The sequence below is a fragment of the Corallococcus sp. BB11-1 genome (assembly GCF_026626625.1).
Classification (GTDB): domain Bacteria; phylum Myxococcota; class Myxococcia; order Myxococcales; family Myxococcaceae; genus Corallococcus; species Corallococcus soli.
Map to the genome: position 1 here is coordinate 1 of NZ_JAPNJY010000016.1, position 114455 is coordinate 114455.

The 114455-nt window shown below is 70.5% G+C and carries 99 protein-coding genes (1 of these 99 running past the window's edge); 43 read left to right on the forward strand and 56 right to left on the reverse strand.

Features of this window, described 5'->3' with window-relative positions; all coding sequences use genetic code 11:
* Positions 1 to 367 (forward strand): DUF4328 domain-containing protein (locus OV207_RS13190; protein WP_267555496.1); only part of this gene is annotated, 367 nt, incomplete at its 5' end.
* Positions 368 to 399: 32 nt separating this feature from the next.
* Here the strand turns inward: OV207_RS13190 and OV207_RS13195 are convergent.
* The 4 genes from OV207_RS13195 to OV207_RS13210 all read right to left on the reverse strand — a co-directional run bounded on the left by OV207_RS13195 (position 400) and on the right by OV207_RS13210 (position 3883).
* On the reverse strand, positions 400 to 723 hold the full coding sequence (locus tag OV207_RS13195) for a MazG nucleotide pyrophosphohydrolase domain-containing protein (protein ID WP_267555499.1): 324 nt from the start codon (positions 721 to 723) through the stop codon (positions 400 to 402).
* Positions 724 to 859: 136 nt separating this feature from the next.
* On the reverse strand, positions 860 to 1288 hold the full coding sequence (locus tag OV207_RS13200; RefSeq protein ID WP_267555500.1) for a tellurite resistance TerB family protein: 429 nt from the start codon (positions 1286 to 1288) through the stop codon (positions 860 to 862).
* Positions 1289 to 1438: 150 nt separating this feature from the next.
* Complete coding sequence (locus OV207_RS13205) at positions 1439 to 1984, reverse strand: GFA family protein (protein ID WP_267555502.1); 546 nt, start codon at positions 1982 to 1984, stop codon at positions 1439 to 1441.
* Between the two features lie 36 nt (positions 1985 to 2020).
* A complete protein-coding gene (locus tag OV207_RS13210; protein WP_267555503.1) occupies positions 2021 to 3883 on the reverse strand; it encodes a DUF4091 domain-containing protein in 1863 nt (620 codons plus the stop codon).
* A 276-nt stretch (positions 3884 to 4159) separates the two neighbouring features.
* Between OV207_RS13210 and OV207_RS13215 the strand changes: the two genes are divergently transcribed.
* Positions 4160 to 5833, forward strand: a complete 1674-nt coding sequence (locus OV207_RS13215) for an invertase recombinase-like protein (protein ID WP_267555505.1) — start codon at positions 4160 to 4162, stop codon at positions 5831 to 5833.
* 124 nt (positions 5834 to 5957) lie between these two features.
* Here OV207_RS13215 and OV207_RS13220 read toward each other — a convergent pair whose 3' ends face one another.
* From OV207_RS13220 to OV207_RS13230, 3 genes are all read right to left on the reverse strand, one after another.
* Positions 5958 to 7349, reverse strand: coding sequence for a hypothetical protein (locus tag OV207_RS13220; protein ID WP_267555507.1), 1392 nt, complete (start codon positions 7347 to 7349; stop codon positions 5958 to 5960).
* Between the two features lie 241 nt (positions 7350 to 7590).
* Positions 7591 to 10650 carry an immunoglobulin-like domain-containing protein gene (locus OV207_RS13225; protein ID WP_267555510.1) on the reverse strand — a complete coding sequence of 1020 codons (3060 nt, stop codon included), beginning with the start codon at positions 10648 to 10650 and terminating at the stop codon, positions 7591 to 7593.
* Between the two features lie 167 nt (positions 10651 to 10817).
* Positions 10818 to 12815 (reverse strand): ELWxxDGT repeat protein, encoded by a 1998-nt coding sequence (locus OV207_RS13230; protein ID WP_267555512.1) that lies wholly within the window; start codon positions 12813 to 12815, stop codon positions 10818 to 10820.
* Between the two features lie 756 nt (positions 12816 to 13571).
* Between OV207_RS13230 and OV207_RS13235 the strand changes: the two genes are divergently transcribed.
* From OV207_RS13235 to OV207_RS13250, 4 genes are all read left to right on the forward strand, one after another.
* Entirely contained in the window at positions 13572 to 16958 is a 3387-nt protein-coding gene (locus OV207_RS13235) for a peptidoglycan-binding protein (RefSeq protein ID WP_267555514.1), read from the forward strand.
* Between the two features lie 112 nt (positions 16959 to 17070).
* The gene (locus OV207_RS13240) at positions 17071 to 17859 is read left to right on the forward strand and encodes a hypothetical protein (RefSeq protein WP_267555516.1); all 789 of its coding nucleotides are present in this window, start codon (positions 17071 to 17073) and stop codon (positions 17857 to 17859) included.
* Between the two features lie 70 nt (positions 17860 to 17929).
* Positions 17930 to 18655 (forward strand): DUF2652 domain-containing protein, encoded by a 726-nt coding sequence (locus OV207_RS13245; RefSeq protein WP_193429999.1) that lies wholly within the window; start codon positions 17930 to 17932, stop codon positions 18653 to 18655.
* Between the two features lie 124 nt (positions 18656 to 18779).
* Positions 18780 to 19295, forward strand: a complete 516-nt coding sequence (locus OV207_RS13250) for an OmpA family protein (protein ID WP_193430000.1) — start codon at positions 18780 to 18782, stop codon at positions 19293 to 19295.
* A 93-nt stretch (positions 19296 to 19388) separates the two neighbouring features.
* Here OV207_RS13250 and OV207_RS13255 read toward each other — a convergent pair whose 3' ends face one another.
* A complete protein-coding gene (locus OV207_RS13255; protein WP_267555520.1) occupies positions 19389 to 19946 on the reverse strand; it encodes a biotin transporter BioY in 558 nt (185 codons plus the stop codon).
* A gap of 214 nt (positions 19947 to 20160) precedes the next feature.
* Between OV207_RS13255 and OV207_RS13260 the strand changes: the two genes are divergently transcribed.
* Positions 20161 to 20916, forward strand: a complete 756-nt coding sequence (locus OV207_RS13260; protein WP_193430002.1) for a class I SAM-dependent methyltransferase — start codon at positions 20161 to 20163, stop codon at positions 20914 to 20916.
* Between the two features lie 78 nt (positions 20917 to 20994).
* Here OV207_RS13260 and OV207_RS13265 read toward each other — a convergent pair whose 3' ends face one another.
* The 8 genes from OV207_RS13265 to OV207_RS13300 all read right to left on the reverse strand — a co-directional run bounded on the left by OV207_RS13265 (position 20995) and on the right by OV207_RS13300 (position 28057).
* Complete coding sequence (locus OV207_RS13265) at positions 20995 to 21420, reverse strand: immunoglobulin-like domain-containing protein (protein WP_267555523.1); 426 nt, start codon at positions 21418 to 21420, stop codon at positions 20995 to 20997.
* A 173-nt stretch (positions 21421 to 21593) separates the two neighbouring features.
* On the reverse strand, positions 21594 to 23348 hold the full coding sequence (locus OV207_RS13270) for a DUF4157 domain-containing protein (protein WP_267555525.1): 1755 nt from the start codon (positions 23346 to 23348) through the stop codon (positions 21594 to 21596).
* A 57-nt stretch (positions 23349 to 23405) separates the two neighbouring features.
* Positions 23406 to 24395 carry a GNAT family N-acetyltransferase gene (locus OV207_RS13275; RefSeq protein WP_267555526.1) on the reverse strand — a complete coding sequence of 330 codons (990 nt, stop codon included), beginning with the start codon at positions 24393 to 24395 and terminating at the stop codon, positions 23406 to 23408.
* Positions 24396 to 24464: 69 nt separating this feature from the next.
* A complete protein-coding gene (locus tag OV207_RS13280; RefSeq protein ID WP_267555528.1) occupies positions 24465 to 25514 on the reverse strand; it encodes an acyltransferase family protein in 1050 nt (349 codons plus the stop codon).
* Positions 25515 to 25520: 6 nt separating this feature from the next.
* Positions 25521 to 26630, reverse strand: coding sequence for a GNAT family N-acetyltransferase (locus OV207_RS13285; RefSeq protein WP_267555530.1), 1110 nt, complete (start codon positions 26628 to 26630; stop codon positions 25521 to 25523).
* A 185-nt stretch (positions 26631 to 26815) separates the two neighbouring features.
* Entirely contained in the window at positions 26816 to 27253 is a 438-nt protein-coding gene (locus OV207_RS13290) for a hypothetical protein (RefSeq protein WP_267555532.1), read from the reverse strand.
* A gap of 155 nt (positions 27254 to 27408) precedes the next feature.
* Complete coding sequence (locus OV207_RS13295; protein ID WP_267555534.1) at positions 27409 to 27897, reverse strand: hypothetical protein; 489 nt, start codon at positions 27895 to 27897, stop codon at positions 27409 to 27411.
* A 19-nt stretch (positions 27898 to 27916) separates the two neighbouring features.
* Entirely contained in the window at positions 27917 to 28057 is a 141-nt protein-coding gene (locus OV207_RS13300; protein WP_267555536.1) for a hypothetical protein, read from the reverse strand.
* Positions 28058 to 28260: 203 nt separating this feature from the next.
* Here OV207_RS13300 and OV207_RS13305 point away from each other — a divergent pair, with 203 nt between their 5' ends.
* The 4 genes from OV207_RS13305 to OV207_RS13320 all read left to right on the forward strand — a co-directional run bounded on the left by OV207_RS13305 (position 28261) and on the right by OV207_RS13320 (position 32721).
* Positions 28261 to 28977, forward strand: a complete 717-nt coding sequence (locus OV207_RS13305) for a hypothetical protein (RefSeq protein WP_267555538.1) — start codon at positions 28261 to 28263, stop codon at positions 28975 to 28977.
* A gap of 24 nt (positions 28978 to 29001) precedes the next feature.
* Entirely contained in the window at positions 29002 to 29262 is a 261-nt protein-coding gene (locus OV207_RS13310; RefSeq protein ID WP_267555540.1) for a hypothetical protein, read from the forward strand.
* A 115-nt stretch (positions 29263 to 29377) separates the two neighbouring features.
* A complete protein-coding gene (locus OV207_RS13315; protein WP_267555542.1) occupies positions 29378 to 30826 on the forward strand; it encodes a M20 family peptidase in 1449 nt (482 codons plus the stop codon).
* Between the two features lie 218 nt (positions 30827 to 31044).
* Positions 31045 to 32721, forward strand: a complete 1677-nt coding sequence (locus OV207_RS13320; protein ID WP_267555543.1) for a S28 family serine protease — start codon at positions 31045 to 31047, stop codon at positions 32719 to 32721.
* A 36-nt stretch (positions 32722 to 32757) separates the two neighbouring features.
* Here the strand turns inward: OV207_RS13320 and OV207_RS13325 are convergent, their stop codons facing one another.
* From OV207_RS13325 to OV207_RS13340, 4 genes are all read right to left on the reverse strand, one after another.
* Positions 32758 to 33321 carry a hypothetical protein gene (locus OV207_RS13325; RefSeq protein ID WP_267555545.1) on the reverse strand — a complete coding sequence of 188 codons (564 nt, stop codon included), beginning with the start codon at positions 33319 to 33321 and terminating at the stop codon, positions 32758 to 32760.
* A 51-nt stretch (positions 33322 to 33372) separates the two neighbouring features.
* Positions 33373 to 35898, reverse strand: a complete 2526-nt coding sequence (locus OV207_RS13330) for a hypothetical protein (RefSeq protein WP_267555547.1) — start codon at positions 35896 to 35898, stop codon at positions 33373 to 33375.
* 135 nt (positions 35899 to 36033) lie between these two features.
* Complete coding sequence (locus tag OV207_RS13335) at positions 36034 to 37389, reverse strand: sigma-54-dependent transcriptional regulator (protein WP_267555550.1); 1356 nt, start codon at positions 37387 to 37389, stop codon at positions 36034 to 36036.
* On the reverse strand, positions 37386 to 38612 hold the full coding sequence (locus tag OV207_RS13340; protein WP_267555552.1) for a sensor histidine kinase: 1227 nt from the start codon (positions 38610 to 38612) through the stop codon (positions 37386 to 37388). Before OV207_RS13340 ends, OV207_RS13335 begins: the two co-directional genes overlap by 4 nt.
* 210 nt (positions 38613 to 38822) lie before the next feature.
* Between OV207_RS13340 and OV207_RS13345 the strand changes: the two genes are divergently transcribed.
* Positions 38823 to 39101, forward strand: coding sequence for a hypothetical protein (locus tag OV207_RS13345; protein WP_267555554.1), 279 nt, complete (start codon positions 38823 to 38825; stop codon positions 39099 to 39101).
* Between the two features lie 51 nt (positions 39102 to 39152).
* Here the strand turns inward: OV207_RS13345 and OV207_RS13350 are convergent, their stop codons facing one another.
* Together OV207_RS13350 and OV207_RS13355 are read right to left on the reverse strand one after the other, a co-directional pair.
* Positions 39153 to 39998 carry an OmpA family protein gene (locus OV207_RS13350; RefSeq protein ID WP_267555556.1) on the reverse strand — a complete coding sequence of 282 codons (846 nt, stop codon included), beginning with the start codon at positions 39996 to 39998 and terminating at the stop codon, positions 39153 to 39155.
* 196 nt (positions 39999 to 40194) lie between these two features.
* Positions 40195 to 40368: an MYXO-CTERM sorting domain-containing protein gene (locus OV207_RS13355; RefSeq protein WP_267555558.1), complete on the reverse strand. Its 174-nt coding sequence runs from the start codon at positions 40366 to 40368 to the stop codon at positions 40195 to 40197.
* Positions 40369 to 40465: 97 nt separating this feature from the next.
* Between OV207_RS13355 and OV207_RS13360 the strand changes: the two genes are divergently transcribed.
* The 7 genes from OV207_RS13360 (at position 40466) to OV207_RS13390 (ending at position 49230) form a co-directional block, all read left to right on the forward strand.
* Positions 40466 to 41905 carry a glycoside hydrolase family 43 protein gene (locus OV207_RS13360; RefSeq protein WP_267555560.1) on the forward strand — a complete coding sequence of 480 codons (1440 nt, stop codon included), beginning with the start codon at positions 40466 to 40468 and terminating at the stop codon, positions 41903 to 41905.
* Positions 41906 to 42072: 167 nt separating this feature from the next.
* Positions 42073 to 43377, forward strand: a complete 1305-nt coding sequence (locus tag OV207_RS13365; RefSeq protein ID WP_267555562.1) for a hypothetical protein — start codon at positions 42073 to 42075, stop codon at positions 43375 to 43377.
* Between the two features lie 119 nt (positions 43378 to 43496).
* On the forward strand, positions 43497 to 44075 hold the full coding sequence (locus OV207_RS13370) for an imm11 family protein (RefSeq protein ID WP_193430016.1): 579 nt from the start codon (positions 43497 to 43499) through the stop codon (positions 44073 to 44075).
* Entirely contained in the window at positions 44072 to 44848 is a 777-nt protein-coding gene (locus tag OV207_RS13375; protein WP_267555565.1) for an Imm49 family immunity protein, read from the forward strand. The genes OV207_RS13370 and OV207_RS13375 overlap by 4 nt, the downstream gene beginning before the upstream one ends.
* Before the next feature lie 278 nt (positions 44849 to 45126).
* Entirely contained in the window at positions 45127 to 46839 is a 1713-nt protein-coding gene (locus OV207_RS13380; protein ID WP_267555567.1) for a phosphatidylinositol-specific phospholipase C domain-containing protein, read from the forward strand.
* Between the two features lie 115 nt (positions 46840 to 46954).
* The gene (locus tag OV207_RS13385; protein ID WP_267555569.1) at positions 46955 to 48211 is read left to right on the forward strand and encodes an amidohydrolase family protein; all 1257 of its coding nucleotides are present in this window, start codon (positions 46955 to 46957) and stop codon (positions 48209 to 48211) included.
* Between the two features lie 137 nt (positions 48212 to 48348).
* Positions 48349 to 49230, forward strand: coding sequence for an NAD(P)-dependent oxidoreductase (locus OV207_RS13390; protein WP_267555571.1), 882 nt, complete (start codon positions 48349 to 48351; stop codon positions 49228 to 49230).
* Between the two features lie 57 nt (positions 49231 to 49287).
* Here OV207_RS13390 and OV207_RS13395 read toward each other — a convergent pair whose 3' ends face one another.
* Both OV207_RS13395 and OV207_RS13400 read right to left on the reverse strand, forming a co-directional pair.
* Positions 49288 to 50175 (reverse strand): alpha/beta fold hydrolase, encoded by an 888-nt coding sequence (locus OV207_RS13395; protein ID WP_267555572.1) that lies wholly within the window; start codon positions 50173 to 50175, stop codon positions 49288 to 49290.
* A 103-nt stretch (positions 50176 to 50278) separates the two neighbouring features.
* A complete protein-coding gene (locus OV207_RS13400) occupies positions 50279 to 52066 on the reverse strand; it encodes a DUF885 domain-containing protein (RefSeq protein WP_267555573.1) in 1788 nt (595 codons plus the stop codon).
* Positions 52067 to 52420: 354 nt separating this feature from the next.
* On the opposite strand from OV207_RS13400, the gene OV207_RS13405 reads away from it, so the two are divergent.
* Positions 52421 to 52759 carry a hypothetical protein gene (locus tag OV207_RS13405; RefSeq protein WP_267555575.1) on the forward strand — a complete coding sequence of 113 codons (339 nt, stop codon included), beginning with the start codon at positions 52421 to 52423 and terminating at the stop codon, positions 52757 to 52759.
* 226 nt (positions 52760 to 52985) lie between these two features.
* Complete coding sequence (locus OV207_RS13410; protein ID WP_267555577.1) at positions 52986 to 53828, forward strand: class I SAM-dependent methyltransferase; 843 nt, start codon at positions 52986 to 52988, stop codon at positions 53826 to 53828.
* A gap of 11 nt (positions 53829 to 53839) precedes the next feature.
* On the opposite strand, the gene OV207_RS13415 is transcribed toward OV207_RS13410, so the two are convergent.
* Entirely contained in the window at positions 53840 to 54592 is a 753-nt protein-coding gene (locus OV207_RS13415; RefSeq protein WP_267555579.1) for a M57 family metalloprotease, read from the reverse strand.
* Between the two features lie 331 nt (positions 54593 to 54923).
* Here OV207_RS13415 and OV207_RS13420 point away from each other — a divergent pair, with 331 nt between their 5' ends.
* Positions 54924 to 55892 carry a ferritin-like domain-containing protein gene (locus OV207_RS13420; protein ID WP_267555581.1) on the forward strand — a complete coding sequence of 323 codons (969 nt, stop codon included), beginning with the start codon at positions 54924 to 54926 and terminating at the stop codon, positions 55890 to 55892.
* A gap of 9 nt (positions 55893 to 55901) precedes the next feature.
* Here the strand turns inward: OV207_RS13420 and OV207_RS13425 are convergent, their stop codons facing one another.
* The 4 genes from OV207_RS13425 to OV207_RS13440 all read right to left on the reverse strand — a co-directional run bounded on the left by OV207_RS13425 (position 55902) and on the right by OV207_RS13440 (position 59398).
* The gene (locus OV207_RS13425; RefSeq protein ID WP_267555582.1) at positions 55902 to 56795 is read right to left on the reverse strand and encodes a hypothetical protein; all 894 of its coding nucleotides are present in this window, start codon (positions 56793 to 56795) and stop codon (positions 55902 to 55904) included.
* A gap of 113 nt (positions 56796 to 56908) precedes the next feature.
* Positions 56909 to 57481 carry a tRNA-uridine aminocarboxypropyltransferase gene (locus OV207_RS13430; protein WP_267555584.1) on the reverse strand — a complete coding sequence of 191 codons (573 nt, stop codon included), beginning with the start codon at positions 57479 to 57481 and terminating at the stop codon, positions 56909 to 56911.
* A 119-nt stretch (positions 57482 to 57600) separates the two neighbouring features.
* Entirely contained in the window at positions 57601 to 58305 is a 705-nt protein-coding gene (locus OV207_RS13435; protein WP_267555586.1) for a hypothetical protein, read from the reverse strand.
* Positions 58306 to 58339: 34 nt separating this feature from the next.
* Positions 58340 to 59398, reverse strand: coding sequence for a hypothetical protein (locus tag OV207_RS13440; RefSeq protein WP_267555588.1), 1059 nt, complete (start codon positions 59396 to 59398; stop codon positions 58340 to 58342).
* Positions 59399 to 59586: 188 nt separating this feature from the next.
* On the opposite strand from OV207_RS13440, the gene OV207_RS13445 reads away from it, so the two are divergent.
* The 5 genes from OV207_RS13445 to OV207_RS13465 all read left to right on the forward strand — a co-directional run bounded on the left by OV207_RS13445 (position 59587) and on the right by OV207_RS13465 (position 69804).
* Positions 59587 to 63003 (forward strand): AAA family ATPase, encoded by a 3417-nt coding sequence (locus OV207_RS13445; protein ID WP_267555590.1) that lies wholly within the window; start codon positions 59587 to 59589, stop codon positions 63001 to 63003.
* 4 nt (positions 63004 to 63007) lie between these two features.
* On the forward strand, positions 63008 to 66379 hold the full coding sequence (locus tag OV207_RS13450; RefSeq protein WP_267555593.1) for an AAA family ATPase: 3372 nt from the start codon (positions 63008 to 63010) through the stop codon (positions 66377 to 66379).
* Between the two features lie 3 nt (positions 66380 to 66382).
* Positions 66383 to 68677: an AAA family ATPase gene (locus tag OV207_RS13455; RefSeq protein ID WP_267555595.1), complete on the forward strand. Its 2295-nt coding sequence runs from the start codon at positions 66383 to 66385 to the stop codon at positions 68675 to 68677.
* A 319-nt stretch (positions 68678 to 68996) separates the two neighbouring features.
* Positions 68997 to 69338 carry a peptidase inhibitor family I36 protein gene (locus OV207_RS13460; RefSeq protein WP_267555597.1) on the forward strand — a complete coding sequence of 114 codons (342 nt, stop codon included), beginning with the start codon at positions 68997 to 68999 and terminating at the stop codon, positions 69336 to 69338.
* Between the two features lie 52 nt (positions 69339 to 69390).
* Entirely contained in the window at positions 69391 to 69804 is a 414-nt protein-coding gene (locus OV207_RS13465) for a peptidase inhibitor family I36 protein (RefSeq protein WP_267555599.1), read from the forward strand.
* 63 nt (positions 69805 to 69867) lie between these two features.
* Here OV207_RS13465 and OV207_RS13470 read toward each other — a convergent pair whose 3' ends face one another.
* Positions 69868 to 70869 (reverse strand): aldo/keto reductase, encoded by a 1002-nt coding sequence (locus tag OV207_RS13470; RefSeq protein WP_267555601.1) that lies wholly within the window; start codon positions 70867 to 70869, stop codon positions 69868 to 69870.
* Between the two features lie 75 nt (positions 70870 to 70944).
* Between OV207_RS13470 and OV207_RS13475 the strand changes: the two genes are divergently transcribed.
* Positions 70945 to 71865, forward strand: a complete 921-nt coding sequence (locus tag OV207_RS13475) for a LysR family transcriptional regulator (RefSeq protein ID WP_267555603.1) — start codon at positions 70945 to 70947, stop codon at positions 71863 to 71865.
* 60 nt (positions 71866 to 71925) lie between these two features.
* On the opposite strand, the gene OV207_RS13480 is transcribed toward OV207_RS13475, so the two are convergent.
* From OV207_RS13480 to OV207_RS13510, 7 genes are all read right to left on the reverse strand, one after another.
* Positions 71926 to 72297, reverse strand: coding sequence for a DUF3060 domain-containing protein (locus OV207_RS13480; RefSeq protein WP_267555605.1), 372 nt, complete (start codon positions 72295 to 72297; stop codon positions 71926 to 71928).
* 119 nt (positions 72298 to 72416) lie between these two features.
* Positions 72417 to 72875, reverse strand: coding sequence for a DoxX family protein (locus OV207_RS13485; RefSeq protein ID WP_267555607.1), 459 nt, complete (start codon positions 72873 to 72875; stop codon positions 72417 to 72419).
* A gap of 152 nt (positions 72876 to 73027) precedes the next feature.
* Positions 73028 to 74869 carry a hypothetical protein gene (locus OV207_RS13490; RefSeq protein ID WP_267555609.1) on the reverse strand — a complete coding sequence of 614 codons (1842 nt, stop codon included), beginning with the start codon at positions 74867 to 74869 and terminating at the stop codon, positions 73028 to 73030.
* An 89-nt stretch (positions 74870 to 74958) separates the two neighbouring features.
* The gene (locus OV207_RS13495) at positions 74959 to 75849 is read right to left on the reverse strand and encodes a bile acid:sodium symporter family protein (protein ID WP_267555611.1); all 891 of its coding nucleotides are present in this window, start codon (positions 75847 to 75849) and stop codon (positions 74959 to 74961) included.
* A gap of 177 nt (positions 75850 to 76026) precedes the next feature.
* The gene (locus tag OV207_RS13500) at positions 76027 to 77157 is read right to left on the reverse strand and encodes a hypothetical protein (protein ID WP_267555613.1); all 1131 of its coding nucleotides are present in this window, start codon (positions 77155 to 77157) and stop codon (positions 76027 to 76029) included.
* A 173-nt stretch (positions 77158 to 77330) separates the two neighbouring features.
* Positions 77331 to 78578, reverse strand: coding sequence for a serine hydrolase domain-containing protein (locus OV207_RS13505; RefSeq protein ID WP_267555615.1), 1248 nt, complete (start codon positions 78576 to 78578; stop codon positions 77331 to 77333).
* Positions 78579 to 78678: 100 nt separating this feature from the next.
* Positions 78679 to 79659 carry a hypothetical protein gene (locus OV207_RS13510; RefSeq protein ID WP_267555617.1) on the reverse strand — a complete coding sequence of 327 codons (981 nt, stop codon included), beginning with the start codon at positions 79657 to 79659 and terminating at the stop codon, positions 78679 to 78681.
* Positions 79660 to 79957: 298 nt separating this feature from the next.
* On the opposite strand from OV207_RS13510, the gene OV207_RS13515 reads away from it, so the two are divergent.
* Positions 79958 to 81286 carry a PQQ-dependent sugar dehydrogenase gene (locus tag OV207_RS13515; protein WP_267555619.1) on the forward strand — a complete coding sequence of 443 codons (1329 nt, stop codon included), beginning with the start codon at positions 79958 to 79960 and terminating at the stop codon, positions 81284 to 81286.
* 15 nt (positions 81287 to 81301) lie between these two features.
* Here OV207_RS13515 and OV207_RS13520 read toward each other — a convergent pair whose 3' ends face one another.
* Positions 81302 to 83443 carry a M28 family peptidase gene (locus OV207_RS13520; protein WP_267555621.1) on the reverse strand — a complete coding sequence of 714 codons (2142 nt, stop codon included), beginning with the start codon at positions 83441 to 83443 and terminating at the stop codon, positions 81302 to 81304.
* A gap of 140 nt (positions 83444 to 83583) precedes the next feature.
* Between OV207_RS13520 and OV207_RS13525 the strand changes: the two genes are divergently transcribed.
* The 3 genes from OV207_RS13525 to OV207_RS13535 all read left to right on the forward strand — a co-directional run bounded on the left by OV207_RS13525 (position 83584) and on the right by OV207_RS13535 (position 86638).
* Positions 83584 to 84129, forward strand: coding sequence for an ester cyclase (locus OV207_RS13525; RefSeq protein WP_267555622.1), 546 nt, complete (start codon positions 83584 to 83586; stop codon positions 84127 to 84129).
* A gap of 87 nt (positions 84130 to 84216) precedes the next feature.
* Positions 84217 to 84774 carry a MarR family winged helix-turn-helix transcriptional regulator gene (locus OV207_RS13530; protein WP_267555624.1) on the forward strand — a complete coding sequence of 186 codons (558 nt, stop codon included), beginning with the start codon at positions 84217 to 84219 and terminating at the stop codon, positions 84772 to 84774.
* Positions 84761 to 86638 (forward strand): chloride channel protein, encoded by a 1878-nt coding sequence (locus OV207_RS13535; RefSeq protein WP_267555626.1) that lies wholly within the window; start codon positions 84761 to 84763, stop codon positions 86636 to 86638. The genes OV207_RS13530 and OV207_RS13535 overlap by 14 nt, the downstream gene beginning before the upstream one ends.
* A gap of 48 nt (positions 86639 to 86686) precedes the next feature.
* On the opposite strand, the gene OV207_RS13540 is transcribed toward OV207_RS13535, so the two are convergent.
* Positions 86687 to 87418 (reverse strand): methyltransferase, encoded by a 732-nt coding sequence (locus tag OV207_RS13540; protein WP_267555628.1) that lies wholly within the window; start codon positions 87416 to 87418, stop codon positions 86687 to 86689.
* Positions 87419 to 87635: 217 nt separating this feature from the next.
* On the opposite strand from OV207_RS13540, the gene OV207_RS13545 reads away from it, so the two are divergent.
* Positions 87636 to 88754, forward strand: coding sequence for an esterase/lipase family protein (locus OV207_RS13545; RefSeq protein WP_193430048.1), 1119 nt, complete (start codon positions 87636 to 87638; stop codon positions 88752 to 88754).
* A gap of 40 nt (positions 88755 to 88794) precedes the next feature.
* On the opposite strand, the gene OV207_RS13550 is transcribed toward OV207_RS13545, so the two are convergent.
* Positions 88795 to 89529 (reverse strand): endonuclease/exonuclease/phosphatase family protein, encoded by a 735-nt coding sequence (locus OV207_RS13550; protein ID WP_267555631.1) that lies wholly within the window; start codon positions 89527 to 89529, stop codon positions 88795 to 88797.
* 308 nt (positions 89530 to 89837) lie between these two features.
* On the opposite strand from OV207_RS13550, the gene OV207_RS13555 reads away from it, so the two are divergent.
* The 4 genes from OV207_RS13555 (at position 89838) to OV207_RS13570 (ending at position 95220) form a co-directional block, all read left to right on the forward strand.
* Positions 89838 to 90803 carry a 3-hydroxyacyl-CoA dehydrogenase family protein gene (locus tag OV207_RS13555; RefSeq protein WP_267555633.1) on the forward strand — a complete coding sequence of 322 codons (966 nt, stop codon included), beginning with the start codon at positions 89838 to 89840 and terminating at the stop codon, positions 90801 to 90803.
* A complete protein-coding gene (locus tag OV207_RS13560) occupies positions 90800 to 91432 on the forward strand; it encodes a hypothetical protein (protein ID WP_267555635.1) in 633 nt (210 codons plus the stop codon). The genes OV207_RS13555 and OV207_RS13560 overlap by 4 nt, the downstream gene beginning before the upstream one ends.
* A gap of 86 nt (positions 91433 to 91518) precedes the next feature.
* Positions 91519 to 93474, forward strand: a complete 1956-nt coding sequence (locus OV207_RS13565) for a DNRLRE domain-containing protein (RefSeq protein WP_267555636.1) — start codon at positions 91519 to 91521, stop codon at positions 93472 to 93474.
* Between the two features lie 57 nt (positions 93475 to 93531).
* Positions 93532 to 95220 (forward strand): DUF4082 domain-containing protein, encoded by a 1689-nt coding sequence (locus tag OV207_RS13570; RefSeq protein WP_267555637.1) that lies wholly within the window; start codon positions 93532 to 93534, stop codon positions 95218 to 95220.
* A 58-nt stretch (positions 95221 to 95278) separates the two neighbouring features.
* Here OV207_RS13570 and OV207_RS13575 read toward each other — a convergent pair whose 3' ends face one another.
* Entirely contained in the window at positions 95279 to 96277 is a 999-nt protein-coding gene (locus OV207_RS13575; protein WP_267555638.1) for an SRPBCC domain-containing protein, read from the reverse strand.
* A gap of 319 nt (positions 96278 to 96596) precedes the next feature.
* On the opposite strand from OV207_RS13575, the gene OV207_RS13580 reads away from it, so the two are divergent.
* On the forward strand, positions 96597 to 97316 hold the full coding sequence (locus OV207_RS13580; protein WP_267555639.1) for an ankyrin repeat domain-containing protein: 720 nt from the start codon (positions 96597 to 96599) through the stop codon (positions 97314 to 97316).
* Positions 97317 to 97399: 83 nt separating this feature from the next.
* On the opposite strand, the gene OV207_RS13585 is transcribed toward OV207_RS13580, so the two are convergent.
* Positions 97400 to 98131: an SIR2 family NAD-dependent protein deacylase gene (locus OV207_RS13585; protein ID WP_267555640.1), complete on the reverse strand. Its 732-nt coding sequence runs from the start codon at positions 98129 to 98131 to the stop codon at positions 97400 to 97402.
* A gap of 71 nt (positions 98132 to 98202) precedes the next feature.
* Between OV207_RS13585 and OV207_RS13590 the strand changes: the two genes are divergently transcribed.
* The gene (locus OV207_RS13590) at positions 98203 to 98697 is read left to right on the forward strand and encodes a GAF domain-containing protein (RefSeq protein WP_193430057.1); all 495 of its coding nucleotides are present in this window, start codon (positions 98203 to 98205) and stop codon (positions 98695 to 98697) included.
* 18 nt (positions 98698 to 98715) lie between these two features.
* On the opposite strand, the gene OV207_RS13595 is transcribed toward OV207_RS13590, so the two are convergent.
* The gene (locus OV207_RS13595) at positions 98716 to 99633 is read right to left on the reverse strand and encodes a pseudouridine-5'-phosphate glycosidase (protein ID WP_193430058.1); all 918 of its coding nucleotides are present in this window, start codon (positions 99631 to 99633) and stop codon (positions 98716 to 98718) included.
* 123 nt (positions 99634 to 99756) lie between these two features.
* Between OV207_RS13595 and OV207_RS13600 the strand changes: the two genes are divergently transcribed.
* A complete protein-coding gene (locus OV207_RS13600) occupies positions 99757 to 100683 on the forward strand; it encodes a DMT family transporter (protein WP_267555641.1) in 927 nt (308 codons plus the stop codon).
* 12 nt (positions 100684 to 100695) lie between these two features.
* Here OV207_RS13600 and OV207_RS13605 read toward each other — a convergent pair whose 3' ends face one another.
* The 3 genes from OV207_RS13605 to OV207_RS13615 are packed head-to-tail and all read right to left on the reverse strand — an operon-like array spanning position 100696 to position 104271.
* Positions 100696 to 102432: an FHA domain-containing protein gene (locus OV207_RS13605; RefSeq protein WP_193430059.1), complete on the reverse strand. Its 1737-nt coding sequence runs from the start codon at positions 102430 to 102432 to the stop codon at positions 100696 to 100698.
* A gap of 52 nt (positions 102433 to 102484) precedes the next feature.
* A complete protein-coding gene (locus OV207_RS13610; RefSeq protein WP_267555645.1) occupies positions 102485 to 103660 on the reverse strand; it encodes a DUF2314 domain-containing protein in 1176 nt (391 codons plus the stop codon).
* A complete protein-coding gene (locus OV207_RS13615) occupies positions 103657 to 104271 on the reverse strand; it encodes a deoxynucleoside kinase (protein WP_120532348.1) in 615 nt (204 codons plus the stop codon). The genes OV207_RS13610 and OV207_RS13615 overlap by 4 nt, the downstream gene beginning before the upstream one ends.
* A 214-nt stretch (positions 104272 to 104485) precedes the next feature.
* On the opposite strand from OV207_RS13615, the gene OV207_RS13620 reads away from it, so the two are divergent.
* The 3 genes from OV207_RS13620 (at position 104486) to OV207_RS13630 (ending at position 107362) form a co-directional block, all read left to right on the forward strand.
* Positions 104486 to 105286: a lysophospholipid acyltransferase family protein gene (locus tag OV207_RS13620; RefSeq protein WP_193430091.1), complete on the forward strand. Its 801-nt coding sequence runs from the start codon at positions 104486 to 104488 to the stop codon at positions 105284 to 105286.
* Between the two features lie 11 nt (positions 105287 to 105297).
* Positions 105298 to 106680, forward strand: coding sequence for a tetratricopeptide repeat protein (locus tag OV207_RS13625; protein WP_267555649.1), 1383 nt, complete (start codon positions 105298 to 105300; stop codon positions 106678 to 106680).
* 121 nt (positions 106681 to 106801) lie between these two features.
* Positions 106802 to 107362: a hypothetical protein gene (locus tag OV207_RS13630; protein WP_267555650.1), complete on the forward strand. Its 561-nt coding sequence runs from the start codon at positions 106802 to 106804 to the stop codon at positions 107360 to 107362.
* 120 nt (positions 107363 to 107482) lie between these two features.
* On the opposite strand, the gene rplQ is transcribed toward OV207_RS13630, so the two are convergent.
* From rplQ to secY, 10 genes are all read right to left on the reverse strand, one after another.
* Complete coding sequence (gene rplQ / locus OV207_RS13635; RefSeq protein WP_120543265.1) at positions 107483 to 107899, reverse strand: 50S ribosomal protein L17; 417 nt, start codon at positions 107897 to 107899, stop codon at positions 107483 to 107485.
* A gap of 193 nt (positions 107900 to 108092) precedes the next feature.
* Positions 108093 to 109115 carry a DNA-directed RNA polymerase subunit alpha gene (locus OV207_RS13640; protein ID WP_193430063.1) on the reverse strand — a complete coding sequence of 341 codons (1023 nt, stop codon included), beginning with the start codon at positions 109113 to 109115 and terminating at the stop codon, positions 108093 to 108095.
* Between the two features lie 201 nt (positions 109116 to 109316).
* Entirely contained in the window at positions 109317 to 109943 is a 627-nt protein-coding gene (gene rpsD / locus OV207_RS13645) for a 30S ribosomal protein S4 (RefSeq protein ID WP_193430064.1), read from the reverse strand.
* Positions 109944 to 110009: 66 nt separating this feature from the next.
* A complete protein-coding gene (gene rpsK / locus OV207_RS13650; RefSeq protein ID WP_227028005.1) occupies positions 110010 to 110450 on the reverse strand; it encodes a 30S ribosomal protein S11 in 441 nt (146 codons plus the stop codon).
* A 73-nt stretch (positions 110451 to 110523) separates the two neighbouring features.
* A complete protein-coding gene (gene rpsM, locus OV207_RS13655) occupies positions 110524 to 110907 on the reverse strand; it encodes a 30S ribosomal protein S13 (protein WP_120532354.1) in 384 nt (127 codons plus the stop codon).
* A 55-nt stretch (positions 110908 to 110962) separates the two neighbouring features.
* Positions 110963 to 111079, reverse strand: coding sequence for a 50S ribosomal protein L36 (gene rpmJ, locus OV207_RS13660; RefSeq protein WP_002633586.1), 117 nt, complete (start codon positions 111077 to 111079; stop codon positions 110963 to 110965).
* A 66-nt stretch (positions 111080 to 111145) separates the two neighbouring features.
* Positions 111146 to 111364 carry a translation initiation factor IF-1 gene (gene infA, locus OV207_RS13665; RefSeq protein ID WP_002614803.1) on the reverse strand — a complete coding sequence of 73 codons (219 nt, stop codon included), beginning with the start codon at positions 111362 to 111364 and terminating at the stop codon, positions 111146 to 111148.
* A 157-nt stretch (positions 111365 to 111521) separates the two neighbouring features.
* Positions 111522 to 112265 (reverse strand): type I methionyl aminopeptidase, encoded by a 744-nt coding sequence (gene map / locus OV207_RS13670; RefSeq protein ID WP_267555663.1) that lies wholly within the window; start codon positions 112263 to 112265, stop codon positions 111522 to 111524.
* A gap of 111 nt (positions 112266 to 112376) precedes the next feature.
* Positions 112377 to 113027: an adenylate kinase gene (locus OV207_RS13675; protein WP_267555666.1), complete on the reverse strand. Its 651-nt coding sequence runs from the start codon at positions 113025 to 113027 to the stop codon at positions 112377 to 112379.
* Positions 113028 to 113117: 90 nt separating this feature from the next.
* Positions 113118 to 114455, reverse strand: partial view of a preprotein translocase subunit SecY gene (gene secY / locus OV207_RS13680; RefSeq protein ID WP_193430066.1) — the 3' portion only. The gene runs 9 nt beyond the window's last position; 1338 of the gene's 1347 nt are visible here — the last part of the coding sequence; the start codon falls outside the window, past its right edge; the stop codon is at positions 113118 to 113120.

A 114455-nucleotide genomic window follows, 5' to 3' on the forward strand; every position in this document is an offset into this window, starting at 1 on the left:
CCCCTTCGCCAACTGGGTGAAGCCCTTCCAGCTCATGAAGGACGCGGCGGAGCGGCTGGGCGGGACGCACTTCGCCGCCGCGCTGCCCATCAGCTTCTGGTGGGGTGCGAACATCCTGGCGAGGCTCCTGGACCAGGTGGGCCGGCAGGTGGCGAAGGCGGGGGCGAAGGCAGGAGCATTCGACTCGGTGGATGGGGCCTCCTCGCACCTGATTGGCATCCTCAGCTCCCTGTGCCTCGTGGCCACGGCGCTCTTCTGCGTGCAGATCATCCGGGCACTCCAGGAACGGATGGACCAGCGCCGCGAGGGCTACGAGGCCGTGGACGGAGCACCGGCGCAAGTGGAGGACGTGGCCGAGGCCGCGTAGGCCGGCGGCCCCGGACGTGCGCCAAGGCGGCTTCAGCGCCAGGTGCGCTGCTGGTTGCGCGCGTTCTTCTCCCGGAAGGCCTGCTCCAGGTCCACGCCCGCGCGGTTCGCGATGGCGAGCAGGTAGTTGAGGACGTCCACCAGCTCCTCCCCCACGTGGGCCCGCGCCTGGGCAGCCTGCGCCTCCGGGGCCGGCTTCTCGTACTGGCGCACGGCCTTGAACAGCTCGCCGACCTCCTCGCCCATCCGGAAGCAGTTGTGGACCAGGTCCTGCTGGAGCCAGCCGTGCAGCGCTTCCAGGTCGTGGATGTAGCGCTGGTACTCCGGCATCGCGGCGCGCTCGGGGAGTTCAATCATGCCCCCCGTGCTCCGTCAGTGGCGGGTGGCTGTCAACCCATCCGTGGAGGACGGAGGAGCTTGCCCTCGCGCAGGTTCCGGGCGACCTCCAGGCCCGACACCTGCCCTGCGAAGGGGCAGGCGTGGGACGAACGTCTCACATCAGCTTCGCCATGATCTCGCGCTCGCGCTGATCGAGCTTGATGGAGGCGAGCGCCCAGTCGATGAGTTCGTCCGTGACGGAGGCGTCGAGACCGAAGGCCTTGGCGGCCTCGTTCACGGACGCGCGCTCCTCGGCCGCGACCTCTCCGTCGGCGCAGGCCACCTCGACGAGCATGCGCAGCAGGGAGACGCGCAGCTCGCGAATCTCAATCTTGCTGACGATGTCGGTGAGGCGACCAGGCTTCTGGAACTCCCCCTCGATGAGCGCCGCGACCTGCTCGTCGCGGGGCGACAGGCCGATGCCCAGCACCACCTCATCGAGCTGCTGGCGCTCATCCTCAGTGACGCGGCCATCGCTCGCCGCCACGTTGGCCATGGCCTGGACGAACGCCAGCAACTGCTCCTGAGGGTACTCGCGCGTCATGACGTCTCCTGGGTGAGCGGCGCGAGTCTGGCCGGGAACTCACGGTCAGACGCGGAGCCGGGCTGTTCAGCGACACAGGATAATGGGCCCCCGAGAGGATCGAAAACGGTTTCGTCCATCCCTGCCCCACTCCGCCGCGGCCTCCCCACCTCAAGCGACGGCAGGAGCAAGGCGCTGGAGCCCCATGGCGAGCCAGGCGGCCATGAGCTTCAGGATGAACCGAGGAGGAACGGTCGGGTAGGCGGGGAGGTCTTCCGGGAGCGCTGTCCCCGGAGGCCTGGAGCGGGTGTTGATGCGCATCCGTAGAGGTGGGGGCTCGCCCTGGAGCCGCGCCCGGAGCACCGACACCCAATGCTCGCTCCCATCGAAGCGCAGGAACATGGCGGAGCCGCAGCAGGTGGCGACGACCCGGTTCGTGGGCGACGCCTCCCGGAGCTTGTAGTCCTTCAAGAGCGGGCTGCCACGGGTGCAGCGGAAGCGGTCCTTCCGGTAGAGGAGGTAGGCCGTCCCACCGTCGGCCTCCTGGGAGGGCTGGCCCCCCGGAAGGCCTTCAATCTGGCGCGATCCGGCCTGGCAGTCATCGCAATAGCAGACGGCCCCTACGATGGGAGCGCCCCGCAGTTCGAGTTCGACTCGCCCACAGGAGCACCGGGCCCAGGAGGTGTTCGTCGGCGGAGACGGTTCGTTGGCGTTCATAGGGCCACGATGCTCCTGGCTCATGACAGCCTTATGTCAGGATAGTGGGCCGGCATGGGGGGCGCGCACGACCTGGCGCCCGGGGCGGTGCGCCCGGGAATACCGGCGCCGCAGCCCCCAGGCGAGCCCCACCGTGCCGGCCAACAGCACCGCGCCCTGCGCACCACCGCCACAGCCGCAGCCCTGGGGGTTCGCCACCGGGCGCTCCGACACCACCGGCCCGGGCGGAGGCTGTCCGGGGGAGAGCTCCAGCGCTCGATGGATGAGCTTCTCCCGCGCGCGCTCGAACGCGGCAGCGTCGACTGACACCTCCAGGGGCGACGGCACGAGCTCCCGCACCACCTGGGCGGCGAATTCGGGATCCCCTCCCTCCACCACGCGCATCAGCCACTCGTAGTCCTGCACCCCCGCGCGCAACAGCTTGAGCCGGAGGCTGGGCAGCGGGACCTGCGACTGCCCTCCGATGCGCGCGGGCGTCCCCGGGTAGAAGAGCGTTCCGTCGCCGTTGCCACCGTAGAACCACTGATCCGTCCAGGCGGTGGTGATGCGCGCGGTCGTCTCGTAATAGGACTCGCCGGACGCCTGCAACGCGAACACCAGCCAGGGCATGGCCCGGTTGAGCGCGGCCGGGTGATCAATCATGTACGAGGGCAGGCGCATCGTGTCGGGCAGGTCGCCCACGCAGCCATGGCTGCCGCAGCTCTGGTACAGCCAGAGCGACGTCCCAGGCCGCGACAGGAAGGCGTCATACGCCGGGCGCTGCGGGCCCACGTCCGGCGGCTCGACTCCCGCCATGAGCTGGAGCAGGACCGAGATGCGCCCGATGAGCCCCTCCACGCCATTCGCCTGTGCCTTCGTCAGGCTCGTGGTGACCATGCGCACCAGCCCCGGGGCCGCGCGCTCCACCAGGCTCGCGCGGACCCGCAGCTCCTCGTATGAACTGAACAGGGGCGGCTCGTCGGCCGTGTAGTCGAACGCACGCGAGAGCCACCCGCGCGCGGAGAAGTGCGCCTGGAAGTCCGCGAGGGCCTGCTCCTCCGCGGGCCCCATGTACTGCGCGCTCGTCATCCGAGCGCCCTTCAGCCGCGTGGGCGCGGTACCGTCGAGCAACGGCGCGTAGGCGGCGTCGAAGGCCTCCCACCCCAGCGCGGTGGGTTGACGGACGAAGATGTCGGAGAGCGTGAAGCGGTGGTCGAGCGCCAGCCGCGCGTAGCGCCCGAGCAGCTCCACCCGCACGTCCTCCGAACCGCAATCCTCGCGGCCGGTGTGCGCCAGGCAGACCAGATCCGGCTCGAGGCAGAAGGCCGTAGGGTAGCTCGGCGTGCTGGGAAGAACGGCGTCGACGACGGTGAGGCCCACCGGGACGAGGGCGGTGAAGCCTCCCGCCGCCACCACCTCCACCCTGCCCTCGTAGCGCCCCGGCGGCGCATCCTCCGGGACCAGCACGTCCACCCAGAGCGCCCGGGACTCCCGTGGGGGAACGTCGAAGGGAAAGGCATTGCGCGGCTCGCCTGCGACCTCATCCACCTCGGGGACGAGCGCATCGGGCCAGCGGCCCGTCGTGTCCTGGCCGCTCGATGACTGCGTGATGACCTGGAAGTCTTGACGGTAGAGGGTGAGCTGGCTGCCGCCGATGCGCGCGGGTCCCGAGAGTTCCCCCAGGCGCGCGGCCACCGCTGTCGCCCCCGAGTCTCCGCCGTGGATCACGACCTGGAAGCTGACAGCCTCGTTTCGCGCGGCGAGCAGCTCCACCGGCTCGGCCCCGCGCGGAGGCGTCTCCGGGCGCACCTTCACCATGAAGCTCTCGCCGTAGACCTGGGGGGCCGCCAGCGCCGCCAGCCCCACGAGCGCCAGGATCAGCCCGAATGCCCTCGCTGTCGCCGCCAACCCCGCGCGCATGGCACGCTCCCGTCCATCCGCCGACGGGAAGATGCGCCGGGCCTCCGATGACAGCCAGCCGTCCGCGAGGGCGTGGCGCTGTCACCCACCGGAGCATCGCCTGGGGAGGCACGAGCCCGAAGACGCATGGGCCGCCCTGTCATCAACACCACCCGTCACGACGGATTCAGCCGGGCCGTGAACCCGTCACAGGGCTTGCCTTCCGCGGCTCCGACCCTGCCCCTGACTGGAAAATTGTGGTACGAGCAACCTTTTTGGAAAAACGGGAGGCTCGCTTTGACGTTGTTTCGAGTGTGTCTGGCTTCGCTGCTGGTCCTGGTGGTCGCCTGCGGTGATTCGGATCCAGAGGTAACTGCTGATGCCGGCCAGTCCCAGCCGGACGCAGGTGTCGCGACACCGGACGCGGGCAGCGGGACGGATGCGGGCTCCGAGACGCCGGACGCGGGCTCCGAGACGGACGCGGGCTCCGAGACGCCGGACGCTGGCACCGAGACGGATGCGGGCTCCGAGACGCCGGACGCGGGCTCCGAGACGGACGCTGGCACCGAGACGCCGGACGCGGGGAGCGAGACGCCGGACGCGGGCCCCGAGACGCCGGATGCAGGCGAGGTTCCCGAGGCAGGCGTCATCGACAACTGGGGCTTCGAGGAGTGGTCCGGTGCGCTTCCGGAGAAGTGGTACGGCAGCTCGTCGAATCTCCCCTCGGACTCGGTGCAGAAGGTGACGACGCGTGCCTTTGAAGGCGTGAACGCGGCCCGGCTGAGCAATCCTTCGACCGCGCACAAGCGCTTCAGCACCCTGGCGAAGTCGATGCCCGCTGGCCGCTACTCCTGCACCTACCAGGCGCGGGGCACCGGTGACGTTCGAAACGCCTTCTACTTCGACGACGACTTCTCCTCCTACTCGGCCTACACCCAGGTCGACAGCAAGGAGTGGAAGGCGCTGGCGTACGACTTCAATCTGGCCAATGACGTCTTCGACACCTTCGAGCTCATCTTCAGCGTCAAGGCGACCAGCGGCGAGCATCTGCTCATCGACGACGTGCGCTGCGTGCGGGCCGACGAGCCGTGTGATCAGGTCAGCTGCGAGGCCTGGGAGCGCTGCGTGAACGCCACCGCCACCTGCGAGCCGCTCTCCGGCCGCTGCAACGACGCCACGGACTGCAGCGAGTGGCAGACCTGCGACGCGACCCAGACGTGCGTGGTCGCGGAAGATCGCTGCACCCGTCACACGGACTGCGCGGGCACCCCGGAGACGCCGGTCTGCGAATCCGCCACGCATCGCTGCGTCGAAGGCGACCCCTGCGCGGGCGTCACCTGCAGCCACCCGGCGACGAGCTGCAACCCCACGAGCGGCGTGTGCGAGCTGGCCGAAGGCGCCTGCTTCACCACCTACGACTGCCGCGGTGAGCTGCCCGCCTGCGACGCGGCGACCCGGCGCTGCGTCTCCGCCGACCACCCCGCGAACATCATCCGCAACGGTGGCTTCGAGGACTGGAACACCTACTCCATCCCCTACCACGGGAGCCATTACATCCCTGATTACTGGTACGGCCTCGACAACGGCATCGCCGACCCGGGCACCGAGATCAAGCCCTCGCGCCTCATGCCCTACACGAACGCGGTGCACGGCGGTTCGAGGGCGCTGCAGTTCGTCGTCCCCATCCAGGTGGCCGAGCGCTTCTCGCTCCAGAAGTTCGACGTCCCGAGCGGCAACTACTCCTGTTCGTACCGGGTGCGGGGCCACGGCAGCATCCGCCACCGCATCTATTCGAGCGGTGGCTGGAGCCAGCAGACCGACTTCCTCGCCGTCGACAGCGATGAGTGGCAGCCGGTGTTCACCCGCTTCACCGGCAACGTGCGCGACTGGCGGCTGATCTTCTACCCGAGCCGCAGCGAAGCCGACCGCGACCACCTCCAGATCGACGACGTCGTCTGCACGAAGGACTAGGCGCAGGTCCAGACCGCCCCGGTGGTGCACCGGGGCGGCGCGGGCTTCGATGCCATGCGCCCCCCTGCCAAGCTCCGCAACCCGCTGCCCATGCCGCGGGAGCCCGGCCGCTCCGGCGGTCCGGTCACTCGGTGACGGTGAAGGACACGGGGATGCTCTGGGCGGTGTAGTTGTGGCCCACCAGCGTGACCGTCGCTTCGTAGGTGCCCGGGGCCACCTTGCCCTGGACGATGATGTGGAAGCGCTCGACCTTCCCCGTCTCCACCCAGATGGGGAAGGCGCGGGGGCAGGTGGAGAACAGACACCCGAGCGCCTCCCCGAGCGCGATGAACGGCGACAGGGGCGCCAGCGCGATGGCCAGGAACGGCGCGCCAATTCCAGCCTGCCCCGCCTTCGCCCAGAGCGACTCGAGGTAGCTTTCAACGGAGTCCAGCGGGACGCTGACCGCGTCCTTGCCGCTGCCCGTCACCTGCAACGCGGAGAGCACGGCGTCGCCCTTGAGGGACTTCTCCCGGAAGACCACGGGGATCAGCACGCGCTGGTCCTTCTTCACCGTGACGGGCGTCGCGTCATAGGCCAGCTCCACGTCGGCCGGCTGGAGCATCCCTCCCTGCTGCGTCACCCCCTGGGTGAGCTGGAAGGAGCCCACGCTCCGGACCTTGCCAGGGCTCAGCGTCACCTGGGCCTGCTTGCCCTTGATCATGCTGGGCGCCTGACTGGAGGCCGCCAGCTCCGGCGAGTCCAGGGCACCGGACTCCACCTCGCCGCCGAGCGCGAACGCGGGGCTGAGGACGGTGCTCGTCGCCACCTGGATGACGGACTTCGAATCCCAGTACAGCCGATCCGCGGCGCTCACGGTCACGCTGCCGGTGATGGGCGTGTTGCCCGTGGAGGTGATGAGCAGGCCGCGGGTAAAGCCCGTGAGGGTGAGGTTGCTGGCGTGGATGACGGCCGCGTCGGCGAAGAACAGGGACTTGTCCGTGCCGCCCCAGTCTTCGGGGAAGGTGGCGGTGGGGCTGGCGTCGCTGACGTTGTCCTGGGTGGTCAGCGCGACCACGGGCGTGGCGCCGCCGCTCGGGGGCTGCGTGCGCGCGGTGGCGGAGTTGACGTCGACGCTGCCCAGCGTGCCGGTGGTGAACTGGATCTGCGGCCCCTCCAGTACCAGCAGCCCCGTCTGCGAGCCGACCTGGGCGTTGGCGAAGAAGACGCTGCGCTGGTTGCTGGAGAACGCGGGCGCGGGCACCAGCACTCCAGGGGCTTCCACCTGGGCCTGTCCCTTCGTGGTCAGGACGATGGAGCTGCCGGAGAGCTCCACCGTGGAGGTGATGCCGGTGGGCTTGTCCTTGAAGGCCCGCCTCCAGCGGGACTCCACCGCGTCGAGCGACTCTCCCGGTCTCCGGCTTTCAACGTCATCCTGGTGGGGGGGACCGTCATCGGTGCCTCCTCCACAGCCCAGGGGCAGGGTCAGGAAGACCGCGGCGGACACCACGGCCATGTATGTGTTCGAGGCTCGCACGGTAGCTCCAGCGGGGTAGGTGCTGCTTGCATGCAGTGTTGTCCGCTGCCGGTCGCTTTGGATCTCACCCGGGCGAATTCCTGTGCGCGAGGGTGCGCGGCCGTGCCACCTGGAGCCTGCGGCACCGGGCCCGCTGGCATCACATGAAGAGGCCGCCCGCGAAGAATGGAGTGCCATTCTCCACGGACGGCCTTGAACAGCGATGGCTCACGGGGCCGCGACTGGCGGCCCCAGGCTCACCTCACTCGGCGACGAGCACCCGGCCAATGAACTCGCCGGTGTTGCCGGCGGCGTCCGTGGCCGTGATGATGACGTCGTTGTAGCCCGTATCCGCCACGCGCACGGAGTGGGTGACGGTGTTCGTCCCCGCTTCCACGCTGGAGCTCTCCACCCAGTTGGTGGACACCGTCGAGGGTGAGGCGTCCGTCACCTCGCTGGTGATGTCCACCCAGATGGAGGGCTGGGCCTCGTCCGGGAGGGGCGAAACGATGCGGAGGACCGGCGCGGTGCGGTCCACCGTGACGACGCGCGTGTCCGAGACCACGCCACCCTGAGCGTCGATGGCGGTGAGCACGATGGTGTACGTGCCCTCCTCCAGCGCCAGGAACTGCACCATGTGCCCGCCGGTGCCTTCCTCCTCCATCGGGATGGGCTCGCCACCGTTGATGGTGAAGTAGGCCAGGGCGATGGGCGAGCTGCTCGAGCCAGGACGGATGTAGCCGCACACCTTGACCAGGGCATCACGCGTGTAGCGGGGCATGTTGCACATGGTCAGGTCCGGCGGCGCAGCCGCGGGGTCCGTCACGAGGATGGACGTGTTGCAGCTCACCGACTGGCCACCGACGTCCGTGGCCGTGTACGTCACGGGCGTGGAGCCGGGCGCGTAGAGGCCGGCCGGCGGGCCGACCACCGACGCCAGGGCGCACACGTCGGTCGCGTTGGCCGCGGCGGGGGTCACCACCGCGCCCCCGGAGGACGGAGCCTCCACGATCATCGGGCCCGGGCAGACGATGGACGGCGCCAGGGTGTCCACCACCGTCACCTCGCGGCTGGCGGAGGCGCTGAGCCCAGCCCCATCCTGCGCGGTGTAGCCAAGGGTGTAGGAGCCCACGGCGCCGCCGTTGACCGAACCGGAGCGGGCGATGCTCGCGGTCAGGTCACCGGAGCAGATGTCCGACGCGGTGGCGCCGGGGTCCACGTACGCACCGCTGTTGCACTCGTGGTTCGAGGAGGCCGGTCCCACCAGGGCCACCGTCGGAGCCAGGGTGTCCAGCACGCTGACGGTGCGCGAGCTGCTCGCGGCGTTCCCGGAGGGATCCGTCACGCTGTAGTTCACGGTGTAGTTGCCCGGGTGCGACGTGTCGACGCCGTTGGACGTCACGACCGCGCCCGACAGGTTGCCCGCGCACGCGTCCGCGGCGGAGGCGCCCGCTTCGACGTAGGTGCTGACGTTGCACTCGAGGGCGGCGGAGGCCGGGTTCGGCGTGACGGCGGGGGCCTGGGTGTCACGGACCACCACCGCGCTGGTACAGGAAGAGGTGTTGCCGGAGCTGTCCGTCGCCGTGTGCGTCACGACGCTGGTGCCCAGCGGGTAGCGGGCCGGCGCGGGGCTGCTCACGGACGGCGTGCCGCAGTTGTCGCTGGCGCTCGCCTGGCCGGTGTTCACGTTCGCGCCACCGCCCACGCACTCCGCCTGCTGGTTCGCCGGGCAGCTGAGCGCCGGCGCGCTGGAGTCCACCACCTGGACGCTCGCGGTGCAGCTGCTGGACAGCCCCGCCTGGTCCACGCACGTCAGCGTGACGGAGGTGGTGCCCGGGCCGAAGGGGCCCGCCGGAGACTGGGTGCAGCCCACCAGGTCGCCATCCGGGTCCGAAGAGCCGTTGTTGACGGAGCCAGTGACACCGCACGAGGGGCCCGCATCCAGCGTCAGGTCGCGGCACACCGCCGTGGGAGGACGCTTCGTCTGCGTCCAGTCCTTGAGGGCGAGGTTCGACAGCGACACCCCGCCGCTCGTCTTCGTGAACGAGGCCTGGATCTGATCCCGCCCGACGCCGCCGCTGCCCACGTAGGTGAAGCTGGCGTGGCCCGCGCTGTTCGTCACGGCCTGACCCGTCTGCCCGGCGTTGGGGCCGGCATTGATGAGGAACGACACCGCCCGGTTGATCAGCGGCTGGCCCAGGTCGTTCTGCAGGTTGGCGGTGACCGTGTGGGAGAGGCCCACCTCGCTCGTCGCCAGCGGGGGCCCGAGCACGATGCCCTCACCGACGATGGCGGAGGCCGCGCGCAGCGACAGCGCCGCGAAGAAGATGTTGTCGTCGTTCGAGGCGTTGAAGGTGTTGATGACGATGCGCGTGGCGCCCTGGCTCACGAAGGGCAGCACGTTGTAGAGCTCGTCGTCGACGGAGGGGCCGGGGCCCGTGACGAAGGGCGAGGGGTTGGCGTTCGAGTCATCCAGGCCACCCACCGTCAGCAGCGCGCCATTGCTGCTGGCGCCGTCATCCTGACCGCCCGCCACGGAGCTCAGCCGCTGGCCATTGACGTCCACGGTGCTGCGCTGCGTCTCATTGGGGCTTCCGACCTGGGCACCGAACGAGATGCCCAGCGACAGGTCCAGGCCCAGGTTCGGGTCGTTCTTGTTGATGGGCTCCGAGAGGGAGATGTTGAACGTGTCCCCCGTGGTGCTCTGGGCCCCGAAGAGCAGGATGGCCGTGTTGACGGTGGTCTCGCTCGGGTTGTCGAAGATGACGGTCAGGATCTCACCGTCGACCTGCGTGGTGGCCGCCTCGGTGATGCTGAAGGACACGCGCCCGGCGGGGGCGGCGTCGAGCTTCGCCTTCACGAGGGACGTCACGTCCGCCCAGTGATTCCACGAGGCGATGCCATTCGCCAGGGAGGTGCTCCAGGACACGGGCTGGCCGTCGATGCGCACCTCCCCGTTGTTGATCCGGTAGGAGCTGAAGCCCGTGCTGGCCGCCGCCATGTAGGCGCGGCGCACGGTGGCGCCAGCCGCGGGCTTGTTCGCCTGGACAATCCCGCTCGGCCCGTTGGTGCCCACCCCGTCGATGGAGAGGGTGATGAAACCGGACTCGGTCACGTTCACCACGTTCAGCGCGGAGGCGGAGACCATCTGCTGCTGGAGCGCTCCCGACTTGAACCCCGGAGGCCTCGTGCCGGGCGGCACGTCTGCCTTGTCGAGCGGCGTCACCTCCCGCGGCGCTACCGCCCGGGGTACGTCCTGGCTCTCCTCCAGAGCAGGCGCTCCACAGGCCGACGCCCACAGGCCCAGCGCAAGCAAACCCATCCGTTGACGACGACTGCTCCCCATGGTGCTTCTCCTGGTCATCATTGAACTCCTCCTGCACTGCATGAAACGAGGGCAAGGCCGTGGCCTGCCGGGGCGACGGAATCCGCGCCCACCGGGTGAAAGGCTTCACATGCTGGGAGACGGCCGCGAAGGGAGTGGAGGGCTCAGCCCTGGCGTGCGGAGGGCGAGGCTTCACGGCGCCTGCGAAGAAGCAGGGGCGCCATGGCCAGCAGCAACCACCCGGCGGCCTCCGCCGCGCCCCCTGAGTGGCAGCCGCAGCCGGACCCGCCTTCCGACGCCTGGGGCACGACCTTCACCTGGAACGAGCAGCGCGAGCTGTTGCCCGCCACGTCGGTGGCGGTGAGTTCGACGGAAGTCTGGCCCACCGGGAACGTGCTCCCGGAGGGCGGGCTGTAGGCCAGCGCCACCGTGGAGACGGCGTCCGTCGACTGCGCGGCGGGGTACTGGACCTCCGCCCCCCTGGCGCTGGAGGCGGCGACCTCCTGCGACGGCGGACACGTCAGCTCCGGCGGCGTCGTGTCACGCACCTTCACCAGGAAGGAGCACGTCTCCGTGTTGCCAGCGGCGTCCCTGGCGGTGACGACAACGGGTGTGTCGCCCAGGGGAAAGCGTTCACCGCTGACCTGGCTGTAGCTGAGCTGGGGCGGCGCGCCGCTGTCATCGCTCCCCTGCGCGGGGGTGTAGGACACCGCGGCCCCGGTCGCGGCGGCGGCCTCCGCCGTCACGTCGCTGGAGCAGACCAGACCCGGCGGGGTGCAGTCCCCGAAGCTGGCGGTGAAGGCCGTGAAGAGCTCGTCACCCTGCCGCCCGTCGGAAGCGCGGAAGTAGACCTGGTCCCCCACCATGCCCAGCACCTGGATCTGCGAGCCCGTCGGCCCGGACACCAGGTCCACCACCAGCCGGGTGCCGGTGTCGGTACCGTCACTCTTCCAGAGCTCGACCCCGCTGGCTCCGTCGTCGGCGGAGAAGAGCAGCACCGGACCGACCGGCGTCAGGGTCGCGACCCCGGAGCCACTGGCACCGGCGCGGATGTCCTTGACGAGGGTGGTGCCGGCCACGGTGCCGTCGCTCCTCCACAGCTCGCGACCATGGGTGCCATCGTTCGCCACGAAGTAGAGCCAGGACCCCAGGGCCGTCAGCTGCGCCGGCTGCCCGTTGCCCTCGCCCGCGAGCAGATCCCGGACGAGGGTGGTCCCCTCCGAGGTGCCGTCGCTCTTCCACAGCTCCTGACCGTGAACGGGGTCGCTCATGCTGAAGAAGAGCGTGTCACCTACCGCCTTGAGCAGCTCGGGGGAGTAGTGGGGGCCAACGGCGGAAGGCACGACGCGGGTGGTGCCCGCGGCGGTGCCGTTGCTCCGCCACAGCCCCGCCCCTTGGTTTCCGTCATTCGCGACGAGGTAGAGCACCCCGCCCAGGGCGGTGAGCTCCGCCGGGGACGAGGATCCAGCGCCAGGCCGGATGTCCTTGACCAGGGTGGTGCCGCCCGCGGTGCCGTCGCTCTTCCACAGCTCCATGCCCGACGCGCCGTCATCCGCGGCGAAGTAGAGGGTGTTCCCGACGGCGGTGAGCAGCGAGGGCTGGGCGCCGATGCTTCCGGGGACGAGATCCGTGACGAGGGTGGTCCCCCCCGCGGTGCCATCACTCGTCCACAGCTCGAAGCCCGTGACGCCATCGTCCGCCACGAAGTAGAGCCTGCTGCCCAGGGCGATGAGGCTGGTGGGCAGGCTGGAGCCGCCCCCCGGGACGAGGTCCTTGACGAGGGTGGTGCCCGCCTCCGTGCCATCGCTCTTCCACAGTTCGAGCCCGTTCGCGCCGTTGTCCGCGATGAAGAAGAGGGTGTCGCCCACCGCGGTGAGCTGGGCCGGGGAAGCGCCCTCCGGGCCAGGACGGATGTCTTTGACCCGCAGGGTGCCCGCGGCGGTACCGTCCGTCTTCCAGAGTTCGGCCCCGCCAGCGCCGTCGTCGGCGGCGAAGAACAGGGCGCCGCCCACGGTCACGCCCGAGGCCGGGTCGCTGCCCTCCGCGCCCGGAGCGATGTCCTTGAGGGTCGAGACGGGACGACACTCGGGAGCGGGGATCCCTGCCATCGCAGGCGCGCCCACCGACAGCAGCCCCGACAACAACAGCAGACACCTGTTCATCAGACCCATCCCTGCCATTCTTCCCCCACGTTCATCGCAATCCTCCAAGCCCGCTCGGGACCCAAACGGTGGAGGAAAAAGGAACGGGACCTCACGGGCCTGACAAAGCAGACGGAGATCCCTTCTCTACGATCACGCATCGTTCATTCAAACCAGACTTTCCGTCAACCCCACATACCGCGCATCTGCGTTTTTCCTGTCTGGCGGTGATGGGTCTGATCACACCTGGCGCCAGGATCGCTCTCCACCCAAAAACGAGACATTCCAGAACTCATCTCAAAACCAGAATGGACTAACAACATGCGTCATCCGCGCCCGGGGGTGACGTGGGGTGGTTTCGCTCCAGCCTGGTCCTTACTGCCCCCCGGCCTGGCGCACTGTCGACCACCGCCCTGAAGGCAGGCTTGGATTCGGCTTCGCAATCACTCTCAAGTGCCGTGTCATCGCCGGCCGGGGTCGTTGGGGGCCCGATCATCCTTCGCACTGCGTCAGGTGAACCGCTCGCGGAAGGCCCGCGGGCTGCGGGCCGTCCCCTCCCCGCTCCCACACCGCGGCCCCCCATGAGGCCGCCGCCCGGTTTCTTCGCGGATGCGAAGTCGAGCGCGAGGCTCCCTGGCCGCAATCGCTTCGCTGGGGTCGCGTACCCACAGCGTCTTTCCGGGCCGGGGCCACGACGGGGTGGTGGCGCAACTTCCCGTGATGACAGCGGATAATCCGGACGGCAACATCGGATGTATCAGAGGGGGGCAGTACGTCATGCGAGTCGACGGTCCATCATCTTCAACCCAAACAATCTCTTCCGGAGACACAGGCAGGGCCCAGGCCCGCGAGGTCTCCGAGTCCAACGTCGTCCGGGAAGAGGAGGCCCCCGGCGCGCAAGGTCCTGATTCGACCTCCAGCTTCGAGGACGCGCCCGCGGCGCACCGGGAGCGACTGCTGCCCCCTCCCCCGCCTCCCCCGCCCGAGCCCCCGCCAGAGGAGGCCCGTCCCGTCCCGCAGAAGAACCTGAAGCGCGGTGACACCGGCGAAGACGTGAAGCAGCTCCAGGACTCGTTGGTGGAGCTGGGCTACCTGACGCCCGAGCAGGTCGCCACCGGGCCGGGCCTGTTCGGGCCGCAAACGGAGGCCGCGCTGGAGGGCTTCCAGCGGGACAACGGCATCACCGCCCGGGGCCACTACGAGGCCACCACCCGCGACGCGCTGTCGAAGTCCCTCGCGCGCTCCGCGCAGCCGGGCGGCAAGAAGCAGGGCCCGGCCATGTCCGCCGAGGCCGCGTTCATCACCCAGTTCACCTCCCAGTACAACCCGCACGGTCCGCGCGGCAGCACCAACTGCGGTCCCGCCAGCCTCGCCATGTCCCTGGCGTACACGGGCCACATGCCCCCGGGGCTCACGAAGGAACAGCAGGTGGACCATGCGCGCGCGCTGATGAGCCCGCGCCGCGCGTCGGAGTTCACCACCGTGACGGCGTCGGACGGCACGCGCGTGTCGCTGCTGGACCGGGACCATGAGCTCACCGGCGGCACCATGGTGTCCGACGGCATCCAGAACGCGGGCCTCACGTCACGCTACGGGCAGGGCTGGGACGCCCTGGACCAGCAGCTGGCGGCGGGCAACCCCGTCATCGCCAATGGCGCCACGAACGCGGCCTGGCGCTCGCAGTTCCCCGAGCGCATGGGCAGCGGCGACATCGGCCACCTCAACGCCATCCTCGCGAAGACGGCCGACGGGAAGTACCTCGTCGCCGACCCGCTGCACACCGGTGGCCCGGTGGCGATGACGCGCAACCAGCTCAGCGTCTTCTTCTCCCCCACCGGGGGCCAGCCGTCCTTCAATGCGCTGCACGGGGCCTCGCGAGGCGCCGGTGCCGCGAGGCCGGATGGCGCCAACGCGGGGGCCAGCGCGGGCGCCGCCGCCGCCCGGCTGCTGGAGCAGGCCGCCGCGAGCCTCCCCCCGTTCGATCCGGGCCCCTACACGCCCCCGACGGGCGTGGGGGTCGCCAACGTCGCCACGCCGGGCGCGTCCGGCGCGGACGTCGCGGCGCGGGCGACGCAGGACGCGAAGGCCCTGGCAGGCACGCTCCAGAACAGCCTGGAGCAGGGCGCCCTGCAGTTCGAGCAGCTCATCGCCAGCAACCCGGACCCCGCCTACCAGGAGGCGTTCGTCCGCGCCGCGGAGCCCTCGCTCGCGAAGATGGGCCAGCTCTTCGCCGGGGTGTCCCCGGAGACGGACCGCCAGCTCCACCCCCGCCCGCCGCTGCGCCACCCCGACCTTGCGCGGGACCGGCCGCTGCTCGACAAGCTGGCGAAGGAGGAGACCGCCATCGAGCAGAAGACGTACCTCGGCCTGGCGCGCGCCACGGAGCGGCTGAGAGAGCCGACCGCCGGGCTCGTGGGCAGGTACTTCACCCGGGACACGCCGCCGGGGTTCGCCAACCTCTCGCTGAGCCACGCCATCCGGACCGCCGTCAACTCCGGCATCGGCGCGCGGCTCGCGTTCGACATGGAGCGCGAGCTGGGCAGGAGCGCGGTCCTTCCGCCGGGTTTCAAGGGGCCCACCCGCGACATGGATGCCCAGGCCATCCACAAGACGCTGTGGAGCGCCATCGACGGGCTTCGCACCCGGTTCACGGCGGTCGCGGACAAGGCGGAGGAGCACCAGAAGCAGCTCACGGGGCTGCTCAGCGGCCCGGCCAAGGTCCTCACCCCGGAGCAGCAGCAGGCCTTCACCGCCACCTTCCTGAACGACCCCGAGCGCAAGAAGGACCTGGCGGACTTCGAGCAGCTCAGCAAGCTGCTGGCCAGCGCCGCCCCGGATGGCGCGCCGTCGGGCGCGGATGGGCCGGAGGTCGTCGCGCTGGCTCGCGAGCTGCCGCGGATGGCGGCGACGCAGTCCGGCGCCGAGTACCTCGCCTCCCAGCTCGCCGCCCAGGGCGAGAACCACCCCACGTTCCTCGACACCGTCGGCAAGCTGAAGGACCTCAAGGACTTCGACGAGAAGCTCGCCCTCGCGCTCGTGAAGAGCGCGGGCTCGGGCGCCATCCTCGCGGCGGGCCTCAAGTCGAAGGGAGGGGCGGAGGCCATCTTCAACGGGCTCGCGCGCAACGCCCACCTGTTCGGGATGGACCCGGGGGACATGCGGCAGTACGTCAAGCTGCTGCGCGGCATCGGCCCGGACTCGACGCATGCGCAGGTCCAGGGCATCACGCAGTCGCTCCGGGACCTCCTGCGCGACCAGGAGACGGGGCTGCCGGGCAACCCGGAGTCCCCCCGGAGCCAGGCGCTGCGCGGGCTGGGCGTCCTCGTCACCGCGACCGCGGCCGTGGGGGACGCCTCCGGCTGGAACCAGGCGGACTTCGCCGCGAAGATCAAGATCGTCGGCGACGGGCTCAGCGTCGGCGGGGACGGCGGGGCGCTCATCCTCGACGTGCTCGGCAAGTCCGCACCGCTCCTCTCCAAGGTGCTCGGCAAGGCGTCCGGCGCGGGCACGCTGCTGGGCGCGGTGGGTGACGGCATCCAGTCCTTCCAGGCCGTGAAGGAGGGCAAGTACTGGAAGGCCAGCGCGTCCGGCGCGCAGTCACTGGGCGCCCTCCTCATGGCGGGAGGCTCGCTGGTCCGGTGGCTTCCCGGCGCCCAGCTCATCGGCGCGGCCCTGTTCCTGGGCGGGCTCGCGGTGAAGTACCTGGACCCGGACAAGTACGCCACGCGGGGCGCCCAGGTGCGCCTGCTCACCGAGAGCGGCATGGACGGGAAGCTTGCGCAGAACCTCATCGACCTGGGCCCCGACCTCCTGGACAAGCGACTGCGGCAACAAGCGCGCATGTCGCCGGAGCAGGTGCAGCGGTTCATCACCGACCACCCGGAGCTGGCGCGAGAGCCCCTCCAGTTCGACAGCCTGAGCCAGGGCGCCAACGCGATGGGGATGAAGGGCGCGGACTACCAGGCGTTCCTGGAGCGACTGGCGAAGGCCCACGGCGTGGACGTCGGCACGCTCGCGACCGAGGTCCACTTCCGCTTCTACGGCCATCCTCCGTCGAGCGGCGCGAGCCAGGGGCAGCCGTCCCCGGACGAGGCGTTCCGCCAGTGGGTGGAGGCGCGCACGCCGGAGGTCGCGGCCTGGGCGAAGCAGCACCGGAAGCCCTGAGCCCGCCCCGCCGGGGCGACGGATGGGCGGCACCGGGGACGGGCGGGTGGATCCAGACCCGATTCCAGGCTCACTTGAGCCTGGAACGACACCTCCCGCATCATGCCACGCCATGAGCGCCGACCCCGACCCCGCCCCCGCCCAGGCCTGCTGCGCGAACCACCCGTCAGCGCCCGCCACCGGCACCTGCCAGCGCTGTGGCGCCTTCATCTGCGCGGCCGAGAACGGCCTCCTCTGTCCTGCCTGCGCCATCCTCCCCGACGCGGCCGGCCCCGAGGCCTACCGGGCGAAGCACTGGGGCCGAAGCGACGGGTGGGCCTTGGCGTTGGGCGTCGTCGGAGTCTGGTCCTGGGTCATCATCGTGCTGCAGGTGGTGGGCGGTGAGATGGACTGGACGAACACCGTCCTCAACGCCGGGATGGGCCTGGCCTGCTTCGCCTACTGGGGAGGCTGGGCTCCCATGCGGCGCGGCATCTTCGTGGTGCCCGTCTTCATCGGGGCGTCCCTCCTCGCCGCCGGGGGGCGCGGGGTGGCGCTCGCCGCCATGGTGGCGCTCGCCTTCGCCGTGCCCCTGGTGCTCGCCTGGCACAGCACGCGAAACCGGCTCTTCTTCCGCCTCGAAGTGACGCCCGCGGCCCTGGAGAAGAGCTGGCGTCGCTACATGGACCCGCGCATCGCCAACGCGGTGTTCGTGCTCGCGTGCCTCAGCGCCTGCTTCCCGCTGCTCGCGTTCGTGAGCGTACCGCTGTGGGTGAGCATGCTGCGGCGCTCGGACCCGGTGACCGGCAAACCGATCCTGCGGAGGGGCTTCGCGGTCGCGGGGCTGTTGGTTGCCCTCGTCGGACCGCTGGTGGGTTTCGTCATGATCTACGACGTCTTCTCCACGCCCCCGTCGCGCTGAGCCGACCTCGCTGGCACGGCCCACCGTGCTCCTGGCCCGCGGAGCCTCCCTTCGCTAGGCTGGCCGCGCCATGGCGATCGAGAAGGCACTGCTGCTCATCGCGGACATCGGTGGGTACACCCGTTTCATGAAACACCACCGCTTCAGCCTCGCGCATGCGCAGGACACGGTGGCGCAGCTGCTCGAGGCCGTCATCGACGCCTCCGGCCGGTTCAAGCTCGCGAAGCTGGAGGGGGACGCGGCCTTCTTCTATGCCGTGGGCAACGACGGCTCGGCCTTCGCCCAGCAGGTCTCGGACATCCGGCGCGCCTTCCTCGCCCGGCGCGAGCAGCTCATCATCGACCGGATGTGCAAGTGCGACGGGTGCATGCAGGTCAACGCCCTGACCCTCAAGTTCGTGGCCCACGACGGAGAGATTGCCTTCCAGCGGGTGAAGCACCTCACGGAGCTGGCAGGGATGGACGTCATCCTCGTGCACCGGATGCTGAAGAACGACGTCCCCGTCGCGGAGTACGTCCTGATGACAGACCCGGTGCTCGCGAGGCTGGACCCGGCGCTGCGCCAGGTCACCCGGGGGCTGGAGCACGACTTCGAGGGCATGGGCCGCACGGCGACGCACTACCTGGACCTGGGCGACGTCGCCACGGCGCTTCCCCAGGCGCTCGGCCCCAGTCTGGTTCGCAGGCTCTGGTCCAAGCTGGCGCTGGAGCTGCGCTCGCTCAAATACGTGCTGGGCTTCAAGAAGCCCTGCGAGGACTTCCGCAACGTCGAGATCATCGACGCCCAGGGCCCGTGAGCGGGCCGGCGACCGTGCCCCCCGTTCCCTGCCGTGGGCTTCTCCGTGCTGGACGCGCCGGGCCCGCGGGGGCAGCCTTGCGCGCCGTTCCACCCTTCCCTGTTCGACCTCAGGAGTCCTTCCCATGAAGCTCAAGGCATTGTGCCTCTCCATGTCGCTGCTGGTCCTCCCCGGCGTGGCCTCCGCCCAGAGCGCGCTGGACGCGCTCAAGAAGTCCGCGGGCGACGCCGGCAAGGGCGCCGTCGAGAAGCGCGTCAACACGAAGCTGATGGACGAGGGCCGCAAGAACCAGTGCAGCTTCAAGTCGGGCACCGCCGAGCTGGACGCCGGCTGCGACGCGAAGCTGAAGAAGCTGGCCGCGACCCTCATCGACGCCAAGAAGCAGCTCGATGGCGCCGGGGTGAAGAGCTACAAGTTCGAGGTCTCCGGCCACACGGACTCGTCCGGTGACGCGGCGAAGAACAAGAAGCTCAGCGAGCAGCGCGCGGAGACCCTCGTCAAGGAGCTGGTGACGCGCGGCGTGCCCCGCAACGAGATCATCGCCGTGGGCTTCGGCTCCGAGAAGCCCCTGGTGAAGCCGGACGACACCGCCGCCAAGAAGGCGAAGAACCGCCGCTACGAGCTGCGGGTCCGCCTGTAGCCGTCAGCCGCCCCGAGGCTGGCGGCGACCATGCGCGTCGCACCGGACGGACGTGCCTCTCGCCGTGTCGGAGAGGCCGTCACCGCCCTGGCTTCACGATGCCGTGGCCTTGGAAGCACGCGCCTGGACCAGCCGCCACGCGAGGGCCGTGAGCAGCCCGGCGATGGCGGCCTTGAGCACCCCTCCGGGAACGAAGGGAGCGAAGCCCTTGTGAAAGGCCGTGGCGGAGTCGAGGGAGACCGCCACCCGGAGCCAGCCCATGCCGATGCCCAGGATGACGAGCTGGCCCACGAGGAAGACGGGCACCGCCGTCCACGGCCGCCTGTCGTAGCCGTGGCGCGCCGCGAGCCCCACGAGCCAGGCCGCGGGCAGGAAGGCCACCAGGTAGCCCCCGGTCGGCCCGACGAGCTGTCCCCAGCCGCTGGCCGCCTTCGCGAAGAACGGCAGCCCCACCGCCCCCAGCAGCAGATAGACGAGCTGCGCGGCCATGCCCCGTCCAGGCCCGAGCGCGGCGGCCGTGAGGACGACCGCGAGCGTCTGGCCCGTGATGGGCACCGGCGAGCCCGGCACCGCGATGGCGACCTGCGCGAGCAACGCGGTCCAGAGCGCCGCGCCGAGCACGAGCGCCGCCTCATGCGCGCGCGTGCGCACGAAGACGTCCGCCAGGACGCGATGCGGGGGAAGACTGGCGCCCGCGCTCAACGCGGACCCGTCAGCGAGGAGTGCGAACCGGATGACGACACAAAGGGGCGTGGGGACACGGGCCGATGCTCAGCGAGGACGGGGCCTGATGCAAGGCGAAGGGCGCCTCGCCGTCAGCGCCTCCGCCTGACCGTGTAGAGTTCCCCTCTGGAGGGGACTCATCATGGGAATCACGATGTCGCAGCACGAGTACGCCACGGCATTCCGTCTGCTCGCGGCCACCGCCCGACACCCCGAGAACATCCATCGCGTCGTCGAGGATCGGCTCCTTCCCCAACTGCCGACGTCCCCCACGCTGCTGGATGTGGGCGCCGGTTCGGGCAAGGTGGCCGAAAAGCTCGCGCGGCACTTCGCCTCGCTCACCCTGCTGGAGCCCAATCCCGAGCAGATCGCCCCGTTCCAGCACGAGAAGGCGAGGATCCATCTCAAGTCCCTGGATGGCTTCCACTCGCCAGACACCTACGAGCTCGTCGTGTGCTCGCACGTGCTGTACCACGTCCCTCCTCCTGAATGGGGACGCTTCATTGACAGACTGCTCTCGTTCGTCCGCCCCGGGGGCTGCTGTCTGCTCGCGATGGCCGCCGCGCGCGGGCCGACCTACGAGTTGTGCAGCGACTTCTCCAAGACGTTGATCTTCAGCGAGCAGTTGATCGCCGAGGTCCAGCGCAAGCAATTGGCGCACGAGGTCATCCCGACGATGAGCGGGTTCGCCGCGGCCACCTTCGAGGAGATGTACACGCTCTGCCGCTTCCTCGTGCTGGAGGGCTGTTTCACGGCGGAGCAGCTCGCGGCCCTGACCGAGGACCAAGCGCGCGAACTGGATGCGCGGATCCGCGCGCACACCGAGCGCTGCCGCGGGGCCGACGGCATGTACCGCCTGGAGCAGGACGAGGATCTGGTCCTCATCTTCCGGACATGAAGTCGAAGGCCGCCAGGGCGGGCCCAGGGGACTCCCTGCGCGCGCCCTGGTGCCTCCCGCTCCCGCCTGGGCGTGCGCCTACGGCGTCCCTTCCTCACCGACGTGGAAGGAGTTGCTGATCACCGGCTCCTGGGCGGCGCGCCCCTGGGAGTCGGTTCGCAGCGTGTCCACGTCATGCACGACGCGGTACTCACCAGCCCGCAGCGTGTCGGGGAGCCGCAGCGTGCCCTGGGCCTGGGCCCTGCGCTCCAGCGTGTGAAGGATGAGCGGGCAGGCCTCGGTCTCGCCCAGGTGCGGCGTGTGGCTCCACCCGCTGTCCTCCTGGAGCTCCAGCCGGACGACGCAGAGGTTGTAGCCCACCTCGCGGAGCCCCTCGTTCTGGAGCAGGAGCTGCACGGTGTCACCGGGCTGGTACGTCGCGGCGTCCGTGGTGAGGGAGACCTCGACCTCGCCGCAGGCCACCAGGAGCAGGGTGAGGGCCATCAATGGAAGTGTGCGTCGCATCCGCGTCCTCCTGAGAATGAGTCCCGGCGCTGGTGCAGGCGCCGGGCCAGATTCATCCCCACGTTCTCCCAGAGGAGCGCGCGGGCGAGGCTCTCGGAAATCCGGAGCCGTGCCGTCTGCCGCCACGGATATCTGAGTCCCCCGGGAGGCACGGCGGGTCACCGTGACGCGAGCTATGAGTCCAAGGGCCCGAACGTCGTGTACTTGCGCACCACCCACACGTCGTTCACGAGCCGCAGCTCGACGACGCCCAGGGCGATCTGCCGCAGATATTCCGTCTGGTTGATGAAGGTCCCGTCATCGAGCTCCAGCAACCAGTCGTCGTGCAGGTGCGCCTGTCCGTCCTTGGCCGTGCTCTTCTCATAGCGAATCGAAAAAAGCTTGGACAGGTTGTTGCGGCGGCTCTGGGTACTGAAGACCGTCAGGTTTGGTGAGTCCTCGTCCCGCATCTTGACGCCGAGTTCCGCCAGCACGTCTTTGGGAAAGAGGAGCCCGTAGATGCGCGTGGCCTTGTTGTTTCCGACGGTGAGCTCGCCTCCGAAGTCAATGGCCCCCTGGAAGCCGATGGCCATGGCCTTCTCCCCCGGAGGGGCGTCGGTGACGGTGGTGACGGTGGGCAGGACGCCTTCGCTGTCCGTGAGCTGCCGGACGCGGTCGATGGGGAGGCCGCCCTGGGTGGGAAGCATGGCCAGATCCACTTCGTGGATGTGCCGCTCGCGAACCGATTCCGTATAGGCGGGGATCTTCGGGGGCGCGCCGGACTTGCGCGCCAGCACGTCGAAGCGCTCCTCAAGCGTCTTGTGGTCTTCCCCCACATGGGGCTGTTTCGGCGTGTCCTCAAGCAACAGGAGCAGGTGGTTCGACGGGACGAAGGGCATCGATCTGGCGCGGAACCCGCCGATGATCCCGTTCATCGCGTCAGGGAGACCCATCTCCAGCCGGTAGATCAACGGCAGGTGCGCCTGCGACTCGAATTGCGTGATGTACGCGCGAAGCTCGGCGAAGGCGCTCCGTGTGGCGCGGCGCTGGAGGAGCTGGAGGCGCCGATGCAGCGCGCGCAGCTTGACGTTGAGCGCGTTGTTGCCGTTCTGGAGCGTGAGGTAGAGCTGGTTGCTCAGTTGATCCACGTCCCTTTGGATGGGACCCAACTGGAGATAGCGCTGATGGAGGAGCGCCTCGCTCTTCTTCATCTCCGCGCGCAGATGCCGGGTGTCGGAGACGGTCTTGTAGGGCACCGAAGACCCTGGCTGCGGTGGCGGCACGACCGGCTCGGGCGGATACGGCGTCTTGGAGCGCTCGTAGAGGATCGTGGTCTGGGCTTCCGCGATCCTGGAATAATAGTAACCGTCAGCCTTGTAGAGACCGTTGACGGGTTGCCGCTCCTTTCTTGAGAACTCGACCTCCTGGCGGGAGCTGTCGACCTGCCGGACGACGCGGAAGCACTGGATCGCGACGGCTGGACTGCCCGTCACGGTCGTGCATCCCGGGCCTCGCGTGGCCCCCCTCCCCGCACCGCGAGCGAAGCGCCCCCCGCGCAGGAACGCCACCGCCAGGGTGGCCAGGCGGTCCGCCTCGGCCTCGAGCTTCGCGTCGTCCAGGACGCCGCCCCGCATGTCGGGAACGTCGCCCCGGCGCTGCTGAACCACATGGGCCAGCTCATGCGCGAGCAGCCACACTCCAGCCTCCGTCCCAGGTCGATACCGGCTGGGCACGAAGTGGATGTCCGTGCCGTGCGTGAAGGCCCACGCGCCAAGCGCCAGGGGTCGGGCGTCCAGATGGACACGCACGTCGGAGAAGTCCTCGGCGAAGAACGCCTCCAGGCGGCGCCGCAAGCCCAAAGGCAATGGCTTTGCAGTCCCCTGCCGCTCAAGCCGTGTCAGATCGTTGTTGGACATTCTCCGGATTATACAGGAAAACCGGATTCGCAACCGCGAGTGGAGCCCCCAGCCGCTCTGAGCCCCGCCCTCCTGGCATGTCCCGCCCGCTCAGCTCCCGGGCGCGCGGTAGGCCGGGAAGTAGTCCGTGTCGCGTCTGCTCGCGGAGAGCCGGGCGTACACGGTGGGCTCGCAGATCAGCTCGTGGGTGCAGAGCCGGGAGCTCGCGTTCGCGAAGCTGCGCTTGAACTGCTCCAGTCCGTCACCCGGGCGGACGCCGCCGCCCAGGTGGAGCGGCAACCCCAACCGCGTGCTGAGCTCCACCAGCGCCCCGAAGACGGTGTTCTTGGCCGGCGAGCGCCCCAGGTCCGCATCCGCCGTCCCGCCCAGGTAGTAGTGCATCACGCCATCGCTGGAGACGCCCACGCCCGAGGAGGCGATGTGGCCGTCCGCCGCACGGGTCGTCGCGAGCCACGCGTTGGGCGAGGAGAACAGCTGCTCGAAGTACGCGTCGGAGAAGAAGTAACGGGAGTGCGCCCCGTCGCGGACCATGGTCTGCAGGTAGACGTCCTTGAAGCCCTCCCGCTCCTCGTGCGAGGTCTCGCGCATCGCAGAGCAGGTGCTCACGAAGCCCAGCCGGGTGTTGCGCCGCATCTGCCGGCGGGCCTCCGGCTGGAACTCGATGGGCAGACGGGGATCGATGAAGAACACCTCGTTGCGCTCCGTCCCGCCCGCGAAGCAGCGGGGACCGGTGACACGGTCGCGCACGAAGAGGCTGACGAGCCCCGTGTCCGTCCAGTCCACGGCGTCCTTCGGCACCTCGCGCAGCCCGTCCATCCGCCCGCCGGGATAGCCGTACGGGGAGATGGCGTCGCGATACGGCGTCCCTTCAATGGGCCGCACGATGAGCGGCACCCGCAGCGCCCTCCCCTCGCCGTCCTCGATGGCGAGCGTATGCGTGACCCCCTCGGCCCGCAGGTGGTGCGCGGAGCGGAAGTAGTCCTCCGACAGGGCGGAGCTGCCTTCGTCAGCGACCAGGATGGCGCGACATTGATTCAGGCGCGTAGGCCTGACCCGCGAGATTTCGGACTGGTTCATCATTCGAGCGCATCCTTTCAATGAGCGGCGCGGCGCCCCACCTCCGCCTCCTGCTTCGAGCGCGCGGAGACCTCATGCAATGCGTGGAGAGACCGCCGTCCGGGCCTGTGCCTTCCGTCGCCACTGGCGGTAGCCGCGAAGCGCGGGCTGTTCAACGCGGTAGGTGATGAACGTGGCCAGCAGGAGCCCGGCGGCGAACGCGACCGCGATGGCTGTTTCGGGACGCCAACCCGCGGCCTCGAGCCGCCGGATGATGACGTAACCGATGTTCTGGTGGACCAGGTAGAACGGATAGGAGATGAACCCCAGGAAGAGCAGCGGGCGCCAGGTGAGCCAGCGCAGCGCACCCCGGGAGAGCGCGAGGCAAAGGCAGAGCACGACCCCGAACACGGGGAGGGGCGCGATGCTCCCGACGAGCACCTCGTGCGCGAAGCAGACGCCCATCAGCGCCAGCGAGGCGGGGACGGAGACCTGGCCGCGGCTCTGCTTGAAGGCCAGCACGCCCAGCGCGAAGAACTGCAGGTGCGGCCGCCCCGCGAGGCGGGCGACGAAGGGCATGCCCATCGCCTGCGCGGCCAGCTCGGCCACGGTCTGCAGCGCGACGAGCGCGATGAAGATGGGGATGACCTTGGGGAGCGCCCGCGCGAACACGAGCCCGAACATCAACAGGTAGAAGGACAGCTCGATGGTCAGCGTCCAGTACACGGTGTCCACATGCGGGACGCGCAGGAGTTCGTGAAACATGGTCAGGTTGACCAGGGCCGTCTGGAAGCCGAACTCGCGCTCCGGCAGCCCGAACAGTGACACCACCGTGAAGGTGAGCGCGACCGCCGTCCAATAGGCCGGGTAGAGCCGGGCCGCGCGTCCCATCACGAAGTCCCGGGCCCGCTCGACGCGCTCCAGCGACATCAGGATGACGAAGCCGCTGATGGCGAAGAAGAGCTGAACCCCATACTTCCCGACGTACAGCTCCCCCCAGAGGGGAGCGGTGTGTCCGTAGAGGTCGCTGTATTCGGACGTGAAGTGATACAGCGCGACCGCCAGCGCCGCGAAGCCTCGGAGTGCGTCCAGCTCCACCAGGCGCGGGTGGTTCGCCTCCGAGGCTGCGGCAGCGCTTCTCATCCGGGTTCACCCTTCCTGGACATCTCCGGCCAGTGCTCGGAACGGGTCGGAAGGTAGGTGACGGCCTCTGTCCTCACCATGACCCCTCCGGTCGAGGACATGTGTCGCGTCCTCCGCACCCGTCGGCCCTGGCGTCGGAGGCCCGTCGTGAGCCGCCTTGGCGACGGACTGCGCCACCCGCGCGGTGCATGAAGCGCCGGGCGCGCGATAGGCCGGAAAGAAGTCACTGCCGGCGCGGCCTTCCGACAGGTGGGCATACACGGCCGGCTCGCAGATGAGTTCGTGGGTGCAGAGCCGGGAGCTCGCGTTCGCGAGGCCCCGCTTGAACTGCTCCAGGCCATCACCTGGGTGGATACCCCCGCCCAGGTGGAGCGGGACCCCGAGCCGCGTGGAGAGCTCCACCAGCGTCCAGAAGACATTCTTCGCCGGCGAGCGCGCCAGGTGCACATCCGCCGTGCCCCCCAGGTAGTAGTGCAGCATGCCGTCACTGCGGACGCCCAGCGCCGCGGAGGCCACGCCCCCGTCCGGCGCCCGCGTCGTCACCAGCCACGCGCAGGGCGAAGCGAACAGCTCCTCGAAGTAGGCGTCGGAGAAGAAGTACCGGGGGCTTGCCCCCTCGCGGAGCATGGTCTGCCGGTAGATCTCCTTGAAGCCCTCCTGCTCCTCGCGCGGCGCCTCGCGGGCCTCACGCGCGGTGGTCACGAAGCCCAGCCGGAGGTTGCGCCGGATGTGTCGGGAGTGCATCTCCCGGAATTCGACCGGCAGGCGCGGGTCGATGATGAACACCTCGTTGCGCTCCGTCCCTCCCGTGAAGCAGCGGGTTCCCGCGACGCGGTCGCGCACGAAGATGCTGACGAGCTCCGTCCCCCTCCAATCCACCGCCTCCTTGGACACCTCCCCGAGCCCGTCCACCGCTCCCCCGGGGAACCCATACGGGGAGATGGCGTCGCGGTACGGCGTCCCCTCGATGGGCCGCACGATGAGCGGCATTCGCAGCGAGTTCCCCTCGCCGTCCTCGATGGCGAGCGTATGCGTTACCCGTTCGGCCCGCAGGTGGTGCGCGGAGCGGAAATAGTCCTCCGTCAGCGCCAACGTCCCTTCGTCAGGGACGAGCACGGCCCTCGTTTGCCTCATCCGCATGTTCGCGACCCCAAAGGAAGTCCCTTCCGTGACGCCTTTTCTGGGCGCAGGGAACGCACCCCGCCGTTCCCATTGCAGGGTATCCCCATGGCCCGTCCGCTGGAGCCGCCTCCCGGGACACCCCGGATGTTGGAATCCGGTCGCGGGCGCCGCGGAGGCGGCTACGGCACGGGGCTCACGTCCACGTCGACCACGCGGGGCTCCTCGGTGCTGCTCGCGCCGGTGAAGGACGGCATCGCGGCGCCCACCTGGAGCGTGAGCGTCACCTCGCCCGTGCTGAGCTGGGTGGGCACGTACTTCCAGAAGAGGCGCACCGGCCCCGCGGTCTCCCCTTCGCGCAGCAGCGCCTCGGTGGCGCGCTGTTCAATCTCCGCCGGGGTCAGCAGCGTCCGCAGCAGGTGGCCCTGGCGGGCGAGCGGGGGCCACTTGATCAACGCGCGCTGGAAGGCGCCATCCACGCCGTGGGTCACCACCGCGCGGTGGCCCTCCACGCGGATGCCGTGGAGCGCGCGCAGCACGAAGGTCTTGTGGTTGACGACTTCGGGAGCGCCGACGGCGCCGTTCTCCTCATTCCGGACCAGGCCCTGCACCTGCCGCACCGGCCCCACCTCCGCCGTGGGGATGCCCCAGGCCTGGAGGCGCGACAGGGTGCCTTGCTGAAGCAGCGAGGGCTCCTGCGGGGTGGCCGGGCCGCTTTCGGTCTTGCGCAGCGCCAGCAGGCTCCCGGAGTAGGGGTCGCGCTCCAGCTTCCAGGTCAGGGACTCATGGTCGCGGCGTGAGGCGAGTCCCCCGTCAGCCGGAAGGGCTCGCGGGTGCCCAGGAGCGCGTGATGCACGGCGGCGTCCTCGAACGCGGCGCGGGTGAGCAGCACGGAGGGCAGCCCTCCGGTGGGAGGCGCGGCGATCGCGGTGGCGTCGAAGGTGAAGCCGGTGCTGAGCGTCGTCGCGGCGAGCACCCGTTGCTGGGGGGTGTCCACGGCGGTGGGGTACAGTTCGCGGCCGTTCTCGGGGTCGCAGCCCTTCACGAAGAAGTAGCTGGAGCCGGTCTTCTCTCCGGTGGACTTGCGGTCCCTCCAGCCACCCGTCGCATCCATGGCCTTGCGGTCCGCCTGGGTCTTGCCGAAGACGATGGACACCGGGCAGTCGTCCTTGAAGACGCCCCAGTCGTAGGCCTCGTCGAGCCAGTTCTCGCCCACGCCGTCGTTCTTCGAGTTCGCCGCGTAGTCGTCCAGGTAGCGCTTCACGAAGTTGCCGCACGAGGAGTCACCGTGGAAGGCATTCCAGACGGTGAAGCCGCTGCCGTGAGACGTGGGTTTCGTTCGCCAGCGCTCCCGCCGCCGGCAGCAGCAGCGCTCCCGCCAGCGCCGCGCGCGTCCACTGCGTCGTCTGCTTCCGGAGTCTCATGGTCCTGGTCTCCCTCCACGAGGGGTGTGCATGTAGGGCCTTCAGCGGCCGGAGGATCGCGGTGTGTGTGCCGCCCTCCTTCCAGTCACGGCTCCTCAACGGAGCCCGGGGGAATTCCTCCTCACCCTGGCCGCAAGAATGGTCCGGAGCGCACGACGTGAGGGAGACTCCCCGCGAACGAAACCGCCAGACGGAGCAACGCCATGAATTGGAAGACATCCTCCGCGGTCCGGCTGCTTGCCCTCTCCCTGTTTGCCTGGGGCGCCTCCGCGTCCGCACAGACCTTTTCCCTCACGCCGCCCTGCGCGCCAGGGCTGTGCGGCGCATCGAAGATTGGTGGCGCGGCGGTGAAGCCGGCCGGCGCCACCCGCGAAACGCAGTCCATTGAAGTCGACGTGGCCGCGACCGCGCTCCTCCAATCCAGCAGCGAGCACATCGCGATCAGCGGGTTCGCGAGCGGCCAGCCCTTCAACACGACGGGCGCCTTCAGTCCCAATGCGCCGAATGGAGGAATCGGAATCGCGTTGGGCCGGATCGACAACGCCGCCCATCCGAGCTGCCCCGCGGATGCCTCCGACACCCAGGTCGAGTTCGCGATCGAGCAGTTCGGGTGGAGCGACATCTACGGCTCGCGGATCCTGGACTGCGTTTCGTTCAGCAAGTCGGCCCTCAGCGGCGTGTGGAAGCTCCGGATCAGCCTCTTCGTCCAATGTTGGGGCGCGACGTGCAGCGCGGCCGCGACGGTGGAGAATGCATCCACGTTCGCGCTGCTCGGTTCGGTGTCGTCCACCGCCATCCCGCTGCAGAACCCCACCATCGCGCGTCGACCCTGGTACGCCGTGACCAACTTCGCCGCCGAGCCGTTCAACTACAGCGCCAGCTTCTGGGTGCGGGACGAGACGTACACCCCCTTCTTCTAGGCCGGCTCCTTCCAGGTGTGCCCCATGCCACGCGACGCGCGGGAGTACGGTCGCAATCACGCGGACCGCATCGCTGAGATCGAGCGGAAGTTCGGGCCCGACAAGGTCGAACAGGTGCTCGCCCAGCTGAGCCGGATTTCACACCCCACCGAGCAGCTGCTGGGTGCCATCGTCTTCCTCGCCAGGCCGGGCCATGTCGGCGACATCGCCTCCTCGGTGTCGCTCGCCAACCAGGATGCCTCCGCGGTCCTGAACGCCGCGACGGTCAAGGACGAACGAGGTTGAAGGCCTCCCTGCTTCCGCGACGCCCCTCGCGCCTTGCTTCACGGCATCCGCGCGAGGTGCGCGCGCCGCGCCTGCTGCTACGCTCGGCGGCGCCCTCCCTGGGAGCCCCGAGCCGATGAAGCGTGCCCTCCTCGCCCTGCTGGCCATCCTCCTGCTCCTCGTGGGCGCCCTCGTCGTCCGCACGCTGCGCTTCGGCTCGCGGCAGGTGCCCGCCGAGCCCGCCGAGCCCTTCTCGGTGGATGCCACCGGCGCCGCGGGCCGCCTCGCGGAGGCGCTGCGCCACCGCACCATCGCCGCTTCCGACGGCATCAGCGCGGACGACGCCGCCTTCCGGGCGCTGCACGCCCAGCTCGTCGCCGCCTTTCCCCTCGTGCACGCGCAGCTCGGACACGAGGCCGTGGGCGCGCACTCGCACCTCTACACGTGGAAGGGCACGGAGCCCGGACTGAGTCCCGTGCTGCTGATGGGCCACCTGGACGTGGTGCCCGCGGAGGCGGAGGCCACCTGGAGCCACCCGCCCTTCGGCGGTGAGGTGGCGGACGGGTACATCCACGGGCGCGGAGCGCTGGACGACAAGGGCAGCGTGCTCGCCATCCTGGAGGCCGTGGAGGGCCTGCTCGCCCAGGGCCACCGCCCGCGCCGCACCGTGCTGCTCGCCTTCGGCGCGGACGAGGAGGTGGGGGGGCGTGACGGCGCCGCCCGCGTGGCCGCGCTGCTGCGACAGCGGGGCGTGCGCCTGGAGTCGGTGCTGGACGAGGGAGGCCCCATCGGCGTGGGGCTCGTGCCCGGCGTGGCCTCGCCGGTGGCGCTGGTGGGGGTGGCGGAGAAGGGCTCGGGGCGCGTGGAGCTGGTGGTGCGCAGCGCGGGCGGGCATGCGTCCATGCCCCCGCGACAGACGGCCGCGGGCATCCTCGCCCGCGCCCTGGTGAGGCTGGAGGAGCACCCCTTCGAGTCCGGGCTGCGCGGCGGGACGCGGGCGCTGTTCGAGTACGTGGGGCCGGAGATGGGCTTCGGCATGCGCCTGCTCTTCGCCAACACCTGGCTCTTCGGGCCCCTCATCGAGCGACAACTGGCCGCGGCGCCCACCACGAACGCCAGCATCCGCACCACCCTCGCGGCCACCATGCTCGAAGGCAGCCCCAAGCCCAACGTGCTGCCCTCGCAGGCGCGCGCGGTGCTCAACGTCCGCCCCCTGCCGGGCGACAGCCTGGAGGACGTGCGCGCCCACGTGCGCGAGGCGGTGGACGACGCGCGCGTGGAGCTGAGCGTCGAGGGCGAGGAGGCATCGCCGGTGTCGCGCCTGGACACGGAGGGCTGGCGGCAGTTGCAGCGCAGCATCCGGCAGGTGTTCCCGGACGTGCTGGTGGCGCCCTTCCTCACCGTGGCGGCCACCGACTCCCGCCACTTCTACCCCTTGACCGACAGCGTGTACCGCTTCATGCCCGTGCGTCTGGCCCGCGAGGACCTGGCGCGCATGCACGGTCGCGATGAGCGGCTCTCCGTCGCGGGTCACGCCGCCGCCATCCGCTTCTACGCGCAGTACCTGCGCAACGCCACGCGCTAACACGGGGCCACCGCCACGTCGCTCCAACTTCGTGTTCGACATCGGGCCGGAGGTGGCGTTGTGCATCCAGCACCGCCCTGATGACTGCCAGCCGGGGCACCACGGTTGAGGAGCACCTCCGACCGCTCGTCCCGGGTGGACGGGGCTTGTCCGAGGTGGCCCGGCAGCGGGCCGTCAGGGACCTGTCCTAGACTGGACACCCTTCGTTCGGAGACCTCATGGCTCGCGCCGCTCGCTTCGCTCCCCTGTTGCTGCTTCCCCTGCTGACGCTGTTCGGGCCGGTGGCCTGCGGCGATGATGAGCCGGACGCCTCCCCCGACAGCGGCACACAGGTCGGGGACGCGGGAGGAGGGACAGACGCCGGCATCCCCGACTCGGGCATTTCGGACGCCGGTACGGGCGCGCAGGACGCTGGCACGGAGGACGCTGGCACGGAGGACGCTGGCACGGGCATGGCGGACGCGGGGACAGGCACGGAGGATGCCGGCACCGATGGCGGCGTGGCGTGCACCCCGAGCGGCTGGGACGCAGGGACGGCGGACACGGACGTCATCAACGACACGTCGCTGGACATCCTGGTCCGGCTGCGCGCCATCCCGGGGCTCACGGTGCAGGAGAACCCCAACGGGGCGAGGGTGCCGCAGGGCTACCGCTTCTTCATCATGACGCTCAACCAGCCGGCGGACCATGCGCATCCGGAGTGCCAGCGCTTCGAACAGCGCGTGACGCTGCTGCACACGGCGGACACGAGCCCCACGGTGCTCTTCACCGGCGGCTACGGCGTCTCCGTGGCTCCCGGCCGTTCAGAGCTCACGCAGCTCCTGGGCGGAAACCAGATCTCGGTGGAGCACCGCTTCTTCCCGCCCAGCATCCCGGCCCCGGCGGACTGGAGCCACCTCACCATCCGCCAGTCCGCGGATGACTTCCACCGCATCGCCCAGGCGCTCAAGCCCATCTACACCGGCAAGTGGGTGTCCACGGGCGGCAGCAAGGGCGGCGAGACGGTGGTGTTCTTCCGCCGCTACCACCCGGACGACGTGGACGCCACCGTGGCGTACGTGGCGCCCCTCGCCCGCCGCGACGACGAGCGCTTCCCGGCGTTCCAGGCGGTGGTCGGCGGCGCGGCGCAGGCGGCCTGCCGCGAGCGGCTGTGGGCCTTCCAGCGCGAGGTGCTCTCGCGCCGGGAGAGGATGCTCGACCTGTACCGCGCCCATGCCGCGGAGCAGGGACTGCAGTTCACGCGGCTGGGGTTCGAGCTGGCGCTGGAGCACGCGGTCATCGAGACCTACTTCGCCTTCTGGCAGTACGACGTCCCGTCACGCTGCACCCAGAGCATCCCCGAGCCCACCGCCACGGATGAGGCGCTCTTCGCCACGCTGGACTACGAGGTGGGGCTGGACAACTTCGCGGATCCCGGCCTCGATGCCTACGCGGCCTACTACTACCAGGCCGCGCTGGAGCTGGGCTGGCCCCGGCCCTACGAGGAGCACCTGGGCGCGCTCATCCACCACCCGGGCACCGACACCGGCGACGTGTACTCGCCGCCCGGCATCCCGTTCGTCTTCCGTCCAGAGGCCATGCCGGACATCCAGGACTGGGTCTCCGTTCATGGCGAGCGCCTGATGTTCATCTACGGCGGCCTGGACCCGTGGACGGCGGCGGCCTTCGTGCTCGGCAACGCGCAGGACTCGTTCCTCTACAAGGTGGAGGGCGGCAACCACGGCGCGCGCATCAGCCATCTGCCGCCGGACGTGCAGGCCACGGCGAAGGCCCACATCAACCGCTGGATGGGGGTCGCCCCGCTGAAGCGCGCCCCGAAGGTCTCGCTCGCGGAGGAGCCGCCCACCTTCGCGCCGCGCCTGCCGCCCCGGCTGCGCCCGGGCCTCCACCGCTGAGCGGGCGCAGGCCTGGGGCCGGGGGCCTTCCGCGCTTCAAGGCGAGCGGAGCACGTCACAGCGCGCGGAGGCCCCGCGCGCGAGGTCCTCCGCGACGGAGCGCAGCAGGGTCCCGGTGAGCCCGGAGCGGTCAGCAGGCTCCGTCCCCGCTGGCGCCCCCTGGGTGAGCCAGGCCGCCACGCGCCCCAGGCTCGCGGCCGTCACCACCTGCAACCGCACCTCCACCTGCACGACGAAGCGCTCGCCCGGCTCCGGGGGCGCGTCCAGCATCCAGGCCACGCGCTCCAGTTCCAGCGTGGCCACCCCTCCTGGCAGGGGCCTTCCGTCCAGCAGATAGCCCGTGCGCGTGAAGGCGAGCACCTGGGTGACCCGCGCGTTGTCCAGGCGCGCATCGAACCAGAGGGCGCGGCGCCGGACGAGGGTCAGCTCCACCTCCAGCTTCCCCGCCATGCCCAGCCGCACCAACCGCTCCAGCTCGGGTGACACGAAGGCTCGGGCCTCCGGCCGCACCACCACGCGCCGCCCGGAGAGCGTCGCGGCGCAGGTGGCGCGGGCCTCGTCCGCCCAGGCCCCGGGCGCCAGCAGCCCCACCGACGCCATGAGCGCCGCATGGAGCCGCCACCGCCCGCGTGTGCCGTGCCGTGCCATGCCTCAGAAGGTCCGGACGAAGAGCAGGCGCGCTTCGGGCGTGGCCCGGGCCTTCTCATCCGTGCGCCACGCCGCCTCCACGCGCACCTCGTCGCCCAGGTGGAAGCTGCCGCCCACGCCCAGCCGGGGATCCGTCCAGTCCGAAGCGGCGTGCACCGCGCCCAGGTCCGCGAAGATGCCGAAGGCCTGCCAGCGGTACTCCGCGCTGCCGAGCACCGACGCGTCGCCCCCCCGGAAGTCCTTGAAGCCGAAGCCGCGCAGCGCGCTCCAGCCGCCCAGCGCCTCCTGCTTCTGCAGGGGCAGGTCCTGGCCTCCAGCGACGCGCAGGCGCACGCTCAGCCCCGAGTGCCAGTTGACGGGCAGGTCCAGCACCGCGTCACCGACCAGCTTCCAGAAGCGCGTGTCCACGCCCACCTGCTGCCCCACCTCCAGGGTGACGAGTCCGCGCAGCGCGGGCTCCCGCGTCCGGTGCGCTTCGCGCGGGAGGAGGGACGTCTCCGGCGTCCGGAAGAGCGAGCCCACCGGGGTCCCCGGCTTCGCCTTGCTGTCGTACTCGGCGCGCACCAGGACGGAGTGGAAGCGCCCTTCGCTCACCGGTGCGTTGGGGAAGGCCGGCGAGTCCCGGCGGAAGAGGCTGAGCGGCGGCGTGAAGGGCTGGAGCGATTCGTAGGTGTCGCCCCGGAACTCCGCGCCCGCGAGCCACGAGCGCGCCCAGCGCCAGGTGGCGAACGCCGCGAAGCCCTTGCGGCGGAAGTAGTCCCGGTCAGGCCGGTTGATGAGGAACGAGTAGACGTAGGAGTCGATGTCGCCCAGCCGCCAGCGATCTGCCGTGTCGGTGAAGTCGTGGGCCTGCGCGCCCACTTCCGCGAGCGCCAGCGCGGGCACCTGGAGCTTCGCGCCGCCCAGCAGGTTGACGCGGCGCTGACGCCGCGTCCCTTCCGGGTCGTCCGGCAGCCGCTGGCCGCCCAGCCGCAGCGGGACGAAGAAGGCCGCGTCCAGCGTCGCGTGCACCCGGTCCTTCGGATCCCAGAAGCGCAGCCCGGCCTCGAGCCCCGGCGCGAAGCCCGTCACCTGCGTGTGCACGGGCAGCAGCGCCACCGACAGGTCTGGTGGGCGCGGACGCACGTGCACCACCAGCCTCCTTCCCTCCAGGGTGAGACCCTCGCCCCGCTCGTCGTCCCACGAGAACAAGTGTCGCCAACCGGCTCCGGACTCCTCCTGCTCACGACGACGGGACGCGCGCCGCTCCTGCTCCTGGGTGCGGTAGCGCCGCGTGCCGTCGGCCTCGCGCGCCTCGATGACGCGCACGCCCCGGTCCGCCTCGCGCAGCCCCTCGCCGTCCACCGTGCGGAGGAAGCGCAGCCGCGACTCCAGGCGCTCCACGGCGCGGCGGGCGTCGCTCCGGAGGAAGACATCGCCTGGCGCCAGGCCCAGCGCCTCGCGCACCCGCGCCGCCATCTCCGGCTCCACGCCCTTCACGTCCACGGCCTCCAGCCGGCCCTCGTCCACCGTCACGACCAGCTGCCCCGCGCTGGACAGCGTGGCGGACAGCGTCGCCAGCAGGTAGCCGTCATCGTCCCGCAGGTCCTTCAGCGCGCGCTCCAGCGCGGCGTCCAGCCCGCCCAGGACGATGCCGGGACGGAACGCCCCCTGCTCCATGCGCGCGAGCCACTCGCGGGGAGGGCGGAGCGGTGGACACGGGTCGCTGACGGACACCGTCGCGCGGCGTCCCTGGACGCGGAACGTGGCGACGAACTCCTCGAGCGCATCGTCGTCGTCATCGTCATCCGCCGCGGAGGCGCCGGGCGGTCGCGGGAACAGGGCCTCCGTCCACTCGTGGGGAGGAAGGTCCTGGAGCCCCTGGACCTCCACCGAGGTGACGGTGGGGTTCTCCTCCAGCGCCACCTCCAGCAGCGTGGGTCCCTGCTCGCTGACCCGCAGGCGGGGCTCCACGCGGGCGAAGAGGCCCGTGCGCGCCAGCCGGCGCAGCAGCGTCTGCGTCTCGTCAGGGGACAGCGGGCGCGTGCTTCCGGCGGCGGGGGCGCCCACGAGCGAGCGCACCTGCCCGTCCGTCAGGTGCTGGAGCCCTACGAGTTCAAGGCCCGTCGGCGCCAGCATCTTGCCGTCGACGTCCAGCCGCAGCGGCGCGAGGACCGAGGAGGTGGCGGAGTCCTCGTCATCGTCGAAGCCGTCCGGGCACGCCTCACGTCGGAGGGAGCCCTTCTCGTCCGAAGCATGCCCATCGCGAGCGTCATCGTCCGAGTCCTCCCCATCGCGAGCGGAGTCGCCCGAAGCATGTCCATCGCGAACATCATCGTCCGGGGCCTCCCCGTCGCGAGCGCCATCGTCCGGTCGTTCAACGCCCCCGGGCGTTCCAGCCCCGGACCGGGCCCCTTCTGGGGAGGGGGCCGTGGGCGCGCCGGCAGCCGGTGGAAGTGTGCCGCCGTCCCCCACGGGTTGCGCGAAGGCGGCGAGCGAGACGAAGCAGAGGCAGAGCAGGATGCGATTCATGCGGAGGGGCAGGAGCATTTGCCGTTCCAGGCGGAGGGCCCTGGCAAGTGCCTGGAAGGACGAGGAGTCGCCGTGCGCGGCGATGTCATGGACACATCCGGATGTCATCGGGGAGATGTGCCCGTGACATCACCCGTGTCGCGCGAGGGCCTCTCACGGGACCACCGGGAGGCCCAGCGCCTTGATGCGTCGGTAGAGGTTCCCCCGGTCCACCTGGAGGAGGCGCGCGGCCCCGGCGATGCTCTCCCCTTCCCTGAGCGCGGCGCGGATGAGGTCCCGCTCGAAGTCCTCCACGTGCTCGCGGTAGCTCCTGTCGCCCAGCGTGCCCCGGGGCGCGGCCGGGGTGTCCGCCGGGGCCGTCACCGCGTCCGGGCGGAGCTCCAGCGGGCCCTCACCTCGCAGCAGGTTCAGCCGCTCGATGACGTTGCGCAGCTCGCGGACGTTGCCCGGCCACGGGTAGGCGCGCAGCGCGGCCTCCGCGCCGGGGGCCAGCACGAGCGTCGCCCGGGGGCCGGCGAACTCCGCGGCGAAGACGCGGGCCAGGGGCAGCAGGTCCTCCGGGCGCTCGCGCAGCGGCGGGACGTGCAGCGGCAGCACGTTGAGGCGGAAGAGGAGGTCCTGCCGGAAGCGGCCCTCCTTCACCGCGCGGGTGAGGTCCTGGTGCGTGGCCGCGAGGATGCGCACGTCCACCGGCACCGGCAGCGTGCCGCCCAGGCGCTCCACCTGACGGGTCTCCAGGACGCGCAGCAGCTTCGCCTGGAGCTCCAGCGGCATGTCGCCCAGTTCGTCCAGCAGCAGCGTGCCGCCCTGCGCCTGCTCCACCCGGCCCGTGCGCCGGGCCACCGCGCCGGAGAAGGCGCCCCGCTCGTGCCCGAACAGCTCGCTCTCCAGCAGCGTCGCGGGGATGGCCGCGCAGTTGACCGCCACCAGCCGACCCTTGCGCCCGGAGGCCTTGTGCAGCGCCTGCGCCACGCGCTCCTTGCCGGTGCCCGTCTCGCCGGTGATGAGCACCGCCGTGTCGCTCGGGCCCACGCGGGCGATGAGCTGGCGCAGCGCCTCCATGGCCGGGCTGTCCCCCACCAGGTGCCCCGGGCGGGCCAGCGCGTCCAGCAGCCGCTCCCGCTCCTCCCGCAGCGAGCCCAGCGCCAGCGCGTTGCGCAGCGCCGTGATGAGCCGCTCCGCGGAAGGAGGCTTCTCCACGAAGTCCGTGGCTCCCAGCTTCAGCGCCTGCACCGCCTCCGCGGGGGAGGCCTCGCCGGAGAGGACGACCACCGGCACGGCCAGCGGCTTGGGCAGGCGCGCGAGCAGCTCCAGCCCCGTCTCGCCCGGCATGCGCAGGTCCAACAGCATCAGCGCGGGGGGCGCGTCCGGCGCTTCGAGCAGGCGCGCCGCCTCCGCCGCGGAGCGGGCCTCCACGGTGGTGAAGCCCTCGTCGCCCAGCAGCCCGCGCAGGGCCCGGAGGACGCCGGGATCATCGTCGACGAGGAGGATGCGGGGACCTGGCTTCATGACGTCACCTGGACGGTGGGAGGCACGCGGGGCAGCGCCACGAACGCCAGCGTCCCGCCGTTCGCGCCCGGCTCCAGCCGCAGCGTACCGCCGTGCTCGTGGACGATCTTCTGGGCGATGGGCAGCCCCAGCCCACTGCCGCCGGGCTTGGTGCTGAACAGCCCCCGGGTGAGGACCGCGCCCTCCAGCACGCCCGGGACGCCCCGGCCGCCGTCGTTCACGGTGACGTGCACGGCGCCGTCCGCCTGCTCCCGCAGGGCCACGCGCACGGGGGGCGTGTCCGGCCCGGAGGCCTCGGCGGCGTTCTTCACCAGGTTGCCGAAGAGGCGGCGCAGCCCGTCCGGGTCCGCGCGCAGTTGGACCTCCGGCCCGGGCTCCAGCTCCACGGGCACGGGCGAGCTGCCCGCGTACAGCGTGCACACCTCCGCCAGCAGGGCGCGCAGCCCCACGTCCTGGAAGCGCGGGGCCGGCAGGCGCGCGAAGGTGGAGAAGCTCTGCGTCATGCGCATGAGCAGGTCCACCTCCTCCTGGAGGAGGGCCACCGCTTCGGCGAGGCGCGTCGGGTCCGGCGGGGTGCTGTCATCCTGACGGGACAGACGCGCGAGCGAGAGCTTCATTGCGGTGAGGGGGTTCTTCAGCTCGTGGGCCAGCGCGCGGGCCACGTCCTGCCAGGCCGCGATCTGCTCGGCCGCCTTGAGGCGCTCGCGCTGCCCCAGCAGCTCCTGGCCCATGCGGTTGAACTGCCCCAGCAGGTACTGGAGCTCGTCGCGCGGCGGCTCCGGCACGGACAGGCGGACGGACAGGTCCCCCCGGGAGTAGGCCCGCATCCCGTCGATGAGGGTGCCCACGGGGCGCGTGAGGACGCGGCCGAGCAGCGCCGCCGCCACGGCCAGCACGAGGCCGGACACCAACCCCAACACGGCGATGAAGACGGGCACACGTCGCACCAGGGCCCGCCGCGCCAGCTCCGCCTGCGCCAGGTTCAACCGCGCATCATCGAGCGCGCCCTGCGGCAGTCCGCGACGCTCCAGGTCCGCGGACACGCCGTCGAGCACGCCCTCCACCGGGGCGATGGACACGGAGAGCACGCGCTCCAACACGCCCTGGGCCAGCGCGCCCAGCAGCACCAGCGGGATGAGGCCCGTGAGCAGCATCACCGCCAGCAGTCGTCGCCGGAAACGGGGCGGAGGCGGCGGAGGAACCATGGACGGAGCGCGGCGCATGAGGCGCCGTTCATACCGCAGGCCTCTTCAATGTTCTTGTGACTGCCCTGTCGGGACAAGGCCCTTCAGCCTTCAACTCGAAGGGGCTTCGCGTGAGAGGACGCCCGCGCATCCAACCGTTCGCAGGGCAGGCGGCCATCCGCGAGGACCCGCCCCAAGGCTGCCATCCCGCGAGCCAGGGCGCACCTTCCGACAGGAGGTGACGACACCATGGCGGACAACCCCATCGAGAAGCTGCACGAGCAGGAGCGGGAACAGGAGCGGGAGCGGCTGCGCGCGCAGGAGGAGAAGGACCTGGAGGTGGAGTCCCACCGTGGAGCCCGGCCGCTGGAAGGCTACGCAGGCGGGCACACCACGTGGACGGGCGCGCAGGACGACGAGGCCGCCGCCCGCGTGCACGCCGGTGACGCGGACGCATCATGGGAGGCCAGTGAGCGTCAGGCCCGGCTGGAGCCCGAGCCCCACAGGATCGACGAAGACCGGGATTGAGCACGGGAGCCCCGCCCGGAGGGTTCGCCGAAGGAGGCGCGGGCCTCGCGCCTACTTGTTGGCCCGGACCTTCTTCACGATGACGGGCTTCGCGGGCGCGGGCTTCGCGGAGGCTGACTTCGCGATGGCGGGGTTGCGCCGGGCGGACAGCTCCGGGATCAACAGCAGCTCGATGCGGCGGTTGCGGGCGCGCCCCTGCGGTGAGGCATTGGCCCCCAGGGGCCGCGTGTCACCGTAGCCGGCCGCGAGCATGCGCTTCGCGGGCACGCCGCCCTTGTCCTGGAGGAAGCGCACCACGTTGACGGCGCGCGCGACGGACAGCTCCCAGTTGGTGGGAAAGGTGGCCTGGAGCTTCGTCGAGGGGGGCGAGTCGTCGGTGTGCCCCGACACCTGGATGCGCTTGTCATCCACCTTGGACAGCACGCCGCCCAGCCGGGTGAGGACCTCCTGGCCGCGCGCGCTGATGCTGGCGTCCCCTGAATCGAAGAGGACCTTGTCCACGAGGTCCACCTGGATGCGGCCCTCGTTCTGCGTCAGGCGGACGGCGCCCTCCGCGATCTCCTTCTTCATCTTGTCCTGGAGGTCCTCGTAGGTGGCCTTGAGCCGGGCCAGCTCCGCCTCCTGCTCCTGCACCGTCTGGCTGAGCTGGGCCTTCTCGGTGTTGAGCTGATCCTTCTCCGTGGTCAGCTTCTCGCGCTCCACCTCCAGCGCGGCCAGCTTCGTCTCCAGCAGCTGCTTCGCGGCCTCGGCCTCGCTGGCCCGGGTGGCCGCCGCGGCCGCCGCCGCGTCGGAGAGCGTCGTGCTGCGATGCGACAGGTACAGCACCAGGCCCGCGAGCACCGTCACCAGCGCCGTCACCAGCCAGGGGACCCAGGCCCTTCCACGTTCCGTTTCCATGTCGCGACCTCCGGGAGGAATGGACGGCAGGCACGCTAGCGGCACCCGGCGGGTGCACCTCAAGGCGACCCGGGTGCGTGCAGGTGTCTGGAGGTGCATTGTTGAACCCGGGGCGCACGCGCGCGTCAGCGCGTCACCTTGCTTCCGGGACGGCGGGCCCCTTCGCTGTCCTCCGCCGTCCCCTGCTGCCCCTGCGTCAGGCGTCGGTGCCGCGAGAGCCCTTGCGCCGGCGCAGCGCCCAGCCCAGCGCCAGCAGGGACCCGACAGGCCACGCCCCCTGCGCCGGGCCCGCGCTGCAACCACCGCCGGAGTCGTCCTTGTCCTCCGCGATCGATTGAGTCCGGGAGGCGCCCGGAACGAATGACGCCACGGGAGCACGCGGTTCGCGTCCACAGGGAAAACAGCTTTGACTGATTTATCTGGACCACCATACTGATTCACCTTCCCCCCTGCTTGGAGGTCATCGCGTGAAACAATCCCCCCGCATCCTTTCCCTGGCGTTCGTGGGCGCCGTGTCAGCGCTCATGTCCGGCTGCGGCCCTGACGCCGCGCCCGTGGACACGTCCCCCGTGGGCTCCGCCACCCAGGAGCTCGCGTGCAGCACGCGCATCACCTACGGCGACCGGTGGATCCGTCCGTCGGGCCACCCGGCGCAGTACGACGTCGCGGCGGACCTGGTGACGTGGGACGGCACCTGCGTCAACGAGGGCACCAACTCCTACGCGGTGCTCTCCAACGGCTGGAAGCCGTACTTCACCGGCAACAACGCGTGTGTCCTCGCGCTCGACACGGATTGCGCCGGAGCCGCCGCGTGCGCGACGCGTGTCTCCTATGGGGCGGCGTGGCTGGCCCCGGCGAACCACCCGGCGCGGTACGACGACGTCGGCGGACGCGTGTACTGGGACCGGGCGTGCACGAACGCTTCCCCCAATTCCTACACGGTGCTGTCCAACGGCTGGGCGCCGTACTTCAGCGGCTCGAACGCGTGTGGCATGTCGTTCCGGTACACGGGCTGCGGCGGGCTGTACCAGAACCCGGTGGTCCCGGTGGACTGCGCGGACCCGGGCGTCATCCATGATGGGACGCGGTATGTGGCCGCCTGCACGTCCGGAGGGGCCGCCAGCGCCTTCCCGCTGCGCACGTCGACGGACCTGGTGACGTGGACGGGCGCGGGCTCCATCTTCCCGTCCGGGACGCGGCCCTCGTGGGCGACGGGCGACTTCTGGGCGCCGGAGATCCACAAGGTGGGCACGCGCTTCATCGCGTACTACACGGCGCGGCACTCGTCTGGACGGCTGTCCATTGGCGCGGCCACGTCGGCCAGCGCGCTGGGGCCGTTCACCGACCTGGGCCGGCCGCTCGTGTACGACGCGAACATGGGGATGATTGACGCGACCTTCTTCAAGGACACCGCGGGCACGCCGTTCCTCGTGTGGAAGGCGGACGGCAACGCGGTGGGGCAGCCCACGCCCATCTACGGCCAGCAGCTGTCGGCGGATGGCCTGGCGCTGGTGGGGACGCGCCGCACGCTCATGACCAACAACCTGTCGTGGGAGGGCGGCGTCGTGGAGGCGCCGTGGGTCGTCGCGCGCGGCGGCTACTACTACCTCTTCTACAGCGGCAACGCGTACTACAACAGCACGTACGCCGTGGGCGTGGCGCGCGCCACCAGCCCGCTGGGCCCGTACACGAAGCTCGGCGCGCCCATCCTCACGACGGGTGGCGGCTGGGTGGGACCGGGGCACAACTCCGTCGTCACCGGGCCTCGCGGCGAGAGCTTCATGGTCTACCACGCATGGAACAGCGCCCACACCGCGCGGGTGATGCTCGTGGACGCCATCACCTGGCCCAACGGCTGGCCCGCGGTCCCCGAGGGTCCGTCGGTGGGCTCGCGGCCGGTGCCGTAGGCAATCGCAGGCAACACCCACCGCAGTGAAGCGTTGAGCAAGCCCGGAGGCGAACCGTCGCGCGCCGCCTCCGCGGCTTCATCACGAGGCGATGCGAGCCAGGAACATCGCCAGGCCTCCTGGGCAAAACCGCCGTCGCTGCGAGCCGCATCGGCTACCCTGGGCCCATGGCCGACTGGAAACGCCTTGAGAAGCTCAACGCAGGGGAGCGCATCCTCTACTCCGACCCCTTCCTCGATACGAAGCGCGAGGTCTGGTTCTTCGCCGCGGAGTACAAGTTCCGCGTGTGGAGCGACGGCGTCCTCCACAAGGCGCAAGCGACACCGCTCACGGTGTCAGGGCCCGTGACGGAGCGCTTCACGCTCTACAAGCTGATGGACCAGCTCTTCGTCGACGTGGAGGTCCGCGAGGGCGCGGCCGTGGTCCGCCGGGGTGTCCTGAACGGCGCCGACCTGTCGACACGCATCGAGCCCTCCGAAGTCGAGCCGCTGCTCGCGCGCTACCGGGCGCTGGGCTTCCGGGATGGCACGCCGTGGAACGCGACGAAGGCGCAGGTGACGCGACGGGAGTATCGCAAGGGCCCGTCCTCCCGGTGGACGGTGGAGGTGGATGGCGACACGGTCGTGGAGGACGCGCGCAAGCCGTTCCCCACCCCGAGTCGCGAGGCGGCCATCGCGCTCGCGGAGAAGCGCATCCGCGCGAAGGAGAAGGCCGGGTTCGCGCCGCACCTCATCGAGCTCACCTCCGCGGCCCGCCCCAACCCCGCCCCCCGTCCCGCGAAGGGAGCCCCCCGGCGCCCTCCCCTGCCGAAGGCGCCTGCGTTGGCGAAGCCGAAGGACGCCTACGCCGCGGTGGACGCGGCCATCGGTATCCTCAAGGACCTGCACACGCGCATCCCGGTGGCCCACTTCGTCACCGAGTGCCTGGAGCCGAAGACGGCCCGCGCGCGCGTCACCCCCGTGGAGAACGCCTCCACCTTCTTCCTGCGCCTGCACAAGAACCGCGTCGGACGCTGGGCGAAGGCGAAGCCTCGCGCGCCAAAGAAGGGCGAGTCCAGTTGGGCCTACTTCGCCCGGGTGTATGGCTCCATCACCTGGATCCTCGACGGTCAGGCGGATGAGGGCCTGTCGATGTTCTATTGCAGCAACGTGACCGGGGGCGGTTGGAGTTGCCTGGAGATCGACAGCGACAGCGACTACCCCATCGAGGACCTGGTGGAGAACACGGGCAACGAGGAGCTCCAGGACCTCTTCGTGTTCCACGGCGGGGCGCACCATGGCCGTGCGTTCGCCTTCGACCCGCGCGAGGTCTCCTCCACGGGCGAGCAGGCCATCATCCCATTCGATGACAACCTCACCCGGCTTCCCAGGCGCGTGAAGCCCGAGCGGATCGTCCCCTTCGGGGACTGGCTCTACAAGCGTGTCGTGGCCCTCACGAAGGTCGCGGAGCGCAACCTGCGTGAGCTGAGCTGAGCCCGGGCCCACCGTGGCGCCAGGTCCGGCCGCTCCGTATACCAGGGGGCAGGAACCTGGAGAATCAGGCTGCCTGGTGGACGAAGGAACTCGAAAAGGCGCAACGCTGGAGACATGGGATGAAGTTCTACAATTGGAACGTCGTAGGAGACTTTGACCGGGATCGCTGTTTCCTCGACGCGGCTCCGCATGCGCTCGCATCCCGGAGCGTCAACCTGTCACGGGGCCTGTCCACCCAGGGTATCTACCCTGCGGATCCGCGCATCAACCTGAGCGAGGAGTACCCCGGGCTGCGCCTGGAGTCCTTCATCGGCAACGTCAAGAACATCCTCGTGGTCTCCAGTCCGCTGCGCGCGCTCCTTGAGCAGTGGTGCAAGGGCATGGAGATCGAATACCTGCCGGTGCACATCTACAACCACCGGGACCGGCTGCACACCAGCGACTATTCCATCATCAACCCGCTGGGAGCGCTCGACTGCCTGGATCCGGATGCCAGCGAGGTGGTGCGGCTGGGCAAGGAGATACTGAGCGTCGAGCGCATCGTGCTGTCGCCCCAGCGGCTCAAGGATGCGCCGCCCCTGTTCCGCATCCTTGAGGACCCGAGCGTCTATGTGGTGACCGAGCCGCTGGCCCGGGCCCTCCACGAGGGAGGCTTCACCAACGTCGTCCTCCACGAGATGGAGACGTCCGACTCATGAGCCTCAGCTCCGTCTTCTTGCCCGCCTTCCGGAAGAACGCGCTGGCCGCCAATACGCGCTTGCTGCCGCGCATCCTTGAAGGCGAGGCGGGTGCGGCGGAGGTGCAGGACTTCTGCAGGAACTACCGCGTCGCGGCCATCTGCTCGCTGCTCCTGGCCGCGTCGGCTGAGGACTTCCACCGCTTCCTGCGCAAGAGCGCGGCAGCCTTCGCCTTCTACAGCGCCCGCAAGTCCCCCGCCTTCACCCTGCCCCGGGCCCTGGCCCCGGCGATGGATGCGCTGGCATGCGGGGACTTCGAGGCAGCCGCCACCATCTTCCAGCAGGTGGGCGACACCTGGGACCCGGGCACCGAATACGAGGAGGACTTCCTCTACGGCCGCTTCCTGGATGCGCACTTCTTCGGGGCACCGGACCCAGCGAGGGATGCCGGCTGGGTGGACCGCTACGCCGAGCTTGTCGGCACCAGAGATGACGCGCGCCTGAGCGTGTTGCGCGCCTTCCTCGCGGGTGACGCGGAGCGCTTCGAGCAGGGACTGGAGCAGTTGCTGTCTGAACGGGCCCGGCGATACCAACGGCTGGCCGCCAAGCAAGCCATTCCCCTCTGGGAGTCCTCGACTGAGGGATACATCAGCATCGAGGGCCTGGCCCTGCTGGCGCTCGCGGAGCGAAAGGGCCTGCACACGCGCACCGACTATCTGCACGTTCCCGCCCTGGTCCGGCTGCCGGCGGCCCGGACAGGCGCGAGGGCGGACTGGCGTCAGCCGTTGGACTGACAGCGAGAGGCATACTCCTCCGCGCCACCGCCTGCTCCAGGCCGGGCCCACAGCCGGTGAGCGCGAGCATGAGCGCCACGGTCAGCGGGGTGAGGGACTTCGCGCGGTGATGCCGACCTCGCGGCTCGGAGGTGGCACGAGAAGGGGCTTCGGGAGATTCGAAGTGAGGCATGGGGCTGATGCTTTTGATCCCCCATTCCTGCTTAGGTCCTGGACGCAGCTCACACTTCGCGTGCGCTGTCCTTCACCCCACGCGCTTCCCCCTCCCCCGAGGCTCCATGTCCCACCCGATGCTCCATGCTGCCCGCCTGCGCGGCGCGGCGGCGGTGTTCTTCCTCGCGCTGCTCGCGACCACCCCCGCTGCCGCACGGGGGCGCTACTACAACCACTCCGGCAGCATCGAAACGAGCCACCCCGACTGGTTGGGCTGGATGCCTGGCTCCGCGAGCCTCGCCTCCCTGTCGCTGCCGGGCACCCATGACTCCATGGCGTTCACCTCGACGGGCGGCGCCCTCACCCAGACGCAGTCGCTGAGCCTGAGGGCCCAGTTGGACGCAGGCGTGCGGGCCCTGGACATCCGGTGTCGCCACATTGGCGACCGGTTCGCCATCCACCATGGCGTCGTCTACCTGAACGCCAACTTCGACGACGTGCTGACGACCACCACCCAGTTCCTGCGCGACCATCCGGGCGAGACGATCCTCATGCGGGTGAAGGAGGAGCACACCCCGGAGGGCAACAGCCGGTCCTTCCAACAGACGTTCGAGTGGTATCGCAACCAGCCCGCCTACAGCCCCTATGTCTGGCGAGGCACCCACGTCCCCACGCTCGGGGAGGTGCGCGGCAAGATCGTCGTCCTGGACAACTTCGGCGGTGGCGCCTACGGCGTGAGCTGGGGTTCGCTGGCCCTCCAGGATGACTGGACCGTGTCCACCATCTTCGACATCGACAACAAGTGGGACAAGGTCCGGGACCACCTGGGGAGGACGAACGCGGGGGCACCTCCCACGCTGTACGTGAACTTCCTCAGTGGCTCCTCCGTGGCGGCCTTTCCCAACGTGGTGGCCGGAGGCGATGGCCTCTCCGTCCGGGGCGTCAATGACTACGCCATCGACCACCTGGTGGGCGGCAACGTCCAGCGCGCGGGGGTCATGATGATGGACTTCCCCGGTGCAGGTCTGATTGACGCCATCCTGGCCCTCAACTACCGGTTGCTGCCTTCCGGCAGCATCCTCCCGGGCGATTTCGGCACCGCGTTCAGGAACATCTCCTACACCCTTGGCGGTGACGCCCAGGCTCGCTGGCATGGCCTCAAGGCGTTCCTCCAGAATGCCGCCCCGGGGCGCTACTGGCATGCCCTGGCGCTCAAGGGCAGCTGGGCCGGTCGGATGCACACGGACGGAAGCTACGTCCAATCCGACACCATGGATGACTACACGCACCTTGCCTTCACCTCGCGGACGGTGACGAGCGCGGTGAGCAATGGCTTGCTGGGCGGCTTCGTGAACGCCCAGCTCAGCGCCCTGACGGGAAGCACCAGCGACCGGGCCCTCCAGCTCCATGGGCGGGTGAGCTCCCGCTTCCCCTTCCAGCTCTGGAGCGTGGTGGTGAAGAGGGCGCCCGGCGGACTGAGCAACTGGGCGTATTCGGATTACGGGACGGGCCACAAGGCCTCCCTGGGCGACTACACGTATGCCGTCCAGGCCTACTCGGCCTCGGACGGGGTGTACCTCTACGAGCACGGTCAGTTCGAAGGCAACGTGCTGCGGCTCACCTCCGGCGTCGGCTACCTGGGCGACGTGGGCTTCGATGACATCCTGTCCTCCGTCAGGATCCTGGGCCCCTACCGCGCGACCCTCTGCGAACATCCTTCGCGGACGGGCAGGTGCTTCAGCACGACCCAGAGCCTGGGCGACATCAACGCCGTCGCGGGAGGCCCCTGGAACGACCAGATCTCCTCCGTCGGGATCGACGTCACCGGCCTGCGCTGAATCCAGGCCTTGAAGGGTCCCTCGCGCACGGTTGGCGAAACCCTTCCCCGTGGGCATGGTGAAAGGGCGGCGCGCGCTGGCCAGGTGCGCGCCGCTGTCGCGGGGAGGAGGATGGATGACACCGGACACGAGCACGGCGGCGCTGTGCGAATTCATCGGTGGGATCCGGGCCATCGACAACCACACCCATGCGAGCACGGTCGTGCCCGGCGACACGGAGTCGGACGCGCTTCCGTTGGAGGTGTTGGGAGACTTCCCCCTCCCCGTGACGCTGCACCCAGAGAGCCCTGGCTGGCTGGCTGCGTTTCGAGCCCTCTACGGCTTCCCCCACGAGGAGCTGAGCGACGCGCACTGGCCCGGGCTGCGGGCCACCATGCGGGCCATCGCCGAGCAACAGGGAGAGGGATTTCCCGAGTGGGTGCTGGACCGCGTGGGGACGGAGGTGATGCTCGCGAACCGGGTGGCGATGGGGCCGGGTCTCGCGCCGCCGCGCTTCCGCTGGGTGTCCTTCGTGGATGCGCTGATGTTGCCGCTCTCCACCCGGGCGGAGGCCGCCATGACGCCGGATCGCGGCAAGCTGTATCCGCTGGAGGCGTCGCTCTTGCGGCGCTACCTCACGGAGCTGAAGGTCGGAGGGCTGCCGGCGACGCTGGAGGCGTACGTGCGGACCGTGGTGACGCCCACGCTGGAGCGTCACCGGCAAGCAGGCTGCGTCGCGGTGAAGTTCGAGGCCGCCCTGCTCCGCTCGCTGGACTTCGCCGACGTCGCCCCCACGACCGCGGGCTCCGTGTACTCGCGCTACGTCGGCGGTGGGGCGCCGACCCATGCCGAGTACAAGGCGCTCCAGGACTTCTTGTTCCGGGAGATCGCGCGCGAGGCCGGCCACCTGGGGATGGCGGTCCACATCCATTCATTCGAGGGCCCGGGGGCGTACTACGCCGCCGCCGGAGCCGACCCGCTGCTGCTGGAGCCGACGTTCAATGATCCGACGTTGCGCCACACCCGCTTCGTCCTCGTGCACGGCGGTGGCGTCCACGCCGCGCATGCGCGCGCGATGATGTGGAAGCCGAACGTGTACGTGGACACGTCCGCGATGGCGCTGCTCTACACGCCGGGCACGCTGGCCGCCATCCTGCGGGACTGGTTGCGCCAGTTCCCCGACAGGGTGCTCTTCGGGACCGATGCCGCGTCCTTCGGGCCGGACACAGGCTGGGAGCTGGCCGCGTGGCTGGGAACGGCCCAGACGCGAACGGCGCTGGCGACCGCGCTCGGAGGCATGGTTCGCGACGGAGAAGTGGGCCGCACCCGCGCCGAGGAGGTCGCGACCAGGGTGATGCGCACGAATGCCGGGGAGCTCTACGGCCTGCTGTAGCGCCGTCCCCCTCCAAGCCACCAGGAGCCCCCGGAGACGACGCGCGCGCCCCCCCGCGAACTTCCTCCGGCTTCGCCTGTACGCTCCTCCTGAACCGGTTCGAGGCCCGTGCTGCTCGAACCCACGGGAGATTGAAGATGCCTTCCAGCCGTCCGACGAAGATCGCGGTGATTGGCAGTGGGCTCATGGGGACCGCGCTGGCGCGGGCCTTTGCCTCGGCGGGACACGAGGTCGCGGTCTGGAACAGGACGCCAGACAAGGCCAGGGCCGTGGGTCATGGCACCCTCGCCTTCGAGAACCTGAGCGAGGCCGTCTCCGGACGGGGGCTCGTGGTCGTCTCGCTGTCCAACTACGCCGCGTTCTCCGAGCTGGTCTCCTCGGCGGCCGTCGCGTCGGCGCTCGCCGGGACGACGCTCGTCCAGCTCACCAGCGGCTCCCCCGCGGACGCGCGGGGTGGACTGGAGTGGGCGAAGGCCCACGGCGTGGACTACCTGGATGCCGCGATCCTCGCCTACCCTGGCTTCGTCGCCACCGACTACGCGACGGTCTTCTACGCCGGGTCGCGGGCCACCTTTGATCGGCACCTCGAAGCCTTCCAGGCGATCGCCAGGAACTCCGTCTACGTCGACGAGAAGATTGGCTCCGCCGCGACGCTCGACTGCGCGATCCTGGAGGCCTACTACGGAGGCACCCTGGCGGTCCTCCACGCCGCGGCGATGTGCAGGGCCGAAGGACTCGACCCGAAGAGCTTCTTCGCGCAGAAGAACTCCTTCCTCGGCCTGATCTCCGTCACCGCCGACGCCGCGCAGGGGATGATCGAAAACAACGACTTCTCCGGCGACCAGTGCAGCCTCAACACCCACGTCGCGGCCATCGAGCACATCGTCCGGCTGAGCACGGACGCCCGCATCAGCTCACGCTTCCCCAGGGAGCTGCTGGAGAACTACAGGCGGGCCCTCGCCGCGGGCCTGGGTGAGAAGGAATTGCCCGCCGTGTTCAGCACCCTGAAGCAGGACTGAGCCCGCCCGGCCCCTCCAACGAGGGCCGGTCCAGGACTTCCGCGCCACCGGTCCGCTTCAGTGCCGTCCCGACCGCAGCAGGGACTCCAGGATGTCCGCGGCGTGGGTCCACAGCAGCGACCCGCCGGCCTCGGGGAGCAGGTGCCGGCTCGCCGTGGGGATGCGGCGCGCCAGCACGGCCCCATGGTCCGGTGAGTGGACGATGCTGGTGTCGTGCCCGCCATACCAGAGCGCGACAGGGACCTGGATGCGGCCCAGGTCGAAGGGCCAGCGGCCCATGGCCAGCGTGAGGTCCCGTGCGTACCCCCTGGCGCCCTGTGAGAAGCCCTCCTCCAGCGCGCGCCGGTAGGCCGGCTCGAAGCCCGGGGAGGTGTACACGGCGAGGTCCACGGCGGAGCTCGTCCCGGTGATGAGCTTCCACAGCACCTCCGCGTTCCCCATGCCGGCGAACGTGGCCTCGAAGGTCGCGGGCTCCTCCACCGCCCGCCGCACCATTCCCGCGACATCCGGGTGCAACATGCCGGCGAGCTCCGAGGCGTTGAGGTCGTCCTGCCCCGACACCACCGCCACCGCGCTCGGGAGTCCCGCCGCCGCGCAGGCCAGCGCGAAGGGCGCGCCCTGGGAGAACCCCACGATGCCGAAGCGGGGCAAGGCCAGGGCGGAGGCCAGGTGCCGGATGTCCGTCACCCAGTCGTTCAGCGTCCGCTCCGGACTGGGGCTGGAGGCCCCGAGCCCCGGACGGTCCACCGAGATGAGACGCACGCCCAGGCGCGCGAGCACGTCCGCACCGAAGCCGAGGCTGCGCCCCATCGCGGCGCCAGAGAAGAACAGGACAGGCACCCCGTCCGCCGGGCCCCACTGCGCCCAGCCCAGGTTCCTGCCATCCGGGAGCCGGGCCTCTTCCAGACGCTCCGGCTCCCCCACTCCATGCATTCCATGGCTCATGCGAAGCACCCTCCGCGCGCCGTGGGGGTCCGTCAGCTGGCGGCCCCTTCCGCGCGGGGGGCCTCATAGCAGGGCGTGGGCACGGTCGTCAGCGCGGCGCCGCTCAGCGGGACGTGGGAGGCGCCGCGTCCTCGCCGAGCAGCAGCTGGCGGACGATGGGCACGGGCGGGTAGCCGTGGGAGACCACCGCGTCGTGGAAGCGCTGGAGGCTGAAGTCCTTGCCCCACTTCACCTTCGCCTCCTCGCGCAGCTCCATCAGCATCTTCTTGCCCAGCGCGTAGACCAGGTACGTCGGGTCCGACGTGCCACGCCGCGCCTCGCGCTCCGCGTTGATGCGCGTCATGTACGCCTCCTCCTCGAAGAGGCGCACCGCCTGCGCGTACGTCATCCCCCGCGTGTGCAGTGACAGGCCCGCCATGTAGCGCGCCAGCCGCTGGAGGTAGAGCGCCAGCTGGTTCAGCCGCAGCCGGTCCACCTGGGGCCCCGTGCCGCCGTAGCCTTCGTCCAGCATCATCTGCTCGGTGTACAGGCCCCAGCCCTCGCTGAAGGAGCCCGAGCCGAACAGCCTGCGCACCTTCGACGGGATGCGGTTCGTCCACAGGAACTGCACGTAGTGCCCCGGGTACGCCTCATGGATGGAGACGATGGGCAGCGCGTAGCGGTTGTAGAAGCTCATGTGCTGGGCGGTCTGCTCCGCGCTCCACGCCGGATCCGGCGGCGTCACGTAGTAGTACGCCTCCGTCGCCTTCGCCTCGAACGGGCCCGCCGTGCTCATGCTCGCGAAGGACAGCGCGCGGCTGAACGCCGGTGTCTCCGCCACCTTCGCGCGGACCTCGCTGGGCACGGTGATGATGCGGCGGTCGATGAGGAACTGGCGGATCTCCTCCAGCGTCGCCTCCGTCGTGGCCACCAGCTCCGCCGGGGCCGGGTGCTCCCTGCCCAGCTCGCGGTACACGTCCATGGGCGCCTTGCCCGGCGCGATCCGCCCCGCCACCTCGCGGAACTGCTCCTGCGTGCGCTTCATCTCCGAGCGCCCCCAGGCCAGCAGCGAGTCGATGCTCTCCGTGACGCCCTCTTCGTACTGGAGCTTCTGGCGGTACGTCTCCTCGCCGATGGCGAAGTCCCCGTTCGAGCGGGGCAGCAGGTCGTCCTTCAGGAAGCGGATGTACCCGTCGATGGCCTCCAGGCAGCGCGCCTGCTCCCGCTGGAAGGCCTCCTGGAGCGCGGCGTCCTTCACCGGCGCGAAGGCCTGCGGCAGCGTCTGCGCGTAGAGGGCGCGCGTGCCCTTCACCTGCTCCAGGGCGATCTCCGTCCACAGCTTCGGCGGGTTCTGGAGGCTGGCCGGCGCCGCCGCGAACACCTCCGGCACCACCGCCATGCGCTTCACCGCCGAGCGCATCCGGTCCTCCAGCGGCGCGAAGTCGCGGTTGATGAGCTGGAACACGGACCCCGAGGCGAAGCCCAGGTAGGCGTTCGGGTTGCGCTCCCACGAGCGCACCACCTCCAGCTCCAGGATGCGCGCCCGGAAGTGGTTCTCCAGGATGTCGTAGTCAGCCCGGTCCTCCGGCGGCAGCGCGGCCCGGTCCACCACGCTGGGCAGCGCCGCGAGCCGTGCCTTCAGGTACGTCAGGTCCGACGCCCGCTCCTCGGGCCGGAAGCCGCGCAGCTCCCCGTCATGGGCGTGGAGGCCCGCGTACGTGGCGGACATCGGCGAGCGGCGGAAGTGCTCCTCCAGGTGCGCGTCCACGAAGGCGCGCAGCGCCACCTGGGCGGAGGACGGCGCGGGCGTGACGGCCGGTGACTCCACCCGGGCCGCTGGGCGCGAGGTGGTGCAGCCAGGGGACAGCAGCAGCAACGCGGCGAGGACGCTCGTGGGGCGCAGTGCGTTCATGGTGCCTCCGGGAAGGGAGGCGGGAGCGTCGCCGAAGGCCCCTTCCGCGACAAGCGCCACGCGACGTCCCGCGCCCGCGAGGCCTCACACACGGGTGCGACGATGCGAAGGGGCCGCCGCCCACCGTTGCCTGGATGCAGGCAGGCGGTCAGGCAACCGTTCGCATCGCAGCCGGCCGGGAGCCATGCGTTTCCAATTCCATTCCCACGATGTCTCCCTGACCGTCCCCACGCCCTCCACGCGGATGACCTTCGAGGAGGGGAACCCCTTAGATGTCTGTGTTTGACAGACTCAATCCCTCACACCATCGTGATTGCGCAGCAAAATCAGAACAACCCAGGAAAGACTCCTCAAATGAAAAATATGCTCAAGCTGTTGGCGCTCACGGTCGCGGTGGTGTCACTCCAGGCCTGTGGCGTGGCCGAGGCCCAGAACAATGCCCAGTTCCAGGAGGAGTCGGTCACCCTGCAGACGCAACCGGGTGAGTCGGTCCAGCGCACGGAGCCGGGAGCCCAGGGGCGCCTGGCGGCCGCGGAGTGCAAGGGTGATGATGGAAGCAGTTGCAGCTGCGGTCCCGGCGTGGCCTGCATCTCCACTTCGGGTGGCTGCTGCTGCGGCTGCGCGGTCACGACCGAACAGACCGCGACGACACCGAACCCGACCGCACCGACGGGTTCGCCCCAGAACCGTTGAAGCCCCAAGCAGTCGATGGAACCTCGACGGAGGGAGAAGCCTCCCCCCGCCGGGTTCCCGAGCGTCTCCTCTCCGTCGTCGTGTGGGCCCGCCGGGCCTGTTGGACAGGATCCACTCCGTTTGACACCCTGCTTGCACAATGCCCTCCATCTCCCCGCCGCCACCCGCCTCTCCCTGGTGGGTCGAGCGCGCCGAGCTCCTCCTGGCGCCCGGGGATTCACGACCGTTGAGCCTGGGCGCGCAGTGGGAACTCCACGAGCGGTTCTCCTTCGTGCAGGAGAACGTGGAACCGGACCTGCTCCTGCTGGATGTGCGGGCGCGACCGGAGCTGCGGGCGCTCTGGACGGCGCTGGAGGCGCGGGCCCTCTTGGTCACCACCGCGCTGGATGCGGCTGGAGAGGACATCGCCCGGCAGCTTCGCGCGGGGAGCCTCTCACCGGCGCGCTTCCGGGAGCAGTGGGAGGGACTCGGGTTCACCGAGTCCGCGGGCCGCGCGAGCACCGCGGCGGATGACTGGCTCGAAGGCCTGCTGCGCATCTCCCGCATCACCACCGGCCAGAGCCGGCCCCCGTTCGGGCAGGTGAACATGGCCTCGCGCGCGCATCGCATCTCCGACTTCCTGTCGGTCACGAGCCCCGGGCAACGCGACACCGTCTACGACCTGGGCTGTGGCAACGGGAAGTTCGCCATCACCGTGGCCGCCAGCTGCGCCGCCCGCGTCAAGGGCGTGGAGTACGGGCAGACGTACGTGGAGTCCGCGCGCCGCAATGGCGAGCGCTTCGCGCTGCCGAACCTGGAATTCATCCACGCGGACGTCCGCGACGTGGACATGTCGGACGGCACCTCGTTCTATCTGTACTTCCCCTTCTGGGGAGAGGTGGCGCACGCGGTGGCCCGGACGCTCGGGGACTTCGCGCGCGCCCGGGACATCACCGTGTACGCCCAGGGCCCCCGGCTCGACTACGGCGAGCACTTCCTCGAACAGGTCTCCCAGGGGGCGCTGTGTCTGGCGCCGGAGCGTCTGGACTTCACCGACGTCATGGTCCTGCGCAGCGCTGCCTTCGCCTGAGGGGCGAGGCGTCAATAGAGGACGTTCAGCGCGACGATGTCGTACTGGGAGAACTCACCGGTCGCGCTCGACGTGAAGCAGGAGTTCATGATCGACAGCGGGTCCACGCTGGGCGTCCCGGGGATGAGGATGGCCCCCACGCCCGAGCTCCCTTCGCCACCGCCGCAGCCGGCCGTGTTGAAGAAGTCCGTGTGGCGCAGACCGAGCGTGTGGCCCAGCTGGTGGGTGATGACGTGCTCGTTCACGTCCACGCTGTAGGTCTGCAGACCGGTCCCGATGTTGATCTGTCCATAGGGCAGGCCGCCCGAGGGGTAGCCCGAGGAGCCATTGGCGCCGGCCATGGTCTTCGCGGTGATGGTCGCGTTGCAGGCAGGGCTGGAGCCCCGCTGCATGGTGAAGCGGAGCCCCAGGCTGTTGTAATTGGCGATGGCCAGGTCGAGCCCCTGGCTCAGCCGCGTATAGCCGTTGAACGCGGGCGTGGGATTGATGCAGATCCTCGTCACGGAGGTGCCGACCAGGTTGGTCGTCTTGAAGTGCTCCGCGCTCCCCTCGCCGCGCTGGAGCATCTCCTGGGAGGCCGCGAGGCTCACCTGGGCGTCGCCCCCGACGAACACGACACCGTCGACGACCTTGATGTCCTCGGACGGGAACCCGGCCTCGATCAGGTTGGAGCGGATCTCCTCGCTCTCCACCCGTGCGTCGTCACCGCAGCCAGAAAGCAACGCGCCACAGCTCACCACGAGGACTGCCGCTCGCTTGAACATGCTCGTTTCTCCTCTTGTCCGGATGCGGTTCTCCCCACGCTCCCAGCATGGGAGCGACGGGCGGACAGCGGACCTTTCTAGGACACCCCATCCGCAAAGACCAGTGAGCCTGGATTAAGCAACAATCACGACAAGACCTGCCGCGCGGCCCCACCGTGCAACGGAATGCACAGGTGCGCAGCGCATTCAGCGGGGTACCCTGCACACGGGACCGCCGTCTTGCTGAAACGCGCGGCGGCATTCGCTGGCACATGGGCTGCTGAGTGCCGAAGCGGCTTTCTGGAATCCAGCGGGACAGCGGCGTCTTCGCTGATTCGCGAAAGGTTTGTGCATGCTCGTGTTCTTCATGATCGGGTCGTTCATCTTCCTCCTGGGGCCCGGGCTCTTCGTTTGGGGGATCATCGTCATGAAGCAGCGGGATTCCGCGGGGCGCTCCCGGCTGCCCGGGGGCCTGCTGACGCTCGCGGGCGCTTCGACGATGGTGTTCCTGCTCTGGGTTTTCAGCGAGATCGGCAAGATGAACTTCTCGAAGGGACGGGTGCTGCGGCTGCAGGGCCGCGCCCGCGTGGCCCGTCGGGCCCTGGGGGACGGCTGGGCGGACGACGCCGCTCCGGAAGTCGCGGGGCTCACGCCCTGGCAGCGAACGGTGCTGGGAGAGGCGTGGAGGCACTCCGCAAGCATGGAGCACGCATCCGTTCCGGCCTTCGCGAAGCTGTCACTCAAGCTCTCCTCCCTGGGCGCGCCCTCGGAGCTGATTGAAGCGTGTCACCTGGCGGCCCTGGACGAGGTCCGCCATGCCCGGAGGTGCTTCGCGCTCGCCAGGGCCTACTCGGGGCTGCCGTGGACCGCGGGAGCGATTCCGGAGCTGGGCCAGGAGCGCCCCCAGCGGCCAGAGCCAGGCGAAGGGGACGCCTGGTCCCGGCTGGTGCGCGGGTCGCTGTTGGACGGGTGCCTGGCGGAAGGCATGGCCTCCCGGGTCGCGGCCGAAGGGGCGGCCCGGGTCAGCGATCCCGTGGTGCGGGAGACGCTGTCCGTCATCGCCGAGGACGAGGAGCGGCACGCGGAGCTGGGCTGGGACGTGCTCGCCTTCGCCCTGGAGCGGGGCGGCGGCAAGGCGAAGCAGGCCCTGCGTCAGGCCCTGGAGGCGCTGGACGCGCAGCGGACGCCCGAGCTCCCACGCATCCCGGGAGTCGACGAGGACTTCCTGGCGCGCAACGGCGTGCTGCCCCAGGCGGAGCTGGGGCGGCTGATGGAGGAGTGCATCCAGCGGACGCGGGCCCGGGCGGCGGCGGCGGCTTGAAACAAGCGGTCAGCGTTCGAGACCGTACGCGGCGGCCACCTGCTGGACGAAGCCCTCGACCTCGGGGCTCGTGTCAGGGTCCAGCGTCATCTTCCGGGTTCCACCAGAGACGGGGAAGGTGACGGACGTCTTCTGCCTGTCATGCGCGAAGGGCGGCGGGCCCAAGGGCCCGCGGACTTCCCCCATCCGACTTGCCGCGATGAGCAGCGTCGTGAGCTGGTGGACGTCGAGGCCCTGAAAGTCCGATTCGCGCGAGACCCTGCGCTCGAAGCGACCGTCGGCGAAGACCTCCAGGCTGAAATGCCGCGTGTTGGGCATGCCGGGCGACTTTGAGAGCTTGAGGACGCAAGCGTCCGCGGAGAACTCCGTCGCGCGTCCCGGGTGGCGGAGCCCGGGGCGCCCCTCGCTCAAGCGGGGCTGGATCAGCGGCGAGAACCGGATGAAGTCCTTGAGCGAGCCTTCGACCACGTCCACACACGCGCCACGCTTCCAACCCTCCACGCCTTCGAGGCGATGGAAGACCGCGTCGACGTACCACCGCGCCCTGCCATTCCAGACGACGAGGACACTCGAATGCTCGGAGCCTGGTTCGACGAGGGTGCCGAACGCGCGGCGCTCTGCCTCCTCGTGGCGGAGGTAGTCCTCGAGGCTCGACGGGAGCAGCGCACCCTCCGGCGAGTCCAGCCCCAGGGCCTGCGCCTTGAAGTATGCGCCAAGCGTCGTGTCGGGCTTGTGCTCGCCGAAGCACGGAAGGAGGACCAGCTTCAGGGCGAGCGGATCCACTCCCGCGGGTGGCACGAGTTCGCACCGTTCGACGCTGGGATGCGTGCCGCTGCCTGCGTCCGCGTTGCCGCGCTCGACTTCGCGATAGAGCTCGAAGCGCAAGATGGGGGCAGCGGCCATGGGAGCACCTTTCCTTGAAGCCGCAGTGAAACACGCCCCGGAATGGCGGAGATAGAGGCTCCTGAAGGGTGAGGCGCGGCGGGTCCGGACCGGGTGACGCCGGGCCCCGGGGCTCAGTTCAGCGTTCCGCAGTCGGCGATGCGCCGCACCCGCAGCGCGGCCAGCCGCTCCAGCGGCGCCGCCGCCTCCGGTCCTTCGAGCAGGGCCACCGCGCGGGCAATGGCATCCAGGGTGGACATCCCGGACGGATGCGACGTGTCGCGAAGCCGGAGCAGCCCGGGCTCGGGCGGTGGCAGCACCAGCCGGGGGAGCGCCCGCAGCGCGGGGAGCCGCTGGGTCATCCTCCGTGCCTGCGACCAGTTCCCATCCAGCACCACCAGCTGCCTCGGCGCGGGAGCGTCCGGCGGGGCCACGGGGCCATCCGGGAAGAGCAGCCAGGTGCCCGGCTCGCTGAGCACGGCCGTGTCGAAGGCCTCGGCCCTCGCACCGTGGATGAACAGCTTCGCGTTCGTGAGGGCCAGCGCGGCCACGCGCCCGGTGTTGCTGCGCTTGGAGACCTCCATGATGTGCTGGAGCAGCAGGATCCGCGTGCGCGTCTCCACCCGGGGAATCTCCGCGCACAGGCACAGGTGTATCGCGAGGTTGCAACGCGGACAGCGGGGTGGACGGGCGGCGCGGGGAGGCATCCTCCGTCATCCTGGGCCGGCCACCTCGGGAAGTGAAGCCCTCGTTGCCAGGCGGGCCCGAGTGTCCGCATCGGGCGGGACCCACCGTGCGCCGGGACCGTCCTGCCCTCCAGCGGACATCAGACGAACGAAGGCCCGCGCACGGACCGGTGGTACTTCTGGAGGATGCGCTCCACGCGCATCTGTCCGAGCAGTGACTGGAAGGCCTCGGTGGCCACCAGGGGGCCTTCCACGGCGTCCATGGTCAGCTCCGGCCGCCCCGCCTGCTCCACCATCCAGCGCCCATCCGCGGTGATGGCGAACACGGCGCGCAGGGAGTCGCCGGGCAGCCACACCACCAGGAAGAGGTTCTCGCACTCGCACTTCGGGTCCGCGCACAGCTCGATGCGGTACGCGTAGCGCTGACCGTCCAGTTCCACGCGGCCCAGCATGTCGCGCTCCAGGTCCGCGTCCTCGCCCAGGAGCACCTCCGGAAGCTGGACCTCGAAGGAGCCCTCCAGGCGGCCCATCGCTTCGAGCACCTGTATGCGGCGCTGGGTCACCAGCGCATCGAAGCCCTGCAGGAAGCCCGGCGCCTGGGAGGCCGCGCGCACCACCCCGCCCCAGCGGTCCTGCGCGGGGCGCAATTCGTCATCCAGCAGCGTGCCGTCGGAGGTGAGGGTCAGCGCCGCCTGCTCGCCGCCCGCCGTCACCTTCAGGCTCACGGTGTCACACAGGCATCCGTCGTCGGTGCAGGTGGTGCCATCCACGGACACCGCGCCGTACTCCAGCGTCTGGCAGTCCACGAGGTGGCGGAGCGATTCGTTCACGGTAGGAGTCGTCATCGGAAGGAGTCCTTGAAGGAAGAGAGCCCGCGGCTCACTTCACGTTGGCGAGCGGCGACTCGATGAACTGGCCCTTGCTGGCGAGGTCCTTGAGGTCGACCTGCCCTGCCTCCAGCGGACGGCGCGGGTGCTGCGGATTCTGGCGCACGAGGCGGGTCTTCTCGTGGGCGGAGATGATGGGCAGCAGGCGCACGCCGTCTTTCGGGACCTGGAAGCCCTGCGCCTTCAGCTCCGTGTTCAGGTCCTTGCGGAACAGGTCCGGGTTCTTCGCCAGATGCCCCGTCGTGTACTCGCAGTTGGCGCAGGTGTAGCGCGTGGTGTGGCCGCTGTACGTCACCGCGTGGATCTTCGAGTTGGGCGGCAGCGTGCGCTTGAAGGACTCGGCGACGCTCTTCGCCGCGCCCGCGTCCATCAGCTTCGCGGCGTCGGACTGCTCGCTGTGGGTGAAGGTCGAGTGGAAATCCACGTTGGACGCCGGATCTTTGTACCGGGCCTCCAAGGGCGCTCCCGCCTGCAATGCATCGCGCTTCGGGGTGCGGCCGAAGTCGTCCGAGCCAGCGACCTTGGAGCCGTTGTATTCAAAGCCCGGCGTCTTCGTCTTCGCGTCATCCCGGACGCTGGCGGACACGCGCGTGCCGCCCTGGGTCAGGTCGTGCACGTTGGGGTGGTACTTGCGCTTCATCGCCTCCGGCGGCGGCACGGTGGGGCCCGACGACTTCGTGTAGGCCCCCTCCGTGTGCACCGCGCCGAAGGACGTGGCGAAGAAGTTGGTCTTCTTGCCCAGGGCCGCGCCGCCCTCCGTCTTCCCCTTCAGCCCTTCAGTGCGCGCGTTCGCCTCGATGCCGGCCAGCCGTTGGTGCTCGGTGGACAGCTTCTTGTCCGCGTCCAGGCTCAGCTTCTTGTCCGGGTTCTTGGAGCCATACACCGCGCCGCCAAAGCCATCCGTGAAGACCTTGTGCTCCGGGGGCGGAGGAAGGGGCCGCTCCTTCTTCGGTTTGGCCTGGGCCTGCACCTGGGCCTTGGAGGCGATTGGATTGCTCTGCGCGGCCTGCGTCGCCTTCTTGATGGAGGGGGTCGTCTTGATCTTGGGCATGGCAGCTCCTGGGGACAGGGGAGGCTTGCTTGCATTGTCCCTGATTTGCAATGTCAGGGCAGTAACCGATGTGAACCAAGCGATGCTTGGCCCACCAGAGAGCTTGCGCTGCAGAGGTCAGCGATTGAAGAGGACGCTCTTGCCCGGGGCGTCGCTGCGTGGCGCCGTGCTAGCGTGAGCCTCCTTCCATGAACTTCCGCTTCCAATGCTGGGTGCAGCGGCACGCCAGCCGTCGGGTCACGCTCACGCCGCTGGCGCTCCCCCACCTGGCGGTGCACGCGGACACGCTGGAGAAGGCCACCGAGGAGCTGACGCTGGCGCTGGATGATCAGCTCACCCGCGTGCACCCCCGCCGGGTGCCGGAGTTCATCGCCGCGTCCGGCGGCGTCCTCCACACGCTCGAGGTGCAGGAGGGCATCCCCGTCTGGGGCGCGGAGGAGAACACCGTGTCGCCGCTGCACTTCACCGCCGTCGTCGCCCCCGCGCACCAGTCCTTCATCGGCCTGCACACCCCGCGACTCGGCACGCACCTGTGGTTCCAGGGCAAGGTGCTCCCCCCGGACGCGGCGGAGCGCCTGGGCGAACAGCTGGAGGGCCTCTCCGACGCGCGCCGGCTCGCGCTGCGCCTGGAGGGCGCGGAGTCGCTGGTGGAGCTGGAGGTGCAGGCCACGCCCACCCCGCTCGCCACCCTCACCCCGCGCCAGCTCCGCCTGGACATCCGTCCCCCGCCGCGCCCTCCGGATGCGCCCGTGGAAGGGGCGGACGCCGACCTGCACGACGAGGACGAGGACGCGCTGGAGCTGGACTCGTGGGAGCCGCGCCGCCGCGCCCACCGCCGCGACCCAAGCGCGAAGCCGGAGAAGCCGCCGCCCACGCCCACGTTGGAGCGCATCGCCGTGCCCTGGCACACGCTCGCCCGGGATGGTCAGCTCGACCCCGCGTACGAACAGGACGCCCTGGTGACGCTGCTCCGCGCGCGCCTCGCGGCGAAGGACGCGGAGTCCGTGGTGCTGGTGGGCCCCTCGGGCGTGGGAAAGACGGCGGTGCTCCACGCGCTCGCGCAGGCGCTGCGCGTCCCCTCCGCCGCCGCGTCCGAGCGCGCCCGCCCCTTCTTCTTCCTGGACGGCAGCCGCCTCATCGCGGGCGAGGGCATGGGGGGCGACTGGCAGCAGCAGGTGATCCGCTGCATGCGCGAGGCCGCCGAAGCGCACGCGCTGCTCTGCCTGGGCCACGCGGTGGACCTGCTGGACGCGGGCAAGAGCGCGCACAGCGACCAGAACGTGGCCCAGCTCCTGCTGCCGCTGCTCGCCACCCGCGAGGTGTCCGTGGTGGCCGAGGCCACGCCGGAGACGTGGGCGCAGGTGGAGCGCCGCAACACCAGCTTCGCCCGCCTCTTCTCCGTGGTGCGTGTGGAGGAGCCGCCAACGGACGCGCTCTCCCGCATCCTGGCGCGCGTGGCGGAGGACGACACCGGGCCGAAGCCGCTGGAGGTGCTGCCGGAGGCGCTCGACGAGGCGCGCTTCCTCTGCCGCCGCTTCCTGCCCTACGGGGCCCAGGTGGGCAACGCGGTGGCCTTCCTCCGCCGCCTGGTGGCGACGTGCGCGCACGCCGAACAGCCGCGCGTCACCCGCCTGGACGCCATCCGCCAGTTCGCCTCCGAGTCCGGCATCCCCGAAGCGCTCCTGCGCGACGACGTGCCGCTGGAGCCATCCCGGGTGCGCGCCTTCCTCTCCGAACGGGTGCTGGGCCAGGAGACGGCGGTGGAGCGCGCTGCGGCCGTGGTGTCCGTGCTGAAGGCGGGCCTTGGTGACACGCGCCGCCCGCTGGGCGTGCTGCTCTTCGTGGGCCCCACCGGCGTGGGCAAGACGGAGCTGTCCAAGGCGCTGGCGGAGCTGCTCTTCGGCGCGAAGGAGCGCATGGTCCGCCTGGACATGGGCGAATACGCCGGCCCGGATGCGCTCGTGCGCCTGCTGGGGGACGGCGAGACGCCCGGGCACCTGTCGGCCGCGGTGCGCCGCCAGCCCTTCTGCGTGGTGCTGCTGGACGAGGTGGAGAAGGCGCACCCCGCCGTGCACGACGCGCTGCTCGGCGTGCTGGGCGAGGGCCGCCTCACCGACGCGTCCGGCCGCTTCACCGACTTCCGCAACGCGGTGCTCGTGCTCACCAGCAACCTGGGCGCGGACACCTGGCGCGCCCGCGTGGGCTTCGACGCTTCCGGCGGCGAGCCCGACACCGCCGCCCTGCGCGCGCACTACCTGGCGGAGGTGCAGCGCTTCTTCCGCCCGGAGCTGTTCAACCGGCTGGACGACGTCGTCGTCTTCTCGCCCCTCTCCGTGGACCTGCTGCGCCGGCTGGTGGTGCGCGAGGTGGCGGCCGTGTGCCGCCGCCCGGGGCTGTCCCTCCACGACGCGGCGCTGGAGGTCGCGCCCTCCGCGCTGGACTGGCTGGCGGCGCGCGGCTTCGACCCGCGCTACGGCGCCCGTCCCCTCAAGCGCGTGCTGGAGCGGGAGCTGGTGGTGCCGGTGGCGGCGTGGCTCGCCTCCCACCCCCGGGGCGGCGCGGTGAAGCTGTCCGTCGAGGCCGGTGACGCGGGGCTGTCGCTGCGCGCGGAGGCGGTGGGCGGAGACGCCGAGGGCGTGGGACGGCAGGCCATCGAGCAGGTGCTGGAGGCCGCGGCCAGCCTGCGCGCGGAGGTGCAGCGCTGGAGCCGCTCGGAGCCCATGCTGGGCCTGCGGCGTGAGCTGGCCGTCTTCGACAAGGCGTCCCGCCAGCCGGCGTACTGGGAGGAGCGGGCCCTGGCCGAGACGTCCTCACGCAAGGCGTCCGAGGCGCGCGAGCTGGACAAGGCCTTCCGCGACTGCGCGCAGCAGGCGGAGGCCGTGGAGGACCTGCTCTTCGAGGCGCACCTCACGCGCGCCGTGGGACAGGCGGAAGGCCTGGCCCGCGACGTGGCCGGGCTGCGGCGGGCCTTCCAGCCCCTGCGCGAGCGCATCTACGCCAGCCTCTTCCCTCCCTCGCGCGGCGCCACCCTCATCCTCGTCCCCGGCCGTGGCGCCTGGCCGCACCTGTGCACGCTGGCGAAGGCGTACGAGGCCTGGGCGCAGGCGCAGTCCATCACCTTCCAGCGGTCCCTGCTGCTGCCCGAGGAGCCCAAGAAGGACGCGAAGCCGAAGCCCTCGCGCAAGGCCAAGGACGTCCGGCTCGCGTGGCGTGGAGATCAGAGCGGCCCCCTGCACGAGCTGAAGCAGCCTCCCGCCGCGTACGCGCTGCGGCTCACCCGCGACACGCTGCCGCTCCTGCTGGCGGCCGAGCACGGCGTGCACCGCTTCGTCGAGGGCAGCCAGGCGGCGCTGGTGCGCGTGCGCTTCGAGCCGCAGCCCCTGGCCCTGTACGCGCTGCCGGCGCTGGAGGACCTGGAGAAGTCGCTGACGAAGCAGGAGGTGCGCCGGCTGCGTCCGTCCACCAGCGACGCGGCGACGGGCGGTTCGCTGGAGGACCTGCGCACCGGCGCGAAGCAGCGCTACGGGCCGGCGGGGCCGGACATGGAATCGCTGCTGGAGGCGTGGTTGCAGTGGCGCGTCTTCGGCGCGCGGAAGGAGGACTGACGCCATGGACCTCAAGCTGCCCCTGGTGGTGTCCCCCCTTGGCGGACGGTTGGTGCAGGCCTGGGTGCCCGCCTTCTGGCCCCGGCTGAGCGGCGTGGGCCCCAGCCTCTCCACGCTCCGCGACGAGCTGGCGCTCGCCGTCATGGAGCGCTTCGAGAAGGAGCCCGTGGCCCACGTGGCCTCCTACCAGCTCCCGCCGCACCTGGCCCTGCGGCACGTCAAGGTGGACACGGAGGCGAGGGACCGGGAGAAGAACAAGCGCGTCGTCCTCCAGGGCCGCATGGCCGTGCTGCTGGAGAAGTGGCCGCGCGACGACTTCTGGGTGGTGACGCCCACGCGGCTGCCCGAGGCCCGCTTCGCGCTGGGTGACCCGGACGCGCTGCCCCAGGCGCTCGCGCGCCGGCTGTCCGCGTGGTGCCTGGAGCACGACCTGGAGGGCCTGGACGAGGCCTGGGGCACCGGCCACGAGCGCCTGGAATTGCTGGAGGTGGACGCCTACGCGCCCACCATCCTCCCCCGGACGCCGCGCAGGCCCCCCACCCCACCACGTCGCCGCAAGGCCACCGCCGAGAAGAAGCAGGAGGAGCCAGCCCCGGAGACGCCCGAGCAGCGCGAGGCGCGCCGCAACCGCCGCCGCCTGTCCCTGGTGGAGCTGCGCGAGGTGGCGCGCAACCTGAGCCATGGCGCGCGGGACGGGGCCCTGGAGCGCTGCTTCGGCCGCGAGGCGCTGGTGCGCGAGGTGGTGGACGCGCTGGAGGGCCGCGAGGGCGCCGCGGTGGTGCTCGTGGGCCCGTCCGGCTCCGGCAAGACGGCGCTGGTGCACGAGGCCGTCAGCCGCCTCACCGCGCGGCAGGACGCCGCGGGCACCCGGCGCGACGTGTGGCGCGTGGACGGCAACCAGTTCATCGCGGGCATGATGTACGTGGGCCAATGGGAGGCCCGGGCGCGCGGCGTGGTGCGGGAGCTGGTGGAGGTGGGCGACCTGCTCTACGTGGACGACCTGGCGTCGCTTGTCTACGCGGGGCGCACCCGCAGCGAGCGCACCAACGTGGCGCAGTACCTGGAGCCCCACCTGGCGCGCGGCGAGCTGACGGTGCTGGCCGAGTCCACGCCGGAGCGCTTCGAGCGCGTGCGCGAGGAGGCCCCCACCTTCGCCTCCCTCTTCCGCGTGGTGCACGTGCCCGCGCTGGACGCGCGCGCCACCCTGCCCGCGCTGCTGGGCACGCTGCGCGAGCTGGAGGCCGAAAGCCACGCGGGCGCGGTGCGGCTGTCCCCGCTGGCGCTGGAGACGCTGCTCGATTTGCAGCAGCGCTTCGTCGCGCACGAGGCCTTCCCGGGCAAGGCCGTCCGGCTGCTGCGCCGGGTGGTGTCGCGGCACGGCACCGAGGAGGGCGGCGTGCGCCGCTTCACGCAGGAGGACGTCACCTCCGCCATGCGCGAGCAGACGGGCCTGCCGGACTTCGTGCTGGGCAGCGCGCCGCCGAAGACGCGCGACACCCTGGAGCGCGAGCTGGCCGCGCAGGTGGCGGGCCAGCCGGAGGCGGTGTCCGCGGTGGTGGACGCCATCCTCACGTTGCAGCGCTCGCTGCAGCCGCCGGACAAGCCGCTGGCCACCTACCTCTTCGTGGGCCCCACCGGCGTGGGCAAGACGGAGACGGCCAAGGCCCTGGCGCGCACCCTCTTCGGCGGCGAGGGGCGGCTGGTGCGCTTCGACATGTCGGAGTTCGTGTCCGCGTCCAGCATCACCCGACTGCTCGGCATGCCGGGCGCGCCGGATGGTGAGCTGACCACCGCGCTGCGCACCCAGCCCTTCTGCGTGGTGCTCTTCGACGAGGTGGAGAAGGCCCACCCGCGCATCTTCGACGCCCTGCTCCAGTTCCTGGGCGAGGGGCGGCTGACGGACGGCGCCGGCCGCACGGTGGACGCGCGCCAGGCGGTGGTGGTGCTGACGTCCAACCTGGGCGTGCGCGAGGCCGCGGCCCGCAGCGGCTTCCACCGCACGGCCGACAGCGCGGAGGCGCACTACCTGTCCTCCGTGCGCGCCTTCTTCCGCCCGGAGTTCTTCAACCGGTTGGACCGGGTGGTGCCCTTCCGCCCGCTGACGCCCGCCGCGCTGCGCGTGGTGGTGGAGCACGCGCTGGAGTCGCTGCTGTCGCGCCGGGGCATCCGCCGGGGCAACGTGCTGGTGGAGGTGGAGCCCGCGCTGTTGGATCTGCTCGTGGAGCAGGCCTACGACCCGCGCTACGGCGCCCGGCCCCTCAAGCGCGCGCTGGAGCGGCGCCTCACGGTGCCCCTGGCCCACCACCTGGTGCTGCGGGGCGCGGAGGACCTGGCCCGGGTGGAGCTGTTCCGCCGGGGCGACGACATGGGCCTGTCCGTGGAGCTGATGGCGCGTGAGCCGGCCTGGGCGCCGGAGCCGGACCCCACGGCCTGGACGCTGGCGGACGTGTCGCGCGTGCTGGAGGAGACGGCGGCTCGGCTGGACGCGCTCGGGAACCCGGAGCCAGGCTCGAAGGTGGGCCCGGAGGCGGTGGAGCTGGTGGAGCGGCTGGAGCGCCTGCGCGCGGAGGCGGTGGACATCCGGGAGAACGAGCTGTCGGAGCGCGACTTCCTGGAGACGGAAGCGGCGGTGCCCAAGGAGATCTCTCGTGGGTACGACTGGAACCGCAACCCCGGGCGTGGCGGCCTCCGGGCCCGGCCGGCCTATGCGTCGGTGCCCCTGCCGGTGTCCCGCGAGGAGCGGCTGCGCCGCTGCCGCCCGCGCGTGGTGGACCTGCGCGACGAGACGGACTGGCTGGCGCATCAGCTCGCCTGCCGCGAGCGGGGCCCGGACGTACGGGCCGTGCTCGTCGAGGGCCTGGGCGACGCGCCCGTGGCCGCGCTGGAGGCGGTGGTGCGTGCGCTGCCGCAGGCGCTGGGGCGCGCGGCGGTGCACGAGGAGCGCGTGGAGCCGGACGGCCGCATCGCGTGGGCGGCGCCCGGTTCGCAGCGTCCGGCGGGGGTGCGGGTGCGGCGCATCGCCGTCAGCCTGACGGCCATCGGCCTCGCGGAGGTGCTGGCGCCGCTGGAGGGCTACGCGCTGGTGGAGACCCTCCGGGGCGATGGGGCGCGGCTGGCGCCCGTGCGCGTGGAGCTGATGGAGGGGGACCCGGGCCTGATGGACGACGTGTCCGGGCCGGTGGCCGCGCGCGATGCGGTGCGCGCGGTGGAGCGCGAGGCGCGGCGGGCGGGGACGGCGAAGGAGCAGGGCCGGGGCCGCGCGGTGGTGGAGGGGAGCGAGGGCGCGCTCCTCCACCTGGCGAGCCGGCGCACGCCGTCGGACGCGCTCGCGTGGGCCGGCTGCGTGCTGCGGCGCGCGGCCCGGGAGGAGGGCTGAGCCATGGACAAGAACTTCCACCTCTTCGTGCGCCGCTACCCGGGGGTAGGCGTGGCGGCCCACGTGCTGACGCACCCGCACCTGGCGTCGTTCGCCAGCGACCTGGGCACCGCGCGCCTGGACATCGCGGAGGTGGTGGGTCGCCTCCTGCGCCGTGGCGAGCTGCGGGACGAGCTGACGCACTGGGAGGACCTGCGCCAGCGCCGCATGGCCTTCACCGTGCGCGCCATGCAGCACGGGCGGCTGCTGGCCGTGCCGCTGCGCCTGACGGTGGTGACCCACGGCGGGAGGGGCGGGGCCCGGGCCGCGCGCAAGGCCGACGCGGCGAAGGGGCCGCTGCGCGTCTGGGTGCCGCGCGTGGGCGTGGAGGGCACGCTGCACGACGCGGCGGACCTGGAGTCCTACGTGGAGGAGCTGGTCCGGCATGAGCTGTACCTCGCGCCGCTGGAGCGGCTGCACGGGCTGGCGTACCTGGGCGAGGAGTCGGTGGAGACGCTGTCCGTGCCGTCGCGCGTGAAGCAGACGCCGAAGGCCCGCGCCACGGAGGAAGCGGCGAAGCAGTCCCGGCGCCTGCCGCCTCCCGCCGGACTCGCGGAGGCCAGCCGCTGCCTCAACGAGGAGGCGCGCGCCGGGCTCCTGGAGCGCGCATGGGAGCGCGACGCGGAGGTGGCCCGGCTCGCGGAGGCCGTCACCGCGGGCGCCCGCGCCAGCGTGCTGCTGGTGGGCCCACCGTCGGTGGGCAAGACAGCGCTGGTGCACGAATTGGTGCAGCGCGCGGAGGCCGCCGTCGCGGGCCATTCCCTGCACGGCCTGGAGGTGTACAGCACGTCGGGCGGACGCATCATGGCCGGCATGCGCTACCTGGGGCAGTGGCAGGAGCGCGTGCAGCGCATGGTGGAGGCGCTGCGCGTGCGCCGCGCGGTGCTGCACCTGGACAGCCTGTCGGAGCTGCTCTCGCTGGGCGGCGGTGACACCGGCCTGGACGTGGCGCGCCACCTGCTGCCGGCCCTGGAGGGCGGCGAGGTGGCGCTGGTGCTGGAGGCCACCCCGGAGGACGTGGCCCGCGCGGAGCGGACGCACGGGGCCTTCCTGCAGGCGCTGCGGCACTTCTCCGTGGCGCCCCTGGCCCCCGGGGCCGCGCGCACCGCGCTCCAGCAGGCCTCGCAGCGGGTGGCCCGCGCGCGCAAGGTGCGCTTCACCGGGGACGCGCTGGAGCGCGCCGCCGAACTGACGGAGCGCTTCGGAGACGGCCCGCCGCCCGGCGGCGCGGTGTCCCTGCTGCGCTCGGCCAGCACCCAGCCCTCCCCCACCAACGAGGTGGACGCGGCCGGCGTGACGCAGGCGTTCTGCACGCGCACCGGCTACCCGCGCGAGCTGGTGGACACGTCCGTGCGCCTGGACCCGGAGGCCCTGCTGCGGCGCTTCCGCGAGCGCATCGTCGGGCAGGACGAAGCCACGCTGCTCCTGCGCAACCTCATCGTCACGCTGAAGACGGGGCTGGCGGACCCGTCCCGTCCGCTGGGCGCCTTCCTGCTGCTGGGCCCCACCGGCGTGGGCAAGACGGAGTCCGCGCTGGCCCTGGCGGAGTACCTCTTCGGCGACACGTCCCGGCTGGCCCGCTTCGACATGGCGGAGTACGCGGCGCCGGGCAGCGCCGCGCGGCTGGTGGGCGAAGGGGGCGGCCAGCAGGGCGGCCTCGCGCGCCGGGTGCGCGAGCAGCCCTTCGGCGTGGTGCTGCTGGACGAGGTGGAGAAGGCGGACGCGGGCGTCCATGACCTGCTGCTCCAGGTCCTGGGCGAGGGACGCCTCACGGACGGCACCGGCCGCACCGTCAGCTTCCGCAACACCGTGGTGCTGCTCACCAGCAACCTGGGCGCGGACAGCGCGGGGCGCTCGCTGGGCTTCGGCGGGGGCAGCGTGCGCGACCTGGAGCAGCACTACCTGGGCGCCGCCACCGCCTTCTTCCGGCCGGAGCTGCTGAACCGGTTGGATCAGGTGGTGCCCTACCGGCCCCTCACCCCGGAGGTCATCCGAGCCCTGGCGCGGCGCACGCTGGAGGCGGCCCTCACGCGCGAGGGGCTCACCCGTCGGGGCGTGAAGGTGTCCTTCGGCGAGGACGTGGTGGAGCACCTGGCGCGCACCGGCTTTGATGCGCGCTATGGCGCCCGGCCCCTGAAGCGCGCGGTGGAGCAGCTCGTGGTGACGCGGCTGGCCCAGTGGCTCGCCGGTCACGCGAGCACCCCGCCCTCCCAGGTGGTGCTGCGGGTGGGGCCCCAGGGCACGGTGGAGCTTGGCTAGCTCGCGCTCAAACCCTTGGGCAATCCAAGGGCGCGTGTGTGATTCATTGCGCCAATGTCAGGCGCCTGACCTCCTCGTCGGGCACCAGCTCCCTCCCTGAAACCCCGCTGGCGGAGCCTCAGCGGCCGGCTCACTGCACTTTCACAGCAGCACCGAAAGTCATGCTTTAACAGAAAGAGTGGCTATCCTCCCCTGCCGCGTCTCACAGCGGAACCTGCCCATGACGGGCAGAGGAGGATCCATGGTGCACTGGCTCAAGCGCGTTCAGGACAAGGTTCGTTCACGGCCCGCCGCATCCCTGGGAGGGAGCGCATTCCTGGTGACGGGACTCGCGGCGGTGTCGCTGCTGCTGGCTCCCGCTGGCGCGGCGGCCCAGGACAACGACTCACCCTGCCCCTTCTCGGGCGTGCTCTGCCTGTTCGAAGGCGTGGACTACACGGGCGAGGTCTGGAACGTCCGTTCGCTCACGCCCGGCGTGGGCGTCTGCGTCAACCTCCCGGAGCATGGCTGGGAAGACCGGGCGTACTCGGCCATGAACACGAGCAGCTACTACGCGTCGCTGTTCCTCAACGAAGACTGTGTCGGCCGTCCGTACCCCGTCGAGCCCTACTCGGGACAGAGCCCATTGCCGTTCCAGCCGAAGAGCGTCTGGGTCTACTGAGCTTCGCGGTTCGCGGAGGAGCCTGCCCATGACGGGCAGTGGAGGAGCATCCATGCACGGGTTTGAGAGCATCCAGGCTGAAGGACGTTCACCGCGTCGTCGTTTCCCCAGGTCCCGCCTCCTCGCGGGGGCTGCCGCCCTGGCGATGACGGCCCTGCTGCCCGCGGGCGTGTCCGCCCAGGACAGCGATTCGCCCTGCCCCTTCCCGGGCACCCTCTGCCTCTTCGAGGGCGAGGACTTCACGGGCGAGGTCTTCATGGTGCAGGCGCTCGATCCCCAGCAGGGGACGTGCGTGAACCTGCCGGAGCACGGGTGGGAGGGACGGGCGAACTCGGCCATCAACACCAATGGGATCACCGCGTCCCTGTTCTTCAACGAGGACTGCGACGGAGGCCCGCACCCCATCGATCCCCACACCTCGGTCAGCAGCCTGGGGTTCCACCCGAAGAGTGTCTGGGTCTACTGAGCCACGCCTCGGCTCATGCCGGACGCGGCGGTCCCCCCGGGACCGCCGCGACGGCGCGCTCGACTACCGGCGCTCGCTGTCCAGGTGGTGCATCTGCTCCGCCCCGTAGCGCTCGCCGGAAATCGTCACGAGCGACTCCAGCGCCGTCACGTCCTCCTTCGACAGTGACCGCGTGAGGGCCCCCAGCGCGTCGTCCAGCTGCGCCCCCGTCTTCACGCCCACCACGGGAACGAACGCCGGCTGGCGCGCGAGCACCCAGGCAATCGCGAGCTGACCCGGCGTCATCCGGCGCTCCTGGGCGAAGCGCTGGAAGGCGGCCACGCTGTCCTGGTTCTTCTCGCCGTTCTCGCCGGTGAAGCGCGGCAGCCAGGCGCGGAAGTCCCCCTTCCCCTTCGGCTTGCTCCCCGTCAGCAGCCCCCGGGAGAAGACGCCGTAGAGCGTCGCGCTGATGCCCAGCTCCTTGAGCGCGGGGAAGATGGCGGCCTCCGGGCCACGGCTCGCCACCGAGTACTCAATCTGGAGGTCCACGATGGGGTGCACGCGGTGCGCTCGGCGGACCGTCTCCACGCCCATCTCGGACAGCCCGATGTGGCGGACGTACCCGGCCTTCACCAGGTCGGCGATGGCACCGATGGTGTCCTCGATGGGGACGGCGGGGTCCAACCGCGCCGGGCGGTAGATGTCGATGACCTCCACCCCCAGCCGCTTCAGGCTGTAGGCGGCGAAGGTCTTCACCGCCGCGGGGCGCATGTCCATGCCCATCCAGCTTCCGTCCGGCCCTCGGAGCGCGCCGAACTTCACCGACAACTGGACGCGCTCCCGCCGGCCCGCGATGGCGCGCCCCACGAGCAGCTCGTTGTGGCCCATCCCGTAGAAGTCCCCGGTGTCGATGAGCGTGACGCCCTGGTCGATGGCGGATTGGATGGTGCGGACGCTCTCCGCGTCGTCCGTCGCGCCGTACATGCCCGACATGCCCATGCACCCCAGCCCCAACGGGAACACCTCCGGGCCCGTGGCACCCAGCTTCACCGTGCGCTGCGCCTGCTGCGTCTCTTGCGTGGCCATGTGTCGCCCCTTCCGTGTGAAGGGAGATTCATCATTCGCCATGCAGAAATCCATTGAATAGGCTGTATCCCAATCATGCATGACATCTATGGAAGGAACCTGGACCTCAACCTGCTCCGCGTCTTCGTCGTGGTGGCGGAGGCCGGCAGCGTCACGGCGGCGGCCGAGCGCCTCTACCTCACGCAGCCCGCGGTCAGCGCGGCGTTGCGGCGTCTGGCCTCCACGGTGGGCACGCCCCTCTTCGTCCGCGCGGGGCGGGGGCTGGCGCTGACCACGCGCGGCGAGCGCCTGCTCGCTTCGGCGCGGCCGCACCTGGGCGCGCTCGTCGACGCCACGCTGTCACCGGTGGCGTTCGACCCGAAGACGAGCGAGCGGACGGTGCGCATCGGCCTGTCGGACGTGACGGAGGTCTGGCTGCTCCCTCCCCTGCTCCGGATCCTCGCCCGGGAGGCGCCGCGCATGCGGCTGGTGATCCTCCCCGTCCAGTTCCGCACCGTCGTGGAGGCCCTGACCGGCGCCACCGTGGACCTCGCGGTGACGGTGGCGGACGCGCTCCCGGCGGGCACGCGGCGCATCGAGCTCTTCACCGGCAGCTTCGTGTGCCTCTTCGACCCACGCCACGCGCGCATCCCGAAGCGCCTCACCCTGGAGCGCTACCTGGAGCACGAGCACGTCATCGTCTCCTACAACGGGGACCTGCGCGGCGTCATCGAGGACCACTTCGACGTCCAGCGCCGGGTGCGCGTGTCGGTGCCGACGTTCCAGAGCATCGGGGCCCTGGTGGATGGGAGCGCGCTGCTGGCCACGGTGCCGGCCATGGTCGCGCGCGACATCCTCCGGCTGCGCCCGCACCTGAAGACGACGGCGGTGCCGCTCGCCCTTCAGGGCACGCCCCTGGAGCTGCTCTGGCGGGGCGCGGTCGACGACGACGAGGCCATCCGCTTCATCCGCGACCGCGTGGTGCAGGTGACGAAGGAGCTCTGGAGCGGCGCGTAGCTGGCCCGGTCGCCCCCACGCGCCCGCGTCCATGACGGAGCGGGCGCGCGGTTCGTGCGACTACTTCTCCTGGGTGACCTTGTTGTCCATGCCGGTGCGGCTGATCTTCGGCTTCGACTTGCCGTGGCCGCGCTTCCAGGTGACGGTGTTGGACATCCCCGTCACGGAGATGAGGCGGGTGGCCTCCACCTTCACGACGTTGCTGGAGCCGTTGACGGTGACGCTCTTGCACTCGCCGGTCAGCGTGATGTTGTTGGACGCGCCGGTGATCTCCACCGTGCTGTCCGGCTTGCACTCGTGGGTCGCGGTCTCTCCCGAGCCGGTGACGTCGATGGTGGCCTCCTGCTCCGAGTCCTCCTCCGCGATGGCCGTCATCGGGCCGAAGGTACACGCCACCATCATGAACACCGCGGTGCCGAGCTTCCTGTTCATCTGTCATTCCCCCTGATGTGAGGTGCGGGCCAGGTGTGGCGCCGCGCCCCCCCATCTACGTAGCGGTCGGCGGGAGATTCAACTTTCGTGACAAGGCTTGTGCCCGCCCGTCATCAACCTCACGCGCCCGCGGTGACCCGCATGCCGAGCATGGGGCGGTACGCCGCGCGGTAGGACCAGGCCAGATAGGCCTCCAGGGCCAGGAGCACCACCGACAGCTCCACGCCCGAGGGCTCCAGGAAGACGTGGAACAGGAAGATGTTCACGATGACGGGCGCGATGAGCGCCAACGCCAGCGGCACGAAGCGGTTGGCCAGGAACATCGCCCCGGCCACCACCTCCGTGCCCTTCACCAGCCAGAACAGGTAGCCCGTCGCCTTCATCGCGATGCCGAAGGCGGCCCCCGGGCTCGCCGGATCCAGTTTCGGCGGCGGGATGAAATCGAAGAAGCCGTTGAGGCCGAAGACGAAGAAGACGAGCCCCAGCAGCAGGCGGGCCCCCGTCGGCAGGTGACGGGCCAGCGACTTCTTCTGGGGAGCCTCCACGGTGGTGGAAGCGTTGGGAATGGAGGTGGCCATGGGGTGTGCTCCGGGAAAGAGGGCGTGCCGCATCCGGCGGGGTGCGCGGGCTTCTACTCCGCGACGAACGAGGCGCCCACCCATCGACACCGATTTCATCTTCCTTTGAGGCCCACACACCGCCCCGCCGGTGCCTCCCCCGCCCGTCGGGTTCAGCGCCCACCGTCCGCGTGGACCGCGAAGACGTCCCGCAGCCCCGCGATGAGCGCGTTGCCAGGGTATGCCTCGCCGAGCGGCCCCAGCGCGTCACGCAGGGCCGTGAAGAGGGCCTGGACGTGGTGGGCGTTCAAGCCATCCCACGTCAGATCCCGGACGATGGCCTGGCTGCCTTCCCGGAAATTCTCCACCGCCGTGACATAGGGCGCGGCCGCGGGGATGTTCATGCGCAGGAGCAGCCCGAGCAGCGCGAGGACCTCCGTGAAGTCATACCGGCCCGACTTCGCGTCGTGGAAGGTTTCGAGGCGGACGTACTCCGGACGGAACCAGGAGCCGACGTAGCCGGCGGCCTTCGCGGCGCTGTCCTCCACGCTCACGGTGAGCTGCGAGTGGAGGTCCGGGTCCACCTCGGTCACCAGGGACTTGCGGACGGTCACCGACTTCAGGGCGGTGCTGTCGAAGCGGCGCCGGGGCAGCGTGCGCAGCGGCGTCCCATGGAAGGTCACCACCTCCAGCTTCGGCAGCCGCGTGAGGACCTCCGGGAAGTCCCACATGAGCTGGACCTGGCTCCAGCCCCCGAAGACCCTCCGGACGTAGGCATACGGGTTGTTGACCAGGTTCACCGTCCGCAGCTCGACGCATTCCGCGAGCGAGTCCGGCAGCCGCCAGACGCAATTGCTCTCCAGGTCCAGCACCCGGAGCTTCTTCAGCGCCCCGATGGACTCCGGCAACGTCCGCAAGCCGTTGCCGCGCAGGTCCAGCTCCCGCAGCTCCGTGAGCTGCCCCAGGGCCTCCGGGAGCGTGCGCAAGTCGTTGCGCCGGAGGTTGAGCTTCTCCAGTCGGCGGAACTGGAACAGCTCTTCCGGCAGCGACGTGAGGCCCTTGTCCTCCAACGACACGCTCTTCACCTTGTCGGGCTCCGCCAGCTTCTTTGAAACCAGCTTTCGGAACGCGTCCCGAACGCTGGTGAAGGCGGGACGGGAGATGGGCTTGCCCGCGCTCAGCAGGCTGCGCGCCTTGTCGAGCTGGACGCGCTCGCCGGCCACCACCTCCGGGACGAAGACGCCCTTGACGTCGAAGGGGTCGTCCGACGCCTCCACCCCGTCCGACACCGCGAACACCTTCGAGCCCTGGCCCTGGTAGCGGTAGGCATCCACGGGGCCCTCCACCCGGAGGGCGTAGTCCGAAGCGACGGTGCGGGCCACGAGCGCGCCGCCCACGTGGACGCTGCCGTGGTTGTAGACCGCCACGAAGTCCCCGGTCATCACGTCACCGGTGACGTGCAGCCGCGAGCCACCGATGGCGATGCTCGTCGCGACGAGGTGGCCGTGGACCTGGAGGAACGGCCCGAAGTCGTTCTCCGCGTTGAACAGGCAGCCCTCGACGGTGAGGTTGCCGCGCACGATGAGCCCGGCGAAGGGCGGCGCGTCCGGGTCGTCCAGCGCGAAGATGCCCTGGCGGAAGTCGAGCCACAGCTCGTGAGGCACGACGACGTCGCCGGAGAGGATGAGGACACGGTCGTCGTCCTGTTCGGAGTTGCCCGGGACCCGCACCGAGCCCTTCACCTGTTCCCAGGTGGAAGACTCGAAGGCGAGGTCGCTGGACCAGGCGCCCTTGGCGACCCGCGCCGCGACCTGCTTGCGCGCGAAGGCCCCGGCGTCCTCGGCGGAAGCGAAGGTGCGGGACTCGCGCTTGCCGTCCGTGCCGGACCTGCCGTGGTGCAGGTCCAGCCGCTCACCGTGCCAGGCGTAGGACCAGAACTTGCGGGCCGTCCCCTCCAGGCCCTCGAGTCGCATCGCCAGACGGGGAGAAGCCACGGGGAGCTGGGGCGTCTTCATGGCCCCGACTTCTAGAGGGGAGGCGGCTTGAAGGCCAGGGCGTGGGCGCGGCCCCGATGCTTTCGGGCACCGGCCTCGCGCCCCTTCTTCTACCGGGTGCCCACCGCCGCCGCGCCCGCGGCCTGGCGCCGGGCGACGAGGGCACCGAAGACGCCCGCGGTGAAGAACATGATGACGCTGTAGATGGCGGCGGGGATGGCCATCACGCTGTCATTGAGCAGGCGCGGGCTGGACGCGATGGCGATGGCGAGCGTGCCGTTGTGGATGCCCACCTCCATCGCGATGGCCACCGCCTGCTTGCGATCAATGCGCAGCAACATGGGCACCACGAAGCCCACCGCCATGCTGGCCAGGTTGAAGGCGAGCGCCGCGAGCCCCACGCTCTGGAAGTACGTGACCAACTGCTCACGCTCCTTGAACGTCGCCGCGAGCACCACCAGCACCAGGAACAGCGCGGAGATGATGCGCACGGGCCGGTCCAGCCCGTCCGCGAGCGCCGGCTTCTTCGCGCGCACCATCATTCCCAGCGAGATGGGCACCAGGACGATGGCGAACACCTGGAGGATCTTGGCGAACTGCAACGGGATGGCGCGCTCCTCTCCCATGAAGTGCGACAGGGAGAGGTTCACGATGAGCGGCAGCGTGAACAGCGACAGCACGCTGTTGACCGCCGTCAGGCTGACGTTCAGCGCGACATCCCCCTTGGCCAGGTGGCTGAAGAGGTTCGCCGTCGCGCCGCCCGGCGAGGCCGCGAGCAGCATCAACCCCACGGCGAGCTGCGGAGGCAGGCCGAAGCCGCTCGCGATGCCGTAGCAGATGAGCGGCATCAGCAGCGTCTGACAGCCCAGGCCCACCAGCGCCGCGCGAGGGAACTGGGCCACGCGGCGGAAGTCCGCCAGGGTGAGGCTCAGGCCAAGCCCGAGCATGATCACCCCCAACGCGATTGGCAGGAACACCTCGGTGACGACACTGGTCTGCATTGCGGGCCCCCGGCGAAAGCACCCACTCTGACAGAAAGCCCCTTTTCGGAGGACCCGGATCCGTTCATCCGGCGCGCTGGAGCAGCACCGCCCCGCCGTCCACGTCGAGCCCCCGGGCGACCTCCGGCTACGACGCGGGGCGGCGACAGCCCCCGCGCCGGAACGCCTTGCCGGGGCTCAGCCTCGGACGCGGGAGGGCATGACGCCCTGCGCCTGGGAGTCCTGGGAGGAGAAGGACTCCTGCACCGGCTGGAGCCCCGTGCGCTCCGCTTCGTTGACGGATTCGAGCGCGTCGGAGATCGCGGCCAGCTCTTCCTGCACGCGCCCCAGGCCCAGCTCCGCGTCGGGCGCCACTCCCCCTCCGCTCTGTCCGTTGACCTGGACGAGCTGGGCGACCAGGCCTTCGATGCTCCAGCGCAGGCGGGTGAGCTCCGCCTCCAGACGGTCCGCGTTGCGCGCCAGCCGCTCGCGCTGCCCGCGCTGCGCGTCGATGGCCGCCACGGCGCTGCGCAGCGAGGCACACACCTGCGGATCCTCCGAGGCGTTGATGCGCGCGGCGAGCGTCGCGCGCTCCGCGTCGAGCCGGGCCAGCAGATCCGGGCTGACCTCGCGGCGCAGGCCCTGCTCCCGCTCCCGCAGGGCGTGGCACGAGCGGCGCAGCGCCAGCACGGACTCCTCGCCGCCGCTGACGAACTCGCGCACCGCGGGCGTCGCCTTGCGGTAGGCGGCCTCCAGCCGGTCGCAGACCTCATCCAGCTCCCGCAGCCGCGCATCCTCCTGGAACACCGCGACCGCGTCCGGGACGCGCTTCGCGGATGCACCGGAGGCCTGGTTCGAGGCCAGGTGCCCCCCGGCTCCCAGGTGGCCGCCCGCGGCCAGCCGGGCGTTGCGGCCGACGGTGGCCCCCGCCCCGACGCTGGCGCCGCGCTCCACGGTCGCCCCCTCCTGGATGGTGGCGCCCCAGCCGACCACGGCGCCTTGCTGCACCGTCGCGCCACGCTGCACGGTGGCGCCCATGCGGATGACGGTATTGGATTCGATGACCGCCTCCTCCTGCACCGTCGCCCCCATCTCGATGACCGCGCCGGGCTCGATGCGCGCCGAGGACGCGATCTCCGCCCCCGCGCCGATCCGCGCCGCCGCATTCACGTTCGCCCCCGCGCCGCCCGCCGCGCCCATGGCGCTGCGGATGAGGAACAGGACGCCGGAGCCGATGGCGAGCGTGCCCGCGGGGATGAAGAGCCAGTCCGTGGTGAAGGCCCCCAGGAGGCCGAAGCTCGCGCCCCCAAGGAAGAGCCCTCCCCCCACGGTTCCCAGGACACGCTGGACCGCCGACTGGCGCGCCGCGAGCCTGGCCAATGCGCGCTCAGAGGGCCCTCGCCCCTTCTTCTCCATTGTGCCTCCCATGTTCTCCACGGGAGGGGTTCTATCGCGGTTTGGCCCTCCTGGGCGCGGCAACCCGAGGCCCTGGCGCCCTGCGGCTAGGGGGCCTCCCCCAGGCCGTCCATCGCCGCCGCGACGATGCGCGCGGCGGCGTCCGGCCGGTCCTGCCCCATGCGCAGCGTGTTGACCGAATAGACGAGCCGCCGACGCAGGTCGCGCGTGGCCCCCATCCCGTTGTTGTAGCCGTGCCGGTCGCCGCTCTTTGCCCACAGCGTGACCCCGTTGACCTCCATGCGGGTCAGCCCCGCGCTGTAGGAGGCACGGCCGCCCCCCACGGAGGGCACGGCCGGGACGGTGAACAGCTCCTCCATCTGCGCACGCGGCAGCAGCCGGCCCTGGAAGAGCGCGACGAGGAAGCGATCCAGGTCGGCCGTGGTGGAGATCATCTCGCCCGCGGCCCAGGGGACGGACTGGCTCGCCTCGGTGACGTCCACCAGGCACTGCCCCCGGTAGGAGATGGCACCCGACGGGCACACCTCCCCTTCCGCCTCGACCCGCTCATAGCCATGGGCATGCGGCCCCGGAATCGTCACGACGTTGCCGGGCACCAGGGTGTCCCGCAGCCGCAGCGGGCGCAGGATGCGGTCGCGCACCGCGTCCCCGTAGGGGCGGCCCGTCACCTGCTCGATGAGCAGCCCGGCGACGATGTAGCCGATGTTGCCGTACTGCTGCTGCGCACCCGGCGCGAAGCGCGGCCCCGCGGGCAGCGACAGGGAGACGAGCTCCCGGGGGCTGTAGCGCCGGAAGCGGTTCTCGAAGAACCACGCCGGATCCTTCTGCGGCACCGGCACCCCCGGCAGGCCATGGGTGTGATTGAGCAGCTGCCGCACGGTGATGGGCGCGTAGACGCCCGCGGGCAGCAGGCGCGGCAGGTACTCCTGGACGGGCCGGTCCAGGTCCAGGCGGCGCTCGGCGGCGAGCTGCAACACGACCGTGGCCGTGAAGGTCTTGGTCATGCTGCCGATGCGAAAGAGGGCATCCGCCCGCACCGGCGCCCCCGTCTGGACGTCGGCCACGCCGGACGCCCCGAGCCACCGCCCCGCCACGCCCTCCACCCGGACGAGCGCGCCGGTCACCTCCGCGTCCGGCAGGCCCGCGATGGCCTGCCGGAGGGCCTCGCGATTGAGCGGAGGCAGCCGCGCCCCCGCCTCCATCTCCAGGACCGTCGTCTCGCGCTCGCCCAGCTCCGGGACGCCTGCTGGCGGGAGGTCCGGACCACAGGCGGGCGCCATCACGCCCGCGATCAACGTCATGCCCAGCCGCAAGCCACGGTGCAGGACCGCCATGTTCCATCTCCTCGTTGGGAATGCCGGGACACCGGCAAGGGATGGAACACCGCCCTCCTCCCGGGCTGTCACCCCGCCCGGGTTCCAGGCCCGCCGCGCATCACCGGTGCTGGGAGTCCCCCGGGGACGTGCCGCAGGCCAGGCAGTCCGCGGAGCAGCTGTCGTAGGTGTTGCCGTTGCCGCACGACTCGGTGAACTGACAGACGCCGTCCCCGCACGAATAGATGTCCTGGGGGCGCAGGTGCGTGGTGATGGGCAGGTAGGTGACGCCATTGACGACGCAGCTCTTCCAGAAGGCGCGCGTCGCATCGCGGGTGCAGACGGTGGCGCACGCGCCCATGTGCAGGATGGGAGGACACTCCGTGTTCTCCCCGCCCGACTTGGAGGAGAGCCCACAGGCCCGCGTGGTGCTCTCCTTCTTCTTGAGGACCCGGTCGCTGCCGGCGAAGAGCCCCTCGCCGGTGAACAGGTTGCCGAAGAAGCAGGCCTCCAGCTCCGAGTACGTGGCGGCCTCGCTGGAGGTCACGGGGATGGCGACGCCCGCCGAGTCCCGGCCCCGCGCCGAGATGGGAACCGAGACGCCGAACTTGTTGACGTGCGCGGCGAGGCAGGCGGAGAGCAACTGCTGCTCCGCCACGGTGACGGGGCGGCCCTGGGTCCAGCCGGTGGCCAGCCCCAGCGCTCCCGCCCAGGAGTGGCTCGTGCCCGTGACGGGGTTGGTCCAGGTGCGCGTCTGGCCCGAAGGCAGGGCGCAGGCAACGACATACTTCATCACCATGTCCGAGTACGCGACGGATTCATTGCCATTGAACCAGGTCGCGAACGAAGGGGCGGACAGGCCATTCGTGGACAGGCCGTTCGTCGACAAACCGTTCGTGGACAGTCCATTCGTGGACAAGCCGTTCGTCGACAAGCCGTTCGTGGAAAGGCCGTTGACCGAGATGGACTCCTGCGCGACCCAGCCATGCTCCAGGAGGGGCGACTCGCCCGGCCCGTCTCCGACGCAGCCGCCCGCGCCCAGCAGCAGTCCAAGACACGCGCCAGCAATGACCCGGTCCATCCGCGACGTCTGTGTTTTCATTCGAGCCCCCCCAGAGGACTTGTGGTGGCCCGGGCCAGCGTCAGCCTCAAGCCACCACTCACCTCAGCCTAGCGAGCGCGGCTGCTGAAAACCTTTACCCCCGCGTGAGGGGTTGAATTGACCTGGACCCGGACCTCCTGCCATCCGCGCTTACCTGCCAATCCTGATTCAGTGTCATTCCCCTGGAAGTAGTGGTGGGGGTGTCACGGGCGCGGCGAGTGTTCAGCACGACAAAGGAGGCCTGGCGCGAGCGCATCACCAGATGACGTCCCTACCGTTTCAACGGAGAGTCGCGTCCATGCGCAATGGACTCCTGACCGCGACCTTCGCCACCCTCCTGCTGAGCGCCGCCCACGAAGCGGAGGCGCAGACGGCCCGGCCTCCGACGAAACAGGAAGGCAACCTGGCGCCGGGGCGTGGTGGCGACAGTCAGCAGTCCGTGCCGCGCCAGGGCGCCGCCCCTCCGGGCGCGCCCGTGGAGACGGCGCCGCCCAACGTCCCGGAGTTCAAGCCCGCGTTCCCCGGGCAGACGCGCGCGCCCGCGGTGAAGACGCGCACGCCGCTCGTGGTGACGGAGGTCGCCGCGGGCTTCAACAAGCCCTGGGCCATCGCCTTCCTTCCGGATGGCCGCTTCCTCGTCACGGAGAAGCCCACGGGCTCGCTCTTCATCGTCACCGCCGACGGCAAGAAGTCACCCCCGGTGGCGGGCCTCCCCAAGGTGGACGGCCGGGGACAGGGCGGGCTGCTCGACGTGGAGGTGGGGCCCGACTACGCGAAGAGCGGGCTCATCTACTGGACCTATTACGAGCCTCGCGAGGGCGGCAACGGGCTGGCGGTGGCGCGCGCGCGACTGGTGGACGGCCCGAAGCCGCGCATCGAAGGACTCCAGATCATCTTCCGCATGCAGCCCACGCTGGAGTCGACGCTGCACGCGGGCGGACGGCTCGTCTTCACGCCGGACGGCAAGCTCTTCGTCACGCTCGGCGAGCGCTCCGTCCTCAAGGGCCGCGTCCAGGCGCAGGACCTCAAGAGCGACTTCGGCAAGGTCGTCCGCATCCTCCCGGACGGGTCCATCCCCAAGGACAACCCCTTCGTGGGCAAGAAGGACGCCCGTCCGGAGATCTGGTCCTCCGGACACCGCAACATCCTCTCCGCCGCGCTGGACGCGCAGCAGCGGCTCTGGGTCGTGGAGATGGGACCGCGCGGAGGCGACGAGCTCAACCGCCCCGAGGCCGGCAAGGACTACGGCTGGCCCACGATTGGCTATGGCGAGGAGTACTCGGGCGAGCCCATCCACAAGACGACGCAGGCCTCCGGCATGGAGCAGCCTGTCTATTATTGGGATCCGGTCATCTCGCCCTCGGGGCTCACCCTCTATTCAGGGGCGCTGTTCCCGGAGTGGAAGGGGAACTTCTTCATCGGCGGCCTGTCCAGCCAGGCGCTCGTGCGGCTCGTCATGAAGGACGACCGCGTGGTCGGCGAGGAGCGCCTGCTCACGGAGCGCAACGCGCGGATCCGCGAGGTGGTCCAGGGGCCCGACGGCGCGCTCTACGTCCTCACGGACGACTCGAACGGCCGCCTGTGGAAGCTCACGCCCGGGGCCACTCCGCCGGGCCGAGCCCCCTGAGCTTCCGTCCCCAGCTCAGCGGTTGCGCGTCATGACGCCGCCCTGCTCCAGCAGGCCGAAGAGCTCCACGAGCGCCTCCACGGGGAAGACGTGGCCGTACTCCGCGTGGGCCGCGTCGCGGATGTCCGCCACGGAGCGCTTGCCGTCGGCGTAGCTCGCGAGCGCGTCGGCCAGTTGGTAGAAGCGCAGCTCGCCCTCCCCCCGCGCTCGCAGGGCCGTGGCCGCAGCGGTCATGGCGGCCTTCACCACGGCCGCCCGGGGCTGGGCCCCTGCCCCCGCACGGCGCGCCACCCCGTCGAACGAGGCCAGCTCCTGGCCCTTCACGCGGCGCGGAACGAAGGCCCGCGCCCGGCGCTCGGCCTCGCCAGGCGCAGGCTCGCGAAGGGAGCCCCCGCGCGCCTTGGCGTCCGCCTCCACGCGCTTCAGGGCCTGGGACTCGGCGGTCTCCAGCGCCTTGATCAGGGGCTGCACCGCCGCTGCGGGCGCGCCCAGGGGCACGCAGGAGCGCAGGGCGTCGCGCTCGCGCTGGTAGCCCGCGCGCACCCCGGCGCGGGCCAGGCGGGCGGTGTCCGCCAGCTCCGCGACGGGCGCCGAGGCCAGGGCGCCGCGGGCCCGGAACTCGTCCTCCGCCACGCGCCGCACGCCGTGCACCGACACCAGGCGCGCCAGCTCCAGGGCGCCCGCGCCCTCCGCCCAGGCGGCGACGGTGATGGAGGCCAGCGCCACGAACGCCGAGCGGTGCAGCTGGGTGGGGTCCACGAACTCCGGCCGGTCGCCGCTGGTGTGGTAGCCGTCATCCGGCCAGGTGGAGAACGCCACGCCGGGGATGCCGTGGTCGTTGAAGAGCTGGTGGTCGGAGCCCCGGCTGTAGCGCTCCATGTGGCCGTCCATCGGGTCATTCGATCCGGTGACGGAGCCGATGCGGAAGTCCTTTCGCGGCGGGTAGGCCACGCCGTTGAAGCGGTTCATGAAGGCCACCGTGGACTCGGACACGGCGTTCACGAAGCTGCCATTCCAGTCCGGGGTGTACGACACCATGAAGCGCGAGTGGGCGCGGGTCAGGCTGGCGCCGAGCATGTCGAAGTTGAACTGGGCCACCCGCCGCACCGGCTCCGCGCCGTGGAGGGAGAACCATTCACGGGTGCCCTCGAACTCCGGCAGCCACAGCACGCGCAGGGTGCGCACCGGCGGCGGCAGCACGCCCCGGCGGATGAGCGTGGTGTACGTGCGCACCAGCTCCAGCAACGTGGCGGCCCCGGACGCGTTGTCGTCCGCCCCGGGCTTGTAGTGGTCCAGGTGCGCGGTGAGGACGACCTCCTCCCCGGCGAGGGTGCCGGGGATGACGCCGCTGACGATGCTGAGGTGTCCCGTGGGCGCTTCCGTGGCCACGCTCACGTCCACCTTCACCGGGCCCGCCTCCAACTGGGTGCGCAGCTCGCGCCCCTGCCGGTCGGAGATCATGAACACGAAGGGCGCGCTCCTGCCCTGCGGCACCAACCCCGGCGGGACATGGGCCCAGCCCACCTGATCCGGGAAGTCGCCGTCCATGCGGTGGGGGGCGTTCCAGGACGGCGTCGAATACGACGACACCACGCCCACGGCGCCGAGCTTCGCCACGGCGGTCTGCAGGGCGGCGGCGGGATGGCCCCGGGTGAGCGCCACCTTGCCCTTCAGGTCCTTGCCTGCGTACTCCGCGTCCCGGGCACCCGTGCCCACGTCGACCAGCTCCAGGCCCGCGCCCTCGAAGCTGCCGCTGCCACCCGCAAGGGACATGGGCAGGTCGGCGTAGGACGTCACCCGGTAGCGGTGGGGACCGGCCACCCACAGCTCGCCATGGGTGGCGCGCCACTGGGGGCCGTCCTTCATCGCCTCCGCGCGCACGTCCTGGAGCCCCGCGGCCCGGGCGGCGGCCATCGTCCACGCCGCCGCCTCGGCGTAGCCGTCCTGCGAGTCCCGGGAGACGAGGGCGATCCGCTGCACGCCGTCGTGGATGCGGTCGCCGGAGCTCTCCTGGATGAGGGCCCGCACCACGTCGTCCCGCAACACCAGACCGGTGGTGGGCGACACGGGCCCCAGCGGCGACGGGGCCGTCTGGGCGGCGGCGCTGAGCGCGGCGAACAGGACGAGGGCGGCGAAGGGGAACGGGCGGGTGCGCATGGAGGGCTCGGAAAAGGGCGCTGACGTGGTGGGGCGGGAGCGTGCCGTCGCTCAATTGCTATCACCCGCGGATCCATTTATGCGAGCGGGCCTTCGCTTCCCCCAGCCCCTTCCAGAATCCTTCCCCCCAAGAGGTCCCCATGATCACGGAGCAGGTCCGCAAGGCACGTCAGAAGCTGGTGCTGAACCACTTCCACGACGAGGTGAAGCAGGACTGGGACGCCGTCCTCGCCACGTTCCCGCACCCGCACTACGAGCTGATCTCCACCCTGACGGTGCACGACGGCCACGGCGCGGTGCGCGACTACTACCGCCAGACCCGCGTCGCGTTCCCGGACCAGCACCATGAGATCATCGCGCTACGACACAGCGACGACGCCGTCATCGTCGAGTTCTGGCTGATGGGCACCCACCTGGGCCCGCTCGGGCAGATTCCCCCCACGGGCAACCGCTTCCGCGTGCGGATGTCGGCCTACTTCATCTTCGACGAGACGGAGACGCTGGTCTGCGAGCGCGTCTACTTCGACACGCTCAGCATCCTCAAGCAGCTCATCGGCGGACTCGACATGAAGAACCCGAAGAACTGGCTCCTCGCCGTCCGCTGCCTCAAGGGCGTCCTGGCGATGTCCGGGGACAAGCCGGTGCCCTCCCTGACCGAAACCCGGCCCCCCGTCTTCACCGACTGACGGCCCCCGCCGCGCCCAGGCGGCCAGGCAACCCCACCGCTTTCGCTTGTGCCCGCGCACCCTGGCCCGTAGGTTGCGGGGAGATATATGGGCTCCCATTCAAATCAGGCCCCGCCGCCCGCCGGGGTCTCCGGCGAGGTGCGCGCGGCCATGGACGGCTTGCGCCAGTTGGTGCGGCTGCTGCGGGTCTCCGCGCGCGCCTCCGAGCGGCAGGTGGGCATCAGCGGCGCGCAGCTCTTCGTCCTCCAGGAGCTGGCGGAGGCCGGCCCCTGCTCCATCAACACGCTCGCGGAGCGCACGCTCACGCACCAGAGCAGCGTGTCCGTGGTCGTGACGAAGCTCATCGAACAGGGGCTGGTGCGCCGCAGCCGCTCCCCCCAGGACGGCCGCCGCGTGGAGGTGGCGCTGGAGCCCCGGGGGCGGACGCTGTTGCGCAAGGCGCCCCCCATGGCCCAGGCACGGCTCATCTCCGGGCTGCGGGGGCTGGAGCCCTCCGTGCGCGCGGGCCTGGTGCGGGGGCTGGAGGCGTGGGCGCACGCGCTGGGGTCCGACGGGAACGCCGCCCCGCTCTTCTTCGAAGAAGACGAACCTTCGCGCCCATCGCGGCGCCGCAAACAGCAGGAGCCGCCCGATGAAGAAACCTGACGTGGAGCGCATCGAGGAGGCCCTGGGCGAGGGGCCGGAGGCCCGCGTCGGGCTCCCCGTGGCCCCTTCGATGGGGCCCGCGCTCGCCAGCCTGCGCACGCCCGGCGTCCCCGTGTCGGTGGACTCCCGGACGGTGTTCATCAGCGGCCTGGCGGTGGTGCTCGCCGTCGTCGCGGCGCTGGTCGCGCAGGCGCTGGGCGCGCTCATCCACTTCTTCACCCACCTGGCCTACTTCGGGCGGCTGTCCGTGGAGCCGGTGTCCCCCGCGGACAACACCCTGGGGCTCTACGCGATGTTCGTCCCCGTGGCGGGCGCCATCGTGGTGGGGCTGATGGCGCGCTACGGCTCGCGGGCCATCCGGGGCCACGGCATCCCGGAGGCCATGGAGCAGGTGCTCTTCAACCAGAGCCGCATCCCGCCCCGGATGACGCTGCTCAAGCCGCTGTCGGCGGCGATCGCCATCGGCACGGGCGGCCCGTTCGGCGCGGAGGGCCCCATCATCGCCACCGGCGGCGCGTTGGGTTCGCTGCTGGGCCAGGGGCTCCACGTCACGGCCGACGAGCGCAAGGCGCTGCTGGCCGCCGGCGCCGCCGCGGGCATGGCCGCCACGTTCGGCGCGCCGGTGTCCGCCGTGCTGCTGGCCGTGGAGCTGCTCCTGTTCGAGTTCAAGCCCCGCTCCGTCATCCCCGTGGCCCTGGCCACCGCCACCGCCACCGGCGTGCGCATCGCCTTCATGGGGGGAGCGCCCGCGTTCGTCATCCCGGAGCTGACGTCGCCTTCAGGCAGCGCGCTCGCGTTCTACGGGGTGCTGGGGCTCCTCATGGGCGGGGCCTCCGTGCTGTGCACGCGCGCGGTGTACTGGCTGGAGGACGCCTTCGAGAAGCTGCCCCTGCACTGGATGTGGTGGCCCGCGCTGGGCGGCATCGTCGTGGGCGTGGTGGGGTGGCTGTCCCCGCGCACGCTGGGCGTGGGCTACACCAACATCGAGGACATCCTGTCCGGCCACTTCGTGGGGACGGCCATGCTCGTCTTCTGCGCGCTCAAGTTCATCTCGTGGTCCGTCGCGCTGGGCAGCGGCACGTCGGGCGGGACGCTGGCGCCCCTCTTCACGCTCGGCGGAGGGCTGGGCTCCGGCCTGGGCCTGCTGGCCACGCAGCTGTTCCCCAGCCTGGGCGTGGACGTGCGCGTGGCGGCGCTGGTGGGCATGGCCGCGCTCTTCGCGGGAGCGTCACGCGCGCTCCTGACGTCGGTGGTGTTCGCCTTTGAAACGACGCGGCAGCCGCTGGGGCTGCTGCCGCTGCTCGCCGGCTGCGCGGCGTCCTACCTGGTGTCCGCGCTGCTCATGCGGCACTCCATCATGACGGAGAAGCTGGCCCGGCGCGGAGGCCGCATCCCCACGGAGCTGGGCGCGGATGCGCTGGGTCAGGCGCTGGTGCGCGACCATGGCCTCAAGCCCGTGGTGACGCTCCAGGCGGAGGCCTCCCTGGACGGGGTACGCGCCTGGCTCGCGTCGGACGCGGCGGAGGCCCGCCACCAGGGCTTCCCCATCGTCTCCGCGGCGGGCGTGCTCCTGGGCGTCGTCACGCGGAGGGACCTGCTGGACGGACGGGAGGGCGCGGGCCGGAGGATGGTGGACCTGGTGAAGCGTCCGCCCGCGGTGGTGTTCGACGACAGCTCCCTGCGCGAGGCGGCGGACCTGATGACGGACGAAGGCGTGGGCCGCCTGCCCGTGGTCCGGCGCGAGCAGCCCCTGCGCGTCGTGGGCATCCTCACCCGCAGCGACCTGCTCGCCGGCCACCGGCAGCGCCTGTCCAACGCCCGCACGCGGGAGCGGGGCCTGGGCGCGCCACGCCCCGCCGTCTGACGGGAGCCCCCCTCTGGGCGGCCCCTGTCGTACGGGGAGCAGGCCGGCTCAGCCGGCGGCGCCGGGCTCGAAGCGCGCGAGGAAGACCTTGTACTGGAGCGAGACGAAGAGCGGACGCGGCGCCACCAGCCCTGCCTGGGCGAACATCGCGAACAGGGCGGCATCCGACTCGATGGGCTGCATCGCCGCGAGGTGCTGGCGCATCCGATCCAGCTTCTCCTGGGGGATGCCATACGCCCGCAGCCGCCGCAGCTCCACGTTCGTCAGCTCGGGGTCCATGCCGACGCGGCACCCCAGGACGAGGGGCGCTCCGGGCTTGAGCCGCCGGGTCACCTCGCGCAGCAGCTCGATGCGGGCCTCCTCGCCGTCCACGTGGTGCAGGACCCCCATCAACTGCGCGCCGTCGAACGGGGGGCCGGCAGGCAGGGTGCGCAGCTCGCCCGCGTGCAGGTGCGTGCGCGAACTCAGCCCCTCGGCCGCCAGGCGCTCGCGGGCGACGGCGAGCATCGCTTCGGAGGGCTCCACGCCCGTGAAGCGCCAGCCCGGCACGTTGAAGCGGGTGTAGGGCAGCAGCTCCGCGCCCGTGCCCAGCCCCACGAAGAGCAGCGACGCCGCGTCCTGGCCGTCGAGCCGGGCCGTCAGCGCGCTGACGCCAAGTTCGTATGCGGCCTGCACGCCGGCGAGGCTGATGGCCGCCTGGGCGTCGTAGTGGGGCGCGCGGTCGGCGCCAAAGCCCGTCATGCTGCCATGGACGGAGGAGGCGGAGTGTTCGTGGGCCATGACGTGTCCTCGGAAAAGGCCTGCCAGGAGCGGGCGATGAAACCCGAGGATGCGTCTGGACTTCGACGAATGGGAGGGCGGGGATTCAGGCCGCATCGGCGGATGTTTCGATTCCACCGCTCCTCGCGCCGCCCGACGGTGCAGGCCAAGGGTTCGGGACTTCACGCTGAAGCCTCCCACCAGCCTCCGCGTTTGATTCCGAAGCTAGACTGTCCGTATGGCCATCAGGCACCGCGTCTATCTTGTCCCGGGCTTCTTCGGCTTCACCCAGATGGGTGACAAGGAAACGGAGCGGATCGCCTATTTCCAGCACGTCCCCGGCTTCCTCCAGCGGCGGTTCAAGGAGCGCGGCATCAACGCGGAGGTGCATGCCGTGGCCTCCTCCCCGACGTCCGGGCTGGAGGCGCGCGCACGCGACATCTGGCGGGAGATGGCCCGGACCGCGAGCGCGGACGACGCGCAGCTCCACCTCGTCGGGCACTCCACGGGCGGGCTGGATGCGCGCGGCGTCGTGTCGCTCCGCATGGCCGCGGAGGCTCCGGACTTCGTGAAGCGCGTGCGCTCCGTGGTGACGATCGCCACCCCGCATCACGGCACACCGCTGGCGAGCTTCTTCCACCAGGGCGGCGTGGGGAAGACGCTGCTGCGCTACCTGTGGCTCTTCACCTTCCTCACCCTGCACCGCAAGGCCATGCCCCTCAGGGCCGCCGTGCTCCAGGCGTGCTACTGGCTGGTGCTGGCGGGTGAGCAGGCAAAGCTCCCGCCCAACCTCTTCAATCAAATTGCCCGGCTGACCGCGGACCTCTCCGACGCCGAGCGCGAGGAACTCCTCCGGTTCTTCGGCCCGATGGGAGAGGACCAGAGGCTCATCGAGGACCTCACGCCGCGAAGGGTGCGGGCCTTCAACGCGGACACCGGGGACCGGGAGGGCGTGCGCTACGGCTGCATCGTCACGGGCGCGCCACCGCCCAATCTGGCCCTGCGCGTGCTGCTCTCCCCGGACGCGCTCCTCTACGGCATCTTCTCCTTCCTGTATGGAAAGAGCGCGCCCCTCTCCCGGGAGCTCCAGGTCCCCGAGCGCACGGCGGCGCAGACCCAGGCCCTCCAGGAAGCCTTCGGCGAGAAGTTCGAGGCGTGGAGCGACGGCATTGTCCCCAGCCGCTCACAGGTCTGGGGAAAGGTGATCCACGTCGCGTCCGCGGACCACCTGGACGTCATGGGCCACTTCGACCAGCCCCCGGGCTACGTCAGTTGGCTGAAGTCGGGCTCCCGCTTCCAGGAGCCACAGTTCCACGCCGCGTGGGAGCGGGTGCTCGACTTCACGGTGCAGGGCTGAGGGCTCTCACCGTGCGGGGCGCGGCCCGGGTGGCCATGCGTCAGTACGCGACGGTCGCGGTATAGGCGAAGTGGTCGGAGCCGAACTTCTCCAGCCGCTCGGCGGGGCCGGTGCCGATGCCCACGCGGACGTAGATCTGGTCGATGGGCACGCCGTCGACCCCCGCCGTGCGCAGGTGGTTCATCCCGGGGATGTCCTGGGACAGCGCGCGGTTGAAGTCGCCTACCAGGACGACGGGGAGGCCCCGGCCGTGAAGGTCGGCGACGACCTCGCGCACCACGGCGTTGTGCGTCCGCCAGCGCTCCTGACGCTCGGGGTGCGCCCCATTCCAGGCGCCGGAGATGTAGTGGGTGTTGATGAAGGCCAGCTTCGCGCCGGTCTCCTTGTTCTTCACCACCACCCAGTTCACGAAGCGCGAAGGCGTCACCCCGGCCTCACCGCCGTGCGTGAGGCGAGACCCGTCACCGGTCTTCTCGTACTTGTTCTTGCGCCACGAGATGGCAATGGAGTTGCGGGCGTCGAGCCGGTTCTCGCCGGGCCGGAAGTGCTCGTAGGCAGTGAGCGCTTCGAGCTTGGAGTGCGCCTCGGCGGAGTCCACCTCCTGCCAGCCGATGATGTCCGCGAGCGGCTTGAGCGTCCCCTGCCCGTGCAGGACGTTGTGGGTCGCGACCGTGGTCGTCGTGACCGCGAGCGCGGCGTCCTGCTCCGACGTGGCGGGCAGGAGCCCCAGGGAAAGCAGAAGACTGAGGACGGCGGATGACAGGAGCTTGAGCATGGTTGCCTCGGTTCTTGGGACAGACGCATCCCGGCACATCAAGGAAAACCAGCATTATATCATGACGCACCTCCAGGCTCGCAGGCTCGCGGAGCGTTCACGGCTGGAGCACGGCGTGTGCTACCGCCCGCCGCTGGAGCGCGAGGTCAACCGGCTCCAGACCTTCGCGAGCTGTACGGCTGACGACGCGATGCGGTGGAGGCCGCGGATGGACAATTGCAGCGAGCCTTCACCGCGTCCGCCTGAATCTCCCCGCGCGGCAGGCAGGGATTGCGTCCGCCACTCGGACGCGGCGACGCTGCGCGGCCATGGAATCCAAGCGGCTGATGCGGATTGGCGTGGTGGGTGGCGGAGCCATGGGGTGCGGCATCGCGCTCGAGCTCGCCATCGCGGGCAGGCAGGTGGTGCTCTTCAACACGCGCGCGGACAGCAGTGAGCGCGCGAAGGCGAGGCTGGAGCGGGACGCGGCGCTGCTGGTGGAGACGGGGCTCCTGCCGCCTGAGCAGCGGGAAGCCGCGCTGGGGCGCATCCGGCGCACCACGGTGCTGGCCGAGGCCGTCGTGGATCAGGACCTGGTCCTGGAGTCGGTGCCGGAGGACCTGGCGCTCAAGCAGGACGTCTTCCGTCAAATGGACGCGCTCGCGGCGCCGGACACCGTGCTCGCCTCCAACACCACGGCGTTGAGCGTGACGGCGCTGGCCCGGGACTGCACCCGGCCGGAGCGCGTCCTCAGCGCGCACTACTACCTGCCGGCGCACCTGATCCCCCTGGTGGACGTCATCCCCGGGGAGAAGACGTCCCCCGACGTCGTGGAGACCGTGCGGCGGTTCCTGGAGGAGGTGGGCAAGGCGCCGGTGGTGTTCGCGAAGGACGTGCCGGGCTCGGTGGGCCCCCGCCTGCTGCAAGCGCTCATCGGCGAGGGCATCCGGCTGGTGCAGGAAGGCGTCGCCACGCCGGAGATGGTGGACCGCGTGCTCACCCAGGGAATCGGGCGGCGCTTCGGCGTGTCCGGCGTCTTCGACCGCTTGGACCTCGCGGGGTTGGATCTCGTCACCGGCGTCATGCGCAACGCCGGGCGTCCGGTGCCCCCGGTGCTGGCGCAGAAGGTGGAGCGCGGCGAGCTGGGCTTGAAGACGGGCCAGGGCTTCTACACCTGGACCCCGGACGCCACCGCCGCGTTCGAGGAGCGCGTCGCCCGCGGCCTCATCACCCAGTTGCGTGAGGACCGGGCCGAGGGCCGCCTCCGCAACCCCACGTCGGAGACGCCGGAATGACGCCGGAGCTCGTGCTGATGGATCCGGGCGTGCTGTCGGACTTCCTCGCGGACGCCCAGCGGGAGTACGCGGCGTGCACCCCGGAGCTGCCCCCCCGGAGCTGGGCGGTGCTGCTGGGGCGCTTCGTCGACGACGCGATGAAGGTGGAGCGCGTCCGCTTCGCCGCCAACATCCGCGAGACGGACGACTCCGTGCTCCAGGAGTTCGACGCCACCATCATCCCCCGCTTCGGCGCCTGCTACGCCAATGGCAGGCGCGGCTACTGGTGCGAGCCCCGGGAGCTGCTGCGCATCACCGCCGAGGCCGAGGCGGCCGGGCTGGAGGTGCTCGGCTCCATCCACCTGCACCCGGACTGGCACCGCATCGGCCCGCCCCACGAGCGCGGCCTGCGCGTGAGCCAGGAGCCCACGCCCATGGACCGGCACCTGTTCCACGGCGCTGGCTGGCCGCTCAACATGATCCTCTACCTGGAGCGACGCGAGGGCCGGCTCTACCACGCGCTCGGAGCCTGGTCCGCGCCCTCCGAACCCGACGCCGGCTGCCGCCCCCTGGCCCTGCGCTTCGGCACCCCGGAGCCCGATGCCAGCGCCCCCGGGGCCCTGCGTCACGCATCGCAGCCACGGCGATGACGCGCCCCTGACGCAACTGCGCGACACAGCGCGCGATAACTCCGCCTGCGGAATGAATTCCCATTCTTTCAGACCTTGGAGTTTTCGTGAGCACCCCGACGTGGCTGCGCCAGTTGGCGCTTCATCTTGTCGTTCCCTGCACGCTCGTCGCGTGTGGCGGCCCCGAGTTCTCGGACGCGGAGGTCCCCGTCACCGTCCATGAGGCCCCCCAGGGCCTCGCCACGGACGTGACGGTGTCCTTCCAGCGGGGTGTGTCACCGTCGTCGAGCTACGCGGGCGTCTCCGATGCGTGGCTCCAGGAGGGCCTGCCGTCCACCAATGCGGGCGGGGACACCCTGCTGCGGATGGACCGCGACTACCCGGCGGCCAGCGGCAAGAGCGCCAACGCCCTGCTGCGCTTCGACGTGCGCGCCATCCCCGTGGGCGCGACGGTGCGCTCCGTCAAGCTGACGGTCAACGTGACGAACCGGACGAGCGGAGAGGGCTTCTTCCTCTACGCCGCGGGCCGGGACTGGACCGAGGCGCAGGCCACCTGGGCCCGGGCAACGTCGACGAGCACCTGGAGCACGCCGGGCGCGCGCGGCGCGGCGGACAGGGGCACGGGCGTGCTGGGGACGCTCCTGCCCGCCGTCACGGGCCCCCACACCGTGACGTTTGGCGCGGCGGGCATCGCCGCGGTCCAGGCGTGGGTGGACGACCCCGCGACCAACCGTGGCTTCGTGCTGGATGCCAACACGAACATGGACGGGCTGGACCTGGCGTCCTCCGAGGCGGCCACCGCCGCGCAGCGTCCGCAGCTGACCGTCACCTACACGCCCGGCTTCGTCCACCCGGGGCTCCACGTCTCCAAGGCCCAGCTCGACTTCGTGCGGGCGAAGATTGGCGCGGGCGCGCAGCCGTGGCTCGCCCAGTTCAACAAGGCGGCTGGCGGCGCGTATGCGAACACGGCCTGGACGCCGAAGCCCGTCGCGACCATGCGGTGTGGCAACGGCGGCAGCACGGTGAACATCGGCTGCACCGATTCCCGGCAGGACGCGCTGCACGCCTATACGCTCTCGCTCCTCTGGTATCACACGCGTGAGCAGCGCTACGCGGACGCGGCCCTCCGCATCCTCGACGCGTACGCGGACACGCTCCAGACCATCCTCTTCATCCAGGGTGACAACAGCACGTACAACGGCCCGCTCCAGGCGGCCTGGCTCGCGGAGCTGTTCCCCCGCTCGGCGGAGATCCTCCGCTACAGCGGCGCGGGCTGGACCGAGGAGAAGGCCGTCAGGTTCGGCGACATGCTGAAGCGCGCGGTGCTCCCCCGCATCACCAACGGCTGGCAGGGGGGAGGCTCCAACTGGAACAACTCCATGACGAACGGCGTGATGAACATCGCCGTCTACACGAATGACAAGGCGCTCTTCGAGCAGTCGCTCGGCATGTGGCGCCAGCGCGTGCGGGAGACCTACCACCTGGCGAGTGACGGTGCGGCGCCCATCTCCGCCCCGGACCAGCGCAACGCGGACGGGAGCTGGAAGAGCGGCTCGCTGCTCAGCAGCTGGCGCGGCCAGACCGAGTTCGGCACCGCGCGTGTGAATGGCATCTCCATGGAGGCGTGCCGGGACTTCGGCCATGCGACGATGTCGATTGCCTCCATCTCGCAGGCGGCGGAGACGGCGCTCCTCCAGGGCGTGGACCTCTACGCCGAACAAGAGGCACGGCTCATCGCGAGCGCCGAGTTCATGGCCCGGTTCCTGGTGCCCCATGCCCCGGACAAGAACGCCCAGCTCACCATCCCCGTCGACTCCTGGCTGTGCCCGCGCAGGAGCGAGGCCGTGACGAAGAACGGCCAGCCCGTGCCCAACAACACCATGGAGATGCAGATCCTCCCGAGCTGGGAGATCCTCTTCAATCACTACGTGACGCGAAAGGGCCGCTCCATGCCGTCGACGGGCGCGCTGCTCCCACGCGTGCGCGCGGGCGGCTCGTTCACGGACCTGCAGATCTCCTGGGAGACGCTCACGCACGCGGGCGTGGGCTCCGTGGGGCTGTAGCCACAAATCACCCAGGCGTCCGCGCGGTACGTGCCCACCCAGTCGGAGGAAGTCCCCATGAGCATCCGAAGTCTTGCAGCCGTGATTGGCTTTGTGCTGTCCGCATGTTCCACGGGAGCGGTGGACGGGTTCGCGAACCCGGAAGGGCTCGCCGGAGAGCAGCAGTCGCTCGAAGCGGGCGAAGTCTCTCTCTTCCTGGACTCGTCCCTCCCCACCATCCCGATGGACAGTGATACCGGCGCGGTGGAGCTGGGGATGAAGTTCCGCGTATCCGTCGCGGGCACCGTCCGCGGCGTGCGCTTCTACAAGGGCGGCGCCCAGAACGCCGGCCCGCACCGCGTGAGCCTGTGGAGCCGGGGGGGCGCGAAGCTCGCGGAGGCGACCTCCACGAGCGAGACGGCGACGGGCTGGCAGACGGTGCGCTTTGCCGCCCCCATCAACGTCAGCGCGGGAACGACCTACGTCGTGTCGTACTACGCCTCGGCCGGGCGGTACGGCGCCACCGTGGGGGGCTTCAACACGGAGAAGTCGCGAGGCCCCATCCGGGGGCTCGCGTCGGGCGCGGACGGGGTGAACGGCGTCTACCGCTACGGTGGCGGGTTCCCGACGCAGGGCTATCAGAACACCGACTACGCAGTGGACGTGGTCTTCCTCCCGAGCGGCACCGAGCCTCCGCCGGTGGACCCCCAGGCGCCGGGGGTCCCTCCGGGGCTCGTCGCGTCCGCGGCGTCCGCGAGCGCCATCCACCTCAACTGGGGCGCCGCCACGGACAACGTCGGCGTCACCGCCTACGACGTCTTCCGCGATGGCGTGAAGGTCGCGTCCACCGCGAGCCGCACCTACGCGGACACCGGGCTCGTCGCGGCCACGGCCTACGGCTACTTCGTGAAGGCGCGCGATGCCGCGGGAAACGTGAGCGCCGCTTCGAGCACCGTCACGGCGACGACGCACGCCAACCCACCGTCCGGAGGCTTTCCGAATGCGAGCAACACGGGCGTACCAGCGGGAACGCAGCTCACGCCCTACACCGGCCCGTGCACCCTCACCGTGGCCAACACGGTCATCGACTCCAAGACCGTGAATTGCGACCTCACCATCCGCGCGGCGGGCGTCGTCATCCGCAACTCGAAGATCAACGGCAGCGTCGCCACCGATGAGAACTCCACCGGCTTCTCCTTCACCCTCACCGACTCCCACGTCGACGCGGGGGATCGCATCGTCACGGGAGTGGGCGCCGTGAACTTCACCGCCGTCCGCGTGCATGTGGAGGGCGGCAATCGCTCCATGCACTGCTGGCACGACTGCGAGATCCGCGACTCCTACGTCCACGGCCAGATGACGGACGAGACGGGGACCGCGCACGAGTCCGGCATCCGGATGGGCCGCAACGTCACCCTGCGACACAACACCATCGTCTGCGACGCGCCGGACGTGCCGCCCGACGCGGGCTGCTCCGCGGCCCTCACCGGCTACGGCGACTTCGCCCCGGTGGAGAACAACCTGGTGGAGAACAACTACTTCCCGGGCACGACGGGCGGCTTCTGCGCCTATGGCGGTTCGTCCCAGGGCAAGCCGTACTCCGGCGCGACGAACAACATCCGCTTCATCGGCAACGTCTTCGGGCGCGGTGCGAGCGGACGCTGTGGCTACTACGGGGCCATCACCAGCTTCGACACCTCGGAGCCAGGCAACGTCTGGTCCAACAACACCTGGGAGGACGGGACGGTCCTCCCACCCTCGAACTAACAGGCCGCCAAGCGGGCTCCATCGTGTCGCCTGATGGAGCCCCGCCGCGCCGGGGGCGCTACGTCTTCGCGAGCGTCGAGAGGACCTTCGACCAGCGCTCCCGCATCGCCTCGCGGGCCTCCGCGTCCGGCAGGTTCTCCATGTGCACGGTGAGGGAGACGCCGCGCGGCTTGGGCACCAGCGCGAACTGCAACGTCGCCGGCTTCTTCCAGCCGTCCGGCTGCCACGTCATGCGGATGCGATTGCCGGGCTTCACCACGCGGACCTTTCCGCGCACGGCTGGGGCCCCGCGACGCTTGGGGACCTCATATTCCGTCCCCGGCTCCAGCTTCAGCGCCGTGCCCAGCCAGCGCTCCGGCTGCGTCGTTATCCACGCCCACAGCTCCGCGGCGGTCATCGGCAGCGTGCGCACCACGCCCACCTGGAAGCCCGTGGCGGCGGTCTCGCCCACCACCCGCTTGCCACGCGCCTGCTCATACGCCACGGAGATCGACTGCTGCCACCAGGATGACTCGACCTCCTGGGCCAGATGCGCGACGAGCTGCTTGTGGCTCAGTTCGGTGGCGCCGGCCTTGTCCAGCACGCGCATCCAGGCCTTCCAGTCACGCCCGGTGGCCTCCTTCACGGCGGCGTCCGTCACGCGGTCGGTGATGAGCGCCTTCTTCTTCGCGGCCGCGGGCTTCTTCGCCTTCGTGGCGATCTCCGCGAGCCGCACCTGCACCAGCCGCTTCACCAGCTTCGCCGGCAATGGTTCGTCTGGCGGGAAGGTGACGCCGCTCTTCGACGTGACGTACCCCTCCAGCTCCGCCTTCAGCACCGGCACCACGCCTCCGCTGAAGGGGTAGTAGCCGCAGTGGGTCTTGAAGAACGCGAAGCCCGCCACGGCGTTCCCGTCGACCTTGAAGGTGGGCATCTGGTAGCTGATGGACTCCGTGGCGCCTGGGAGCAGCTTGCGAAGCTGCATCCGCAGTGCACCCAGCGTCTTTCGCGCCGCCGGGTTCGTCAGCTTCGCCAGATAGGCATCCACCGGATCCGGTACTCGCTTCTTTGTCGCCATGGTCTTCGGCCCCCCCGAGGCGTTTCACCCTGATTTAGCAGAGCACCGCTGCGCGTTGAACCCCGGCGCGGGCTGCTGGTGACTCCGCATCCGGGCCGCCATCAAACGCGCCGCGCTGCTGTTGCGAAACGGAGCAGCGCGGATTGAGCGCCCGGTCGGGGTTGATTACGGTCTGCCCATGGCCCGGCCTCGGCACCTTGTCTCGCTGCTCCTCCTCCCATTCGCCCTCTGCGTGCAGGCGTGCTGTTGTGGCGCGGGCTCCGGTGGCGGCACGGGTGAGATGCTGGTCAGCGCCGCCGGGCGTGGGGATGCGCAACGCGTGCGTGAGCTCCTGGATGCCGGGGCGCCCCCGCACTCGAGTGTCTGGAGTTCCCGCGGGACCCGGCTCGGCTCCACGAAGTCGGCCGTCGAAGCCGCGGTCGACTCGGGGGTGTGGGAGGCAGTCGAGCCTCTGCTGGTGGATCAGGGATTGAAGCAGGACGCCCTCCGCCATGCCGTCCAGTGGGCGAACCCCGACATCATCCGGAGGCTCGTGGAGAAAGGGGCGAAGTTCTCCCCTGAGCTGGCTTTTGCCGCATACGACCGGGCGCTCCGTCTGGTGGACCGCGCCCGGTCCGAGACCCTGGTCAAGCTGCTCATGGAGCTGGGCATCGACCCGAACGCGACCAAGGAGCACTACGGAGACGCAACCCACGTCCCATTGGTGAGTTTCGTCATCCAGGGCCTGGCGTGGCACAAGGAGGACGGCGGGGCGTCAGCGGATGGAGTCTTCATTTCACGCTGGGGTCCTGAGGTCTTCATCCTCAACGCCAGACCCCGTCTCGATGTGCAGGACAGCAACGGCAGGACCCCGCTCATGGAGGCCGCGGAGCACGGCGCCCAGGACCTGGTTCAGCTCCTCCTGGAGCATGGGGCGGATCCGGCGCTGCTGGACAAGGACGGACGAGACGCCGCCTTCCATGCCTCCAGGTGGGGCCACGACGCTGTCGTGGCCATGCTCAAGGCCCTGCCCCCCAGGACGAGCAAGCCAGGGCCGTGAGGCCATCACTCAACGCCACCTCAGCCGCGCCTTGAGTCCACCCACTCGACGCGGAGCGCGGCCACGCAGCCGGGGGCCCTCCGTCAGACGAGCTTCGCCAGCGTGGGCAGGACCTCGCCACTGCGGCCCTGGACGAAGTGATGGAAGCGCTCCGTGTTGGCGGCGGACTCGAAGTTGATGAGCCACGTGTCCCCGCGCGCGGCGCGCACTTCATCCACGAGGCCCGCCGCCGGCCACACCGCGCCGGACGTGCCCGCGGCCAGGAACACCAGCCGGGTGCCATCCTTGCGCGTGATGAACTCGCCAATGCGCGTCAGGTCCGAGGGCGCCAGCATCTCCCCGAACCAGACGATGTCGGGGCGCAGCCGGCCGCCGCAGTGGTCGCACTTCGGCACCGTGCCGGAGGGGTGCACGGAGGTGTCGTCGAAGGGCTCCCGCCGGCAGTCCGCGCACTTCGTGCGGAAGAGGTTGCCGTGCATGTCCACCACCCGCTGGCTGCCAGCGCGTGAGTGCAGGCCGTCCACGTTCTGGGTGGCCAGCAGGAAGCGGTCGCCCAGGTGCTGCTCCCAGCGCACCAGCGCCTCATGGCCTGGGTTGGGCTTCACGGAGGACGCGCCCGAGCGGCGCTGCGAATAGAAACGCCACACGAGCGCGGGGTCCGCCTGGAAGCCCTCGGGAGAGGCCACCGCCTCCACGGGGTGGTTCTCCCACAGGCCGTTCATGCCCCGGAAGGTCGGCACCCCGCTCTCCGCGGAGACTCCGGCACCGGTGAGCACGAGCAGGCGGGTTCGCGAATCCAGGACGAGCGGTTCCACACGGCCTCCTGTGCCAGCGGGCACCAGGGTTGTTAGAAGGGGCGGCAACACCCTCCCCCGAGGCCTCCATCATGGCGGAAGTCACCCTGGATTTGCGCGGTCAGCCCAAGACCGAGGCGTATGCCGAGCTGAAGTCCCAAGCCTTCGCCATTCTCGAAGGGATGGACGACGACGTCTGCGCGATGGCGACGATGAGCTGCCTGCTGCACCACGCCTTCGGCCACCTGTGGACGGGCTTCTACCGGGTGGTGACGCCCGGGAAGCTGCTCCGCGTGGGCCCCTACCAGGGGACGCTCGGGTGCCTGGAGATCGCCTTCGGCAAGGGCGTGTGCGGCACGTCCGCCGCGAAGGGTGAGACGGTGGTGGTGCCGGACGTGCACGCCTTCCCGGGCCACATCACCTGCGACGGCAGGTCCGCGTCGGAGATCGTGGTGCCGGTGTTCGGCCGCGACCGGGAGCTGCTCGCCGTGCTCGACATCGACTCCGAGCACAAGAACACCTTCGACGACGTGGACCGCGCGGCGCTGGAGGACCTGGTGTCCTGGTTCCAGCACCGCGCGCCCTGACACGCCTGGGGTGGGGCTTCAGCGCTTCGCGACGCGCGCGTAGGCCACGGCCAGCGCCCCCGCGAAGCGCGCGTTGTTCACCAGCAGCGCCAGGTTCGTCTTGAGGCTCTTGCCGCCGGTGCGCTTCGCCATCTCGCCCAGCAGGAACGGCGTCACGGCCTTGCCGCGAACGCCCTGCCGCTCCGCGTCCGCGAGCGCCGAGGCGATGTGCAGCTCCACGTCGTTGCGGGGCAGCGCGGCCTCCTCCGGCGGGGGCACGGTGTAGAGCACGCCGCCCTGGCCCAGCAGCTCGAAGCGGGCATGGGCGATGCGAGCGGCCGTCTCCGCGTCGTCCGCGCGGTGCTCCAGCGAGAGGCCGGACTCGCGGCTGTAGAAGGACGGCAGCTCGTTCGTGCCCACGCCGATGACGGGCACGCCCGCCGTCTCCAGCAGCTCCATCGTCCTGGGCAGATCCAACACGGACTTGGCGCCCGCGCACACCACGGCGACCGGGTAGCGCGACAGCGCGGCGATGTCCTGGGAGATGTCCCAGTGCTCCGCGGCGCCCCGGTGTACGCCGCCGATGCCGCCGGTGGAGAAGACGCGGATGCCCGCCGCCGCCGCCAGCTCGCAGGTGGCGCTCACGGTGGTGCCGCCGCTGGCGCGGGTGGCCACGGCCACGGCCAGGTCACGCGCGCCCAGCTTGAGCAGCTTCTCCTTGCCCTCGGCCAGCCGGCGCATCGCGGCGTCCTCCAGGCCCACCCACACCTCGCCATCCACCACGGCGATGGGCGCGGGCACGGCCCCGGCGCGGCGCACGGCCTCCTCGCACGCGCGAGCCGCCGCGAGGTTGTCGGGGTACGGCAGGCCCTGCGCGACGACGCTCGTCTCCAGCGCCACCAGCGGCTGCCCGGAGTCCTTCGCGCGCCGCACCTCGTCCGAATAGCGGAAGTCCATGGGCGGGCATTTACGACACGGCCCGGGCGGCCGGACAAGCACGGGCGTGGGGAAACGTCGCGGCGCCCACCTCCCGCCCGCGCGGGTTGCATCCGGCGCCGCGCCGCCCTATGCCCCGCCGCCGTGAGCACCCCGTCCCCCGCCATCGCCGCGCCTGCCCGCCTCCTCTCCGCATCCGACCTGGCGATGCTCGCCGTGGTGGTCGTCTGGGGCACGAACTACACGCTGGTGAAGGACGCGCTGGAGGGCATGCCGCCCCGGGCCTTCATGGCGCTGCGCTTCGGGCTCGCGGCGCTCGCGATGGGGCTCGTGCTGCTGGCGGTGGAGGGCTGGAAGCCGATGCCCTGGAAGGTGTTCCTGCGGCTCACCGGCCTGGGGCTCGTGGGCAACACGCTCTACCAGCTGTTCTTCATCGAAGGCCTCGCGCGCACGACCGCGGCCAACAGCGGGATGCTCACGGCGGTGAGCCCGGTGGTGACGGCGGCGCTGGGCGCGGCGCTCGGCATCGAACGGCTGCGCCGTCCCGTCATCGCCGGCCTCTCCCTCGCGGTGGTCGGGATGCTGCTGGTGGTGGGCGCGAGGGGACCGAACCTGGGCCCGGCGACGTGGCTCGGGGACCTCCTGATTGTCGGCTGCTCGCTGTGCTGGTCCATCTACACGGTGGGCACGCGCACCGTGGGCACGGACGTGTCCGCGCTGCGCATCACCGCCATCACGATGCTCACCGGCGCCCCCGGCGTGGTCCTGGCCGGGGCCTCCCAGGTCATCACGATGGACGCCGCGAGCGTGAGCACCTCCGGCTGGGTGGCGCTCGTGTACTCGGCGCTGGTGCCGCTGGTGCTCGCGTACTTCGTCTGGTTCCGCAGCGTGCAGCAGGTGGGCACCAACCGCACGACGCTCTACGGCACCGGCATCCCGGTGGTCGCGGCGCTCACCGCCTGGGCCGTGCGAGGCGAGCGCCCCACCCTGCTCCAGACGCTCGGAGCGGCGCTCATCCTCGCGGGAGTCCTCATCAGCCGCCGCAGGGACACGCCCCAGGGAACGTCCTGAGTCCCCGCTGCGTCAGCCGCGAGTCCCACGCTCCAGCGTGAGTTCGTACTCGGCCATCTTCCGGTCGAGCGTGGGCCGGCTGATGCCCAGCAGCTCCGCCGCGCGGACCTTCTTCCCGCCCGACTCGCGCAGCGCCTCCGCGATGATGTCGCGCTCCAGCCGGGCCACCTGCTCCGGCAGGGTGCGTGGCGAGTGCCCCACCGCGCCCTCACGGACTTCGGGGGGCAGCTGCGCGATGCCCACCTGGCCCGCCGCGTACACGCGCCCCAGCCGCTCCGCCACCAGTTCCAGCTCGCGCACGTTCTGGGGCCACGGGTAGTCCGCCAGCAGGCGCCGCGCCTCCGGCCCCAGCACCGGCGCCTCCCGCCCGCCCTGCCGGGACGCGCGCAGCGCGAAGTACTCCAGCAGCACCGGCACGTCGCCGCGGCGCTCGCGCAAGGCGGGAACCTCCAGCTCGAAGCCCGCGAGCCCCCGCGCCAGCGCCGCATCGAACTCGCTGCGGGTGGCCAGCCGGGAGACGGGCGCTGCACAGGTGGCCACCACCCGCACGTCCACGGGCTCCTCGCCGCCCTGCCGGGCCGGGGCCGCGCGCCGGGCGAGCATCCGCGCCAGCCGCTCCGCCGCCGCCCGGGGGAGCGCCTCCACGTGGCGCAGGAGCAACGTGCCCGCGTCCGCGCGCAGCACCGCGGACGTCACCGGAGGCTGCCCCGGCGCCCCCGCACGACCGAAGAGCGCCACCTCCACCGCCTCCAGCGGCTGCCGGCACTCCACCGCCACCCACGGCCCCAGGGCGCGGGGAGAACGCGCGTGGAGGAAGCGCGCCAGCAGCGCCTTCCCCGTGCCCGGCTCGCCATGCAACACCACGGGCGCGGCGCTGCCCGCGGCCCGCCGCGCCTCTTCCAGCAGCCCCCGGAACACCCGCGACGTCCCCAGCGGCGTCACCCAGGGCACGTCGCTCGCGTCCGCCTCGCCGCGGGAGCGCACCGCCGTGCACGCCTCGCCCCCCAGCCGACCGAACGACGCAAGCAGCTGCCCCTCGCCTTCGGTGAAGGGGGACTCCTCGCGCTCCACGTACAGCACGCCGAAGGGCATGCCGCCCGAAGCCACCAGCGGCGCGCACAGCGCCGTGTCCGTGCGGCCCAGCTCCTTGCGCTCCAGCGCGGCCTGCACCAGCGCGCGAGGCACCTCCACGGACGCCGCGCCGGACACCGCCGCGGTGCGCAGCCCCTCCGGCCCGCTCAGCAGCGCGGCGCTGCGATCCGCGTTGAGCGCGTGCGCCGTCTCCTCCGCCAGCCGCCGCAGAACCATCGCCTCGCTGGTGGCCCCCAGGAGCGCCGTCCCCGCCGAGTACATCGCCGCGGCCGCGCCCACGTGCGGCAGCACCTCCTCGATGGGGACGTGGCCCGGCTCCGAGGCCGGCATGCCGGAGGGCTCGTCGACGATGGACACCGGAGGCGGCTCGAACACCGCGATGGTGGCGCCCACGCGCATCCGGTCGCCCGGGCGCAGCACCGCCTCCTCCTGGAGCGCCAGCCGCTGGCCGTTGAGCAGCGTGCCGTTGGTGGAGCCCAGGTCGCGCAGCCGCACCTGTCCCGCCACGGTGTCCAGGAAGAGCTGCGCGTGGCGGCGCGACACCTGGTCGTCTTCCAGGGGGATGTCGCACGACGGACTGCGCCCGAGGGTCAGCTGGGAGACGACGTCGTAGCGGCGCCCCGCGAACGGGCCCGTGAGCAGCAGGAGTGCCGGCATGCGATTGGGGCAAGCCTAGCAGCGCCCCGAGGGGCACCCGCAAGCACCGGCCCTACATGGGGCGTTCAGCGGTCAGCAGGGCCCGCAGCTCGGACTCGTTGAGCGGGCGGCCCTCGCGCGCGATGGCCAGGGCGTTGATCTGCTTCTCCTCCACCTCGACGTGGGCCCCCTTGCGCCACTCGGTGGTGTGCACCGCGCCATCCACCAGCCGGCCCACCACGGAGCCCTCGTCCCGCGTCACGGCCTCCAGCCACAGGTTCTCCACCACCGCCTCGCCCTCCGGGTGCGTCTCGAAGGGGGCGCGCACCAGGAAGGTGAGGGGCTCCATCAGCCCCTTGCGCTGGAAGCGCGCCAGGAACGCCGGCAGCAGCGCCTGCGCCTCCTCGAGCATGGCCGCCGTCTGCTCCGCCGGCTCCTTCGCGAAGCGCTCGCGGTAGGTCGCCAGCAGCTCCGCCGTGTTGTGCCGGCCCAGCGGCGACACCACGGTGAGGAACAGCCCCTCATGGCCCTCGAAGGCGTCCAGGGGCACGCCCAGCAGGTTCGCGCGGGCCTCCTCCGACGGCACCATCGTGAAGCTCTGGCCTTCGCTGGTGGACACCTCCTGGCGCAGCGCCGGCCCCTGCGCGAACGCCAGGTCCGTGCACAGCTCGTGGAGGAAGCTCTCCGCGGCCAGAAGGTCGCCCTCGCCCAGGTGGAAGATCTCCACGTCGCGCGCGCCGAACTTCTCCATCCCGTGCGAGTGCACCCACAGGGGCGTGTCCCCTTCCGCCAGCTCGATGGCGTGCAGGTGCACGTGGTCGCGGATGTCGAAATCCAGCTCGGTGATCTCCGCCACGTCCTCCGGTTCGTGCAGCTTGAACGCCGTCACGTCCACCAGCACCCCGGGTACCAGCTCCATCAGCGTGCGCACGGTCCACAGCGCTTCAAAGACGGGCAGCGTGGGCTGCGCGCCCCCGGGCTCCAGCAGGAACGCGTAGCAGGACCGGGCCTTCTCCACGCGGGCGAAGGCCTCCGGGCTGCCGCTGAACAGCTCCGGGTTGACGCGCGGACGGCCCTCGCTCTCGGGCTTGAGCACCACCCGCACCTCGGACCCGTCCGCGCGAACGGTGAAGCCCTGTGCGTCCTCGTGCGGCACGAACTCCACCTCGTCGGTGGCGAACGCGGTGCGCAGCGCCTCCAGCGGAGGCGGCCCCGTCTGCTCGGTGGCCAGGACGTAGACCTCCCTCACAGGTGCTTCTCTATCTGTCGGAAGAGGTCCACGCGGTCCACCAGGTCGGTGAGGTAGTCCAGCTTGTCCGTCCCCAGCACCAGCACCGGCGACAGCGAATAGCCCTCGAACCACTCCTCGTAGAGGGCGTTGAGGCGCTTGAGGTACGCGGTCGGGATGTCCTTCTCCATGGCGCGCCCGCGCAGGCGGATGCGCTCACGCAACGTGGCCACCGGGCAGCGCAGGTAGATCATCAGGTCCGGCGGCGTGAGCGACGTGGAGATGGTCTGGTACAGCTCCCAGTACGTCCCCCAGTCGCGCTTGTCGATGAGCCGCTGCCGGTGGAGGTTCTTGGCGAAGATTTCAGCGTCCTCGTACAGCGTCCGGTCCTGCAGCACGGTGCCAGGCGTGCGCTCCAGTTCCTGATGCAGGCGGAACTTGTGCGTCAGGAAGAAGAGCTGCGAGCGGAACGCCCACGTCTTCATGTCCTTGTAGAAATCAGCGAGATAGGGGTTCTGGTCATTGGGCTCGAAGGACGGCGTGAGGCCGTACTTCCGGCACAGGAAGGACGTGAGCTCCGTCTTTCCGGCCCCGATGTTGCCCGCGATGGCGATGAACTTTTTCCTGGCCACGCCACCCTTGCTTGTAACCCCGGCGAGCGGCACACACCAGAAACAATGGTGGGGGAAGCCATGGTAGATAAAGTGCATGCCCCCGCCCCGTCCCGCACGTCCAGGTGCACGCGCCGCGTTGGGTCACGCGTCGCCTGGTTGCCCGTCCGGTGAGCGGCACCCCCAGGGCTCGGCCGCCTCAAGGGGCGGCCGGTAGGAGGAAACCCGACGCATGTTGCGCAAGCTGTGGTGCATGTTGGTGGCGGCGGTGTGGTCGGCGATCATGTTCTTCGTCTCCATCACGGCCATGATCCTGACGCTCAACCCGTCGCGCTCGGTCTGGGTCGCCCGGCGGCTCTGGTCCCCCGTGCTGCTCTGGGCCGGGGGCGCGCGCCTGGAGGTGTTCGGCGCGGAGAACGTGGACCCGAAGCGTCCCACCGTCTACGTGGCCAACCACCAGTCCACCCTCGACATCCCGGCCCACTTCATCTCGGTGCCAGTGGACTTCCGCTACGTGGCCAAGAGCCAGCTGCGCCTCGTGCCCTTCATCGGCTGGTACCTCTGGCTCGCGGGCCACATCTTCGTCAACCGCGGTGACCGGGCCTCCGCCATTGAATCGCTGGAGCGCGCCGCCCGGAAGGTCCGCGAGGGCACCAGCATCTTCCTGTACCCGGAGGGCACCCGCTCCGAGGACGGCCGCGTGCTGCCCTTCAAGAAGGGCCCCTTCGCGCTCGCCCTCAAGGCCCGCGTGCCCATCTGCCCCGTCACCATCGAGGGCAGCTCCACGCTGATGCCCAAGAACTCGTGGAACATCACCCCGGGCCCGGTGCGCGTGAAGATTGGCCGCCCCATCGACACCACGGCGTTCGCGGAGAACGACCGCGAGGGTCTGGCCCGGGCCGTGCGCCAGCAGATCATCGCCGACAACCTCTCCCTGGGAGGCAAGGGCGGCGACACCGAGGACGCCATCGCCCCGCCGGGGAAAGAGGGCATCGGTCAGCAGCGCGCCTCCGCCCCCACCTCCAAAGCCTCCTGAGCGAGCCCTCCGTGCACCTGACGCCCCTGAACCGCCCCCGCTCGCACCGCTGGACCCACGTCGCCCTGCTGGGCCTGGGCCTCCTCGCCACCGGCTGCGGCCACGGCAAGGCCGCGCAAACCGCCCTGGCCCCCCAGGCCCAGGCGCGCGCGTACCTGGCGGAGAACCAGCCGGAGAAGGCCCTGCCGCTGCTGCGCGAGCTGCATGCGCGCACGCCGGACGACGTGGACGTGGCGAGGGCCCTCACGGAGGCCCATGTGAAGGCGGGCCGCGCGGACGCGTGGGCGGAGGAGCTGCGCCAGGCCATTGCCCGGAACGAGCGGGCCATGGACCAGTACATGCTGGGCCTCACGCTCTTCTCGCGGGCGAAGGACGCGGGCCAGCCCACGGTGGCCGCCTTCGAGCGCGCCATCACGCTGTCGCCCACCACCGCCGAATTCCACTACCGCCTGGGCGTCGCGCGGCTGGAGTCGGAGCAGTACGTCGCCGCGCTGGGGCCCCTGCGCAAGGCCGTGGAGCTGGCCCCGGAGCGCGCGGGCTGGAAGCTGCCGCTCGCCAAGGCCCTGTCGCGCACCGGGGACACCGTGGGCGCCGTGGAGGCCCTGGGCACCGTCGTGCGCGGCAACCCCTCACCCGGGGAGGTCGCCACCGCGCGAGCGCTGATGAACCAGCTGGCGGACCCCTTCCAGAACTTCCCCAAGGCGGCGGAGGCGAAGCTCGAGGAGGGCATGCGCTTCCTGCATGAGCTGGACGTGCCCCAGCACGCCGTCATCGCTTTCGAGGAGATCCTCCACGACTACCCGGACCTGGCCGTGGTGCACGCCCTGCTGGGGCTCGCCTACCAGCGCCTGGACGACGCCGGCCGGGCCGTGGACGAGTTCAAGCAGGCCATCGAGCGCGCCCCCCGGGACGGCAAGAACCAGCTCTACCTGGGGGAGCTGTACCTGTCGCGCCAGCGCCCGGACGCGGCCCGCGCCGCCTTCGAGAAGGCCGTGGTGCTCAACCCGCTGCTGGAGCTCGCCTGGTTCCGCCTGGGCGACCTGAGCCTGGAAGCGCGGGACCTCCCCGCGGCGAAGACGGCGTTCCAGGTGGCGGTGACGCTGGAGCCGAACGCGGTGCCCGCGCGCGGGAAGCTGGCGCTCGTGCACCAGTTGGAGGGGGACTACCCGGCCGCCCAGCGGGAGCTGAAGCACGTGGCGGAGAAGGACCCGGAGAACACCGAGTTCGCCCTGCGCCTGGGCCTGCTCTACACCGAAGAGGCCCAGAAGGCGCGAAGCCCCCAGGAGCGCCAGAAGGCCACGGCCGAGGCGGAGCGCTGGCTGGGCAAGGTGCTGGAGACCCAGCCCGACAACGCCGTGGCCAGCCGGGCCCTGCAACTGCTCAAGGGCCAGTAGCCACCAGCACACCCGGGCCTCTACACTCCCGCTTCCGATGAGCGACGCGCGCAAACCCTCCTCCCCCAGCACCCCTCCACCTGGCCCGGCGCCCCAGCCGCGCGCGGCCACCAGCTCCGGCATGCGCGCCGTGAGCGCCGCGCGCGCGGCCCCCCTGGAGAAGCCGAAGGCGGAAGGCCCGCTGGGCAAGCGCGTCGCCTCCGAGGCCTCCAACGTCGTCCTCAACGGCTTCTCCATCCTCAAGGAGCAGCTGGCGGACTTCCGCGCGAGCGACCGCTTCTTCAAGTACAAGGCCGGCATCGTCGCCGGCTGGGTGATGGTGTCCGTGGCCAGCTTCGCCATCGCCTGCCCGGGGCGCTCCGTCGCGACGGGCGACATGGACGCGCGCCTGGTGCTCAGCGACAAGCTGGACCGGCCCTCCGTCACCATCTGGAACGAGAGCCAGGACGTCTGGCGCGACGTCACCATCACCGTCAACGAGCAGTACCGGGCGGCGGTGGCGGAGGTGCAGCCGGGAGCGTTCCTGACCATCACGCCCCGGCAGCTCCTGGGCGCGGGCGGCACCACGGCGCCGGCGGACCTGCGCTTCCAGTCCCTCAAGATGCGCAGCGCGGACGACAGCGCCGACCTCACCGAGGACCTGAAGGTCGAGTGGGAGCGCCTGCGCGCACCGAAGAAGTAGTCGGCTCGTACCGCCTGGAAACACGAAGGGCGCCCTCCCAAGCCGGGAAGGCGCCCTTTGTGCTGTTTCAAGTCCGGCCGGGCCTCCCCAGCAAGGAGAGACCCGGACGCGGAGGGGCGGCTAGCCCTCGGACTTCGTCTCGGCAGGGGCTTCCGTCTCGGCGGCGGCCGGAGCCTTCGCGGGCCGGTCCACCAGCTCGATGAGGGCCATCTCCGCGGCATCGCCCCGGCGGAAGCCCAGGCGGATGATGCGGGTATAGCCACCCGGACGGGAGGCGTAACGCTCCTTGTACTCGCTGAACACCTTCTGGAGGACCACGCGGTCCTTCACGGTGCGCGCGGCGAGGCGCACGTTGGACAGACCGCCACGCTTGGCGAGCGTGATGATGCGCTCGGCCAGCGGCCGGACTTCCTTCGCCTTGGGAACGGTGGTGCGGATGGCACCGTGCTCCAGCAGCGAGGTGACCATGTTGTTGAGCATCGCGAGCCGGTGGCTCGTGGTGCGGTGCAGCTTCCTTTGTCCGACCTTGTGGCGCATGCGCGTGCTCCGGGGCCTCCTGGGAGAACCCCACCACTCCGGCCGTGTCAGGTACCGGGTGGGAAGGACGGCCCCGACACCGGGGACGTCCGTTGAATCGGGCCCTGTCTACCAGGGCCCCCTGCCCCGCGCCACCGTGAAGCCGTGTCGGTGGGGTGCGGGACAGGTGCTGCGACGACGGGAAACGTCGAAACTAGGCCTTGGGCGCCGCGGGAGCCGGCGCGTTCTTCGGCGGCCAGTTCTCCAGCTTCATGCCCAGCGACAGGCCCATCTCCGCGAGGATCTCCTTGATCTCCTTCAAGGACTTGCGGCCGAAGTTCTTCGTCTTGAGCATCTCCGCTTCGGTGCGCTGGACCAGGTCACCGATGGACTTGATGTTCGCCTGCTGCAGGCAGTTGGCCGAACGCACCGACAGCTCCAGCTCGTCCACCGAGCGGAACAGGTTCTCGTTGAGCTTCGCCTCTTCCTTCGGCGCCTCGGCGACGACCGGCTCCTCGGTCTCGTCGAAGTTCACGAACACCGTGAGCTGCTCCTTGATGATCTTCGCCGCGTACGCCACCGCGTCCTGGGGCACCACGGAGCCGTCCGTCCACACCTCGAGCGACAGCTTGTCGAAGTCCGTGACCTGACCGACGCGCGCGTTGGTGACCTGGTAGTTCACCTTGCGGATGGGCGAGAAGAGCGAGTCGATGGGGATGGTCCCGATGGGCGCACCCGGCACCTTGTTGGTGGACGCGGCGACGTAGCCACGGCCCCGGCGGCACGACAGCTCCATGCGCACCTTGCCACCCTCGGACACGGTGCAGATGTGGTGACCCGGGTTGAGGATCTCCACGTCCTGGTCCGCGATGAGGTCGCCCGCCTTGACCTCCTTGGGCCCCTCCACCTCGATGCGCAGCGTCTTCGGCTCGTTCGTGTGCATCCGGAGGAGGACCTCCTTCAGGTTCAACACGACGTCCGTGACGTCCTCGGCCACCTCGGGGATGGTCGTGAACTCGTGGTCCACGCCCTCGATCTTCACGGAGGTGATGGCCGCGCCCTGCAGCGACGACAGCAGCACCCGCCGCAGCGAGTTGCCCAGCGTCGTCCCGAAGCCGCGCTCCAGCGGCTCCGCCACGAACTTGCCGTACGTGGGGCTCAGCGAGTCCTGGTCCACTTCCATGCGGCGCGGCTTGATGAGGTCACGCCAGTTCTTCGCGACAAACGTATCAGCCATGGGGACTGCTCCTCGGGTCGTGCGCCATCACCGACATCCCCGTCGGAGTGACGGGAGGACGGGCACGCGGGGACTGCGTAACGGCGTCGTCCGGCGCGCGCAGAGCGCGCATTCCAGGCGACCAAAGCAATGACGCCCCGGCCTCGTCGGCCAGGGCGTCCACTGCGGGAGGGGCCCGTTGAAGCGGGCCCGGCACCCAGACTACTTCGAGTACAACTCGACGATGAGCTGCTCCTGGATGGGCATGGTCAGGTCTTCACGGTTCGGGACCGTCTTCACCGTGCCCTTGAACGCCTTCTTGTCCAGGTCGATCCACTGCGGAATGCCACGGCGGTCCACCGTCTCCAGCGCCTCGGAGATGCGCAGCACCTTGCGGCTCTTCTCCACCACTTCCACGGCGCTGCCCGGCTTCACGGAGAACGACGGGATGTTCACCCGGCGACCGTTGACCTGGAAGTGACCGTGACGCACCAGCTGGCGCGCCTCGTTGCGCGTGTCCGCGAAGCCCATGCGGAACACCACGTTGTCCAGGCGCAGCTCCAGCTGCTGGAGCAGGTTCTCACCCGTCTTGCCCTTGGCCGCAGACGCGCGGTGGTAGTACCCGCGGAACTGGTTCTCGAGCAGGCCGTACATGCGCTTGACCTTCTGCTTCTCGCGCAGCTGCACGCCGTAGCCGGAGAACTTCACGCGGCCCTGGCCGTGCTGACCGGGGGGATAGGGGCGGCGCTCGATGGCGCACTTGTCCGTGTAGCAACGGTCGCCCTTCAGGTACATCTTCAGGTTCTCACGCCGGCAGATACGGCAGGCGCTCGCGGTGTAACGGGCCACGGAAATTCTCCTTGCAGATGGTCTGGAGCCGGCTCGCGAAACCGCGAGCCAGGCCCGAAGCGGTGATTAGACGCGGCGGCGCTTGGGCTGACGGCAGCCGTTGTGCGGGATGGGCGTCACGTCGCGGATGAGGCTGATCTTCAGGCCGGCGGCGGCCAGCGCGCGCAGCGCCGACTCGCGGCCCGCGCCCGGACCCTTCACGAACACCGTCACGGTCTTGAGGCCGTGCTCCATCGCCTTCGCCGCGGCGTCGCCAGCGGCCACCTGCGCCGCGAACGGCGTGGACTTGCGGCTGCCCTTGAAGCCGCGCGCCCCGGCCGACGACCAGGAGATCACGTTCCCGGACACGTCCGTGATCGTGATGATGGTGTTGTTGAACGTGGACTGGATGTGGACCACGCCGTTGAGGATGTTCTTCTTGCCCTTGCGCTTGCTCTTCTTCGCCGCAGGGGCCTCGCCGCCCTCGGCACCGGCCGGCGCGGCGGCGGTATTGATCTCGTCAGCCATGTGAATCGCTGCTCCTGGGAGTAGGTGATCAACGCCCGCGCCTCACGAAAGGAGGCAGCGGGCGCCAGAGGGTTTAGCGGGCCGGAGCGGCCGGCTTCGCGCGAACGATGCCGCGCTTGGGACCCTTGCGGGTGCGCGCGTTGGTGTGGGTGCGCTGGCCGCGGACCGGAAGACCCTTGCGGTGACGCAGACCCCGGTAGCATCCCAGGTCCATGAGCCGCTTGATGTTCATGGTCACCTCACGCCGGAGGTCGCCCTCCACCTTGTAGCTGGCTTCGATGATCTCGCGGATCTTTCGAGCCTGCTCTTCGGTGAGGTCCTTGGTCCGGGTGGTGAGATCGATGCCCGCCGCTTCGATGATGTCGTGCGCGGTCTTGTTACCGATCCCGTAGATGTACTGGAGCGAGATCACCGCGCGCTTGTTGGGCGGCAGATCGATGCCGGCGATACGAGCCATCTTCGGTCTTCCTTGTTGTGGAGTTGGTCTGAGGCCAACGGTCCCTGAGGGACCGTTAGCCCTGGCGCTGCTTGTGCCGGGGGTTGGAAGCGCAGATGACGCGCACGATGCCCTTGCGGCGGACAACCTTGCACTTGTCGCAGATCTTCTTGACGGACGCCCGAACCTTCATGGAGCGAACTTCCTTCCTTCAACGGAGAAAACACAACAGCCGGTCCGCGAAGGCGGCCGGCGAGAATTACTTGGCCCGGTACGTGATCCGTCCGCGGGTCAGGTCATACGGAGACAACTCGACCTTCACCTTGTCGCCCGGAAGGATGCGGATGAAATGCATCCGCATCTTGCCCGAGATGTGCGCGAGCACCTTGTGGCCGTTGTCCAGCACCACGCGGAACATCGCGTTCGGTAGGGGTTCCATAACGGTCCCCTCGACTTCGATGGAATCATCCTTCGGCAAGCGTCAACCTTCTTCCCGGACCACGAACCTTCTGGAAGCGCGGCGGGATAACACTTTGGTCCGTAAGTAGCAAGCACCGCGCGATTCGAAAATGGGACATCTATCAACACCCTCTGACATCACCCTATTTCACCCCGGGTCTGGGGGGCCTGCAGGATCAGCGGGTAAGCACTTCCGGCCCGCGCTCCGAAATCAGGATGGTGTGCTCGAAGTGGGCGGACAACTTCCCATCCACCGTGACGGCCGTCCACTCGTCCTCCAGCACCTCCACGTCGGCCGTTCCCTGGTTCACCATCGGCTCCACCGCCAGGACCATGCCTGGCCGCAGCTTCAGCCCCGAGCCCGCCTGCCCGTAGTTGGGCACCTGCGGCGGCTCGTGGAGCTTCCGACCGATGCCATGCCCCACGAAGTCCCGCACCACCGAAAACCCCCGGGCTTCCACGTGGCTCTGCACGGCATGCCCGATATCGCCTATCCGGTTACCCACCTGCATCGCCTGGATGGCCTTCTCCAGGGACTGACGGGTGGCGTCCACCAGGGCCTGGGCCTCGGCGGTCACCCTTCCCACAGGCACCGTCCGCGCCGAGTCCCCGAAGAAGCCCCGGTACACCACCCCGAAGTCCAGCTTCATCAGGTCTCCTGCCACCAGCCTGCGCTTCCGGTTGGGGATGCCATGGACCACCTCCTGGTTCACGGAGGCGCAGAGTACGCCCGGGAAGCCGTGGTAACCCTTGAACGCTGACCTGGCCCCCTTCTTGGCGATGAGCTGCTCGGCCAGGGCATCCAGCTCCCAGGTAGAGACACCCGGCGCCACGGCCTTCTCCAGCTCATCCAGGATTTCACGAACGATTCGCCCTGCTTCCCGCATCAGGGCAATCTCGCCGGGGCTCTTGAGCTCCATCGGGTTCCCGCGCCTCTTTCCCTACCGGCGTGCTGCGTCCCGGGAACCCGCGCCCAGGGAAGCGAAAGTCCGGCTCTTCACCGAGCCATCGCTCCACTGCCTGGTGCCTGCTCAGGAAGACCGACCTGCCGCCTTCTTGATCTCCTCGTAGATGCCCTCAGGGGCCCCCACGCCGTCCACGCTCTTGAGCAGGCCCTTCTTCGCGTAGAAGTCCTTCAGGGGAGAGGTCTCCGCGTCGTACTTCCGCAGGCGCCGCTCGATGACCTCCGGCGTGTCGTCCTCGCGCTGGACGAGCTCTGAGCTGCACTTGTCACACATCCCCGCACGCTTCGGGGGGTTCTGGGTGACGTGGTACACCGACCCGTCATTGGGGCACACACGCCGGCCCGAGCCTCGCTCGACCAGCGTGGAGTGCGGAACCTCCAGGGACACGACTGCGTCCAGTTGTCGCCCCAGCCGGATGAGCATCTGGTCCAAAGCATCCGCCTGGCCGGGCGTGCGCGGGAAGCCATCCAGCACGAACCCCTGGGCCACGTCCGGCTCCTTCAGCCGCTCCTCCACGATGCCAATGACGACGTCGTCAGGCACGTATTGCCCCGCAGCCATCAGCGGCCCGGCCACCTTGCCCAGCGCCGTGCCATCCTTCACGGCCTTGCGCAGGATGTCCCCGGTGGAGATCTGCGGGATCTGGAAGTCCGCGTAGAGCTTCTTCGCCTGGGTACCCTTCCCGGCGTTCGGCGGCCCCAACAGGATGAGGTTCATGTCGCTCCTTTGCACCAGCGTCCATCCTTGAACGACGAGGCGCCCCTCCCCACCACTGGAGAGAGGCGCCCGGAACACAACCGCCAGCCGTCAGGCCGCCACGCGAACCCGACCACGGATGCGCGGACCGCGCGGACCAGCGAAACCTTCGTAGTTGCGGCTGATGAGGTGACCCTCGATCTGCTGCACCGTGTCCAGCGCCACCCCCACCACGATGAGGAGTGCCGTGCCGCCGAACGTGAACTGCACACCCAGCACGCTGCTGATGACCGTCGGAATCACGCAGATGATGGCCAGGTAGATGGAGCCGCCGAACGTCAGCCGGTTGAGCACGCGCTCGATGAACTCCGCCGTCTGGCGTCCCGGACGGATGCCGGGGATGTAGCCGCCCTGCTTCTTGATGTTGTCCGCCACGTCATCCGGCCGGAACGTGAGCGCCGTATAGAAGTAGGAGAAGAACACCACCATCAGCACGAAGAGCCCGTTGTACACCCAGAGGTTGCCTTCGATGCTGCGCTGGAAACCCTGCAGGAACGGGAACCACGCTCCGAGCGTCGCGGGGAACGACAACACCGCGCCAGCGAAGATGGGGGGAATCACGCCCGACGCATTCACCTTCATGGGGAAATACGTCGCCTGCCCCGCGAACATCCGTCGCCCCGCCATGCGCTTGGCGTACTGGATGGGCACGCGCCGCATGCCGCGCTCCACGTAGACCACCACGCCGATGATGAGCAGCATGAAGAACAGCAGGCCCAGCACGGCCGCCACGTTCACCACTTCCTGCGTCGTCAGGTCCAGCAACTGCTTCGCGCCCGGCAACACCCGCGCCACGATGCCTGCGAAGATGATGAGCGAGATGCCATTGCCGATGCCGCGTTCGGTGATGCGCTCGCCCAGCCACATGATGAAGGCCGTGCCTGCCGTGAGGCTGACGACCGTCATGAACGTGAACCAGAGGTTGTCGTTGGGCACCACCACCTGGTTGAAGCCGCTCTGCCCTGCGTCGGAGCGCCCCAGCGAGGCCAGCCACCGCGAGATGCCCACTCCCTGCACGATGGACAGCGCGATGGTGCCGTAACGGGTGTACTGGTTGATCTTCTGCCGACCCGCGGCGCCTTCCTTCTGGAGCCGCTCCAGACTGGGCACGACCACCGCCAGCAGCTGGATGATGATGGAGGCGCTGACGTACGGCATGATGCCCAGACCGAAGATGGACATCTGCTCCAGCGCGCCGCCGGAGAAGAGGTTGAACAGCGACACCAGGCCGCCCTGTTGCTTCTGGGCGTCCATGAACGCGTTCATCGCGGAACGGTCCACGCCCGGCGTGTTGATGAAGATGCCGATGCGGTAGACGGACAGCAGCACGAGCGTGTACGCAAGCCGGCTGCGCAGCTCCGCGATGCGGAAGACATTGGCGAAGGCGTT

Bases quoted from the DNA above. Each gene is read 5' to 3' on its own strand.
- OV207_RS13210 (WP_267555503.1), bottom strand. From the start codon at position 3,883: ATGCGCGCGGGGTTGGCGGCGACAGCGAGGGCATTCGGGCTGATCCTG.
- rpmJ (WP_002633586.1), bottom strand. From the start codon at position 111,079: ATGAAGGTTCGGGCGTCCGTCAAGAAGATCTGCGACAAGTGCAAGGTT.
- OV207_RS13240 (WP_267555516.1), top strand. From the start codon at position 17,071: ATGAGCGCCGACCCCGACCCCGCCCCCGCCCAGGCCTGCTGCGCGAAC.
- OV207_RS13375 (WP_267555565.1), top strand. From the start codon at position 44,072: ATGAGCCTCAGCTCCGTCTTCTTGCCCGCCTTCCGGAAGAACGCGCTG.
- OV207_RS13400 (WP_267555573.1), bottom strand. From the start codon at position 52,066: ATGAACGCACTGCGCCCCACGAGCGTCCTCGCCGCGTTGCTGCTGCTG.
- OV207_RS13510 (WP_267555617.1), bottom strand. From the start codon at position 79,659: ATGAAAACACAGACGTCGCGGATGGACCGGGTCATTGCTGGCGCGTGT.
- OV207_RS13350 (WP_267555556.1), bottom strand. From the start codon at position 39,998: ATGGAAACGGAACGTGGAAGGGCCTGGGTCCCCTGGCTGGTGACGGCG.
- OV207_RS13395 (WP_267555572.1), bottom strand. From the start codon at position 50,175: ATGAGCCATGGAATGCATGGAGTGGGGGAGCCGGAGCGTCTGGAAGAG.
- OV207_RS13520 (WP_267555621.1), bottom strand. From the start codon at position 83,443: ATGCGCACCCGCCCGTTCCCCTTCGCCGCCCTCGTCCTGTTCGCCGCG.
- OV207_RS13225 (WP_267555510.1), bottom strand. From the start codon at position 10,650: ATGGGTTTGCTTGCGCTGGGCCTGTGGGCGTCGGCCTGTGGAGCGCCT.
- OV207_RS13250 (WP_193430000.1), top strand. From the start codon at position 18,780: ATGAAGCTCAAGGCATTGTGCCTCTCCATGTCGCTGCTGGTCCTCCCC.
- OV207_RS13530 (WP_267555624.1), top strand. From the start codon at position 84,217: ATGGGCTCCCATTCAAATCAGGCCCCGCCGCCCGCCGGGGTCTCCGGC.
- OV207_RS13525 (WP_267555622.1), top strand. From the start codon at position 83,584: ATGATCACGGAGCAGGTCCGCAAGGCACGTCAGAAGCTGGTGCTGAAC.
- OV207_RS13415 (WP_267555579.1), bottom strand. From the start codon at position 54,592: ATGTTCAAGCGAGCGGCAGTCCTCGTGGTGAGCTGTGGCGCGTTGCTT.
- OV207_RS13200 (WP_267555500.1), bottom strand. From the start codon at position 1,288: ATGACGCGCGAGTACCCTCAGGAGCAGTTGCTGGCGTTCGTCCAGGCC.
- rpsK (WP_227028005.1), bottom strand. From the start codon at position 110,450: ATGGCTGACGAGATCAATACCGCCGCCGCGCCGGCCGGTGCCGAGGGC.
- OV207_RS13195 (WP_267555499.1), bottom strand. From the start codon at position 723: ATGATTGAACTCCCCGAGCGCGCCGCGATGCCGGAGTACCAGCGCTAC.
- OV207_RS13340 (WP_267555552.1), bottom strand. From the start codon at position 38,612: ATGCGCCGCGCTCCGTCCATGGTTCCTCCGCCGCCTCCGCCCCGTTTC.
- OV207_RS13230 (WP_267555512.1), bottom strand. From the start codon at position 12,815: ATGAACAGGTGTCTGCTGTTGTTGTCGGGGCTGCTGTCGGTGGGCGCG.
- OV207_RS13300 (WP_267555536.1), bottom strand. From the start codon at position 28,057: ATGAGACTCCGGAAGCAGACGACGCAGTGGACGCGCGCGGCGCTGGCG.
- OV207_RS13475 (WP_267555603.1), top strand. From the start codon at position 70,945: ATGCATGACATCTATGGAAGGAACCTGGACCTCAACCTGCTCCGCGTC.
- OV207_RS13325 (WP_267555545.1), bottom strand. From the start codon at position 33,321: ATGGCGTCGGTGGGGCTGCTGGCGCCCGGGGCCTGGGCGGACGAGGCC.
- OV207_RS13450 (WP_267555593.1), top strand. From the start codon at position 63,008: ATGGACCTCAAGCTGCCCCTGGTGGTGTCCCCCCTTGGCGGACGGTTG.
- OV207_RS13550 (WP_267555631.1), bottom strand. From the start codon at position 89,529: ATGCTCAAGCTCCTGTCATCCGCCGTCCTCAGTCTTCTGCTTTCCCTG.
- rpsM (WP_120532354.1), bottom strand. From the start codon at position 110,907: ATGGCTCGTATCGCCGGCATCGATCTGCCGCCCAACAAGCGCGCGGTG.
- OV207_RS13245 (WP_193429999.1), top strand. From the start codon at position 17,930: ATGGCGATCGAGAAGGCACTGCTGCTCATCGCGGACATCGGTGGGTAC.
- OV207_RS13310 (WP_267555540.1), top strand. From the start codon at position 29,002: ATGCCACGCGACGCGCGGGAGTACGGTCGCAATCACGCGGACCGCATC.
- OV207_RS13390 (WP_267555571.1), top strand. From the start codon at position 48,349: ATGCCTTCCAGCCGTCCGACGAAGATCGCGGTGATTGGCAGTGGGCTC.
- OV207_RS13605 (WP_193430059.1), bottom strand. From the start codon at position 102,432: ATGCCGGCACTCCTGCTGCTCACGGGCCCGTTCGCGGGGCGCCGCTAC.
- OV207_RS13380 (WP_267555567.1), top strand. From the start codon at position 45,127: ATGTCCCACCCGATGCTCCATGCTGCCCGCCTGCGCGGCGCGGCGGCG.
- OV207_RS13275 (WP_267555526.1), bottom strand. From the start codon at position 24,395: ATGATGAACCAGTCCGAAATCTCGCGGGTCAGGCCTACGCGCCTGAAT.
- OV207_RS13370 (WP_193430016.1), top strand. From the start codon at position 43,497: ATGAAGTTCTACAATTGGAACGTCGTAGGAGACTTTGACCGGGATCGC.
- OV207_RS13435 (WP_267555586.1), bottom strand. From the start codon at position 58,305: ATGACGACTCCTACCGTGAACGAATCGCTCCGCCACCTCGTGGACTGC.
- OV207_RS13495 (WP_267555611.1), bottom strand. From the start codon at position 75,849: ATGCAGACCAGTGTCGTCACCGAGGTGTTCCTGCCAATCGCGTTGGGG.
- OV207_RS13420 (WP_267555581.1), top strand. From the start codon at position 54,924: ATGCTCGTGTTCTTCATGATCGGGTCGTTCATCTTCCTCCTGGGGCCC.
- OV207_RS13590 (WP_193430057.1), top strand. From the start codon at position 98,203: ATGGCGGAAGTCACCCTGGATTTGCGCGGTCAGCCCAAGACCGAGGCG.
- OV207_RS13455 (WP_267555595.1), top strand. From the start codon at position 66,383: ATGGACAAGAACTTCCACCTCTTCGTGCGCCGCTACCCGGGGGTAGGC.
- OV207_RS13280 (WP_267555528.1), bottom strand. From the start codon at position 25,514: ATGAGAAGCGCTGCCGCAGCCTCGGAGGCGAACCACCCGCGCCTGGTG.
- OV207_RS13540 (WP_267555628.1), bottom strand. From the start codon at position 87,418: ATGGCCCACGAACACTCCGCCTCCTCCGTCCATGGCAGCATGACGGGC.
- OV207_RS13595 (WP_193430058.1), bottom strand. From the start codon at position 99,633: ATGGACTTCCGCTATTCGGACGAGGTGCGGCGCGCGAAGGACTCCGGG.
- OV207_RS13445 (WP_267555590.1), top strand. From the start codon at position 59,587: ATGAACTTCCGCTTCCAATGCTGGGTGCAGCGGCACGCCAGCCGTCGG.
- rplQ (WP_120543265.1), bottom strand. From the start codon at position 107,899: ATGCGCCACAAGGTCGGACAAAGGAAGCTGCACCGCACCACGAGCCAC.
- OV207_RS13345 (WP_267555554.1), top strand. From the start codon at position 38,823: ATGGCGGACAACCCCATCGAGAAGCTGCACGAGCAGGAGCGGGAACAG.
- OV207_RS13515 (WP_267555619.1), top strand. From the start codon at position 79,958: ATGCGCAATGGACTCCTGACCGCGACCTTCGCCACCCTCCTGCTGAGC.
- OV207_RS13575 (WP_267555638.1), bottom strand. From the start codon at position 96,277: ATGGCGACAAAGAAGCGAGTACCGGATCCGGTGGATGCCTATCTGGCG.
- map (WP_267555663.1), bottom strand. From the start codon at position 112,265: ATGGAGCTCAAGAGCCCCGGCGAGATTGCCCTGATGCGGGAAGCAGGG.
- OV207_RS13305 (WP_267555538.1), top strand. From the start codon at position 28,261: ATGAATTGGAAGACATCCTCCGCGGTCCGGCTGCTTGCCCTCTCCCTG.
- OV207_RS13485 (WP_267555607.1), bottom strand. From the start codon at position 72,875: ATGGCCACCTCCATTCCCAACGCTTCCACCACCGTGGAGGCTCCCCAG.
- OV207_RS13480 (WP_267555605.1), bottom strand. From the start codon at position 72,297: ATGAACAGGAAGCTCGGCACCGCGGTGTTCATGATGGTGGCGTGTACC.
- OV207_RS13470 (WP_267555601.1), bottom strand. From the start codon at position 70,869: ATGGCCACGCAAGAGACGCAGCAGGCGCAGCGCACGGTGAAGCTGGGT.
- OV207_RS13315 (WP_267555542.1), top strand. From the start codon at position 29,378: ATGAAGCGTGCCCTCCTCGCCCTGCTGGCCATCCTCCTGCTCCTCGTG.
- OV207_RS13405 (WP_267555575.1), top strand. From the start codon at position 52,421: ATGAAAAATATGCTCAAGCTGTTGGCGCTCACGGTCGCGGTGGTGTCA.
- OV207_RS13535 (WP_267555626.1), top strand. From the start codon at position 84,761: ATGAAGAAACCTGACGTGGAGCGCATCGAGGAGGCCCTGGGCGAGGGG.
- OV207_RS13385 (WP_267555569.1), top strand. From the start codon at position 46,955: ATGACACCGGACACGAGCACGGCGGCGCTGTGCGAATTCATCGGTGGG.
- OV207_RS13265 (WP_267555523.1), bottom strand. From the start codon at position 21,420: ATGCGACGCACACTTCCATTGATGGCCCTCACCCTGCTCCTGGTGGCC.
- OV207_RS13545 (WP_193430048.1), top strand. From the start codon at position 87,636: ATGGCCATCAGGCACCGCGTCTATCTTGTCCCGGGCTTCTTCGGCTTC.
- OV207_RS13505 (WP_267555615.1), bottom strand. From the start codon at position 78,578: ATGGCGGTCCTGCACCGTGGCTTGCGGCTGGGCATGACGTTGATCGCG.
- OV207_RS13675 (WP_267555666.1), bottom strand. From the start codon at position 113,027: ATGAACCTCATCCTGTTGGGGCCGCCGAACGCCGGGAAGGGTACCCAG.
- OV207_RS13330 (WP_267555547.1), bottom strand. From the start codon at position 35,898: ATGCTCCTGCCCCTCCGCATGAATCGCATCCTGCTCTGCCTCTGCTTC.
- OV207_RS13430 (WP_267555584.1), bottom strand. From the start codon at position 57,481: ATGCCTCCCCGCGCCGCCCGTCCACCCCGCTGTCCGCGTTGCAACCTC.
- OV207_RS13555 (WP_267555633.1), top strand. From the start codon at position 89,838: ATGGAATCCAAGCGGCTGATGCGGATTGGCGTGGTGGGTGGCGGAGCC.
- OV207_RS13570 (WP_267555637.1), top strand. From the start codon at position 93,532: ATGAGCATCCGAAGTCTTGCAGCCGTGATTGGCTTTGTGCTGTCCGCA.
- OV207_RS13260 (WP_193430002.1), top strand. From the start codon at position 20,161: ATGGGAATCACGATGTCGCAGCACGAGTACGCCACGGCATTCCGTCTG.
- OV207_RS13560 (WP_267555635.1), top strand. From the start codon at position 90,800: ATGACGCCGGAGCTCGTGCTGATGGATCCGGGCGTGCTGTCGGACTTC.
- OV207_RS13335 (WP_267555550.1), bottom strand. From the start codon at position 37,389: ATGAAGCCAGGTCCCCGCATCCTCCTCGTCGACGATGATCCCGGCGTC.
- OV207_RS13440 (WP_267555588.1), bottom strand. From the start codon at position 59,398: ATGCCCAAGATCAAGACGACCCCCTCCATCAAGAAGGCGACGCAGGCC.
- OV207_RS13365 (WP_267555562.1), top strand. From the start codon at position 42,073: ATGGCCGACTGGAAACGCCTTGAGAAGCTCAACGCAGGGGAGCGCATC.
- OV207_RS13465 (WP_267555599.1), top strand. From the start codon at position 69,391: ATGCACGGGTTTGAGAGCATCCAGGCTGAAGGACGTTCACCGCGTCGT.
- OV207_RS13640 (WP_193430063.1), bottom strand. From the start codon at position 109,115: ATGGCTGATACGTTTGTCGCGAAGAACTGGCGTGACCTCATCAAGCCG.
- OV207_RS13320 (WP_267555543.1), top strand. From the start codon at position 31,045: ATGGCTCGCGCCGCTCGCTTCGCTCCCCTGTTGCTGCTTCCCCTGCTG.
- OV207_RS13630 (WP_267555650.1), top strand. From the start codon at position 106,802: ATGCGCGCCGTGAGCGCCGCGCGCGCGGCCCCCCTGGAGAAGCCGAAG.
- OV207_RS13425 (WP_267555582.1), bottom strand. From the start codon at position 56,795: ATGGCCGCTGCCCCCATCTTGCGCTTCGAGCTCTATCGCGAAGTCGAG.
- OV207_RS13490 (WP_267555609.1), bottom strand. From the start codon at position 74,869: ATGAAGACGCCCCAGCTCCCCGTGGCTTCTCCCCGTCTGGCGATGCGA.
- OV207_RS13205 (WP_267555502.1), bottom strand. From the start codon at position 1,984: ATGAACGCCAACGAACCGTCTCCGCCGACGAACACCTCCTGGGCCCGG.
- OV207_RS13235 (WP_267555514.1), top strand. From the start codon at position 13,572: ATGCGAGTCGACGGTCCATCATCTTCAACCCAAACAATCTCTTCCGGA.